This window comes from Actinocorallia longicatena, assembly GCF_039534125.1.
Lineage (GTDB): Bacteria > Actinomycetota > Actinomycetes > Streptosporangiales > Streptosporangiaceae > Actinocorallia > Actinocorallia longicatena.
This window is the reverse complement of sequence record NZ_BAAAUV010000002.1, coordinates 164608-276165: the sequence shown is the minus strand read 5'-3', so window position 1 is coordinate 276165 and position 111558 is coordinate 164608. Positions and strand designations below refer to the sequence as shown.

110 protein-coding genes and 6 tRNA genes (2 of these 116 cut by a window edge) are annotated in these 111558 nt (G+C 71.1%); 86 read left to right on the top strand and 30 right to left on the bottom strand.

The features are described from left to right. The 4 genes from ABD785_RS04295 to ABD785_RS04280 form a co-directional block, all read left to right on the top strand. Positions 1-243 carry the 3' portion of a branched-chain amino acid aminotransferase gene (locus tag ABD785_RS04295; protein ID WP_344822334.1) on the top strand. The gene continues 852 nt to the left of window position 1, outside the view, so the window shows 243 of its 1095 coding nt (coding positions 853-1095); its start codon lies off the left edge, out of view; its stop codon occupies positions 241-243. Between the two features lie 192 nt (positions 244-435). After that, positions 436-2010, top strand: coding sequence for a citramalate synthase (cimA, locus tag ABD785_RS04290; RefSeq protein ID WP_344822333.1), 1575 nt, complete (start codon positions 436-438; stop codon positions 2008-2010). A gap of 18 nt (positions 2011-2028) precedes the next feature. Continuing rightward, positions 2029-2304 carry a GNAT family N-acetyltransferase gene (locus ABD785_RS04285; protein WP_344822331.1) on the top strand — a complete coding sequence of 92 codons (276 nt, stop codon included), beginning with the start codon at positions 2029-2031 and terminating at the stop codon, positions 2302-2304. 118 nt (positions 2305-2422) lie between these two features. After that, on the top strand, positions 2423-3544 hold the full coding sequence (locus ABD785_RS04280) for an ATP-binding protein (RefSeq protein ID WP_344822329.1): 1122 nt from the start codon (positions 2423-2425) through the stop codon (positions 3542-3544). Here the strand turns inward: ABD785_RS04280 and ABD785_RS04275 are convergent. Genes ABD785_RS04275 through ABD785_RS04265 form a run of 3 tightly spaced genes read right to left on the bottom strand, consistent with a single transcriptional unit; the run spans position 3541 to position 5184 of the window. Continuing rightward, on the bottom strand, positions 3541-4230 hold the full coding sequence (locus tag ABD785_RS04275; protein WP_344822327.1) for a Crp/Fnr family transcriptional regulator: 690 nt from the start codon (positions 4228-4230) through the stop codon (positions 3541-3543). The two genes, ABD785_RS04280 and ABD785_RS04275, sit on opposite strands and share 4 nt — an antisense overlap. A gap of 23 nt (positions 4231-4253) precedes the next feature. After that, entirely contained in the window at positions 4254-4766 is a 513-nt protein-coding gene (locus tag ABD785_RS04270) for a hypothetical protein (protein ID WP_344822325.1), read from the bottom strand. A gap of 55 nt (positions 4767-4821) precedes the next feature. Then, the gene (locus tag ABD785_RS04265) at positions 4822-5184 is read right to left on the bottom strand and encodes an antibiotic biosynthesis monooxygenase family protein (RefSeq protein WP_344822323.1); all 363 of its coding nucleotides are present in this window, start codon (positions 5182-5184) and stop codon (positions 4822-4824) included. A gap of 306 nt (positions 5185-5490) precedes the next feature. On the opposite strand from ABD785_RS04265, the gene ABD785_RS04260 reads away from it, so the two are divergent. Continuing rightward, entirely contained in the window at positions 5491-6687 is a 1197-nt protein-coding gene (locus ABD785_RS04260) for a cellulose binding domain-containing protein (RefSeq protein WP_344822321.1), read from the top strand. Positions 6688-6702: 15 nt separating this feature from the next. After that, positions 6703-7470, top strand: coding sequence for a fumarylacetoacetate hydrolase family protein (locus ABD785_RS04255; protein ID WP_344822319.1), 768 nt, complete (start codon positions 6703-6705; stop codon positions 7468-7470). 57 nt (positions 7471-7527) lie between these two features. Here the strand turns inward: ABD785_RS04255 and ABD785_RS04250 are convergent, their stop codons facing one another. Both ABD785_RS04250 and ABD785_RS04245 read right to left on the bottom strand, forming a co-directional pair. After that, complete coding sequence (locus ABD785_RS04250; RefSeq protein ID WP_344822317.1) at positions 7528-9498, bottom strand: ABC transporter ATP-binding protein; 1971 nt, start codon at positions 9496-9498, stop codon at positions 7528-7530. Further along, positions 9498-11231 (bottom strand): ABC transporter ATP-binding protein, encoded by a 1734-nt coding sequence (locus ABD785_RS04245; protein ID WP_344822315.1) that lies wholly within the window; start codon positions 11229-11231, stop codon positions 9498-9500. The genes ABD785_RS04250 and ABD785_RS04245 overlap by 1 nt, the downstream gene beginning before the upstream one ends. Positions 11232-11396: 165 nt before the next feature. On the opposite strand from ABD785_RS04245, the gene ABD785_RS04240 reads away from it, so the two are divergent. The 4 genes from ABD785_RS04240 to ABD785_RS04225 all read left to right on the top strand — a co-directional run bounded on the left by ABD785_RS04240 (position 11397) and on the right by ABD785_RS04225 (position 12425). Continuing rightward, positions 11397-12038, top strand: a complete 642-nt coding sequence (locus ABD785_RS04240; RefSeq protein ID WP_344822313.1) for a DUF2461 domain-containing protein — start codon at positions 11397-11399, stop codon at positions 12036-12038. A 71-nt stretch (positions 12039-12109) separates the two neighbouring features. Then, positions 12110-12181 (top strand) — tRNA-Gln (locus ABD785_RS04235). 45 nt (positions 12182-12226) lie between these two features. After that, positions 12227-12299: transfer RNA gene (locus tag ABD785_RS04230), tRNA-Glu, on the top strand. A 53-nt stretch (positions 12300-12352) separates the two neighbouring features. After that, positions 12353-12425: transfer RNA gene (locus tag ABD785_RS04225), tRNA-Glu, on the top strand. 67 nt (positions 12426-12492) lie between these two features. Here the strand turns inward: ABD785_RS04225 and ABD785_RS04220 are convergent. After that, positions 12493-13851 carry an MFS transporter gene (locus ABD785_RS04220; protein WP_344822311.1) on the bottom strand — a complete coding sequence of 453 codons (1359 nt, stop codon included), beginning with the start codon at positions 13849-13851 and terminating at the stop codon, positions 12493-12495. Between ABD785_RS04220 and ABD785_RS04215 the strand changes: the two genes are divergently transcribed. Beyond that, positions 13850-14833, top strand: coding sequence for a LysR family transcriptional regulator (locus ABD785_RS04215; protein WP_344822309.1), 984 nt, complete (start codon positions 13850-13852; stop codon positions 14831-14833). The genes ABD785_RS04220 and ABD785_RS04215 overlap by 2 nt on opposite strands. A 13-nt stretch (positions 14834-14846) precedes the next feature. Here ABD785_RS04215 and ABD785_RS04210 read toward each other — a convergent pair whose 3' ends face one another. From ABD785_RS04210 to ABD785_RS04190, 5 genes are all read right to left on the bottom strand, one after another. After that, the gene (locus tag ABD785_RS04210) at positions 14847-15566 is read right to left on the bottom strand and encodes an SDR family NAD(P)-dependent oxidoreductase (RefSeq protein ID WP_344822307.1); all 720 of its coding nucleotides are present in this window, start codon (positions 15564-15566) and stop codon (positions 14847-14849) included. A 49-nt stretch (positions 15567-15615) separates the two neighbouring features. After that, complete coding sequence (locus ABD785_RS04205) at positions 15616-16455, bottom strand: LLM class flavin-dependent oxidoreductase (RefSeq protein ID WP_344822305.1); 840 nt, start codon at positions 16453-16455, stop codon at positions 15616-15618. Positions 16456-16465: 10 nt separating this feature from the next. Beyond that, a complete protein-coding gene (locus ABD785_RS04200) occupies positions 16466-16846 on the bottom strand; it encodes an ATP-binding protein (RefSeq protein WP_344822303.1) in 381 nt (126 codons plus the stop codon). Between the two features lie 88 nt (positions 16847-16934). After that, positions 16935-22082 (bottom strand): translocation/assembly module TamB domain-containing protein, encoded by a 5148-nt coding sequence (locus ABD785_RS04195; RefSeq protein WP_344822301.1) that lies wholly within the window; start codon positions 22080-22082, stop codon positions 16935-16937. Between the two features lie 58 nt (positions 22083-22140). Beyond that, positions 22141-22788, bottom strand: a complete 648-nt coding sequence (locus tag ABD785_RS04190; protein WP_344822299.1) for a pyridoxamine 5'-phosphate oxidase family protein — start codon at positions 22786-22788, stop codon at positions 22141-22143. Positions 22789-22855: 67 nt separating this feature from the next. Here ABD785_RS04190 and pdxR point away from each other — a divergent pair, with 67 nt between their 5' ends. Further along, positions 22856-24241 (top strand): MocR-like pyridoxine biosynthesis transcription factor PdxR, encoded by a 1386-nt coding sequence (gene pdxR / locus ABD785_RS04185; protein ID WP_344822297.1) that lies wholly within the window; start codon positions 22856-22858, stop codon positions 24239-24241. Here pdxR and ABD785_RS04180 read toward each other — a convergent pair. Then, positions 24228-24788: a helix-turn-helix domain-containing protein gene (locus ABD785_RS04180; protein WP_344822295.1), complete on the bottom strand. Its 561-nt coding sequence runs from the start codon at positions 24786-24788 to the stop codon at positions 24228-24230. The two genes, pdxR and ABD785_RS04180, sit on opposite strands and share 14 nt — an antisense overlap. Before the next feature lie 108 nt (positions 24789-24896). Between ABD785_RS04180 and ABD785_RS04175 the strand changes: the two genes are divergently transcribed. From ABD785_RS04175 to ABD785_RS04150, 6 genes are all read left to right on the top strand, one after another. Then, positions 24897-25766 carry an EamA family transporter gene (locus tag ABD785_RS04175; protein ID WP_344822293.1) on the top strand — a complete coding sequence of 290 codons (870 nt, stop codon included), beginning with the start codon at positions 24897-24899 and terminating at the stop codon, positions 25764-25766. Between the two features lie 65 nt (positions 25767-25831). After that, positions 25832-27466, top strand: a complete 1635-nt coding sequence (locus tag ABD785_RS04170) for an AMP-binding protein (RefSeq protein WP_344822291.1) — start codon at positions 25832-25834, stop codon at positions 27464-27466. Beyond that, positions 27463-29193 (top strand): AMP-dependent synthetase/ligase, encoded by a 1731-nt coding sequence (locus tag ABD785_RS04165; protein WP_344822289.1) that lies wholly within the window; start codon positions 27463-27465, stop codon positions 29191-29193. The genes ABD785_RS04170 and ABD785_RS04165 overlap by 4 nt, the downstream gene beginning before the upstream one ends. Before the next feature lie 58 nt (positions 29194-29251). Further along, positions 29252-30484: an ABC transporter ATP-binding protein gene (locus ABD785_RS04160; RefSeq protein ID WP_344822287.1), complete on the top strand. Its 1233-nt coding sequence runs from the start codon at positions 29252-29254 to the stop codon at positions 30482-30484. A gap of 33 nt (positions 30485-30517) precedes the next feature. Then, a complete protein-coding gene (locus ABD785_RS04155) occupies positions 30518-31288 on the top strand; it encodes a class I SAM-dependent methyltransferase (protein ID WP_344822285.1) in 771 nt (256 codons plus the stop codon). A 60-nt stretch (positions 31289-31348) separates the two neighbouring features. Further along, entirely contained in the window at positions 31349-31960 is a 612-nt protein-coding gene (locus ABD785_RS04150; protein ID WP_344822283.1) for a TetR/AcrR family transcriptional regulator, read from the top strand. Positions 31961-31967: 7 nt separating this feature from the next. Here the strand turns inward: ABD785_RS04150 and ABD785_RS04145 are convergent, their stop codons facing one another. Further along, positions 31968-32684: an IclR family transcriptional regulator gene (locus ABD785_RS04145; RefSeq protein WP_344822281.1), complete on the bottom strand. Its 717-nt coding sequence runs from the start codon at positions 32682-32684 to the stop codon at positions 31968-31970. Positions 32685-32759: 75 nt separating this feature from the next. Between ABD785_RS04145 and leuC the strand changes: the two genes are divergently transcribed. Then, complete coding sequence (gene leuC / locus ABD785_RS04140) at positions 32760-34157, top strand: 3-isopropylmalate dehydratase large subunit (protein WP_344822279.1); 1398 nt, start codon at positions 32760-32762, stop codon at positions 34155-34157. Between the two features lie 13 nt (positions 34158-34170). Beyond that, positions 34171-34758, top strand: a complete 588-nt coding sequence (gene leuD / locus ABD785_RS04135; RefSeq protein WP_344822277.1) for a 3-isopropylmalate dehydratase small subunit — start codon at positions 34171-34173, stop codon at positions 34756-34758. 55 nt (positions 34759-34813) lie between these two features. Here leuD and ABD785_RS04130 read toward each other — a convergent pair whose 3' ends face one another. Together ABD785_RS04130 and ABD785_RS04125 are read right to left on the bottom strand one after the other, a co-directional pair. After that, entirely contained in the window at positions 34814-35956 is a 1143-nt protein-coding gene (locus ABD785_RS04130; protein WP_344822275.1) for a glycosyltransferase 87 family protein, read from the bottom strand. A 136-nt stretch (positions 35957-36092) separates the two neighbouring features. Further along, entirely contained in the window at positions 36093-36776 is a 684-nt protein-coding gene (locus tag ABD785_RS04125) for a hypothetical protein (protein WP_344822273.1), read from the bottom strand. 576 nt (positions 36777-37352) lie between these two features. Here ABD785_RS04125 and ABD785_RS04120 point away from each other — a divergent pair. The 4 genes from ABD785_RS04120 (at position 37353) to ABD785_RS04105 (ending at position 40164) form a co-directional block, all read left to right on the top strand. Beyond that, positions 37353-37715 (top strand): DUF485 domain-containing protein, encoded by a 363-nt coding sequence (locus tag ABD785_RS04120; RefSeq protein ID WP_425547727.1) that lies wholly within the window; start codon positions 37353-37355, stop codon positions 37713-37715. After that, positions 37712-39418 carry a solute symporter family protein gene (locus ABD785_RS04115; protein ID WP_344822269.1) on the top strand — a complete coding sequence of 569 codons (1707 nt, stop codon included), beginning with the start codon at positions 37712-37714 and terminating at the stop codon, positions 39416-39418. Before ABD785_RS04120 ends, ABD785_RS04115 begins: the two co-directional genes overlap by 4 nt. Before the next feature lie 107 nt (positions 39419-39525). Then, entirely contained in the window at positions 39526-39747 is a 222-nt protein-coding gene (locus ABD785_RS04110) for an SCO5555 family protein (protein ID WP_344822268.1), read from the top strand. Between the two features lie 138 nt (positions 39748-39885). Continuing rightward, positions 39886-40164: an HU family DNA-binding protein gene (locus ABD785_RS04105; protein WP_344822266.1), complete on the top strand. Its 279-nt coding sequence runs from the start codon at positions 39886-39888 to the stop codon at positions 40162-40164. 68 nt (positions 40165-40232) lie between these two features. Here the strand turns inward: ABD785_RS04105 and ABD785_RS04100 are convergent, their stop codons facing one another. Both ABD785_RS04100 and cofC read right to left on the bottom strand, forming a co-directional pair. Continuing rightward, positions 40233-40433 (bottom strand): hypothetical protein, encoded by a 201-nt coding sequence (locus ABD785_RS04100; protein ID WP_344822264.1) that lies wholly within the window; start codon positions 40431-40433, stop codon positions 40233-40235. 9 nt (positions 40434-40442) lie between these two features. Then, positions 40443-41090 carry a 2-phospho-L-lactate guanylyltransferase gene (gene cofC / locus ABD785_RS04095; RefSeq protein WP_344822262.1) on the bottom strand — a complete coding sequence of 216 codons (648 nt, stop codon included), beginning with the start codon at positions 41088-41090 and terminating at the stop codon, positions 40443-40445. A gap of 94 nt (positions 41091-41184) precedes the next feature. On the opposite strand from cofC, the gene ABD785_RS04090 reads away from it, so the two are divergent. The 4 genes from ABD785_RS04090 to ABD785_RS04075 all read left to right on the top strand — a co-directional run bounded on the left by ABD785_RS04090 (position 41185) and on the right by ABD785_RS04075 (position 45381). Further along, positions 41185-41913, top strand: coding sequence for a lysophospholipid acyltransferase family protein (locus tag ABD785_RS04090; protein WP_344822260.1), 729 nt, complete (start codon positions 41185-41187; stop codon positions 41911-41913). Positions 41914-41930: 17 nt separating this feature from the next. Continuing rightward, the gene (locus ABD785_RS04085) at positions 41931-42920 is read left to right on the top strand and encodes an NAD(P)H-dependent glycerol-3-phosphate dehydrogenase (RefSeq protein WP_425547737.1); all 990 of its coding nucleotides are present in this window, start codon (positions 41931-41933) and stop codon (positions 42918-42920) included. A 73-nt stretch (positions 42921-42993) separates the two neighbouring features. Further along, positions 42994-44244: a trans-sulfuration enzyme family protein gene (locus tag ABD785_RS04080; protein WP_344822256.1), complete on the top strand. Its 1251-nt coding sequence runs from the start codon at positions 42994-42996 to the stop codon at positions 44242-44244. A gap of 18 nt (positions 44245-44262) precedes the next feature. Then, positions 44263-45381 (top strand): D-alanine--D-alanine ligase family protein, encoded by a 1119-nt coding sequence (locus tag ABD785_RS04075; RefSeq protein ID WP_344822254.1) that lies wholly within the window; start codon positions 44263-44265, stop codon positions 45379-45381. Here the strand turns inward: ABD785_RS04075 and ABD785_RS04070 are convergent. Then, positions 45378-47234, bottom strand: coding sequence for a beta-propeller domain-containing protein (locus ABD785_RS04070; RefSeq protein ID WP_344822252.1), 1857 nt, complete (start codon positions 47232-47234; stop codon positions 45378-45380). The two genes, ABD785_RS04075 and ABD785_RS04070, sit on opposite strands and share 4 nt — an antisense overlap. Before the next feature lie 148 nt (positions 47235-47382). On the opposite strand from ABD785_RS04070, the gene ABD785_RS04065 reads away from it, so the two are divergent. Next, on the top strand, positions 47383-48006 hold the full coding sequence (locus tag ABD785_RS04065) for an acetamidase/formamidase family protein (protein WP_344822250.1): 624 nt from the start codon (positions 47383-47385) through the stop codon (positions 48004-48006). A gap of 1 nt (position 48007) precedes the next feature. Here the strand turns inward: ABD785_RS04065 and ABD785_RS04060 are convergent, their stop codons facing one another. Both ABD785_RS04060 and ABD785_RS04055 read right to left on the bottom strand, forming a co-directional pair. Continuing rightward, positions 48008-48472, bottom strand: a complete 465-nt coding sequence (locus tag ABD785_RS04060; RefSeq protein WP_344822248.1) for a DUF3515 domain-containing protein — start codon at positions 48470-48472, stop codon at positions 48008-48010. Beyond that, positions 48469-48702 (bottom strand): Lrp/AsnC family transcriptional regulator, encoded by a 234-nt coding sequence (locus tag ABD785_RS04055; RefSeq protein ID WP_344822246.1) that lies wholly within the window; start codon positions 48700-48702, stop codon positions 48469-48471. Before ABD785_RS04055 ends, ABD785_RS04060 begins: the two co-directional genes overlap by 4 nt. A gap of 116 nt (positions 48703-48818) precedes the next feature. Between ABD785_RS04055 and ABD785_RS04050 the strand changes: the two genes are divergently transcribed. The 6 genes from ABD785_RS04050 (at position 48819) to ABD785_RS04025 (ending at position 51620) form a co-directional block, all read left to right on the top strand. Beyond that, positions 48819-49748, top strand: coding sequence for a thiamine-phosphate kinase (locus tag ABD785_RS04050; RefSeq protein ID WP_425547726.1), 930 nt, complete (start codon positions 48819-48821; stop codon positions 49746-49748). Between the two features lie 76 nt (positions 49749-49824). Then, positions 49825-50439, top strand: a complete 615-nt coding sequence (locus tag ABD785_RS04045; protein ID WP_344822244.1) for a cellulose binding domain-containing protein — start codon at positions 49825-49827, stop codon at positions 50437-50439. A gap of 21 nt (positions 50440-50460) precedes the next feature. After that, a complete protein-coding gene (gene thiD, locus ABD785_RS04040; RefSeq protein ID WP_344822242.1) occupies positions 50461-51255 on the top strand; it encodes a bifunctional hydroxymethylpyrimidine kinase/phosphomethylpyrimidine kinase in 795 nt (264 codons plus the stop codon). A 128-nt stretch (positions 51256-51383) separates the two neighbouring features. After that, positions 51384-51457 (top strand) — tRNA-Leu (locus tag ABD785_RS04035). Between the two features lie 4 nt (positions 51458-51461). After that, positions 51462-51535 (top strand) — tRNA-Leu (locus tag ABD785_RS04030). Positions 51536-51539: 4 nt separating this feature from the next. Continuing rightward, positions 51540-51620: transfer RNA gene (locus ABD785_RS04025), tRNA-Tyr, on the top strand. 75 nt (positions 51621-51695) lie between these two features. Here ABD785_RS04025 and rpmB read toward each other — a convergent pair. After that, a complete protein-coding gene (rpmB, locus tag ABD785_RS04020) occupies positions 51696-51893 on the bottom strand; it encodes a 50S ribosomal protein L28 (protein WP_344822239.1) in 198 nt (65 codons plus the stop codon). Between the two features lie 197 nt (positions 51894-52090). On the opposite strand from rpmB, the gene ABD785_RS04015 reads away from it, so the two are divergent. After that, positions 52091-53668 carry a DAK2 domain-containing protein gene (locus ABD785_RS04015; protein WP_344822237.1) on the top strand — a complete coding sequence of 526 codons (1578 nt, stop codon included), beginning with the start codon at positions 52091-52093 and terminating at the stop codon, positions 53666-53668. Here the strand turns inward: ABD785_RS04015 and ABD785_RS04010 are convergent. After that, a complete protein-coding gene (locus tag ABD785_RS04010) occupies positions 53641-53919 on the bottom strand; it encodes a hypothetical protein (RefSeq protein WP_344822234.1) in 279 nt (92 codons plus the stop codon). The two genes, ABD785_RS04015 and ABD785_RS04010, sit on opposite strands and share 28 nt — an antisense overlap. A gap of 170 nt (positions 53920-54089) precedes the next feature. Here ABD785_RS04010 and recG point away from each other — a divergent pair, with 170 nt between their 5' ends. From recG to ABD785_RS04000, 3 genes are all read left to right on the top strand, one after another. Further along, positions 54090-56285, top strand: coding sequence for an ATP-dependent DNA helicase RecG (gene recG / locus ABD785_RS04005; protein WP_425547725.1), 2196 nt, complete (start codon positions 54090-54092; stop codon positions 56283-56285). Between the two features lie 62 nt (positions 56286-56347). Beyond that, entirely contained in the window at positions 56348-56419 is a 72-nt protein-coding gene (locus tag ABD785_RS41275) for a putative leader peptide (RefSeq protein ID WP_425547736.1), read from the top strand. A gap of 42 nt (positions 56420-56461) precedes the next feature. After that, positions 56462-57289 carry a HEAT repeat domain-containing protein gene (locus ABD785_RS04000; protein WP_344822230.1) on the top strand — a complete coding sequence of 276 codons (828 nt, stop codon included), beginning with the start codon at positions 56462-56464 and terminating at the stop codon, positions 57287-57289. Between the two features lie 93 nt (positions 57290-57382). Here ABD785_RS04000 and rsmD read toward each other — a convergent pair whose 3' ends face one another. Then, complete coding sequence (gene rsmD / locus ABD785_RS03995) at positions 57383-57949, bottom strand: 16S rRNA (guanine(966)-N(2))-methyltransferase RsmD (protein ID WP_344822227.1); 567 nt, start codon at positions 57947-57949, stop codon at positions 57383-57385. 257 nt (positions 57950-58206) lie between these two features. Between rsmD and coaD the strand changes: the two genes are divergently transcribed. From coaD to rplS, 27 genes are all read left to right on the top strand, one after another. Then, positions 58207-58686, top strand: a complete 480-nt coding sequence (coaD, locus tag ABD785_RS03990) for a pantetheine-phosphate adenylyltransferase (protein ID WP_344822224.1) — start codon at positions 58207-58209, stop codon at positions 58684-58686. Between the two features lie 72 nt (positions 58687-58758). Then, positions 58759-59358 (top strand): YceD family protein, encoded by a 600-nt coding sequence (locus tag ABD785_RS03985; protein ID WP_344822221.1) that lies wholly within the window; start codon positions 58759-58761, stop codon positions 59356-59358. A gap of 5 nt (positions 59359-59363) precedes the next feature. Continuing rightward, on the top strand, positions 59364-59540 hold the full coding sequence (rpmF, locus tag ABD785_RS03980) for a 50S ribosomal protein L32 (protein WP_344822218.1): 177 nt from the start codon (positions 59364-59366) through the stop codon (positions 59538-59540). 194 nt (positions 59541-59734) lie between these two features. Then, positions 59735-60448 carry a ribonuclease III gene (rnc, locus tag ABD785_RS03975; protein ID WP_344822215.1) on the top strand — a complete coding sequence of 238 codons (714 nt, stop codon included), beginning with the start codon at positions 59735-59737 and terminating at the stop codon, positions 60446-60448. 6 nt (positions 60449-60454) lie between these two features. Further along, on the top strand, positions 60455-61321 hold the full coding sequence (mutM, locus tag ABD785_RS03970) for a bifunctional DNA-formamidopyrimidine glycosylase/DNA-(apurinic or apyrimidinic site) lyase (protein ID WP_344822213.1): 867 nt from the start codon (positions 60455-60457) through the stop codon (positions 61319-61321). A gap of 40 nt (positions 61322-61361) precedes the next feature. Next, positions 61362-61640: an acylphosphatase gene (locus ABD785_RS03965; protein WP_344822886.1), complete on the top strand. Its 279-nt coding sequence runs from the start codon at positions 61362-61364 to the stop codon at positions 61638-61640. A gap of 183 nt (positions 61641-61823) precedes the next feature. Beyond that, positions 61824-62018 (top strand): hypothetical protein, encoded by a 195-nt coding sequence (locus ABD785_RS03960; protein ID WP_344822211.1) that lies wholly within the window; start codon positions 61824-61826, stop codon positions 62016-62018. 162 nt (positions 62019-62180) lie between these two features. Continuing rightward, complete coding sequence (gene smc, locus ABD785_RS03955) at positions 62181-65849, top strand: chromosome segregation protein SMC (protein WP_344822209.1); 3669 nt, start codon at positions 62181-62183, stop codon at positions 65847-65849. Positions 65850-65937: 88 nt separating this feature from the next. Further along, a complete protein-coding gene (gene ftsY, locus ABD785_RS03950; RefSeq protein WP_344822207.1) occupies positions 65938-67077 on the top strand; it encodes a signal recognition particle-docking protein FtsY in 1140 nt (379 codons plus the stop codon). An 86-nt stretch (positions 67078-67163) separates the two neighbouring features. After that, positions 67164-67814 (top strand): hypothetical protein, encoded by a 651-nt coding sequence (locus tag ABD785_RS03945; protein WP_344822205.1) that lies wholly within the window; start codon positions 67164-67166, stop codon positions 67812-67814. Positions 67815-68075: 261 nt separating this feature from the next. Then, positions 68076-69410 (top strand): ammonium transporter, encoded by a 1335-nt coding sequence (locus ABD785_RS03940; RefSeq protein ID WP_344822203.1) that lies wholly within the window; start codon positions 68076-68078, stop codon positions 69408-69410. Beyond that, complete coding sequence (locus tag ABD785_RS03935) at positions 69407-69745, top strand: P-II family nitrogen regulator (RefSeq protein ID WP_344822201.1); 339 nt, start codon at positions 69407-69409, stop codon at positions 69743-69745. The genes ABD785_RS03940 and ABD785_RS03935 overlap by 4 nt, the downstream gene beginning before the upstream one ends. Positions 69746-69836: 91 nt before the next feature. Further along, on the top strand, positions 69837-72104 hold the full coding sequence (locus tag ABD785_RS03930; RefSeq protein ID WP_344822197.1) for a [protein-PII] uridylyltransferase: 2268 nt from the start codon (positions 69837-69839) through the stop codon (positions 72102-72104). Positions 72105-72204: 100 nt separating this feature from the next. Continuing rightward, entirely contained in the window at positions 72205-73245 is a 1041-nt protein-coding gene (locus ABD785_RS03925; RefSeq protein ID WP_344822195.1) for a substrate-binding domain-containing protein, read from the top strand. A gap of 94 nt (positions 73246-73339) precedes the next feature. Continuing rightward, positions 73340-74329: a phosphate ABC transporter permease subunit PstC gene (gene pstC, locus ABD785_RS03920; RefSeq protein WP_344822192.1), complete on the top strand. Its 990-nt coding sequence runs from the start codon at positions 73340-73342 to the stop codon at positions 74327-74329. A gap of 6 nt (positions 74330-74335) precedes the next feature. Beyond that, the gene (pstA, locus tag ABD785_RS03915) at positions 74336-75508 is read left to right on the top strand and encodes a phosphate ABC transporter permease PstA (protein ID WP_344822188.1); all 1173 of its coding nucleotides are present in this window, start codon (positions 74336-74338) and stop codon (positions 75506-75508) included. Next, positions 75505-77004, top strand: a complete 1500-nt coding sequence (pstS, locus tag ABD785_RS03910) for a phosphate ABC transporter substrate-binding protein PstS (RefSeq protein ID WP_344822186.1) — start codon at positions 75505-75507, stop codon at positions 77002-77004. The genes pstA and pstS overlap by 4 nt, the downstream gene beginning before the upstream one ends. A gap of 1 nt (position 77005) precedes the next feature. Further along, positions 77006-79237 carry a hypothetical protein gene (locus ABD785_RS03905; RefSeq protein ID WP_344822184.1) on the top strand — a complete coding sequence of 744 codons (2232 nt, stop codon included), beginning with the start codon at positions 77006-77008 and terminating at the stop codon, positions 79235-79237. Continuing rightward, on the top strand, positions 79234-80115 hold the full coding sequence (locus tag ABD785_RS03900) for a sortase (protein ID WP_344822181.1): 882 nt from the start codon (positions 79234-79236) through the stop codon (positions 80113-80115). Before ABD785_RS03905 ends, ABD785_RS03900 begins: the two co-directional genes overlap by 4 nt. A gap of 7 nt (positions 80116-80122) precedes the next feature. Continuing rightward, positions 80123-80932 (top strand): phosphate ABC transporter ATP-binding protein, encoded by an 810-nt coding sequence (locus ABD785_RS03895; RefSeq protein ID WP_344822179.1) that lies wholly within the window; start codon positions 80123-80125, stop codon positions 80930-80932. A 72-nt stretch (positions 80933-81004) separates the two neighbouring features. Further along, positions 81005-82543: a signal recognition particle protein gene (gene ffh, locus ABD785_RS03890; protein ID WP_344822177.1), complete on the top strand. Its 1539-nt coding sequence runs from the start codon at positions 81005-81007 to the stop codon at positions 82541-82543. 88 nt (positions 82544-82631) lie between these two features. Next, a complete protein-coding gene (locus tag ABD785_RS03885; RefSeq protein ID WP_344822175.1) occupies positions 82632-83204 on the top strand; it encodes a hypothetical protein in 573 nt (190 codons plus the stop codon). A gap of 200 nt (positions 83205-83404) precedes the next feature. Beyond that, positions 83405-83878 (top strand): 30S ribosomal protein S16, encoded by a 474-nt coding sequence (gene rpsP, locus ABD785_RS03880; RefSeq protein WP_344822171.1) that lies wholly within the window; start codon positions 83405-83407, stop codon positions 83876-83878. Continuing rightward, positions 83879-84121, top strand: coding sequence for an RNA-binding protein (locus ABD785_RS03875; protein ID WP_344822168.1), 243 nt, complete (start codon positions 83879-83881; stop codon positions 84119-84121). 3 nt (positions 84122-84124) lie between these two features. Further along, complete coding sequence (gene rimM / locus ABD785_RS03870) at positions 84125-84625, top strand: ribosome maturation factor RimM (protein ID WP_344822165.1); 501 nt, start codon at positions 84125-84127, stop codon at positions 84623-84625. Continuing rightward, complete coding sequence (gene trmD, locus ABD785_RS03865) at positions 84625-85401, top strand: tRNA (guanosine(37)-N1)-methyltransferase TrmD (protein WP_344822884.1); 777 nt, start codon at positions 84625-84627, stop codon at positions 85399-85401. The genes rimM and trmD overlap by 1 nt, the downstream gene beginning before the upstream one ends. Positions 85402-85620: 219 nt before the next feature. After that, complete coding sequence (rplS, locus tag ABD785_RS03860) at positions 85621-85974, top strand: 50S ribosomal protein L19 (protein WP_344822163.1); 354 nt, start codon at positions 85621-85623, stop codon at positions 85972-85974. Positions 85975-86057: 83 nt separating this feature from the next. Here the strand turns inward: rplS and ABD785_RS03855 are convergent, their stop codons facing one another. After that, a complete protein-coding gene (locus tag ABD785_RS03855) occupies positions 86058-86213 on the bottom strand; it encodes a hypothetical protein (RefSeq protein ID WP_344822159.1) in 156 nt (51 codons plus the stop codon). Between the two features lie 262 nt (positions 86214-86475). On the opposite strand from ABD785_RS03855, the gene lepB reads away from it, so the two are divergent. From lepB to ABD785_RS03840, 3 genes are all read left to right on the top strand, one after another. Next, a complete protein-coding gene (gene lepB / locus ABD785_RS03850; protein WP_344822155.1) occupies positions 86476-87552 on the top strand; it encodes a signal peptidase I in 1077 nt (358 codons plus the stop codon). A 661-nt stretch (positions 87553-88213) separates the two neighbouring features. After that, the gene (locus tag ABD785_RS03845) at positions 88214-88918 is read left to right on the top strand and encodes a ribonuclease HII (protein WP_344822152.1); all 705 of its coding nucleotides are present in this window, start codon (positions 88214-88216) and stop codon (positions 88916-88918) included. Then, positions 88908-89216 carry a DUF2469 domain-containing protein gene (locus ABD785_RS03840; RefSeq protein WP_344822148.1) on the top strand — a complete coding sequence of 103 codons (309 nt, stop codon included), beginning with the start codon at positions 88908-88910 and terminating at the stop codon, positions 89214-89216. Before ABD785_RS03845 ends, ABD785_RS03840 begins: the two co-directional genes overlap by 11 nt. A 1034-nt stretch (positions 89217-90250) precedes the next feature. Here the strand turns inward: ABD785_RS03840 and dprA are convergent. From dprA to ABD785_RS03825, 3 genes are all read right to left on the bottom strand, one after another. Next, positions 90251-91405 (bottom strand): DNA-processing protein DprA, encoded by a 1155-nt coding sequence (gene dprA / locus ABD785_RS03835; protein ID WP_344822146.1) that lies wholly within the window; start codon positions 91403-91405, stop codon positions 90251-90253. Between the two features lie 1257 nt (positions 91406-92662). After that, the gene (locus ABD785_RS03830) at positions 92663-94204 is read right to left on the bottom strand and encodes a YifB family Mg chelatase-like AAA ATPase (RefSeq protein ID WP_344822144.1); all 1542 of its coding nucleotides are present in this window, start codon (positions 94202-94204) and stop codon (positions 92663-92665) included. Then, positions 94204-94560 carry a YraN family protein gene (locus ABD785_RS03825; protein WP_344822142.1) on the bottom strand — a complete coding sequence of 119 codons (357 nt, stop codon included), beginning with the start codon at positions 94558-94560 and terminating at the stop codon, positions 94204-94206. The genes ABD785_RS03830 and ABD785_RS03825 overlap by 1 nt, the downstream gene beginning before the upstream one ends. 117 nt (positions 94561-94677) lie before the next feature. Between ABD785_RS03825 and ABD785_RS03820 the strand changes: the two genes are divergently transcribed. After that, the gene (locus ABD785_RS03820) at positions 94678-95574 is read left to right on the top strand and encodes a tyrosine recombinase XerC (RefSeq protein WP_344822140.1); all 897 of its coding nucleotides are present in this window, start codon (positions 94678-94680) and stop codon (positions 95572-95574) included. Between the two features lie 9 nt (positions 95575-95583). Here the strand turns inward: ABD785_RS03820 and ABD785_RS03815 are convergent, their stop codons facing one another. Beyond that, the gene (locus tag ABD785_RS03815) at positions 95584-96246 is read right to left on the bottom strand and encodes a murein hydrolase activator EnvC family protein (RefSeq protein WP_344822138.1); all 663 of its coding nucleotides are present in this window, start codon (positions 96244-96246) and stop codon (positions 95584-95586) included. A 265-nt stretch (positions 96247-96511) separates the two neighbouring features. On the opposite strand from ABD785_RS03815, the gene rpsB reads away from it, so the two are divergent. From rpsB to ABD785_RS03765, 10 genes are all read left to right on the top strand, one after another. Then, positions 96512-97423, top strand: a complete 912-nt coding sequence (gene rpsB / locus ABD785_RS03810; RefSeq protein WP_344822136.1) for a 30S ribosomal protein S2 — start codon at positions 96512-96514, stop codon at positions 97421-97423. A gap of 83 nt (positions 97424-97506) precedes the next feature. Continuing rightward, positions 97507-98343 (top strand): translation elongation factor Ts, encoded by an 837-nt coding sequence (gene tsf, locus ABD785_RS03805; protein ID WP_344822134.1) that lies wholly within the window; start codon positions 97507-97509, stop codon positions 98341-98343. Between the two features lie 118 nt (positions 98344-98461). After that, a complete protein-coding gene (gene pyrH, locus ABD785_RS03800) occupies positions 98462-99187 on the top strand; it encodes a UMP kinase (RefSeq protein WP_344822882.1) in 726 nt (241 codons plus the stop codon). 51 nt (positions 99188-99238) lie between these two features. Further along, entirely contained in the window at positions 99239-99796 is a 558-nt protein-coding gene (gene frr / locus ABD785_RS03795) for a ribosome recycling factor (RefSeq protein WP_344822132.1), read from the top strand. After that, a complete protein-coding gene (locus tag ABD785_RS03790) occupies positions 99796-100662 on the top strand; it encodes a phosphatidate cytidylyltransferase (RefSeq protein WP_344822130.1) in 867 nt (288 codons plus the stop codon). The genes frr and ABD785_RS03790 overlap by 1 nt, the downstream gene beginning before the upstream one ends. After that, positions 100659-101861: a dual-specificity RNA methyltransferase RlmN gene (gene rlmN / locus ABD785_RS03785; RefSeq protein WP_344822128.1), complete on the top strand. Its 1203-nt coding sequence runs from the start codon at positions 100659-100661 to the stop codon at positions 101859-101861. The genes ABD785_RS03790 and rlmN overlap by 4 nt, the downstream gene beginning before the upstream one ends. Before the next feature lie 58 nt (positions 101862-101919). After that, positions 101920-102441 carry a DivIVA domain-containing protein gene (locus ABD785_RS03780; RefSeq protein WP_344822126.1) on the top strand — a complete coding sequence of 174 codons (522 nt, stop codon included), beginning with the start codon at positions 101920-101922 and terminating at the stop codon, positions 102439-102441. Positions 102442-102510: 69 nt separating this feature from the next. After that, on the top strand, positions 102511-103347 hold the full coding sequence (locus ABD785_RS03775; RefSeq protein ID WP_344822124.1) for an alpha/beta fold hydrolase: 837 nt from the start codon (positions 102511-102513) through the stop codon (positions 103345-103347). Beyond that, on the top strand, positions 103344-103910 hold the full coding sequence (locus ABD785_RS03770) for a TetR/AcrR family transcriptional regulator (protein WP_344822122.1): 567 nt from the start codon (positions 103344-103346) through the stop codon (positions 103908-103910). Before ABD785_RS03775 ends, ABD785_RS03770 begins: the two co-directional genes overlap by 4 nt. 54 nt (positions 103911-103964) lie before the next feature. Continuing rightward, positions 103965-104375: an HIT family protein gene (locus tag ABD785_RS03765; RefSeq protein WP_344822120.1), complete on the top strand. Its 411-nt coding sequence runs from the start codon at positions 103965-103967 to the stop codon at positions 104373-104375. Positions 104376-104392: 17 nt separating this feature from the next. Here the strand turns inward: ABD785_RS03765 and ABD785_RS03760 are convergent, their stop codons facing one another. Together ABD785_RS03760 and ABD785_RS03755 are read right to left on the bottom strand one after the other, a co-directional pair. Then, positions 104393-104659 (bottom strand): type II toxin -antitoxin system TacA 1-like antitoxin, encoded by a 267-nt coding sequence (locus tag ABD785_RS03760; RefSeq protein ID WP_344822118.1) that lies wholly within the window; start codon positions 104657-104659, stop codon positions 104393-104395. Positions 104660-104705: 46 nt separating this feature from the next. Then, positions 104706-105188, bottom strand: coding sequence for an Lrp/AsnC family transcriptional regulator (locus ABD785_RS03755; protein ID WP_425547735.1), 483 nt, complete (start codon positions 105186-105188; stop codon positions 104706-104708). A 203-nt stretch (positions 105189-105391) separates the two neighbouring features. On the opposite strand from ABD785_RS03755, the gene ABD785_RS03750 reads away from it, so the two are divergent. From ABD785_RS03750 to ABD785_RS03725, 6 genes are all read left to right on the top strand, one after another. Beyond that, a complete protein-coding gene (locus ABD785_RS03750; protein WP_344822114.1) occupies positions 105392-106828 on the top strand; it encodes a gamma-aminobutyraldehyde dehydrogenase in 1437 nt (478 codons plus the stop codon). Positions 106829-106906: 78 nt separating this feature from the next. Continuing rightward, entirely contained in the window at positions 106907-108016 is a 1110-nt protein-coding gene (locus ABD785_RS03745) for an ABC transporter ATP-binding protein (RefSeq protein ID WP_344822112.1), read from the top strand. Further along, positions 108013-109236 carry an ABC transporter substrate-binding protein gene (locus tag ABD785_RS03740; RefSeq protein ID WP_344822111.1) on the top strand — a complete coding sequence of 408 codons (1224 nt, stop codon included), beginning with the start codon at positions 108013-108015 and terminating at the stop codon, positions 109234-109236. Before ABD785_RS03745 ends, ABD785_RS03740 begins: the two co-directional genes overlap by 4 nt. After that, positions 109236-110090, top strand: a complete 855-nt coding sequence (locus tag ABD785_RS03735) for an ABC transporter permease (RefSeq protein ID WP_344822109.1) — start codon at positions 109236-109238, stop codon at positions 110088-110090. Before ABD785_RS03740 ends, ABD785_RS03735 begins: the two co-directional genes overlap by 1 nt. After that, complete coding sequence (locus tag ABD785_RS03730) at positions 110087-110869, top strand: ABC transporter permease (RefSeq protein ID WP_344822107.1); 783 nt, start codon at positions 110087-110089, stop codon at positions 110867-110869. Before ABD785_RS03735 ends, ABD785_RS03730 begins: the two co-directional genes overlap by 4 nt. Before the next feature lie 88 nt (positions 110870-110957). Next, on the top strand, positions 110958-111558 hold the 5' portion of the coding sequence (locus tag ABD785_RS03725) for an NAD(P)/FAD-dependent oxidoreductase (protein ID WP_344822105.1). Its footprint extends 806 nt past the window's final position; only the first 601 of its 1407 coding nucleotides appear in the window; it begins with the start codon at positions 110958-110960; the stop codon falls past the right edge of the window.

Below are 111558 nucleotides of genomic sequence, written 5' to 3'. Positions count from 1 at the left end.
GAGGAGAAGATCAGCGTCGAGCAGTGGCGGGACGACGTCGCCTCCGGCGCGCTCACCGAGGCGTTCGCCTGCGGCACCGCCGCGGTGATCACCCCGGTCGGGCGGGTCAAGGGCGCCTCCGGCGAGTTCGTGATCGGCGGCGGAGCCATGGGCGCGACCACCGCGAGGCTCCGCGAGGAGCTGGTCGGCATCCAGTACGGCGACAAGCCCGACCCGCACGCCTGGATCACCAAGCTGGCCTGATCTCAGATTCCGAGACCGATGTGACGGCTGAGCAACCGATGTGTAACACTGGCCGTGTTATGAGCACCGGCCTGATCATTATCGGACGGCGCGTCGGCACCTAGTCTGTCAACCACGACACACGCCGGCGCGCAGACCTTCCACGACTCGTGGAGGGTCTTTTTGTTTGCCGGGGTCAAAGGGGATTTCACGATGAACGACGGCTTCCACGTCTACGACACCACCCTGCGGGACGGCTCCCAGCAGGAGGGGCTCAACCTGAGCGTGCAGGACAAGCTGGTCATCGCCCGGCACCTGGACTCGCTCGGGGTCGGCTTCATCGAGGGCGGCTGGCCGGGCGCCAACCCCAAGGACACCGAGTTCTTCAAGCTCGCCCAGTCCGAGCTTGATCTCAAGCACGCGCAGCTCGCCGCGTTCGGCGCGACCCGCCGGGCCGGCCTGAAGGCCGCCGACGATCCCCAGGTGGCCGCCCTGCGCGAATCCCGCGCGCCGGTGGTGACACTCGTGGCCAAGAGCCACGACAGGCACGTGGAACTGGCCCTCCGCACGACCCTTGAGGAGAACCTCGCGATGATCCGCGACACGGTCTCCCATCTGCGTGCGGAGGGCCAGCGGGTCTTCGTCGACGCCGAGCACTTCTTCGACGGCTACAAGGCCAACCGCGCCTACGCCCTGGAGATGGTCCGCACCGCCGCCGAGGCGGGCGCGGACGTGATCGCGCTGTGCGACACCAACGGCGGGATGCTCCCCGACGAGCTCGCCGACGTGGTCCACGACGTCGTGTCCGCGGGGGCGCGCGTCGGGATCCACTGCCACGACGACTCCGGCTGCGCCGTGGCCAACTCGCTGGCCGCCGTCAAGGCCGGGGCGACGCACGTCCAGGGCTGCGCCAACGGCTACGGCGAACGCTCGGGCAACGCCAACCTGTTCACCGTCATCGGCAACCTCCAGCTCAAGCGTGGCATGGAGCTGGTGACCGGCGACCAGCTCGCCGAGATGACCCGGATCGCCCACGCCGTCTCCGAGGTCACCAACGTCACGCCCGCCTCCCAGCAGCCCTACGTCGGGTACTCGGCGTTCGCGCACAAGGCCGGCCTGCACGCCTCGGCCGTCAAGGTCGACCCCAACCTCTACCAGCACATCGACCCGCTGCTGGTCGGCAACGACATGCGGATGCTCGTCTCGTCGATGTCCGGCCGGGCCTCGGTCGAGCTGAAGGGCAGGGAGCTGGGCTACGACCTGTCGGGCGAGAAGGCCGCCGAGGTCGTCGCCCGGGTCAAGGACCTGGAGTCCAGGGGCTACACCTTCGAGGCCGCCGACGCCTCCTTCGAGCTGCTGCTCCGCGAGGAGCTGGCCGGCACCCCGACGCGCTACTTCCGGGTCGAGTCCTGGCGGGTCATCGTCGAGCAGCGTCCCGACGGCGTCCAGGTCAGCGAGGCGACGGTCAAGGTGCACGCCAAGGGCGAGCGGATCGTCGCGACCGGTGAGGGCAACGGACCCGTCAACGCCCTCGACATGGCGCTGCGCTCGGCGCTCGACCGGCTCTACCCCGAGCTGGCCGCCCTCGAGCTGGTCGACTTCAAGGTCAGGATCCTGGAGGGCTCGCACGGCACCGACGCCGTCACCCGGGTCCTGATCGACTCCTCGGACGGCAAGGCCGAATGGGGGACGGTCGGCGTCGGCGAGAACATCATCGCCGCGTCGTGGCAGGCGCTCGAGGAGGCCGTCACGTACTGCCTCCTGCGCGCCGGATACGACGCGTCCTGAACGGGTAAGTTCATGATCATGTCTGAGGTCACGAACAACACCGCGCGCTCCCGCTACGAGATCAGCGTCGACGGCGCGGTCGCCGGCTACTCCCAGTACGTGATGAAGGACGGCGCCGTCGTCTTCACCCACACCGAGATCGACATGGACTACGAGGGCCAGGGCCTGGGCAGCAAGCTGGTCCGGGGCATGCTCGCCGACGTCCGTGAGCGCGGGCTGAAGATGGTCCCCCAGTGCCCCTTCGTGAAGGAGTACGTGAAGAAGCACCCGGAGTACGCCGACCTCCGCGCCTGAAGGGGGCGAACCCGGATCAATGCGGGCGGGAAGGGGCGGTGGCGGGGCAGTCTGGCGGGGATCGGTCCGCCGGGCAGACGGGGGCTCGGCGGACCGTCCTGGGAAGAGGGGGAATGCCGTGATCGACGCAGCGATCGCCCGGGCCGGACTGATGATCGTCCAGGCGAGCGGCCTGGACGATCTCGACCAGGCGCTCGAACGGCTCGACGCGGTGCTCTCCGAGGCCGCCGACCCCACCGCCTGCCTGCACCTGATGGCCTCCGCCGCCCAGACCCGGTTCCGGCTGACCGGCTCGGCCGCCGATCTCGGCCGGTGCAACCGCTACCTCGAGGAACTGCTGCTCCTCTACGCGCCCGGTGATCCCCGGCGGCCCGCCACGGAGGCCTGGCTGGGGCTGAATCTCGCCGACGAGCCCGGCTCCAGGGAACGCGCGATCCGGCTGCTGGCCCGTGCGAGGAGGACGGCCGCCGACCTGCCTCCGGAGATCGCCGACCGGCTGCCCTGGACGCTCGGCAGGCTGCTCGCCGAGGCGGCCGACACCGTCCTCGGGCCGCTCAGCGGGCCCGCGGCCGCCGGCGCCCTGACGGAGGTGGCGCTGATCCTCGCCGACGACGCCGGGCCCGTTCCGGAAGACCGGCTCGCGGTGCTGACCGCCCTCGCCGAGACCGTCCCCGCCGAGGACGTCCACGGGGCCGCGGCCAGAGGCCTGTCCTCCCTGGTGGACGGCGCGGACGGCGGCGCGTGGCTCGACCGTGCCACGGCGGCCCTGACCCCGGACGATCCGCTGTACGCCGCGCTCATGGCCGCCAGGGGCACCCATTTCGCCCGGCGGGGCAGGGCGGGCGACGCCGCCGCCCTCGTCCGCGCGGAGCGGTGCTACCGGGCGGCCGTCCGGCTGCCGGTCCGGGCCGGGGTCGGTGTCCTGCGGGCGGCGAACCTCGTCGTCAGGGCCAGGCGCGAGTCGCGGACCGACCTGGCCGACCGCGCCATCAGCACCCTGGAATCGGTGCTGGCCGCGCTCTCCACGACCGACCTCTGGCACCCCAGGGCCCTGCGCGCGGCGGGCGAGGCCTGGACGGTCCGCGGCACCCTCTGCGGCGTCCCCGCGGAGATCGTCCGCGGCTGCCAGCTCATCATCGCCGCCGCCGAGGCCACCCCCCTCGCCCACCCCGACCGCCCCGAACTCCTCGCCGCCGCCATCCGCGCCCAGGACGTCCTGGCCACCCGCAGCCGGCCCTAGGAGCCGGAGAGCTCGGCGAAGGCGGCGAGACCCGGGAGGTCGCGGATCATGACGCGGCCGCGGCGGTTCTCGACCAGGGCCGGGAGGTGCTCGCCCTGGGCCAGGGCCTTCTGGACGGTGCCCTCCTTGGCGCCGATCAGCATGGCCAGCTCGGACTGCTTGAGGTCGAGGAAGAAGAAGCCGTCGGACTGGTGGGCCATCCGCTGGCCCTGGTAGAGCAGGGCGCGGGCGACCCGGACCTCGACAGGGTAGGCGGCGGCGTCCGTGCGGTAGGCGTGGGCCTGCATCAGCCGGTCGCCGGTGATCGCGCTCAGGGCGAGCGCGGCCATCGGATGCTCGCCGAGGAAGCGGACGAACTCGTCGCCGGGGAGGGTCAGGAGCGTCGTCTTGACCCGGCCGACGACCGTCGCCGCGCGCGGCTCCGCACTGATCACGGCCATCTCGCCGATGAGGTCGCCGGGATAGCGGATCGCCAGCAGCGACTGCGTGCCGTTCTCCGCCACCTTGGTGACGTTGACCCTGCCGTCGAGCAGCAGGTAGGCGACGCCGCCGGGATCCCCCTGGCGGATGAGGGTGGCGCCGGGATCGAGCAGCTGGGTGTGGCCGAGGGCCAGCAGTCCCTGCTGTGCGGGTTCGGGCAGCCGTCCCATGAACGAGCGGCGGTACCAGGTCGGGTTGTCTCCCATGGGGCCTCTCCCATGCGCGCGGATCAGGCGGGGGGTCGGTGCCGGGCGCTCCAGGCGGACATCGCGGTGTCGTGAAGCGGCGCCGACAGTCCGTGACGCAGCAGGACCTCAAGTATGACGTTTCCCTCCCGGACCTCGATGGCGGCTTCGCGTTCTTCGTCGAGGAATCGGGGGAGCCGGACGGGCTCGACCCTCGCCAGCGCCGCGGTGAACAGCCGTCGCACGGCCTCCGGATCGCCGGCCCGCCGGGCCAGCACGACCAGCGGCCGCGGGCTGGCCGGCCAGGCCCTGGCGGCCTCGCCGAGCAGCCGGTCGGCGAGGGCGGGATCGGCCGGGTAAGCGAGCTCGGACAGCGCCACCAGCAGGTCATGGGCCACCCGGTCGGGCTCGGCGACACGGTCGGGCCGCTCCCGCACGAGGGTCAGCCCGACCCGCAGATACCGCACGGCGTCGTTGGGGTTCCCGTCGCGCGCCTCCGCCAGCCCGCGGCGGAGCGCGGCCTCCGCCCCGGCCGTTTCGTCCAGATCGTCAGGCATGGGGAAATCGTGCGGCCCCATCGCCTCCTGCCACCCGCACCAGTGCGGGCAGCGCCTACTTCGGCGAAGCCTGCTGAATCACCTCGAACGACCACACCTCGGCCGCGCTGGACGCGGGGCCGCCGTGCCCGTGGCCGTGCCCATGGCCATGGCCGGTGCCCGCACGCTCGGCGTCGGCCGCCGCCTTCGCGTGCCCCTGCGCGAACGCCTGCGACTTGGTCCAGGCCTCGAAGTCCTCCTCGCTCCGCCACCGCGTGTAGACGAGGTACCGGTCCTGCCCGTCCACGGGCCGCAGCAGCTCGAACCCCTCGAACCCGTCCGCCCCCTCCACCAGTCCCGCCCGCCCGGCGAACCGCGCCTCCAGCGTCTCCTTCATCTCCGCCGGAACCGTCAGCACATTGATCTTCACAACGCTCATGCCGCTCCTCCTCCACCGCAAGCCTCGACCAGGCCCGCGCCCGGCCCCCACGCTACTGCGCCGCCCCCCGGAGGCCAGGGCGCGCCCTCCGTGTCGCCGGTCTGCCAGAACCGTTCGAGGGAGGGCCACCAGGACGGGTGGCCGTCGACCAGTTCCCGGAGGATGGGGGGCTGTGCTCGTCCTCTGCCCCGGCCGGGCCGCTTCTTCGGGCCGGCGTCACAAGCGGGGCGAACTCGGCAGGGGGTCGGAGCGTCGGATTCAGTGAGATCGCCTTCAGTGAGATCGCTGATGCTTGGAGGGACCACCATGAACGCCGACGAGGGACAGCCGACCGCCGAGGTCGTGCGGCCGGGGGCGCCCGGCGCCAACGTGCGGCCGGTGCGTCCCGATGTGCGGGTGGCGCCCGCGACGCTCACGGACGGGCCGGGGATCGCCATCGAGGTGGGCATGGCGACGGTCACCGACGGGGAGGGCCCCGGCGTGACCGGTGCCGGGCCGGAGAGCGCCGGGGACCGGCACATGGAGACCGTCACCGATGCGCCGGTCGTGCCGCCCGCGGCGGAGGCCGCGGACATCGGGGACACCGAGGAACTGCTGCGGCCCAAGCCGGACGTGATGTTCGCTCCAGTGGTGGAGGGGCCGGGCGACAGCCCGGTGGGGGCGTCGTGGGGTGGGGCGCACGAGGTGACGGGGCCGCAGGCCGCGGTGGGGGCCGACGGGCTGCCGGTGGGGGACGAGTCGCTCACCAAGCCCGTCGCGGTGGTGCGGGCCGAAGCGGCCCAGGCGGGGCAGGCCGCGTTCGCCGCCTTCCCGCCGCCGCAGGGCGCCTACCTGCCGCCGCAGAGCGGGTTCGCGGCACCGCCGCCTCCCGGGGGCGCGGTGTATCCGCCGCCGGCGGCGGCCGGAAGGGGGGCCCGGCGGAGCGTGCTGGTGGCGATCGTCGCCGTGGTCGGGCTGCTGGCCATCGGGGCGGCCGCGTACATGGTGTGGCCCTCGGGGGAGAAGAAGCCGGTGCACCAGGCGGCGCCGGTGGTCAGCGCGGCGCCGACCACGCCGGGGGGCGAGGCTCCCGGGAGGGCGGCGCCCACCGGGACGGCCGCGCCCTCGGCTTCGGCCTCGCCGGGCGCGTCGGGGTCGGCCGCGCCTTCGGGGACGCCGCAGGGGACTCCCGCGCCGGTCACCGGGACGACGGCCGCCGGAATGGGGATCAGGTACGAGACGTCCGAGGTGGCACCGGGCTACTACGAGGGGTCGTTCACGCTGACGAACAACTCCGGGACGGCCCTGAACGCCTGGACGATCACCTTCAGCGTGCCCGGATCGGTCATCGACAACGTCTGGGGCGGAACCCTCACCAGGACGGGATCCGACGTGGTGATCACCCAGGACGGGACGACCGCGCCGATCGCCCCGGGGGAGTCGGTGACCGTCAGGTTCGGCGGCGCGGGAACGCCCGCCACCCCGGGGGCGTGCCGCCTCAACGACCAGCCCTGCGGGTGGTGACGTTAGGCTTGGGGGGTGCTTATCGCGAGGTTCTCCGCAGGTGAGGAAGTGTCCTTCGGCGTGGTCGAGGGGGAAGAGATCGCGGCCGTGGCCGGGCATCCGTTCCTCGGCGAGGTCCGGTTCACCGGGGCCAGGCACGCCCTGGTGGACGTGCGGGTCCTCGCGCCGATCCTGCCCAGCAAGGTGATCGCCATCGGCCGGAACTACGCCGACCACGCCCGCGAGATGGGGTCGGAGCCGCCGGTCGAGCCGCTGTTCTTCAGCAAGCCGTCCACGTCGATCATCGGCAGCGGCGAGGCGATCCAGTACCCGGAGAAGCTGTCGCAGCGGGTCGACTTCGAGGGCGAGCTGGCGGTCGTCATCGGCCGGCTCTGCCGCGACGTCCCCGTCTCCCGCGCCCATGAGGTGATCTTCGGCTACACGTGCGCGAACGACGTCACCGCGCGGGACCTGCAGAAGAAGGACGGCCAGTGGACCCGGGCGAAGGGCTTCGACACCTTCTGCCCGCTCGGCCCGTGGATCAACACCGACCTGGACGCGTCCGACCTGGCGATCCGCACCCTGGTCAACGGCGAGGTCCGCCAGGACGGCCGCACCTCCGACATGATCCACGACATCCCGAACCTGATCGCCCACATCAGCCAGGTCATGACGCTCCTGCCCGGCGACGTCATCCTGACCGGCACCCCCGCCGGCGTCGGCCCGCTCGACATCGGCGACTCGGTGACCGTCGAGCTCGAGGGCGTCGGGTCCCTCACCAACCGGGTCATCGCCCGCGACTGAGACACAGGAGGAAGGGCCGGAACCCGCGGGGGTTCCGGCCCTTCCTCACGCGTCGGGCTACTCCGCGAGCGCCTGCGCGAACTGGGCCGCGTAGAGCCGCGCGTAGGCCCCGTCCCGTTCCAGCAGCTCCGTGTGCGTGCCCTGCTCGACGATCTGCCCGTTCTCCATGACCAGGATCAGGTCGGCGTCCCGGATCGTGGAGAGCCGGTGCGCGATCACGAAGCTGGTGCGCCCCTCGCGCAGCGAGTTCATGGCCCGCTGGATGAGCACCTCGGTGCGGGTGTCGACCGAGCTGGTCGCCTCGTCGAGGATCAGGATCGCCGGCGCCGACAGGAACGCCCGCGCGATCGTGATGAGCTGCTTCTCGCCCGAGCTGACGGTGCCGGCCTCGTCGTCCAGGACGGTGTCGTAGCCGTCCGGGAGGGTCCGCACGAAGTGGTCGACGTGGGTGGCCTTCGCCGCTGCGACGATCTCCGCACGGGTCGCCGAGGCCGCGCCGTAGGCGATGTTCTCGGCGATGCTGCCGCCGAACAGCCACGCGTCCTGGAGGACCATGCCGGTCTTGGAGCGCAGGTCCTCGCGCGTCATCGACGCGATGTCGACGCCGTCGAGGGTGATGCGCCCCTTGTCGAGCTCGTAGAAGCGCATCAGCAGGTTGACCAGGGTGGTCTTGCCCGCTCCGGTCGGGCCGACGATCGCGACCGTCTGCCCCGGATGAACCGACAGCGACAGGTCCTCGATCAGCGGCGTGTCGTCGGAGTAGGCGAACGCCACGTGCTCGAACTCCACCCGTCCCTCGACCGCGGCCACGGTCGCGGCGTCGGCGGGCTCGGGATCCTGCTCGTCGGCGTCGAGCAGGGCGAACACCCGCTCGGCCGAGGCCACGCCCGACTGCAGCAGGTTCGCCATGGAGGCGACCTGGGTGATCGGCTGGGCGAACTGGCGCGAGTACTGGATGAAGGCCTGCACCTCGCCGAGCGACAGCGACCCCGACGCCACCCGCAGCCCGCCGACGACCGCGACCAGCACGTAGTTGACGTTCCCGATGAACATCATCGACGGCTGGATCAGCCCCGAGATGAACTGGGCCCGGAACGAGGACTCGTAGAGCCCCTCGTTGTGCTCGTCGAAGGTCTCCGCCGACTCCCGCTGACGGCCGAAGACCTTCACCAGCGAGTGCCCGGTGTACATCTCCTCGACGTGCGCGTTCAGCTTGCCGGTCGTGCCCCACTGCTTGATGAACTGGGGCTTCGCCCGCTTGCCGATCTGCGCCGCGACGTACATCGAGATCGGGACGGTGATGATCGCGATCAGCGCCAGCAGCGGTGAGATCACCAGCATCATGACCAGGATGCCGACCAGCATCAGCAGCGACGTGAACAGCTGCGACAGCGTCTGCTGCATCGTCTGGGAGATGTTGTCGATGTCGTTGGTGACCCGGCTGAGGATCTCGCCGCGCGGCTGCCGGTCGAAGTAGCGCAGCGGCAGCCGGGCCAGCTTGTTCTGGCACTGCTCGCGCAGCCGGAACATCGCCTTCTGCACGATGACCGCGGTGACCCGGCCCTGGAAGATGCCGAACACCGCCGAGACCGCGTAGACCGCCAGCACCCACAGCAGGACCTGGCCGACCGCGCCGAAGTCGATGCCCTGACCGGGGTGCAGGTCCATCGAGTTGAGCATGTCGGCCTGGGTCGTCTCGCCCTTGGCCCGCAGGCCGTCGACGACCTGCTGCTTGGTCGCGCCCTCCGGCAGCCCCGAGCTGATGAACCCGGCGAAGATCAGGTCGGTGGCGTGGCCGAGGATGCGCGGGCCGAGCACCGACAGGGCGACGCTGATGGTGGCGAGCGTCAGGGTGAGGTACATCAGGTAGCGCTCGGGCCGGAACAGCCCCAGCAGCCGCTTGCTGGAGCCCTTGAAGTCCATCGACTTCTCCCCGGAGGGCCCCGCCATCCAGCGGGCCGGGCCCTGGGCCGGGGTGGCGGGCCCGGGTCCGCGCGCGGGCGACGGCTTCTCGAGTTCCTTCGCCATCAGGCCGCCTCCGCCTCGGTGAGCTGGGACAGGACGATCTCGCGGTAGGTCTGGTTGCCGTCCATGAGTTCCTCGTGGGTGCCGATCCCGCAGACCCGGCCCTCCTCGAGCACGACGATGCGGTCGGCGTTGCGGATCGTGCTGACCCGCTGGGCGACGATGACGACGGTCGCCTCCGAGGTCTCACGGGACAGCGCGGCGCGCAGGGCGGCGTCGGTGGCGTAGTCGAGGGCGGAGAAGGAGTCGTCGAAAAGGTAGATCTGCGGGCGCCTGACCAGGGCCCGCGCGATCGCGAGGCGCTGGCGCTGGCCTCCGGAGACGTTGGTGCCGCCCTGGGCGATGTTCGCCTCGAGGCCGCCCTCGAGGTCGCGGACGAATCCGGCCTGGGCGATCTCCAGGGCGTGCCAGAGCTCCTCGTCGGTGGCGTCCGGACGGCCGTAGCGCAGGTTGGAGGCGACGGTCCCGCTGAACAGGTAGGGCTTCTGCGGGACGAACGCGACGAGCTCCGACAGCGTCTCGGGGTCGAGCTCGCGGACGTCGACGCCGTCGATCAGCACCCGCCCGCCGGTCGCGTCCATCAGCCGGGGGATGAGGTTCAGCATCGTGGTCTTGCCGCTGCCGGTCGAGCCGATGACGGCCGTGGTCTCCCCGGGCCGCGCGATCAGCGAGATGTCGCACAGGACCGGCTCCTCGGCGCCGGGGAAGCGGAACTCGACGCCGTCGAAGTCGAGGTGGCCGTGGGTCTCACCGCCGGGCCGCACCGGCTCCCGCGGCGGGACGACGCTGGTGCCGGTGTCGAGGATCTCCTGGATGCGCTCGGCGCAGACCTCGGCCCGCGGCAGCATCATGAACATGAAGGTCGCCATCATGACGGCCATCAGGTTCTGCATCAGATAGCTGATCAGGGCGGTGAGCTGGCCGACCTCGAGGTCGCCGCTGTTGATCTGGTGGCCGCCGACCCACAGCACGCAGATCGTCGCGATGTTGAACACCAGCATGACGACGGGGAACATGAACGCCATCAGCCGGGTCACGGCCAGGCCCACGTCGTAGACGTCGGTGTTGGCGACGGCGAAGCGCTTCTCCTCGGCGTCGTCGCGGACGAACGCGCGGATCACCCGGACGCCGGTGATCTGCTCGCGCAGCACCTGGTTGACCCGGTCGATCCGCTCCTGCATCGTGCGGAACAGCGGGCGCATCCGGGCGACGACGAAGCCGATGAACACGCCGAGGATCGGCAGGACCGCGACCAGGATCCCGGTCATCGGGATGTCGAGGCGCAGCGCCATGACGATGCTGCCGACCATCATGATCGGCGCCGCCACCATCATGGTGAAGGTCATCAGGACCAGCATCATGACCTGCTGGACGTCGTTGGTCGTCCGGGTGATCAGCGAGGGGGTGCCGAAGCCGCCGACCTCACGGGCCGAGAACGCCTGGACCCGGTGGAAGATCGACGCCCGGACGTCGCGGCCGAGGGCCATGGCGGTGCGGGCGCCGAAGTAGACGGCCCCGCCGGTGCAGACGATCTGGATCAGGGCGACGGCGAGCATGATCCCGCCGAGCGAGATGATCCGGCCGATGTCCCCCTTGACCACGCCGTCGTCGATGATGTCGGCGTTGAGGGTGGGCAGGAACAGCGACGCGAGCGTCTGGACGAGCTGGAGCAGGACGATCAGGGTGATGTCCCGCCGGTACGGCCCCAGATGGGACCGAAGAAGTCGGATGAGCACGGATTCTCCCCCGGGTGATGAGCGTCACCACGGTAACGGATCACAGTTAACGGTCGTTCACCAGGGCTGTGGACGGCCCGGGCGGACATCTTGCCCCTGTCCCGGCCGAAATCCCAAGGGTTTTCGCGCTCAGCGCTATGCCTGCGCCCTGCCTAGGCTGGTGGGATGATGTTCACAGGGTTTCCGGACGAGACGTTCGAGTTCTTCGAGGGGCTGGCCGCCGACAACTCCAGGAGCTACTGGCAGGCCAACAAGCACGTCTACGACGCCTGTGTGGCGGGGCCGCTGCGGGCGCTGTTCGGCGAGCTGGAGGAGGAGTTCGGAGAGGCCAAGCTCTTCCGGCCCTACCGCGACGTCCGGTTCGCCAAGGACAAGTCGCCCTACAAGACCCACCTCGGCGGCCTGGTCGACGGCTACTACTTCGGGGTCGACGCCGGCGGGATCACCTGCGCGGGCGGCTTCAGCGCCCAGGAGCCGGACCGGCTGGCCCGCTACCGGGCCGCGGTGACCGCCCCCGCCTCCGGGCTCGCCCTGGAGGAGATCCTGGCCGCCCTGACGGCCGAGGGGCTCCGGATCGAGCACTTCGACGCGGTCAAGACCCGGCCCCGGGGGGTCCCCGCCGATCATCCCCGCGTCGATCTCATGCGCTACAAGATGATGTACTGCGGCACCGGCTGGCCCCCGGAGGACTGGGTGACCACCGCCGAGGCCGCCGACCGGGTCCGTGCCACTTGGCGGCTGCTGACCCCCCTCGTGACCTGGGGAAGAACTCATCTGGGCGACCCTGAGGGCAAACGGTTTGGGTAGCACTCCGAAAGTCCTGTAAGCTTTCCGACGTCGCCAGGAACGGCCCCGAAACGGGAAGCTCCTCAGCGCGATGGGGTATGGTGTAATTGGCAACACGGCTGATTCTGGTTCAGTTGTTCTAGGTTCGAGTCCTGGTACCCCAGCTGTAGAAGCCCCCCGGAAAACCATCTCGGGATCTTCTCTGTCCTGCCTCCGTCGTCTAGTGGCCCAGGACGCCGCCCTCTCAAGGCGGTAGCGGCGGTTCGAATCCGCTCGGAGGTACTGAACGTTTCCGGACGTGCAATACGTTCTCGGACGTACAATTGAATGAGCCTGCCTCCGTCGTCTAGTGGCCCAGGACGCCGCCCTCTCAAGGCGGTAGCGGCGGTTCGAATCCGCTCGGAGGTACTCGGTGTTGGTTGAGACACCAGTGAAAGAGCCCCGGCTTATGCCGGGGCTCTTTCCGTTTTCCTGCTCAGGCCTCTGACGCGACGGGGGCCGCCGCGACCACGCGGAGATCGGACGCCACCAGCCCCAGCAGGACCGCGCCGGTGAGCACCGCCGAGACGGCCAGCGCGTAGCCCGTCCCGTCCGCCGGGCCGTAGGAGGCGACCAGGGCGCCGAGGACCGCCACCCCGAGCGCCCCGCCGATCTGCCGGACCGCGTTGAACAGCCCGCCCGCGGTGCCCCCGGTCCCGGCCGGGGCCGCGCCGACGAGCTGGGCGGTGAGGGGGACCATCGAGAACGGCACGCTCCAGCCCATGACGATCATCGCCGCGATCAGCAGGGGGAAGGGCGCCTCGGTCAGGACAGCCGCCGCGATCAGGGCGTTGCCGGCGACGGTGAGGGTCAGCCCGGTCCTGACCAGGCGGCGGGCCCCGAGCCTGCCGGTCAGCCTGCCCACGGCCGGCGCCAGCATCGGGCCCACGGTGAGCGGCACGAAGGCGAAACCGGTCTCCAGGGCGCTGAAGTGGCGCGCGTCGAGGAAGTACAGGCCGAGCACGAACAGCCCGCCGACCATCTGGAACTGGATGAACACGCCGATCGTCAGGGCCGTCCTGATGTCGCGGATCCGGGTCAGGACCGGCGGGAACGCCGGGGCGGGGCTGCGCCGCTCCGCCGCCACCAGCGCGGCGGCCGCGACCACGGTGAGCAGCCCGGGCACCAGCGCGCCGCCGTGGGGGAGCTCGATGACGGTGTCGGTCAGCAGCGCGAGGGCGGCGATCGCGGCGAGCTGGCTGCGCGGATCGAGCCGGGTCGGCTTGCCGGGCGTCTCGACGCCCAGCCCGCGCGAGAGCAGCAGCCCCGCGACGGCCACCGGCAGGTTGACCAGGAAGACCGTCCGCCAGCCGCCCGCCTCCACCAGGATCCCGCCGAGCATCGGACCGGCGGCGAAGCCGATGCCGGTCAGCGCGGCCCACAGCCCGACCGCCCTGGCGCGCTCCCCAGCCTCGGGGTACATCAGCCCGAGCAGTGCCAGCGTGCTCGCCGGGACGGACGCGGCGGCCGCCCCCTGCACCGCCCGCAACGCGATGAGCAGCCACAGCGAGGGGGCCAGCGCGCACAGCAGCGAGGCCGCGGCGAAGGCCGCGATGCCGAACCGGAACACCCGGGTCGCGCCGAACCTGTCGGCGACCGCGCCGCTCGACAGCAGCAGCGCCCCGAACGCGAGGGCGTAGGCGCTGACGGTCCACTGCTGGGAGGTGACGGAGCCGCCGAGGTCGCGGGAGATGTCGGGGAGCGCGACGTTCAGGATCGTCGCGTCGATCATGACCATGAAGTAACCGAGGGAGATCCCCACGATGCGGGGCGACATCAGACGCTGAGTGTGCATGGGGCCAGCCTCCGCCGCGGAACCCGTCCGGCTCGACCGGAACAATCGCAGGGCCCGTTCGGTTCTTCCGAACGTGGAGATCCGGCAGCTGCGCACGTTCCTCGCGGTGGTGAGAGAGCGGACCGTCACCGACGCCGCGAACGCCCTCGACCTCGCCCCGTCCTCGGTGTCCCAGCAGATCCGGGTGCTCGAGGCCTCGCTGGGGGTCTCGCTGTTCGCGCGCTCGCCCGGCGGCATGACGCTCACCGACGCGGGGCGGCGGCTGCTCGGCCACGCTCCGCGCCTGCTCGACGACCTCGACCGGATCCGCCGCGACGTGTCGGGGGTCCGCGAGCGGCTCCGGTTCGGAGCGCTGGAGACCCTGCTGGCCACCCAGGTCCCCGCGCTGCTCGCCCGGATGTCCAGCGAGCATCCCGAGCTGCGGATCGAACCGGCCAAGGGGGCCTCGCGCGCCGATCTGCTCGACGACCTGGTCGCGGGCGACCTCGACGCGGTCCTGGTCCTCGACGCCCCCGGCGAGCTCGGGGCGCTGGGGTTCGATCCGCCGCCGGACGCCGACGTGCTGGCCTACGTCGATCTCGAACCGTGCCCGGTCGTCCTCGCCGCCCGTCCCGGACATCCCCTGGTGGGCCGCACGGATCTGACGGTCCGCGACGTCCGCGACCACCCCCTCATCCTCGGTCCGAAGCTGTGCTCCTTCCATCTCGCCGCCGACCGGATCTTCGGCCCCGGTGGCGCCCGCATCGAGGTCCCGAGCATCTTCGTGGCGACGAGCTGGGCCGTCCAGGGGGTCGGCCTGGTCTTCCTGCCCGAGTTCGCGATCGCCGAGCAGCTCCGCGCGGGCAGCCTCGTCCGGCTCGACCTGGTCGTCGAGCCGGCCGAGGTCTGGCTGCGCCTGGTCTGGCGCAGGGACCGCGAGCAGGAACCCGACCTGCGCACCCTGCTCTACGGCGCCACCCGTATCAGCTCCGCCGTGCTCTAGGTCCCGCCGTGCTCTAGATGGTGAATCCTCCGTCCACGGTGAGGACGGAGCCCGTCAGGTAGGGGGCGGTGCAGGCGTACAGGACGGTCTCGGCGATCTCGGCGGGCGTCGCGTAGCGGCCGGTGGCGGTGAGGGCGGCGATGGTCGCGGCGGCGGGGCCGCCGGCGGGGTTGGCGTCGGTGTCGGTCGGTCCGGGGTTGACCAGGACGACCGTGATCCCCCGGGGGGCGAGGTCGCGGGCGAGGCCCTTGGTCAGGCCGGTCATGGCGGACTTGCTCATGGCATAGGCGGTGAGGCCGGGGAAGGGCAGGCGGCCGTTGAGGTTGCTGCCGATCGTCACGATCCGCCCGTCCCCGGTGAGGTGCCGGGCCGCGGCCAGGGAGGTCAGGTAGGGGGCCCTGACGTTGACGTCCAGGGTCCGGTCGAGGGCGTCGAGGTCCAGGTCGCCGGTCAGGAAGACCGCGGCGTTGTTGACCAGGACGTCGAGCCGCCCGAACGCCGCGACGGTCCGCTCCACCGCCTCCGCCGCGGACGCGGGGTCGGCGGCGTCGGCGCGGATCGCGAGGCCGCGGCGGCCGGTCTTCTCGATCAGTGCGACGGTGCGGTCCGCGGACTCCTCGTCGGCGGTGTAGGTGAGGGCGACGTCGGATCCGGCCTCGGCGAGGCGGAGCGCGACGGCCGCGCCGATGCCGCGGCTTCCGCCGGTGACCAGGGCTGCTGTGGTCTCGTTCATGATCCGATCGTCGCGTGGACGGCCCCGGATCACCGGCGGGGATCGGACGTCAGGTCTGGAGGGCGAGCGCGGCGTCGCGCACGTCGGTGAGTTCGGCGGTCCAGTCGGCGGGCCGGTGGACGGGCGCCAGCACGAACTTGGAGATCCCCTCGTCGGTGAACCGCCGGAGCCGGTCCTCCAGGGCGTCGAGGGAGGGGACGCGCTCGTCGGCCGTGCCGTCGCCCCGGTGGTAGGGGACGACCGCCCCGAAGTGCTCGGGGTCGATCTCGCGGCCGTGCTCGGCGGCCGTCGCGGTGATGAGCTCGCGGGCCCGCCCGGCCTCGGCGGGGGTGGTGTAGGCGGCGAGCCAGCCGTCGGCGAGCCGGCCGGTGCGGCGCAGCTCGGCGTCGGAGGTCCCGCCCATCCACACGTCGAAGCCCTTGACCGGCTTGGGATTCACCCCGACGTTCTCGAAGGTGAAACGGGGCCCGCGATGGGTCACCGAGTCCTCGGTCCAGAACCGGCGCAGCAGCGGCAGCAGCTCCTCGAACAGGGCGACGCGCTCGCCGCGCTCGACGCCGTAGGCCTGGTGGTCGGCGGCCCGCCGCGACCCGAGCCCGAAGGCCGGGAGCAGCCGCCCGCCGGACAGGTGGTCGAGGGTGGCGAGCTGCTGGGCGAGCAGTGCGGGCTGCCGCCCCGGCAGGACGGTCACCGCGGTGCCGATCTTGATCCGGGAGGTCAGCGCGCCCGCGTGGGCCATCAGGGCCACCGGGTCGCCGCCGGGCCCGGTCGCGGACTCGGTGACCCACAGCGAGTCGAAGCCCAGGTTCTCCAGCCCCAGGACCAGGGCGGAGAAGTCGTCACGGCGCGGCTCGCGGGCGCCCGGCGCGTACCCGATGCGAATCTTCACCCTTGCGACGCTAACTCCTGAACGGCCCGCCGCGAAGGGCGGCCCTGATCTGTTTTCCGCCGGGGAAGGTGTGGACGCTGATCTCGGCGAGGGCGTCGGCGACGGTCAGGCCGAAGCCGCCGTCCTCGTCGCCCGCCCGGGGCAGGGGCGGTTCGGGGCTGCCGTCGCTGACGCGGATCTCGACCCGCTCCCGCTCGATCGCGAGGGTCAGCCGGACGGGCGGCTTCCCGTGCCGGACGGCGTTGGTGACGAGCTCCGAGACCAGCAACTCCGCCGTGTCGCGGAGATCGGAGAGGCCCCATCCGCCGAGGGCCGTGACCACGCCGCGGCGGGCGAAACGGACGGGTTCGTCCTGCTGGTCGAGATTCCAGGTGTGGAAGCGGGGAAGCATGCCGGCTCCTTCCGAGAGTCACCCCTATCGACGCGGCGGGGACGCGGTCATGACGCGGGAAGGCCGGAGAGGCTCAGGATCCCCCCTCTCAGCGGCGGCTGATCGTGCGGGCCGCGCCCGCCGCGATCGTGGTCGCCAGCACCCAGCCCGCGGCGACCAGGAGGTAGGAGAACCACTGGTCGAAGCCGTTGGGGTTGAAGGCGTGCTCCTGCCCGAGATCGACGATCGGCAGCAGCAGGTCGAAGGTGTAGAACAGCGCGTTGAAGTGCGGCGCCTCCTCCATCTTCAGCGGCTGCGGCGGCGAGATCGCGAAGACGGCCGTGCCGACGCCGAGCAGCAGCGCCAGCCAGAGCGCGGCCCAGCCCGGCTTGTAGCCGTAGCCGACGGTGTGGTCCTGCATCCGGCCCCAGATCCGGCCGGTCCGCGGCAGGTTCTCGCGCTGGCGCCGCTCCTTGGCCAGCAGGACGGTCTGGGCGTACCGCTGCTGGCCGAGCCGCGTGTAGTGGGCGGCGAGCTGCTCGTAGGGCTGGGGCTGGAAGCCGCCGGGGATGTGCCGCAGCCATTCCAGCCGGCGCTGCGGCGGCAGGCCGAGGTCGAGGTTGTCGTAGACGAACCCGTTCATGCCGAGCTCCTGCGGCCAGTCGCCGTCGGTGTCCTCCAGGATGCCGACCCTGGCGTGGTCGAGCTCGATCTTGCCGTACACCGACTTCGGCTGGAAGCGCAGCCAGGCGGCCTGGAGTTCGCGCGCCTGGACCGAACTGCCCGCGGGCGCCTCCCGCTCGTCGCCGCCGGGGCCGCGGACCGTCACGCTCCGGCCGAAGTCGAGGGTGGCCTCCCGCAGGTCGAACATCCGGCCGACCCTGGCGCCCGCCGCCCGCAGGGTGCCGTGGACGGTCGCGCGCTGCAGGAACACGTCGCCGGTGATGTCGGCCAGGGACAGCCGCAGGGCCACCTCGCCCGGATGGGAGAAGGTCGCCCGCTCGCCCCTGAGCTGGTCGACGATCCGGGCGGTCCGCAGCCGGACCTCGCCGGTGATGTGGGCGTCGTCGAAGACGATCCGGCCGGCGGTGATGCCGTTGGCGATGACGGCGGGCAGGCCCGCGCGGGCGACGACGGTGATCCCCTCCATCTCCAGCTGCTGGAGGATGACCGCCCCCCGGGCCGACAGGCGGCCGGTGACCACGGCCCTGGCCAGGTTGACGCGGTCGGCGCTCAGGCCGTCCAGGGCGAGGGCCTTGCCGTCGTCGCGGCCGGTCAGCCGGGCGTCGCACCCGGCGACCGCGCCGCCGACCCGGGCGCCGACGAGGGAGAACCTGCCGTCGACCGTGACCCGGTCGAAGAGGATCGTGCTCGCGGTCAGCCCGTCGCCGACGAGGGCGCGGCGGCCGTGGAACTCCGCCCGCAGGCAGGACAGGTCGCCGCCGATCTGCGCGCTGGTCAGGAACGTCTCGGCGGCGGCGACGGCGTCGTCCAGGACGATGTCGCCGAGGACCTGGGCGCCGCGCAGGTCGATGCCGCCGGCGACGGCCGTCCCGGACAGGTCGACGCGGCCGGTCGCGATCTGGGCGGCGACGAGGTCCCCGCCGATCGTGCCGCCGGTGAGGATCACGTGCCGGTCGATCCGGGCGCCGTGGAGATGGACGAGCCCGGCGATCCGGAGGCCGTCCCCCGAGACGCTCTGCGCGGTCAGCGACTCGGCCGAGAGCCCGCCGAGCACGGAGCCGCGCAGCTGGAGCCGGCCGCTGAGCCGGGCCCGGTGCAGGACGACCTTCCGGTCGGCGGCGGCGTAGACGAGCCGGACGTTCGCGGCGGCCAGCCCGTCGGCGAGCAGGGCGTTGCCGTCCTCGTCGCCGTTCAGCCCGGTGCGCTCGGCGTCCACGTCGCCGATGACCTGGCCGTCGGTGAACGACAGGAGGCCGCCGAAGACCGTGCCGGCCATCCGGACGGACCCGCTGACCACGACGCCGCGGAAGGAGGCCGCCCCGGTGAGGCGGGCCGCGCCCAGATGGATGTCGGCGGCGGTGATCGCGTCGCAGGTCAGCACCCCGATCGCGGTCTCGTCGAGATGCAGGTCGCCGCGGAGGATCGCGCCGTGCAGGTTGATCTCGCCCTCGACGGTCATGCCCCGGCCGCGCAGGCCCTGCGTGGTCAGGGACTCGCCGTACAGGCCGCCGATCCAGGCTCTCCTGAGCAGGAGGCGGCCGCCGATCTGAGCGCGGGGGATCCGGACGTTCCCGGCGACGGTGCCGTCGACGAACCGGAGGTTGTTGCCGACGGACACGGCGTCGGCGCGGAGGGACTCGCCCTGCATGTCCCCGCGGAGGGCGGCCCCGTCGAAGTCGGCCGTCCCGGTGATCTGGGCGGCGACCATGGCCACGACCCCCTCGATCACGGCGTTCTCGGCGGAGACGAACCCGGCGGCGAGGGTGTTGGCCTGGAGGGAGACGGCGTCGGCGGGGGAGCGCAGCACCGCCGAGGTCAGCAGCACCCCACCGGTGACCGTCGCCTGCCGGATCGAGATCCGCCCGGTGACCTGAGCGTTTTCCAGGGCGAGGGTGCTGGTGGACAGCCCGTCTGCGAGCAGCGCGATGCCGCCGGGGCCGCCGTCGAGCGAGGCGCCGGTGAGCAGGAGCCCGCCGGGGACGACGGCCCCGCGCAGCGAGGCGGGCCCGGTGATCCGGGCTCCGCTCAGGAGCATCTCGTTCGCGGTGAGCGCGTCGCCGACGAGGGCGGCCAGTTCGGCCGCCTCGGCGTGCAGAGCGGCGGTGACGGTCGCGTCGCGCAGCGAGAGCTGCCCGGCGACGCTCGCGCGGGGGAGCTGGATCTCGCCGGCGGTGAGGGAGTCGAGATCCAGGGCGCCGCCCAGGACGGCCTCGTCGAGCTGGAGGGCCCGGACGATCGTCGCCCCCTGGAGCGACAGCGGCCCGGAGATCCGGGTGCGGGCCAGCCGGACGTCCCCGGCGCCGAGCGAGTCGAGGTCGAGGCCGTCGGTGAGCCGCAGGCCCTCGCCGAACAGGGTGCCGGCGATCGCCGAGCCGCGCAGCGAGATCCGGCCGGTGACCTCGGCTCCGCTGAGATGCAGCTCGCCCGCCGCCAGGCCGTCGGCGAACAGGGCGAGGCCGTCGTCCGCGGCGGTGAGGACGGCGGACTCGAACCGGACCGAGCGGCCGACGGAGGCCCCGAGCAGGGAGATCCGGCCGGTGACGCGCGCCCGGCCGAACCCGGCGGAGGCGGCGGTGAGGTTGTCGGCGCGCAGGGCCAGGCCGTTCTCGCGGGCGGTGAGCGCCGCGCCGTTCATGTGCAGGGTGCCGGTCAGGACCGCGCCGCGCAGCGACAGCGTGCCGTCGATGACCGTGCGCGGCAGGCGCAGATCACCGACCGCGAGGTTCTCGGCGGTCAGGGCGATGCCGTCGGGACCCGCGGTGAAGGCGGCGTCCTCCGCGCCGATCGCCCCGGAGATCCGGGCGTCCTGGAAGCAGACCCGGCCGCGGGAGCGCATCGAGGACAGGTCGGCGAAGGCGGCCGACAGGCCGTCGGCGCGGAACTCGGCGATCTCGGCGCCGCGCAGGTAGAGCCCGCCCCCGATGACGGCGCCGCGCAGCCACAGATGGCCGGTCAGGACCGTCTCCACGAGATGGACGCCGCCGGCGGTCAGCGCGTCGGCCTGGACCGAGGCGCCGTCGCCGCCGGCGAGGAAGGTGGCGCCCGAGGCGTTGACCCGGCCGGGGACCGCCGCGCCGTGCAGGGTGACCAGACCGGTGACGCGGGCGTGCCTCAGGTCCAGGTCGCCCGCGCCGAGCGCGTCGCCGAGCAGGGCGGGGCCGCCGGAGGGGGCGGTCAGCACGGCGTGGGCGAGGTCGAGGGGGCCGGAGACCGCGGCGTCGCGGAGCGACAGGGTGCCGTTGATCTCGGCGGAGGTGAGGTCGAGGGTGCTGGTGGTCATGGCGTCGGCCAGCACCGCGACCCCGGCGGGATGGACGAAGGACGCGTTGTCGAGGTGGACGCCGTTGGTCGCGGCCACGCAGCGCAGCTCGGTGGCGCCCGTCACGGACGCGTTCCGCATCCGCAGGGAGCTGGTCTGGAGGTCGTTGAACCGGATCGCCCGGCCCTCGGCGTCGGCGACGATCGTGACCTCGTCGAGGCGGACCGTGCCCGCGACCCGGGCGCCGCGCAGCGAGGTGCGGCCGGTCAGCTCGGCCCCCGCCAGGTTGACGCCGCCCGCGCTCAGCCCGGAACCGGAGAACGCGCGGCCGTCGTCGCCCGCGGTGATCCGGGCGCCGCGCAGGTCGATGTAGCTGGTCAGGGTGGCCAGGGTCAGCCGGAGGGAGCCGTCGGCGACCGTGATGCCGCCGGCGTCGAGGGTCGACAGGCTCGCGTTCTGGAAGTTGACCACGCCGCCGGTGACGGTCGCCCGCTCCAGGCTGACGTTCGAGCCGAGCTGGGCGCCGATGAAGCGGACCTCGCCGATCGCGGTGAAGCCCAGGTTCATCCAGACCGAGCCGTCGATCCGCATTCCGCCGGCGCCGATGGCGACCCGGCCGGGGCAGCTCACGAGGGTGCCGCGGAGCGTCATCGATCCCTGGACGTGGGTGTTGTTGAGCAGGAGGGCGCCCCATCTGGCCCCCGCGGTGAAGCTCGCCCTGGCGAGGTTGAGCACCCCGCCGAACCGGGCGTGGGTGAGCACGACCTGGCCGGTCGCGGTGAAGCCGTTGCTGAGCGCCGCCGTGCCGGAGACCGTCAGGCCCTCCGCGGTCAGGGCCTTGCCGTCGGGGTCGTCGCCGACCGTGACGCCGCCCATCCGCAGCTCGCCGTCGATCTGGGCGTGGTCGAGCATCAGGCGTCCGGGGATGGTGCTGCCGGTGAGGTCGAGGACGCCGTTCAGCCGGATCCGCGAGAGGTTGAGCGAGGGCAGATGGCAGCGGGAGATCCGGACGGTCCTGGTGATGGCCTCCATGAGCTGGGGGGCCTGCTCGAAGTGGCAGTCCTCCAGGACCAGCGAGTGCTCGAGGGTCGAACCCCGCAGCGACAGCCTGCCCTCGATCCGGGCGCCGTACAGGCGCAGTCCCGGGTTGCTGCCGGGTTCGGCCTCGGCCGCGCCGAGCAGGAGTGCCGCCACGACGCTCGCCCGGACGGTCCGCTCCCGCGGCCAGGACCCGCCCCGGGCCGGATCGTCACCGGCAACCCGCAGGTCGACGGGGGATCCTCCGGAGAAAGCGGTCCATAGTCGATCTTCCACCGCATTGAGATCATCGGGCCGCATGCCCCCATAGTGCCGCGATCAACGGCCGATGTGATCAGATCCGGTGGGTGATGTGATCGGGAACCGGAAGATCGTGCCTGAGGGCGGGATCGGTGACCGGCGCGTCGAAGACCTGGCGCACCGGCAGGACGCCCGCCCAGACCGGCAGGGCGTGGTCCGCCGCGTCGTCCTCCGGGGGGCCGGTGCGGACCTTCACCGAGGCCTCCTCGAGGGAGAGCGCCAGGACGATCGTCGCGGCCATCTCCTTGCGGTTCGGCTTCCGGACGGTGTCCCACTGGCCGGGGGCGAGGTTCTCGGTGAGCGCGCGCAGGCCTTCCATGCGCTCGGCCTCGTCGGTGACGAGCCGGGGCGTTCCGTAGATCATCGCGGACCGGTAGTTCAGCGAGTGGTGGAAGGCCGACCGGGCGAGCACGACGCCGTCGAGGTGGGTGACGGTCACGCAGATCTGGCCCTCGCCCCCGGCGCGCAGTGAGCGGGCCGCGGAGGAGCCGTGCAGGTAGAGGGTGTCGCCGATGCGTCCGTAGCCGGTCGGGACGACCATCGGGAACGCGTCACCGGACGCGTCGTGGATCACGCCGAGGTGGCAGATCATCCCGGCGTCGAGCACGGCGTAGAGATCCTCACGTCCGGTCAGTGCCCGGTTGGACTTGCGCTGGGTGGTGCGTTCCGTGGTGGAGAGCATGGCTCGAGCCTAGGATGAAGTGGATACCTCCAGTAGGTCCACTTCTCGATGATAGTGAAGGACCACTTTGGCTCGCCGCGCCGCTGACCTGCCGCTGTCCATCGACCGTGCCGCCGAGGCGCCGCTGACCGTCCAGCTCGTGACGGCCCTGCGCGACGCCATGTGCGGCGGCTCGCTCCACGCGGGGGAGCGGCTGCCCGCCACCCGTGCCCTGGCCGCCGACCTGGCCGTCAGCAGGACCGTGGTGACCGAGGCCTACCAGCAGCTCTATGCCGAGGGCTGGCTGGAGGGCAGGCACGGTTCGGGCACCTTCGTCGCCGGTCACGCGCCGCCGCCGGCCGTCGCGGAGACGCCGCCCGCGCCGCCGCGGGGCGGGCCGTCGCGGGCGGAGGCGCGCGCACGCGAGCTCGTCGACCTGCGGCCCGGTACCGCCTGGACGCCCGGCATCGACGAGGCGGTGTGGCGCCGGGCGCTGCGCGCCGCGGGGACGCTCCGCCCCGACGTCGGGCCCGACCCGCACGGCCTGCCCCGCCTGCGCGAGCTGGTCGCCGAGCATCTGCGCCGGGCGCGGGGGGTGCGGGTCGGACCGGAGAACGTGCTGATCACCCGCGGTACCGGCAACGGCCTCGACCTGGTGGCGGCGCTGTACGCGGCAGGGCGGCGGGCCGGGGTGGAGGAGCCCGGCTACCGGGTCGCCCGCAACGTCCTGGCCGCGCGCGGCGCGACGGTCGTGCCCTGCCCCGTCGACACCGAGGGGATCCTGGCCGGCTCGCTCCCCGGCGATCTGGCGCTGCTCTACACGACCCCGGCGCACCAGTGGCCGCTGGGCGGGCGGCTCCCGATCCCGCGCAGGGAGCGGCTGCTGGCCTGGGCGCGCGAGCACGACGCCCTGATCATCGAGGACGACTACGACGCCGAGTTCCGCTACGACGTCGCCCCGCTGCCCGCGCTGTACGGGCTCGACCCGTCGCGGGTGATCCTGCTCGGCACCCTGTCCAAGACGCTCGCGCCGGATCTGGGCATCGGCTGGCTGGTCGCCCGTCCCGGGGTGATCGGCCGGGTCGCTGCGCTGCGCGGGGACCTCGCCGACCGGACCCCGGGGCCGTCCCAGCTCGCCGCGGCGCACCTGCTGGCCGGGGGAGACCTCGACCGGCACCTGCGCCGGATGCGGCTGGAGTACGCGCGGCGCCGGGCGCTGGTCGTCGAGTTGCTCGGCCCCCACCTCACCGGCGACACCGCTGGCCTGCACGTCATGCTGCCGCTGCCGGACGCCGCGAGCACCGCCGCGCTGGTCGGGCGCGCGGCCGAGCGGGGGATCCTGCTGGAGGACACCGTCCGGCACAGCCATGCCGCGCCGACCGCGCACGGGGTGATCCTCGGCTACGGCTCGGCGTCGCCGACCGATCTGCGGCGGGCCTGCGTCGTTCTGGCGGGCCTGCTCAGGAGTCCATGACGGCCATCGTGAACACGCACGGCGCCGTCGAGGTGTTGGCGTAGCCGTGCGGACGGTCGCCGACCAGGACGGCGGCGGTGCCCTCGGGGACGGTGTGGGGATGACCGTCGACGAACACGGTCAGCGTGCCCTCGGTCGTGTGCACGATCTCCCGGGTGCCCTGCGGATGGGGTTCGCTGTTGCGAGCCTCACCCGGCAGCAGGCGCCAGGTCCACAGCTCGACGGTCGGGAGGCCGTCGCTGCCGGCCAGGAGGGTCCCGGTGCCGCCGGACGGGCCGTGCCACAGGGTGACCTGCCGGTCGGGCGGGAAGAACCTGATGACGGGCTCGTCCTCGGTCGAGACCAGCCGGGTCAGCGGGATCCCGAGCGCCTCGGAGATCTTGATGAGGGTGCCGAGGCTGGGATTGCCGCGGGCCTGCTCGAGATTGACCAGGACGCCCTTGCTGACGCCCGACCGGGCCGCGAGCTGGTCCAGGCTCCATCCGTGGGTGGCCCGCCCGGCGCGCAGCGTCCTGGCCACCGCCTCGGCCACCGCATCGTCGTTCATGTCCGACCACCCTACCGACCCACCCCGGTCGTTCTGTGGAACTGCGGAGTTCAGTAGAATGACCGCCATGACGCACCTTACTCCCCTGCCGTCCCCCCGGCCCCGGTCATGGTGACCCTCCTGGCGCTGGGCGCCGCCCTGTTCTACGGCGTGGCCGACTTCCTCGGCGGCGCCGCCTCGCGGCGTGCCTCGGCCCTGTCGGTGCTGCTGGTCAGCATCCCGATCGGGCTGTCGGTGCTGGCCGTGGCCGCGCTGGTGGAGGGCACCGGGCCCGGCGCGTCCGGGCTCGCCTGGGGCGTGGGGTCGGGGCTGGTCAGCGGGGCGGGGTTCCTGACCTTCTACCGGGCTCTGGCCAAGGGGCCGATGAGCGTCGTCGCGCCGGTCTCCGCGCTGGCCGGGGCCGTGGTCCCGGTCGTGGCCGGGCTCGCGCGCGGCGAGAGCCTCGACGGGCGGGTCCTCGCCGGGGTGCTGCTGTGCATGGCGGCGATCGGGCTCGTCTCGATGGAGCCGGGACGCGCCAGGGCGGACACCGGACGCCACGTGCTCGACAACGGCCCGGTCCTGGCCGCCTTCTCCGGCACCATGTTCGGCTGCTTCTTCGTGCTGGTCAGCCAGGCGGGCGACGGCGGCGGGCTGTGGCCGCTGGTCGCCTCCAGGGTCGGCGTGCTCGTCGTGATCCTCGGCGCGGTGCTCGTGCTGGCGGCCCGCGGGGTGCAGAAGATCGGCTTCGGGGCGCTGCGCAACCGGGTGACGATCTGGATCGTCATCGGGGCGGGCGCCCTGGACGTCGTCGCCAACATCGCCTACTTCAAGGCCTCCAACGCCGGGCTGCTCAGCGTCGTCGCCGTGCTCACCTCGCTCTACCCGGCGATCACCGTGCTGCTCGCCAGGATCGTGTACGCGGAACGGCTCCAGGCCGTCCAGCGGATCGGGATGCTCATCGCGCTGACCGGAGTGGCCCTCGTCACGACGGGGTGACTCCACGCCTCCGACGTAAGTGATGGTTTACTACGGCGGAGGCGAGCAAAAGGAGACAGCCCGGGATGACGCAGTTCGATCTGGCCACCCTGTTCGACGCCGTCGCCGCGACCGTCCCCGACCGGGTGGCACTGGTCTGGCGGGAGCAGCGGCGGACCTTCGCCGAGGAGGCCGACCGGATCGGCCGCCTCGCCGCGGTGCTCGCGGCCCACGGGCTCGGCCGCCGTGCGGAGGCGGCCGAGCCCTGGGAGTCCAACCACGATCACCTGGCCCTCCACCTGCACAACGGCCCGGAGTACCTGGAGGGGCTGGTCGGCGCCCACCGCGCCGGGGTCGCCCCGTTCAACGTCAACTACCGGTACGTCGACGACGAGCTGGCCTACCTGTTCGCCGACGCCGGACCGGCCGCGATCCTCTACCACGAGGCCTTCGCGCCGCTCCTGGCGCGCGTGCTGCCCGCGCTCGGCCGCCCGCCCCTGCTCCTCCAGGTCGCCGACGGGTCGGGCCACGCGCTGCTGCCCGGCGCCCTGGACTACGAGAGCGCGCTGGCCGCCGCCGAGCCCGGCCCCTTCGAGGCCTCGCCCGACGACCTGCACATCCTCTACACCGGCGGGACGACCGGGATGCCCAAGGGCGTCCTGTGGCGGATCGGCGACCTGGTCGAGGGGCCGCTCGGCGTGGCGCGCCGCGACGGCCGCCCGTACGCCGACCTCGCGGAGGCTCTCGCGAACGTCCACCGCGTGGACGCCCGCACCCTGGTCCTGCCCCCGATGATGCACGGCTCGGGCACCTGGACCTCCCTCGGCGGCTGGCTCGGCGGCGCCACGGTCGTCCTGCCCGACCGGGTCGACGGCCTGGACCCGGCCGGGGTGTGGAAGATCGTCGAACGCGAGCGCGTCACCCGGATCCCGCTGGTCGGCGACGCCTTCGCCCGCCCGCTCGTCGAGGAGCTGGAGCGCGGGGCCTACGACACCTCCTCGCTGCGCCACCTGCTGAACTCGGGGGCGGCCATCAACCCGGCGACCCGGCGGCGGATCGGGGAGCTGCTGCCCGCCGTCCGCCTGATCGACGTCGTCGGATCGTCGGAGAGCGGATTCCAGATCACCAGGATGGGGAACGATCCCTTCCGCGCCAGCGCGGGAGCCGGCGTGCTGTCGGCGGACCGGACACGGCTGCTGGAACCGGGGGAGCCCGCGGTGGGCGAAGAGGAGCTGGGCTGGCTGGTGAAGTCCGGCCTGATCCCGCGCGGCTATCTGGGCGACCCCGACAAGACCCGCGGCACCTTCGTCACGTTCGGCGGACGCTCCTACGTGATCCCGGGCGACCGGGCGAAGCTGCTCGCCGACGGCACCGTCGAGATGCACGGCCGCGACTCCATGACGATCAACACGGGCGGCGAGAAGGTCTTCGCCGAGGAGGTCGAGGCGGTCGTCCGGGCGCTGCCGCAGGTCGCCGAGGCCCTCGTGGTGGGCCGGGCGAGCGAGCGGTGGGGCACCGAGATCGTCGCGGTGGTCCGTCCGGCCCCCGGCTCGGAAGAGGTCCCGGACGAAGTTCTGAAGACCGCTTGTGCCGAGCACCTCGCCCGATACAAGATCCCCAAGGCCTTCGTCCGCACGGACGCCGGTCTGCGTCTCCCCAACGGCAAGGCCGACTACGCGACCGCCAGGAGGCTGGTCGCCCCATCCCAGGAGCCGACTTGAGCACCCCCGACACCCTCGTCGCCGCCTTCCAGGCGACGGCCGCCCACGATCCCGCCGCGGTCGCGCTGCGCATCCCCGGCGGCGAGGTCAGCTATACCTGGGGTCAGTACGCCGCCGAGGTCGAACGGCTCGCCCGCGCCCTGCACGGCCTCGGGGTGCGGCCCGGTGACACGGTCGCGCTGATGCTCGCGAACCGGCCCGAGTTCCACCTGCTCGACACCGCCGCGCTGCACCTCGGCGCGATCCCGTTCTCGATCTACAACACCAGCTCACCCGAGCAGATCGCCTACCTGCTCGGCCATGCGGGAGCCCGGATCGCGGTGTCGGAGGAGCAGTTCCTGCCCCGGCTGCGGGCCAGCGGGCTGGAGCTGGACCATCTCCTCGACGTGGCGGACCTGGACGCCCTGGAGCCCGACCCGGGATTCGACTTCGCGGCGTCCTGGAAGGCGATCGAGCCCGACCGGGTCGTCACGCTGATCTACACCTCGGGCACGACGGGCCCGCCCAAGGGCGTCGAGATCACCCACCGGACCGTCCTGGACAACGCGGTCGCCCTCCAGCACGGCTACGCCGTCCACCGCGGTGACCGGATCACCTCCTACCTGCCGTCGGCGCACGCCGTCGACCGGATGGCCTCGCACTACCTCCAGATGCTCTACGGCACCCAGGTCACCTCGATCGCCGACCTCAAGACGATCACCTCGGCGCTGACCGAGGTCCGCCCGACGGTCTGGGCCGCGGTCCCGCGCGTCTGGGAGAAGATCAAGATCGGGATCGAGTCGCTGCTGGCGGCCTCCCCGGACGAGGAGAAGCGCCGGGCGGCGGCCTGGGCGTTCGAGAAGGGCCGTGCGAAGGTCAGGCTGGAGCAGGCGGGCGAGGAGGTCCCCGCCGAGCTCGCCGGGGAGTACGAGCTCGCCGACCAGCTCGTCTTCACCACGATCCGGACCCTGCTCGGCCTGAACGAGCTCCGCTACGCCTTCTCCGGCGCCGCGGCGATCGCGCCCGCGACCCTGGAGTTCTTCCTGGCGATGGGCGTCCCGGTCGTCGAGGGCTGGGGCATGTCCGAGCTGACCACGGTCGCCACGGCCAACCCGGTCGGCCGGACGAAGATCGGCTCGGTGGGCGTCGCCCTGCCGGGGGTCGAGCTGCGGATCGCCGAGGACGGCGAGCTGCTGGTCAAGGCCTCCTACGTGATGAAGGGCTACCGCGGTGACCCGGTCAAGACCGCCGAGGCCATCGACCCGGACGGCTGGCTGCACACCGGCGACGTCGCGACGATCGACGATGACGGCTACGTGACGATCGTCGACCGCAAGAAGGAACTGATCATCAATGCGGGCGGCAAGAACATGTCGCCGACCAACATCGAGAACACGATCCGATCGCACACGCCGCTGCTCGGCGGAATCGTCGTGATCGGCGACAACCGCCCCTACAACGTCGCCCTGCTCGTCCTCGACCCGGACGCCGCCGCGGCCTTCGCCGCCCAGCACGGCCTGCCGGACGACCCCGCGGTCCTGAGCAAGGAGCCCACCCTCCAGGCCGTGGTCCAGGCGGGCGTGGACGCCGCGAACGCCCAGCTCTCCCGGGTGGAGCAGATCAAGAAGTTCGCCGTCCTGCCCGGATTCTGGGAGCCCGGCGGCGACGAGCTGACACCGACAATGAAATTGCGGCGGCGTCCGATTTCCGAGAAGTACGCAACCGAAATCGAGGCACTCTACGCCTGACAAAAGTCAATAACGCAACTTCATGGACAAAACCGGTTAACCGGGGTTCTACTGCGCCATGGCCTCAGTAGCCCTCGACGCGGTCAGCAAGATCTATCCGAACGGATACCTCGCCGTCGAACACCTGGATCTTCAGGTCGCCGACGGCGAGTTCCTCGTGCTGCTGGGCCCGTCCGGCTGCGGGAAATCCACCGTCCTGCGGATGATCGCCGGGCTGGAGGAGGTCACCAGGGGCACCGTCTTTCTGAACGGCCGTCCCGCCAACGATCTGATGCCCAGCCAGCGCGACATCGCGATGGTCTTCCAGAACGGCGCCCTCTACCCGCACTTCTCCGTGCGGGAGAACCTCGCCTTCCCGCTGCAGATCGCCAAGGACGACCACGAGGCGATCCGCGGCAAGGTCGTCGAGCTGTCGCGGGCGCTCGGCATCGACCAGACCCTCGACCGCAAGCCCGCGACGCTCTCGGGCGGGCAGCGGCAGCGCGTGGCCATGGGCCGGGCGATCATCCGGCAGCCGTCGGTGTTCCTGATGGACGAGCCGCTGTCCAGCCTGGACACCGCGCTGCGCACCGAACTCCGGCTGGAGATCGGCTCGATGACCCGTGAGCTGGGCATCACCACCCTCTACGTCACGCACGACCAGGTCGAGGCGCTGACCCTGGCCGACCGGATCGCCGTCCTGCGCGACGGCGTGCTGGAGGATCTCGGCACGCCCGGCCAGATCTACGACGACCCCGCGACGGCCTTCACCGCGGGCTTCCTCGGCACGACCCAGCTCAACCTCGTCGTCGCCCAGGTCCAGCGGTGCGCGGACGGGGTTCTGCTCGACCTCGGCAACCAGCGGCTGCTCGTCCCGTGGGCGGACCCGCGGGCCCGCCCGCTGCTCGGCCACTTCCAGCAGCAGGTCATGGTCGGCATCCGCGTCGACGACCTCGTCCCCACCGACGACCCGCGCCCCGGCATGTTCCTCGACGGCAGGGTCGTCACGCTGGAGTACCAGGGATCGTCCTGGACGGCCCTCGTCGACGCCGGGATCACGACCGCAGAGTTCGTGCCCCGCCCCAGGCCGAGGCCGCGCCGCAGATCGGGCGGGTTCTTCCGGCGGCCCACCCTGGAGGACGCCGCCCCCGCCCAGGAGCACGTGGGCATCCACCGGCGCTCGCACCTGATGGCCCGGATGCCGTCGGGGATGAAGTGGCAGCGCTCCACGCCGGTGCGGCTTGCGGTGGATCCGTCCCGTTTGCTGTTCTTCGGCGCGGACGGTCGGCGCGTCGATCCCGTGATTCGCTGAACTGATCATTACGCATCGTGTACGAATCAGTGCATGACTTACACGCAGCGTCAGCGTTCGAGCCTCGCCTACCAGCTCCGCTACGCGGTGAAGAATCCCACCAAGATCGGGCCCTATCTGAGCCGGTACGCCAGGGACACGATGCTGCGTGCGGGCTCCGCCGACCACGTCGCCTACTACCGCGAGGTCATGCGGTCGGACGTCAAGGAGAAGAGCCCCTACGACGCGGTCGGCAGCCGCAGCCACGATCACTGGCTGAAGAACGGCAAGCGGCAGTTCGACTACCTCGTCACGCACGGCCTGCGCCCCCACCACAACGTGCTGGAGATCGGCTGCGGCAACCTGCGGGCCGGCTGGCGGATCATCGATCTGGTCGGCCCCGGCAACTACCACGGCATCGACATCTCGCCCGACATCCTGCTCGCCGCGAACGACACGATCGTCCAGTACGGCCTCCAGGACAAGCTCCCGCATCTGATGCTCGTCGGCGACCTGACCTTCTCGGGCCTGCCGGACGCGCGGTTCGACGTGATCAACGCCCACAGCGTCTTCTCGCACACCCCGCTGGAGGTGATCGAGGAGTGCTTCTCCCACATCGGCCGGATCCTGCGGCCGACCGGCTTCTTCGACCTCACCTTCGACCGGACCGAGCGGGCCGAGCACCAGGTGCTCCGCGAGGACTTCTACTACCGCACCGAGACGCTCCAGGAGCTGGCCGCCGCCTACGGGCTCGCGGCGACCTTCATGGACGACTGGGAGGCGACCCCGCACAAGCAGTCCAAGCTGCGCATCTGCCAGTCCTGAGCCGCCGGCGGGGCCGCCTCGCCCGGGGCCGCGGGAAGGGGCCGCAGTAGGGTGGGCCCCGTGGCGGATATCAGGGAGCGCCGGGGCTACGCGGTCGGCGACGCGCGCCGCGCCCGCATCCTCGCGGCCGCGACCGGCGAGTTCGCCGCGCACGGCTACCGGGCGGCGTCGCTGTCGCGGATCGCCGAGCGGGCCGGGCTCTCCCAGGCCGGGCTGCTGCATCACTTCCGCACCAAGGAGACCCTGCTCATCGCGGTCCTGGAGCTCCGGGACGCCCAGCACGCCGCCCGCTTCGTCCGGCCGGACGGCTCCACCCTGGCGGGCCGGGAGATGCTGGAGGAGCTCTGCTCCCTGATCGACAGGAACGCCGAGACCCCCGACCTCGTCCGGCTGCTGGCGGTGATGACGGCGGAGGCCGTCGCCCCCGGCCATCCCGCCCACGGCTGGGCCCTGAACCGCTACCGGCAGCTCCGCCAGTACACGATCGAGGCCCTGACCACGGGCGTGGCCAACGGGGAGTTCGACCCGGGTCTCGACGCCGAGGCCCAGACCGACCGGCTGATCGCCCTGATCGACGGCCTCCAGCTCCAGTGGCTGCTGGACCCGTCCCGGATGGATCTCGCCGGGGTCTTCCGGGGGTATGTCGCCGATCTGCTGGCCGTCCGGGGGTGATCCCCGGTCAGGCGCCGCGCCGCATGGAGTCGCTGATCTTCTCGGCGGCGGCGACGACGGGACCGGCGTGGACGCGCCCGGGGGAGCGGGTGAGGCGCTCGAGGGGCCCGGAGACGGAGATCGCGGCGATCACCCGGCCGCCGCTGCCGCGGATGGGCGCCGAGACCGAGCCCACGCCCGGCTCGCGCTCGCCGATCGACTGCGCCCAGTTGCGGCGGCGGACCGAGGCGAGGGTGGCCGCGGTGAACTTGGCACCGCGCAGGCCGCGGTGCAGCCGGTCCGGCTCCTCCCAGGCCAGCAGGACCTGGGCCGCGGAGCCCGCGGTCATCGGGAGGGCCGCCCCGACCGGGACGGTGTCGCGCAGGCCGCTGGACCGTTCCGCCGCCGCCACGCACACTCTCACGTCGCCCTGGCGCCGGTAGAGCTGGGCGCTCTCGCCGGTCAGGTCGCGCAGCTGGGTCAGGATCGGCTGGGCGATGGCCAGCAGGCGATCTTCCCCCGCGGCCACGGCCAGCTCGGCCAGGCGCGGCCCGAGGATGAACCGGCCCTGCGTGTCGCGGTGCACGATGCGGTGGTGCTCCAGCGCGACGGCCAGCCGATGGGCCGTGGGACGGGCCAATCCGGTCGCCGTGACGAGCTGTGCGAGCGACGCGGGACCGGCTTCGAGCGCGTTCAGAACGAGAACGGCTTTGTCCAGCACGCCGACTCCGCTAGAGTTGTCCATACCTCGATATTGCCGTCTCAAACGGTGAGACGCAACTCGGGGAAGTACTGAGACTCGATGGAGAGGGTGAGTGCGATGGGTCGCACACTGGCCGAGAAGGTGTATGACGCCCATGTGGTGCGTCGGGTCGAGGGCGAGCCGGACCTCCTCTACATCGACCTGCACCTGGTGCACGAGGTCACGTCCCCGCAGGCCTTCGACGGCCTGCGCATGACCGACCGCAAGGTCCGCCGCCCCGACCTGACGATCGCCACCGAGGACCACAACGTCCCCACGCAGGACATCCTGCTGCCGATCGCCGACCCGGTCTCCCGCACCCAGGTCGAGACCCTGCGCAAGAACTGCGCCGAGTTCGGGGTGCGCCTGCACCCGATGGGCGACGCCGGCCAGGGCATCGTGCACGTGATCGGCCCGCAGCTGGGGCTGACCCAGCCGGGCATGACCGTCGTGTGCGGCGACTCCCACACCTCCACCCACGGCGCGTTCGGCGCGCTGGCCTTCGGCATCGGCACCTCCGAGGTCGAGCACGTCCTGGCCACCCAGACGCTGCCGCAGATCAAGCCGAAGATGATGGCGATCACGGTCGAGGGCGCGCTGCCCGAGGGCGTCACGGCCAAGGACCTGATCCTCGCCGTGATCACCGAGATCGGCACCGGCGGCGGCCAGGGCTACATCGTCGAGTACCGGGGCGAGGCCATCCGGGACCTGTCGATGGAGGGCCGCATGACGGTCTGCAACATGTCGATCGAGGCGGGCGCGAAGGCGGGCCTGATCGCTCCCGACGAGACCACCTTCGCCTACCTCGAGGGCCGCGACCACGCCCCGAAGGGCGAGGAGTGGGACACGGCCGTCGCCTACTGGAAGACCCTGCGCACCGACGACGACGCGGTCTTCGACAAGGAGGTCGTGATCGACGCGACCACCCTGACCCCGTTCGTCACCTGGGGCACCAACCCCGGCCAGGGCGCCCAGCTCGGCGCCGTCGTGCCGAGCCCGGAGGACTTCACCGACCCGATCGAGCGCCAGGCCGCCGAGCGGGCCCTGGAGTACATGGGCCTCACCGCCGGCACCCCGCTGCGCGACATCAAGGTCGACACCGTCTTCGTCGGCTCCTGCACCAACGGCCGGATCGAGGACCTGCGGGCCGTCGCCGAGGTGCTGAAGGGCCGCAAGGTCGCCGACGGCGTCCGGGCGCTGATCGTCCCGGGCTCGGTCAAGGTCAAGATCCAGGCCGAGGCCGAGGGGCTCGACGCGGTCTTCACCGCGGCCGGCGCCGAGTGGCGCGAGGCGGGCTGCTCGATGTGCCTGGCGATGAACCCGGACAAGCTGGCCCCCGGCGAGCGCGGCGCGTCCACCTCGAACCGCAACTTCGAGGGCCGCCAGGGCAAGGGCGGCCGCACCCACCTGGTGTCCCCGGCCGTCGCCGCCGCCACCGCCGTCAAGGGCCGCCTGGCCGCCCCCGCCGACCTGTAAGGAGCGTTGGATCATGGAAAAGTTCACCGTGCACACCGGCCGGGCCGTCCCGCTCCGCCGCAGCAACGTCGACACCGACCAGATCATCCCGGCCGTCTGGCTGAAGCAGGTCTCCAGGACCGGCTTCGAGAAGGGCCTGTTCTCGGCCTGGCGCGAGGACCCGTCCTTCGTGCTGAACAACACGGTCTACGAGGGCGCCTCGATCCTGGTCACCGGCCCGGACTTCGGCACCGGCTCCTCCCGTGAGCACGCGGTGTGGGCCCTGCAGCAGTACGGCTTCCGCGCCGTGATCGCCTCCCGGTTCGGCGACATCTTCCGCAACAACAGCACGAAGATGGGCCTGCTGCCCGTCATCCTCGACGAGAAGATTGTTGAGGAGCTGCAGAACGCGGTCGAGCACGACCCCGCCACGGAGATCACCGTCGACCTGGAGCGGCGCGAGGTCCGCTGCGGCGATCTGGTCGCCACGTTCGACCTCGACGACTACACCCGCTGGCGGCTGATGGAGGGCCTGGACGACATCGGCCTGACCCTCCGCCACGCCGACGACATCTCCACCTTCGAGACCACCCGCCCGGCCTGGCTCCCCGCGACCGTCTAGGGAGCCGGCCGACCCCGAACTTGGCCCGCATCAAGGCCGAGCGCGGCCGTCCCGGTCACGAGCCATGGACGGCCTGAACAACACCGCGTGCCCCCGGGACAGAACCTCGCCCGGGGGCACGCGCACGCAGCCCCATGAACACGAGGAAGCCGAGGCCCGCCAGCAGGTAGGCGTTGGCCGCGACGGTCATCGCCCCGTGGAACCCGTACCTCGGATGCGGGGTCAGCCACATCGGGGCGAGCACGAACAGCGCGACGGCCGCCCCCGCCGCGATCCGGTGCCCGTCCCTGACCAGGACGGCCAGCGCCGGGATCACCCACACCCAGTGGTGCGTCCAGGAGATCGGCGAGACGAGCAGCCCGGTGCAGCCGGTGACGGCCGCCGCGGCGAGCCAGTCCCCGCGCCGGGCCCGGAGCGCCGCGACCGCGATCCCGGCGCAGCCGAGCGCCGCGGGCACCACCGGATACCAGCCGCCGACGCTCCCCGCCCCGCCGAGCACCCGCAGCAGCGCCCCGAACGGCGACTGGTTGCTGATGTAGGGAGCCCCCACCCGGCTCGTGTCGTAGAAGACGTGCGTCCAGTAGTGCCACGAGGCCTCCGGAGCGACGAGGAAGGCCGCGACGCCGCAGCCGAGAAAGGCCCCCGCCGCGACGAGGGCGTCCCTGACCCTTCCGGCGAGAAGGAGCAGCACGACGAAAATGCCGGGCGTCAGTTTGACGGCCGTGGCGATGCCGATGCCGATTCCCGCGCGACGCCCCTCGCGAAGGCGCCGCACATCGGTGAGGACCATCGCCAGCAGGAACAGATTGATCTGCCCGAGGAACAGCGAGTGCCACACCGGTTCCAGCAGCAGCCCGCCGGAGACGGCCGCGGCCAGCCGGACCGGGGTCACCCGCCATCCGGCGATCCTCGCGGTCTGCGCGCAGGCCCACCCCAGGGCCGCGACCGAGCCCAGCTCCCACAGCAGGCGCGCCGCGGTCAGCGGCAGCAGCGACAGCGGAGCGAAGGCCACCCCGGCGAAGGGCGTATAGGTGAACCAGTGCGCGGCGAGCTCCTCGGTGTAAAGCCGGGTCCCGTCCGCGACCACTCGCCCGCCCAGCGCGTAGATGCGGAAATCGAGTGCGTCCCACGCGATGGCGAACACCGCGACGGAAACGAGCTGAAAGGCCAGCAGCCGGTAGACCCATGTGCTTTTCACGTCACCATTCCCTCCGTCAGGAGAAATCAATGGTGGCGATCGGGCTCACGGGCGCACATCGGGCCGCGGGCTGCATTACCGGGGACGCGGGAGGGCCCGCGGGCGTACGCCCGCGGCCCCTCTCCCGCGCCGTCCGTCAGGCCGGGGGAGCCCCCAGCGTCCACAGGGTCTCGAACTGGGCGATGCGGGCCTTCAGATGCTCGGCCCTGCGGATGATGCGGGTCGACAGGAAGGTGGGCGCCCCGGAGTGGGAGGGCGCGGGGATGAGCTCGTAGCTCGCCGCCCGGTCGAACACGACGAAGTCGATCAGTGAGCTGCGCAGGGTCAGCGGGACGGACTCGCGGTCGGTCACGCGGACCTGGATGTCGGCCGCGGTCTGTGAACGGCAGATGCTCAGGAACTCCGGACGCCCCGCGTCGGCGGTGCTGTCGAGGATGAACAGCCGGCGGACGGTGACCCCGCGGCGGACCGCGTCGGTCTGGGCCCGCAGGTAGCGGTGGCCGAGGTCGCCGGTCCAGAAGCCGCCCTTGAAACCGCGTTCGAGCCCGTCGACGACCAGGGTGCTCGTGGCGTCGATCGAGGCGGTGGAGGTCCGGGCGAGGGACAGCATCCAGTCGCGGTCCTCGCCGTCGTCGTAGGCGGCCTCCCCGTCCGCGAGCTGCCGCAGGAACCGGGCGACCCGGTGCAGCTCCGCGTCGGCGATGCCCTTGACCAGCGGTGGAACCGGGCCCTCGAACCGTTTGACGCTCTCCAGGAGCGCGGCCAGGGCCGAGGCGTCGAGCGCGGAGTCGGCCATCTCGGGGCGGGGCTCTTGCCGCATGGGTCATCCGTCCGGGGGGTGGGGGGCTGGTGTCCCTCCAGATATACCCGGACTCGGCCGGACCATCTCAGGATGGAACCCATTCGTGCCCGGCCGCCGCAAAGCAGATGCGCATTCGTCACCGGAGGGTGGGGTAACAATGCCGTTTTGCACACGCGGTCAGGGGATAAGGGCGAGAGCTTCCGGGTGCCGGACCCGCGCGGCAGGGGTGCTCGCACCCGCTTTCCGGGACCCTTCCGATCGATGAAACCGCAGGTCAACGCCACTCCCCAGGGGTCGCGTCGGGGAGCCGATCCGAGGGCCGTTCGCAGGGGTGCGCACGATCGCGGGCTGGACCGAAAACGGGCGCTCACGGAATCGGCTCCGGAGTGTGATCGTGCGAGCACTGCCGGTTCTTGAATTCACCCCCTGCGGCGATCGGCCCGAGGTTATGTTTGATCTCGTTGCGGAGTTGTCCAAGCACACACAGTTGCCTTATCGGGTGTACGCCAGGGAGTGGGCATGGCCGGGCGGTATTACGCCTCTATCGCGGGCGATCGGAAGTTTCGGTTGCTGCGAGGGAGGTCCAGACGGTTGATGGTGGCCGTGGTGGCGATGTTCCTCGGTTGGTACTTCGTCTATATCGGGCTGTCGGCGTTCGCGCGCGACTTCATGGCGCGGCCCGTCATCGGGAACATCAACGTCGCGTTGGTGTTCGGGGTGCTGCAGTTCGTCTCGACGTTCCTGCTCGCCTGGTACTACTCGCGCTACTCGCGCACCTGGCTCGACCCCCTCTCGGCGCAGCTGCGGACCGAGGCGGAGTGGCGGCAGGCCGAGTACGAGCGCGCGGCGGCCGAGCACCGCAGGACCCAGGTGCCCGGCCAGGCCCAGCGCATCGCCCGGTCGCAGGGACGGGGCGAGCGCCGGCTCGACCCGCAGTGGTGGGGGGAGAAGTCATGACCGGTGGCGGCAGGTCGCTGACGATGGTCCTGTTCGTGCTGTTCATCCTCAGCACGCTGGCCATCACGTTCTGGGCGCGCAGGAACACCCGCGGAGCCGACGACTTCTACGCGGGCGGACGCGCCTTCAGCGGCGCGCAGAACGGGGTGGCGCTCGCCGGTGACTACATGTCGGCCGCGTCCTTCCTGGGCATCGCGGGGATCATCGCCCTCAGCGGCTACGACGGGTTTCTCTACTCGATCGGATTTCTCGTCGCCTGGCTGCTCACGCTGCTGTTCGTCGAGCTCATGCGGAACGCCGGCCGGTTCACGATGGCCGACGTCCTGTCGTACCGGGCCAAGAAGCAGGGCAAGGTCAGGACGGCCGCGGCCATCTCGACCGTCACCGTCTCGGTGTTCTACCTGCTCGCCCAGATGGTCGGCGCGGGGGCCCTGGTCTCCCTGCTGCTGGGCATCCACCCCGGCGAGACCTTCCACGGGGTGTCGGCGGCGTCGGCGCGGACGCTGACGATCGTCGTCGTCGGCGTGATCATGATCTTCTATGTCATGTTCGGCGGGATGAAGGCCACGACCTGGGTGCAGATCATCAAGGCCGTGCTGCTCATCGGCAGCACGATCGTGCTGACGGTGCTCGTGCTCAGCCGGTTCGGCTTCAACGTCAGCCACATGCTCGGCGACGCCGCCGAGGCCAGCGCGAAACCGGCGGGCTTCCTCGAACCCGGCGGGAAGTACGGCAAGGACGTCGCGGGCGACACCTGGCAGACCGTCGTCAACAAGCTCGACTTCATGTCGCTGGCCCTCGCGCTCGTGCTGGGCACGGCGGGCCTGCCGCACATCGTCAGCCGGTTCTTCACCGTCCCCGACGCCAGGGCCGCCCGCACGTCGGTCAACTGGGCGATCGGCCTGGTCGGCGCGTTCTACCTGATGACGCTCGCCCTCGGGTTCGGCGCCGCCGCCCTGGTCGGCCACAAGGCCATCTCCGAGCAGGACCCCGGTGGCAACACCGCGGCCCTCCAGCTCGCCTACGAGCTCGGCCGCCACCTCGGCGGCTCGGTCGGCGGCGACATCCTGCTGGCCTTCGTCGGCGCGGTCGCCTTCGCGACGATCCTCGCGGTGGTCTCGGGCCTGGTCCTGGCCTCCTCGACCTCGCTCGCGCACGACTTCTTCGGCCACGTCCTCATGCTGGGACGCCCCCGGGAGTCGCAGGAGGTCGGGTTCGCGCGGTTCGCCGCGGTCCTGATCGGCACCTTCGCGATCATCCTCGCGGTGGTGGCCCGCAACCTGAACGTGGCGTTCCTCGTGGCGCTGGCGTTCGCGATGGCGGCCTCGGCCAACCTGCCCGCGATCACCCTGTCGCTGTTCTGGCGGCGCTTCACCACCACGGGCGCGGTCGCCGGGATCTACGGCGGGCTGTTCGGCTCGTTCGTCCTGGTCGTCTTCTCGCCGGTCGTGTCGGGCAAGGTCGACCCGGTGACGGGCAAGAGCCTCTCGCTGTTCCCCGCGGGGATCGACTTCCACTGGTTCCCGCTGGAGAACCCCGGCATCGTCTCCATCCCGTTCGGCTTCGCCTGCGCCGTCGCCGGGACCCTGCTGGGCAAGGAGAGGCCCGTCCAGGAGAACTACGAGGAACTGTCCGTGCGCTCCCTGACCGGCATCGGCGCCCACCGGCCGCCGAGCCGGGCCGCCCGGCACCGCTCGGCCTGACACCGCTCGGCCTGACACCGGGGCCGGAACCGCCGCGGCGGTTCCGGCCCTCGCGCGCTCCAGGGGCGGCGGCGGGGTGCCGGAGGCCGGGCTGAGAGAATGTGCGGATGACCAACGAGCCGCAGTGGGAAGATCCGGGGCTGACTCTGCTCGCCCAGCGGCTCAGGACGGCCCATCAGCGCATCGCGCCCTTCCCGGTCGAGATGCGCCAGCGGCTGCACCGGCATCTGCTGGCGATCACCGATCTGGCCAAGCGCGACCACGAGCTGGCGGCCCGCCGGCTGGCCGTTTTCCTCGACGAGCTCGACAAGGGCGCCGATCCGGTCTGACGACATTTCCCCCCGATCCCGTCAAATCCCTCCATCTAACAGCCATGACATGGGAAAACTCGCGGAGAGGTGATTGTGTCGGTGCCCTCGCGCCCCTAGTTTCAGGGGCGCAACGGGGGAACCGGAGGAGTAACCCAAATGAACAAGCGTGAGCTCGTCGATGCGATTGCCGAGCGCCTGAGCGGCAGCAAGAAGGACGCTGCTGAGGCGGTCGACGCGATTCTCGACACGATCCAGAGCACGGTGGCGAAGGGCGAGAAGGTGGCCATCACCGGCTTCGGCTCTTTCGAGAAGGCGGACCGTCCCGCCCGCACGGCCCGGAACCCTGCTACCGGGAAGACGATCCAGGTCGCCGCGACCTCTGTGCCTAAGTTCAAGGCCGGGGCCGACTTCAAGAACCTGGTCGCCGGCAAGTAGGCGTCTACGTGAACGCCCGTCTCCTCGGAGGCGGGCGTTCTCGCTTTTCCGCTCGGGCTCGCTTCTCCTCAGGGCAGCGGCAGCGTCGACAGGGTGATCGCGGTGATCGACTCCCCGTCGTAGGCGATGTTCACCCGCTGGCCGAAGCGGAGCATCCGCAGCCCGCCCGCGTCGAAGGCCTCGGTGCCGAACGGGACCGGGGTGCCGTCGTCGAGGAGCACGCTCCCGCTCCGTGTGGCCGCGTCGTAGTCCTTGACCGTTCCCTGCATGACCGCAGCCTACTGCGGACGTCCCCGGCCGAGGATCAGCCGGGCCACCCGCTCGGTGCGGGGGCCGAGACCGAGCGCCAGGGCCTCGCGGAGATCGTCGGCCGTGTCGACGTCGCGGCGGACCGAGGGGATGTCCGGCAGGTCGATCTCCTTGACGCCCAGCGCCACGTGGCGGTCGCGCGAGCCGTTCCCGAACGCCGGGGCGAAGACGACCCCCGCCGAGGCCGTGTAGAGCGTCGTGCCGGTGCCGGCGAGGTCGGGCACGAAGGCGTTCTCGTGGTCGGCGGCGGCCGTGAGGGCCCGGGTGAGCTCGGCGGGGCGCAGGGCGGGCAGGTCGGCCGAGAGCGCCCCCACCGGCACGGGGCCGTCCAGCCTGGCCCGGCCCGCCCCGTGGACCAGCGCGGGGTTGAGTCCCCGGTCGGGCTCGTCGGGCACGATCCGGGCCCCGGCGGCGGCCAGTTCGGCCGCCGCGAGGGCGTCGTCGGTCACCACGACGACCGCTCCGACCAGCGGGCAGGACAGGGCCGCGGCGACGGTGTCGGCGGCCACCGCGAGGGCGAGCGCCTGCCGGTGCGGCCCTGCGGCGTCTGCGATCCGGGACTTGGCCAGGGCCAGCAGCTTGACCGGAACGATCAGGGACCAGGGGTTAGTTGCCATAGCGAAATCGACAATAGGTGCTCGGAGCGACGACACTGGGTATCACCCCCGGCCCGCGCCCACCAGGAAGAACGTCAGACATGGTCGACCGCTGATGGCTTACCGTTACTCGAGAGGCTGGCGCCTCTTCACGATCGGACTGCTGCGTCCCCCGCTGTTCCTGCTGCTCCGGCGGAACTGGCGGGGCCAGGAGAAGATTCCCCGCACCGGCGGGGTGATCCTGGCCTGCAACCACATCTCCGAGGTTGATCCGTTCGCGATCGCCCACTACGTCTACAAGGCCGACCGGTACCCGGTGTTCCTGGCCAAGGAGGCGGTCTTCCGCATCCCCGTGCTGGGCAGGATCGTCGGCTGGGTCGGGGAGATCCCCGTCCTGCGCGGCTCCTCGGACGCCTCCAGGGCGTTCGACGGGGCCAGGGAGGCGCTCGACGCGGGGCAGTGCGTGATCTTCTATCCGGAGGGCACCTGCACCCGCGATCCGGAACTTTGGCCGATGGTTGCCAAAACGGGCGTGGCCAGGCTGGCCCTCGAGACCGGCGCTCCCGTCATCCCGGTGGCGAACTGGGGTGCGCAGGAGCTGCTGCGTTACGGCAGCTCGAAAGTGAACCTGTTCCCGCGCAAGGTGATGAACATCGCGGCCGGAGATCCGGTCGACCTGACCGCCCATTCCGGCCCGGAGCCGGACGCGGATACTCTCAGGGCGGCTACGGAAGCCATCATGCGGTCGATCTCGGCGCTGCTCGGAGAGCTGCGCGGACAGACTCCCCCCAAGGAGATCTACGACCCTCAGAAGACGGCCGTTGAGGAGCGCAAACAGTCGTGACGCGAGTAGTAGCGGTGATGGGCGCGGGTTCCTTCGGCACCGCGATGGCCAAGGTCGTCGCGGACGCCGGGAACAAGGTCGTCCTGTGGGGGCGCAGGCCCGAGGTCGTCGAGGAGATCAACTCCCGGCACCTCAACGAGGAGTACCTGCCCGGCATCGCGCTGCCCGAGGGGCTGCGGGCGACCACCGACCCGGCCGAGGCGCTCGCCGGCGCCGACTTCGTCTGCCTGGCCGTGCCCTCCCAGACGCTCCGCGAGAACCTCGCCGGCTGGCTGCCGCTCTTCCCCGACGGCGCCGTCTTCGTCTCGCTCATGAAGGGCATCGAGATGGGGACGGGCCTGCGCATGACCGAGGTGATCGCCGAGGTCACCGGGGCGGGCCCCGAGCGGATCGGGCTGCTGGGCGGCCCGAACTTCGCGGTCGAGATCGCCCGTGGCGAGCCGGGGGCCTCGGTGGCCGCCTGCTCCGACGAGGAGACCGCGCTCAGGCTGCAAGAGATCTTCATGACGCCCTACTTCCGCGTCTACACCTCGACCGACGTCGTGGGCTGCGAGCTGGGCGGTGCGGTCAAGAACGTCATCGCGCTGTGCGTGGGGATCGCGACCGGGCTCGGCTTCGGCGACAGCACCCGGGCGCTGCTGCTCACCCGCGGCCTCGCCGAGATCATCCGGCTGGGCGTGGCGCTCGGCGCGGAGGAGCCGACCTTCGCCGGGCTCGCGGGCCTCGGTGACCTGGCCGCCACCTGCACCTCGCCGCTGTCGCGGAACCGCACGTTCGGGGAGAACCTCGGGCGCGGCATGTCGCTGGAGGAGGTCATCGCGGTGACCAAGCAGACCGCGGAGGGCGTCAAGTCGTCCGAGGCGGTGCTGGCGCTGGCCCGCAAGCACCTTGTCGAGATGCCGATCACCGAGGTCGTGGCGGCCGTCATGCACCACGGCGTCCCGATCCAGGAGGCCTACCTCAAGCTCATGACGCGATCGCCGAAGCCGGAGCGCTACGGCGTCTGAGCACGGCGGCCGCTCGGGGCGGAGTCACCCGAACGTCCTGCGTCAGACTGCGCTCTGTGGTCTCATGGTGACGATGCGTAGAAGATTCAAGGGTGAGAACACGCGCGCCGTGCATCTGCCCGCGCCGCCGGTTCCCGCCCAGACGCCCACGGCGCCGCCGGTCTGGCGGACGAGCGGTTTCGCGTTCGCGGGCGCGCAGGAGCACGCCGACCTGGTGCACCAGGGCGGCGGCTACCTGTACTCGCGGGTCGACAACCCGACCGCCGACGCGTTCGCGCAGGCCGTCGCGGCGCTGGAGGGCGCCACGGTCGCCGACGTCGCGGCCCAGGCCTTCGCCTCGGGCATGGCGGCGGTCAGCGCGGTCTTCCTCGCCTTCACCAAGGCGGGGGCGCACGTCGTGGCGCCGCTCGCCCTGTACGGGGGCACCTTCGACCTGCTCCAGGAGATCTTCGGCCGCTTCGGGGTCGCGGCCGATTTCGTCGACATGACGGATCTCGAGCAGGTGCGGGCGGCGATCCGGCCGACGACCCGCGTGGTCTGGGCCGAGACGTTGTCGACGCCGACGATGTCGGTGGCCGACCTGCCGGCGCTGGCGAACCTGGCCCACGCGCGCGGGGCGCTGCTGGCGGTCGACTCGACCGTCGCGACACCGGTCCTGTGCCGGCCGCTGGAATACCACGTGGACCTGGTGGTGCACTCGGCGACCAAGTACTTCGGCGGGCACGGGGACGCCACCGGGGGCGTGGTCTGCGGGCGGCGCGAGCTGGTCGAGAAGATCCGCCGGGTACGGATCATGACGGGCGGCCAGCTCGCCCCCGACGAGGCGTTCCTGCTGCGCCGGGGCCTGGAGACCCTGCCACTGCGGGTGCGGCGGCAGTGCGACTCGGCGTCGCAGTTCGCGGCGGCGATCGCCAAGCATCCGGCCGTCAAGGCGGTCGACTACCCGGGGTTGACCGGGCATCCGGGGCACCGGCTGGCCCGGCGGCTGTTCGACGAGGGGCCGGAGGGCACGAGGTTCGGGGCCGTCGTGACCGTCACGCCGCACGGGGGCCGTGACGCGGGGCTCGCCTTCGCCGACGCCCTCCGGCTCGCCCGCTCGGCGACCTCACTGGGCGGCACGCACACCAGCGTCGGCCACGTGGGGACGACCTCGCACGCGGGCCGCGACGACGCCGCCCTGCTCAGAGCCGGGATCGACCCGGGCGCCGTGCGGTTCTCGATCGGCCTCGAGGACGCGGCCGACCTCATCGCCGACGCCACCGACGCCCTCGACGTCGTCGCCAGGGTGACCGCGCGCCGCGCGGAGGCGCCGATCGGCGCGTGACCGGTAGGGTCATCCATCATGTCCGAGGAGATCACCCAGAAGAAGATCAGGGTTGCCGTGGTGTTCGGCGGCCGCAGCTCAGAGCACGCCATCTCCTGCGTCACCGCGGGCAGCGTCATGGCCGCCATCGACGCGTCGCGCTACGAGGTGCTGCCGATCGGGATCGCCCGGGACGGCCGGTGGGTGCTGCCCCCCGCGGACGCCCGGCTGGCGATCTCCGACGGAAGGCTGCCCGAGGTCGACGGGACCGGCAGCGCCCTGGCCCTGCCCTTCGACCCGGACGCTCCCGGCCTCATGGTCGTCGAGCCGGGTGAGGTGCCCCGCGCGCTCGGCGGCGTCGACGTGGTGCTGCCGCTGCTGCACGGCCCCTACGGCGAGGACGGCACCATCCAGGGCCTGCTGGAGCTCGCCGGAGTCCGTTATGTCGGGGCGGGCGTGCTGGCCAGCGCGGCGAGCATGGACAAGGGCTACATGAAGCTGATCTGGCAGGCCTGCGGGCTTCCGGTCGGCCCCTACGTGATGATCACCGATCGTGAGTGGCGGCTCGAGCGCGACCGGAAGCTCGACGAGGTCAAGCAGCTCGGCCGCCCGGTGTTCGTGAAGCCGGCCCGCGCCGGATCCAGCATGGGGATCACCAAGGTAACCCGCGACGAGGACCTGGCGGCCGCCATCGAGGAGGCCCGCACCCACGACCCGAAGGTGATCGTCGAGGCGGGCGTCGAGGGCGTCGAGGTGGAGTGCGGCGTGCTCCAGGGCGTCGCGGACGGGCCGACCGAGGCCAGCGTCCCCGCCGAGATCGTCATGCTCGGCGAGCACGACTTCTACGACTTCGAGACCAAGTACCTCGACGGCACCTCGCGGCTGGAGATCCCGGCGCGGCTGCCGCAGGACGTCGTGGACGACCTGCGGGCCACCGCGATCCGCGCCTTCGAGACGCTGGACTGCGAGGGCCTGGCCCGGGTCGACTTCTTCGTCACCCCGGACCGGCGCCTGATCCTCAACGAGATCAACACGATGCCGGGCTTCACCCCGACCTCGGCGTTCCCGCAGATGTGGGCGGCGACCGGCGTCCCCTACGGAGAGCTGGTCGACCGCCTCATCCAGACGGCCCTCGCCCGCCCTCTCGGCCTCCGCTAGAGCCCGATCCAGGCGAGCTTCCGCAGGGTCGCCGCGTCGTTGACCTGGACGCCCTTCGGGGAGACCGTCCACAGGGCGTCGCCGATGAGGACGGCCCGCTGGAGCGTGTTCTCGTAGGCCCTGCCGGGGTGCCGGATCGTCCCGACCCGCTTGACGGTGTCGCCGGAGACGGTCAGGACGAGGGCGCTGCCCGCTCCCTCCCTGTCCTGGACGGGCACCACGGTGAGACCGGTCTTCGGCCAGTAGAGGAAGGCGTGCGGGTCGTACTCGGCGGCCGGGCCCCACATGCGGGGGAAGACGAGCCGGTCGAGGAGCTTCGGCCCGGTGACGTCGAACAGCGAGACCTGGGCGCCCTGCGGGGCGCCCTTGGCGTCGGCCTCGACGCCGACGCCGATGAGACGGCCGTCGGCGGTCGGGTGCAGGTAGGCCGAGTAACCGGTGATCTTCAGCTCGCCGAGGGCGACGGGCTTCGCGGGATCGGCCAGGTCGATGGCGTACAGCGGGTCCATCTGCCGGAAGGTCACGACGTAGCCCTTGTCGCCGAGGAAGCGGACGCCGTAGATGCGCTCGTCCTTGCCGAGGTGGTCGATGCCGCCGATCCTCTTCAGGGTGCGGCCCCGCGGGGCCAGGACGGTGACGGAGTTCTCCTGGCGCGGGGTGTCGATCGACGTCGCGACCCGCAGGTTCCCCTGGTGCTCCGAGAGGGAGTACTGGTTGAGCAGACCGCCTTTGACCTCGCCCGAGGCGACGTAGGCGGGACGGTCCGCCCCCGTCAGCGTGAACTTGTGGACCTGGGTCACGGTCCGGCTGGGACGCCAGTCACGGAAGCGGCCCTCCCACGGCTGCGGCCCCGGGGCCCAGGGGGTGGCGGCGATGTAGAGGCTCGCGCCCGTCCCGTAGACGGTGTCGCCGTCGGCCACGACCGAGACCGGAGCGCCGTCGCCGAGGTCCTGGGCGAGATCGACGGTCAGCACCGAGACCATCGAGATGTCGTCGCTGCCGGCCGGGCGGCTGATCTGCTCGCAGGGCGTCACGACCTTCCGGCCGCCGACCTCGAACGTCGGCTGGAAGGCCTCGATCCCGGCGTTCCGGACGACCTCCCGGTTGGCCTCGACGGCGGGCTTGGCCCACTTCTCGTAGGGTCCCTTGCCGTTCCAGTCGCGCGGCCGGAAGGCGATGTCCGGCCGGGTGCGGACCACGACCCTGGCCACCGAGCCGCTCTGCCGGGCGTCGACGAAGTCGCCCTTGGCGGTGATCTCGCCGAGGGTCTTCCCGGTCAGGAGGTCGATCTGGAGGATGCGCAGGCCCATGTACGAGGGCGGGGCGAAGCCGGGCTTGAGCTTCTCCTTGAACACGCGCCCGTCGAATCCCTGGACGAACACGAGGACCCGGTCCCCGCTCATCAGCAGCCCGGAGACGTTCGCGTACTCCTCTGCCAGGCGCACGGTCCTGGTGACCCGCCGGGTCGCCGTGTCGATGATCTTCAGATCTCGGCCGGTGACCATGACGATCCGGTTGCCGTCGTTCTTGACCAGGTCGGGCTCGTCGGCGCCGGCCTCGTGGACGTTGGTCCCGGACGACTCGGGGGCGGCGGCCTTCGCCGCGGAGGGGGCCTGTCCGGCGCCCAGCCTGACGTCGTCGAGGGCGCGGTAGGGGCTGTCGAAGCCGAAGGGCCCGACGCGTTTGACGGCCGAGGCGCGCAGATCGTCGAGGAGGGCGTCGCAGTCGCTGTAGGAGACCAGGCGCATGGGCGGGGCGTCGACCACGACCGGGGGCTTCTCGGCCGGGGCGGAGGTGCAGGCGGCGGCGAGGCCCAGGACGAGCGGGCCGATCAGGAGGGTGGAACGTCGCATGGACTCTTGACGGGCGCGGCCGCCTCCGCCGTTGCTCGGCCGGTCAGGAATTACCGGCGCTTAAGCGTTATGAAATCGGTCCGAAACAGGCCACGCGGCACTATCTAGCAAGTTACTTTCTTCTGCCGTGAGCCTGAAAGGAGCAGCCGTGGTCCTGTCGCCGGCACTGCCGTACCGCAGTGCGCAGACCGTGCCCGGACACACCCGCTGGCACCCCGAGATCCCCGCCGTCGCCGAGGTGATCTCGGGTGGTTCGGTGCGGATGGAGTGCCAGGGGACGTGGGGGAGGGACGCGCTGCTGTGCGGGCCCCTCGCGGTCGTCGGCGCGGAGCCGGGCGACCTCATCGTCGTGGACGTCCTGGCCATCGGCCGCCTCGACGGCGGCCCCAGCGGAGACTCCCATCCCGGCGTCATCGGGTGCGCGCCGGGCGACGAGGACCTGCCCTCGCCGGGAGAGCTCGACGGCTCGCTTCTCGGCCGGGTGCGGCCGGGACTGGCCGCCTACCAGCCGGTCGCGGCGCGGGCCGTGCGCTCCTCCGCGCGCGACGACATCGGCTCCTGCGCCGAGGTCAGGCTGACGGCCGGATCCCGGATCGTGCTGCCCGTCCAGGTGCGCGGGGCCAAGCTCTCGGTCGGCGACCTGCACTTCGCGGGCGACCCGCTCCAGGGCTGCCGCACCCTCGACGGCTGGATCGACGTCCGCGTCAACCTGACCAAGCGGGGCGTCGAGCGCTTCCAGGTGACGGGACCCCTGCTGATGCCCGCCGCCTGACTCAGAAGGCCTTGCCGGGGAGGACGGGGAGGGTGCTCAGGGGGGCCGTGAACTCGGTGAGGACGTCGCCCGCGGGACGGCCCTCGGGGGTGTACTTGCCGGGGATGGTGATCTCGACATAGGCCTTGCGGCCGACGAGGGTCCAGGTGGCGGGGCGGTCGCCCTCCTCGGGCATCCACTGGAGGCCGTTGATCTCGACGACCTGGCCGATGAGGCCGTCGGAACCGGAGGGGCGGGGGACCCCGCAGCGCAGCGCGATCGCGGGCGACCCCCAGGCGGCGACGTAGGGCGACGCCGGATCGGTGTCGCGCCGCTTCTGGCCGTCCACGGAGGAGGGCAGCTTCAGGCCGTCGCAGAGCGAGGCGGCCTCCGCCTGAGGGGACGGGGCGGGCACCTTCACGGCACCGCCGGAACACCCCGACGCCAGGAGGGCGAAGGCGGCCAGGGCTGCGGCTTCTCGGATCACAGATGCACGATAGGGCACGTCAGAGTGCGGGTGATCCCGGTGACGACCTGGATCCTGGCGACGACGAGTCTGCCCAGGTCGTCCATGTTCGGGGCTTCCGCTTTGACGATCACGTCATAGGGACCGGTGACGTCGTCGGCCTGCGTCACGCCAGGGATCTTGTCGATCGTCTGGGCGACGTCGGCCGCCTTGCCGACCTCGGTCTGGATCAGTATGTAGGCCTGCACCATTGCATCTCCCCAGGTTGGGGTGGGGGAACAGCCGTCCGATCAATCACCGTACCGTGGATTGCCCGGAACGAGAGAGAGGGGTCGTCATCGACATCGGCGAAGTCGGGGAGTTCGGTTTGATCTCGCGGATCGTCGCGCGGTTCCCGCAGGGGCCCGAGGTGCTGCTGGGGCCGGGCGACGACGCCGCGGTGCTCGCCCATCCCGACGGCAGGTCCGTGGCGACCATGGATCTTCTGGTCGAGGGGCGTCACTTCCGGACGGACTGGTCCGGCGCCTACGACATCGGCAGGAAGGCGGCGGCGCAGAACCTCGCCGACGTGGTCGCCATGGGCGCCCGCCCGACGGCCCTGCTGATCGGCGTGGGGCTGCCGGGCCGCCTCGACGTGGCCTGGGCCGAGGCGCTGGGTGACGGGCTGCGCGACGAGTGCGCCGTGGTGGGGGCCTCGATCGTCGGCGGCGACACCGTGTCGGCCGAGACGATCACGGTGGCCGTCACCGCGCTGGGCGATCTCGGCGGGCGGGCGCCGCTGACCCGGTCGGGGGCGCGGCCGGGTGACGTCGTGGCCGTGCGGGGCGGCCTGGGCCGCTCGGCGGCGGGGCTGAGGCTGCTGCTGGCGGCCCCCGTGGGCGCGGGGGAGGCCGGGGCGTTCGAGGAGTGGATCGGCGGCCTGCCGGAACGGGAGCGCGCCCTGGTGGCCGCGCACCGGCGGCCCGCTCCGCCCTATACCGCGGGGGAGGAGGCCAGGACGCTCGGCGCGACCGCCCTCCTCGACGTCAGCGACGGGCTCGTCCAGGACCTCGGGCACATCTGCCGGGCCTCGGGCGTGGCGATCGAGCTGGCGGCCTCGGCTCTGCCCGCGGCCGGCGGGGTGACCGCGGAGGACCTGCTGACCGGGGGAGAGGACCACGCCTTCGCGGGGACCTTCCCGGCGGAGGCCGCCCTTCCGGCGGAGTGGCGCGTGGTCGGCCGTGTGACGCGCGGAGCGGGCGTGACCGTCGATGGGAACGTTCCGGGACGCGGCGGATGGGACCACTTCGGGGTGTGATTCCTGCTTGTCTTGCTAGTCCGGTAGGCAGTCTTGGTGTCGTTTTGGTATACATCCCTGGGACGAAGAGGATGGGATGGGACGACACAACAAGCTCGACGGTGGCGTGGACTGGCTCGAATCGGAGACAGATCCGGCCGGAACCGCGGTCGTTCCCGCGCAGGCGGCGAGAGCCCGGAGAATGGCCTGGATCGGCAGGACGCCGCTGATGCCGGTCCTCGCCGGCATGGCCGCGGTGGGCGTCGTCGCGGCGGCTTTCAGCACCCAGCAGATCTCGCTGAACTTCTCCAACAGCCCCGGCGACTCGGGCTGCGTGGGCTGCCCGTCCGCCGCCGAGGCCACGGCGCCCGAGCGGCCCTCCGCCAAGGCCGTGACCCGGGTCGTGCGGGTGGGCAGGTGGACCTTCCGCCCGTCGGCGGCCGTCGCGGGCGGCTTCACCGGCAGCGTCGTCGTCGCCAACACCGGGACCAAGCCCCTGGCCGCCTGGAAGCTGCGCTTCCGGATCCCCAACGCCGTCGTCACCGGAGCCCGGGGCGCCACCCTGAGGACCGCGGGCCGCAAGGGCGGCGACGTCTACTTCGTCGGCGGAACCGCCATCGCCCCTGGAAAACGCGTCGTCATACGCTTCACCGCCCGCGGCGCCTGGTCCAAGCCCACCTTCTGCAGGATCAACGGATCGGCCTGCGGCTGAAACAGACCCTAGGCTGGGGGCATGGCTGCTGCTCCCCCTCGGGTTCTGACCGTCGCCGGCTCCGACTCCGGGGGAGGGGCGGGGATCCAGGCCGACCTGAAGACCATGCTCGCGCTCGGGGTCCACGGGATGAGCGTGATCTGCGCGGTGACGGCCCAGAACTCGCTGGGGGTCCAGGGGTACTGGGAGCTGCCGCCGGAGGCCGTCGAGGCCCAGCTCGACTCCGTTCTGGACGACATCGGCGCCCAGGCGATCAAGACCGGGATGCTCGCGTCCTCGGTGCTCGTCGAGACCGTGGCGGCGAAGCTGGCCGGCCGTGGCATCCCGGTGGTCGTCGATCCGGTCGGGGTGTCCAAGCACGGCGACGCCCTCCTGGCCCGTGACGCCGTCGACGCGGTCCGGCACAAGCTGCTGCCCGTGGCCTCGCTCGTCACGCCGAACCTGTGGGAGGTCGAGCTCCTCACCGGGGTGCGGGTCGAGTCCGAGGCCGATCTTCCGCGCGCGGCGGAGGCCGTCAAGGCCTTCGGGCCCCAGTGGGTGCTCATCAAGGGCGGCCATCTGCCCGACCGCCCCGTCGATCTGCTCTACGACGGCACCGACACCTTCACCTTCACCGCCGAGCGCCACGACAACCGGCACACCCACGGCACCGGCTGCACCCTGGCCTCCGCGATCGCCTCCCACCTGGCCCTCGGCCTGGCCCTGCCCGAGGCCGTCGCGGCCTCGAAGGAGTACGTCACCGGCGCCATCGCCGCGGGCTTCCCCCTGGGCGCCGGCATCGGCCCGGTCGACCACGCCTGGCGGACCCGCCGATAATCCTGTTGCCCGTGGACGGCCGGGGCTGGCACGCTCCTCTCATGCGCACCCTCCAGCGACTGCCCCAGGCGTCCGCGGCCCGCTCCTCTCACTGAGGAGCCTCAGGCCGCGTGACGCCCCACTTCCACGCGGCCCTACCCCAACAGGCAGAGGGACCCCGTTCAGGACGGGGACGCTATGGGTTCGAATCCCATGGGCCGCACTGAGCCCTCATAGCCCAACCGGTAGAGGCGTCGCCTTGAGGAGGCGGAGGTCGCGGGTTCGAATCCCGCTGGGGGCACTGCGAGGCGGCGCCGGAGCGGGAGAGCCGGGCCCGGCTGTAAACCGGGTGCATCGCTGAGTGGGTTCGAATCCCACCCGCCTCACGCGAATCCATGGAGAGAACGACGGAACCCGGGCCCCCGTGTGGAGGGGCGCCCGGGTTCCGGTGTGTCTGAGATCTAGCGGGCCAGGGGGCGCGTGATCTTTCCGGCCTTGAGGCAGGAGGTGCAGACGTTGACGCGCTTCGTGGTGCCGCTGATGACGGCGCGCACGCGCTGGATGTTCGGGTTCCAACGGCGCGGGGTGCGACGGTGCGAGTGGGACACGCTCATACCGAAGCCGGGACCCTTGCCGCACACTTCGCAGTTGGCAGCCACGGTAACTCCAAACAAAGATCGGGAACTGAAGACGCCCGACGGGGCGCTTCACATGGAAAAAGTCCCCGCGGAAGGGGGACGCTCCGAACAGGGTAGCCGACCCGGTGGGGGTAGGCGAATCAAGCTGGGGAAGGGTCGCTCGGAGCGGGCGTGAGCCTGCGTCCACCATACTCTCATCGGGGTGTGAGGGAGGCGCTGTGCTGGACGAACTGGACGCGGCGGCCGTGCGGCGCTGGGTACGGGCCGCCGCGGACGCGCTGGGCGACAACCGGCGGGAGATCGACGTCCTGAACGTCTTCCCCGTGCCCGACGGCGACACCGGGACGAACCTGCACCTCACCGTGCTGGCCGCGGCCGAGCGCGTCGAGGAGCTGCCGGCCGGGGCGGTGGCCCGCGAGGTGTGGCAGGCCCTGGCCCAGGGGGCGCTGCTCGGGGCCCGCGGGAACTCCGGGGTGATCGTCAGCCAGGTCCTCCGGGCGCTGGCGGAGATGATGGGCGGCGAACGGGCCGACGGGAACGTCCTGGAGGACGCCCTTGCCTACGCCGCCGAGCTGGCCAGGGCCGCGGTGGCGCATCCGGTCGAGGGGACGATCCTCACGGTCCTGTCGGCGGCGTCGGAGGCGGCGACGGGCGATTCGCTCGGCGCCGTGGCCAGGACCGCCGCCCGCGGGGCCCGGCTGGCGCTCAGGAAGACCCCCGAGCAGATGGACCTGCTGTCCCGCAGCGGTGTCGTGGACGCGGGCGCCGCGGGCCTGTGCGTCCTCCTGGACGCCCTGTGCGCGGTCGTCACCGAGGAGTTCCCCGAGCACTACGACGTGCCGTCCCGGGCGGAGACCGGGGCCGTCACCCGGCTTCCGCGGCCCGAGCAGCACAAGGACCACGGCTACGAGGTCATGTTCCTGCTGGAGACCGACGACGGGAGCATCCCCGAGCTGCGCCGCGCCCTGGACGCCCTGGGCGACTCTCTCGTGATCGTCGGCGGCGACGGCCTGTGGAACGTCCATGTGCACGTCGACGACGCGGGGGCCGCCATCGAGGCGGGGCTGGTCGCGGGCCGGGCCTACCGGATCAGGGTGACCTACCTGGCCGTGGCGAACACGCCGCAGCCGCCCTGCACGGGCAGGGGAGTGGTGGCCGTCACCGCGGCGGACGGGCTCGCGGCGCTGTTCGAGGGGGCGGGCGCGACCGTCGTGCGCAGGAGGTCCGGGGGGATGCCGCCCCTGGCGGTGCTGGTGGAGGCGATCCTGCTGGCGGGAGACGAGGTCGCCGTCCTGCCGAACGAGCCCGAGGTGCTGGCGCTGGTGGAGGCCGCGGCGGCCAGGGCCCGCGACAGCGGGGTGCGGATCGCGGTGATCCCGACCAGGGCGTCGGTGCAGGGGCTGGCGGCGCTGGCCGTCCATGATCCGCTGCGCCGGTTCCACGACGACGTGATCGCGATGGCGGGCACCGCGCGGGCGACCCGGTTCGGCAGCCTGGTCATCGCGACCGAGGAGGCGATGACCAGCGCCGGCATCTGCCAGCCCGGCGACGTCCTCGGGCTGATCGAGGGCGACGTCGTGATGATCGGTTCACAGATGAGCGAGGTCACCCGTCAGGTGCTGGCCCGCATGCTCTCCGGTGGCGGCGAGCTGGTGACGCTGGTCACCGGGGTGGGGGTGCCGTCCGGCCTCGTCGCTGAGGTCGAAGGGGAACTGCGGGCGCAGCGTCCTGATGTGGAGCTCACCGTCTATGACGGCGGCCAGGTGCTCTATCCGATCCTGCTCGGCGTGGAGTGAGCGCCGAGGACCCGGCGGATGCTGTCGGTGGCGGCGTCGATCTCGGTGGTGGAGGCCACGGGGTCGCCCCATGACCACCAGAGGGCGCCGTCCTCCAGCCGGATGTTCTCTTCGAGCCCGGGAGCCGAGGGGTTGCTCACGTGCAGGGTCGGGGGGCGTCCGATGGGCTGGTCGAGCCGGGCGCAGAGCCCGTGCTGTTTCAGCCTGTCGGCCAGTTCCCGCAGGCATTCCGCCGCAGTCATGGTGACCATGGGGTAAATCTCCACTTCTTTGTGGGTGATTTAGGACACTTAGTGGAGCGTGCCCTGTTTTTACCTGAATAGGCAAGTCGGGAGACAAGATCTTTACCTTGCCGTCTCCGTCGTGCCCCCGATCAGTGTGATCGTCAACGAGTGTCCTTGTCATCGGCTTCAATGGGTTCGTGCTCGAACTCGGCGGAGACTTGCGGAAGGTCTTGGGTCCCAAGACGGCCAAGGTGCTGGACGAACGCCTCGACGTCCGGACCGTCGGCGATCTGCTGCGGCACTACCCGCGGCGCTATGTCAGGCACGGCGAGCTGACCGATCTCGCCTCGGTGGCCGAGGGCGAGCACGTGACCCTCATGGCCGAGGTCGAGAAGAAGACCGGCCGCGAGCTCGCCAAGCGGCCCGGGTATCTGCTCGAAGTGGTGGTTAAGGACGCGAACGGGCAGCGCGTCTCCCTGACCTTTTTCGGGCGTCCGGGGGCGTCGCGGCCCAACCGGGAGCTCCATCCCGGCACCCTCGCGATGGTCGCGGGCAAGGTCTCCTTCTACCGCTCGGCCGCGGGGCTGAAGATCCAGCTCACCCATCCGGACTTCGAGGTCATCCCGACGGGCAGCACCACCGAGACGGCCGAGGAGTTCGCCCGCCGCCCGCTGCCGATCTACCCGGCGACCAAGGAACTCCAGTCCTGGCAGATCAAGAAGGCCGTCGGCACCCTCCTCGACATGCTGCCCGGCCTCCCCGATCCCCTCACCCCCGAGCTCCGGGCCCGCTACCGCGTCATCCCCCTCGCCGAGGCACTGGAGAAGATCCACCGCCCCGACGACACCGAGGACCTCGCCCCGGCCCGCCGCCGTCTCAAGTGGGACGAGGCCTTCCTCGTCCAGCTCGCCCTCGCCCAGCGCCGCCGCGCCGCCGAGGCCCTCCCCGCCACCCCCCGCCCCCGCCGCCCCGAAGGCCTCCTGACCGCCTTCGACGCCGCCCTCCCCTTCACCCTCACCGAAGGCCAGCTCCAGGTCGGCCACGAGATCTCCCAGGCCCTCTCCCTCTCCCACCCCATGCACCGCCTCCTCCAGGGCGACGTCGGCGCCGGGAAGACAATCGTCGCTTTGCGGGCGATGTTGCAGGTGGTGGACGGTGGGGGGCAGGCGGCGTTGCTGGCGCCCACGGAGGTGCTGGCGCAGCAGCACTACCGGTCGATCGTGGGGATGCTGGGGGAGCTGGGGCGGGCGGGGCAGCTCGGCGGGGCCGACAGGGCCACCCGGGTGGCGTTGCTGACCGGGTCGCAGGGGGTCAAGGTCAAGAAGGCGGCGCTGCTGGAGGCGGCGTCGGGGGGCGCGGGGATCGTGGTGGGGACGCATGCGCTCATCCAGGAGCACGTGCAGTTCGCCGAGCTGGGGCTCATCGTCGTGGACGAGCAGCACCGGTTCGGGGTCGAGCAGCGTGACGCGCTGCGGGAGAAGGTCGCGGGCGGGCGGCCGCACGTCCTGGTCATGACGGCCACGCCGATTCCGCGGACCGTGGCCATGACCGTCTTCGGGGATCTGGAGACCTCCGTGCTCGGGCAGCTTCCGGCCGGGCGGTCGCCGATCGCCACGCACGTGGTGCCGGGGGAGAAGCCCGCCTACCTCGCGCGGACCTGGGAGCGGATCCGCGAGGAGGTCGGGCAGGGGCGGCAGGCCTACATCGTGTGCCCGCGGATCGGTGAGGCGTCCTCCGACGACGACGCGGCCGCGCCCGGCGAGGCGGAGGAGGGGCGGCGGCCGCCGGTGGCCGTCCTGGAGCTCCAGCCGATGCTCGAGGAGGAACTCCTGCGCGGGCTGCGGATCGGGGTCCTGCACGGGCGGATGCACCCCGACGACAAGGACTCGGTGATGCGCAGGTTCGCCGCGGGTGAGCTGGACGTCCTGCTGGCCACGACCGTCATCGAGGTCGGCGTCGACGTCCCCAACGCCACCGTGATGACGATCATGGACGCCGACCGGTTCGGCGTCTCGCAGCTCCACCAGCTCCGCGGCCGGGTCGGCCGTGGCCGGCTCCAGGGCCTGTGCCTGCTGGTCAGCGACGCCCCGCCGGACAGTCCCGCCCGCGAGCGCCTCGCCGCCGTGGCCTCCACGACCGACGGGTTCGAGCTGTCGCGGCTCGACCTCGAGCAGCGCCGCGAGGGCGACGTGCTGGGCGCGGCGCAGTCGGGGGCCAGGTCGTCGCTGCGGCTGCTCACGCTCCTGCACGACGAGAAGACGATCCTCAGGGCCAGGGAGGCCGCGACGGCGCTGATCGCCGAGGATCCGGAGCTGGAACGCCACCCGGCGCTGGCGGCCGAACTCGCCGAGATGCTGGGCGAGGAGCGCGCGGAGTACCTGGAGAAGACCTGACCGGAGGAGAATTGCATACTAAACCGGTTGACTTACCCGACAATCTGACCGACCATCGGTCCATGAGCTTCCTGGTCCAGCGCCTGCACGTCGATCTGCGACGGCAGGCGAGCGCGCTCTGTCGCCGTCGGTAGACCCAGCGTCCCGACCCGTCCAGACCCGCCAGGAGACCAGGCATGAACGACTTCCACATGATCGAGGAGTACCTCCGCGACCCCGACCCGCGCGTCCGGCGCGCGGCCGTCGCCCTCCTCGCCGAGACCGGCCCCCGCGGCACCGGCGACGCCCTCGCCTGGGCCCTCGCCGACGAGGACCCCGACGTCCGGGCCACCGCCGCCGAAGGGCTCGGCGCCACCGACGCCTATGTGAGCGACGACGGCATCGCCGCGCTCGTCCTGGCCGCGGCCAAGGGCGCCGACGCGACGGTCCGCGCCACGGCCGCCGCCCTGCTGGCCGCCCTCGCCGCCGCGGCCCGCGAGCAGTACGCCCAGGGCCTGGCCGACGGCGAGCCCCAGGTCCGCGCCCACGCCGTCCTGTCCCTGATCGCCCTGCGCGCCGTGGAACAGGTCCGCGAGGCCGCCGACGACCCCTCGCGCGACGTCCGGGTGGCCGTCGCCGACGGGCTGGCCAAACTCGGCACCGCCGACGGCCTCGACCAGCTCCTGTCCGACCACGATCCGGTCGTCCGCCTCGCCGCCCTCGACGCCGCCCAGATCCTGGGCCTGCCCACGCCGCTCACCGGCCGCGTCATCGCCTCCCTGGCCCACCCGAGCTGGCAGGTCCGCAAGCGAACCGCGGCCGTCCTCGCCCTGGCCACCCCGGAGGACGCCCTGAACCCGCTGATCCGCGCTCTGCGCGACCCCACGGTCGACGTGCGGCGCGCGGCCGTCCGCGCCCTGGAGCAGTGGGCCGCCCACCATCCCTCGGCCCTCTCGGCCCTCACCGAGGCCCTCGCCGACCCCGACCCCGGAGTCCGCACCCAGGTCCGCTGGGCCCTCGCCTGAACCCGCCGAACACCTGAGCCCGCTGACGCCTGACCACCCGAAACAGAACGCCCGGACTCCGCCATCGGTCCGGGCGTTCTTCGGCGTCCCCGGTCAGCCGGGGGTGGAGGCGTAGTGGATGGTGGCCTCGCCGTACTTGCGGGCGCGCTCGGCCGTGAACCCCTCCGGCCAGGAGAACGGCGGCCGGGTCCTGGTGGCCCGCTCGACCGCGACGAGGGCCGCCGGCGCCAGCCAGGCGTTGTCGCGCAGCGCCTCCAGCAGCGCCGTGACCTCCTCGGCCGGGACGGCGTAGGGCGGGTCGACGTAGACGAAGTCGTAGGGCTCGTCCGGCTCCTGGGACGCCACCCGGTCCGCCCGGTCGGCCGCCAGCTCGGCACCGGGCAGCGCGAGCACGGCGATGTTCTCGCGGATGGCCTTCGCGGCCCTGGGCGCCGACTCGACGAGCAGCGCGTGGGCGGCCCCCCGCGAGAGCGCCTCCAGCCCGACGGCCCCCGATCCGGCGTAGAAGTCGGCGGCGCGCAGGCCGTCCAGGGGCCCCAGGAGCGACAGGACGGTCGAGAACAGGCCCTCCCTGGCCCGGTCGGCCGTGGGCCTGGTGTCCCTGCCCTCGGGCGTCACGAGGCGGCGGCCTCCGGCTACTCCTGCGATCACCCTCGTCATGGGTCCATTCTCGCGTGCCCGGTGCCGGGAAACGCCGGGTGAGCAAGGTCACTCCACGGATCTTCACGGCGCCGGCCCGCCGGTCACGGCGCCGGAGGCCCCGCCCGCCGGGCGCCGTGGGCGGGGAGCGGACGGGGAGGAGGCCCCCGGGGGCCGGTCTACGGGCCGGGCCGACGCGGTGATCATGAGGGCGCTGCCGAGACCGTCTTCAGCGATTTGGTACGGTCGCGCCGTTCAAGCGTGAAAGGGATGGAACGTTGCGCCGAGTCGTCTGCCCGGGCTCTTTCGACCCGGTGACCAATGGGCATCTGGACATCATCAGCAGGGCCTCCCGTCTGTACGACGAGGTGGTCGTGATGGTGTCGATCAATCTGGCGAAGAAGGGTCTCTTCTCCGTGGAGGAGCGGGTCGACATGATCCGCGAGGTCACGAAGGAGTACGGCAACGTGAAGGTGGACTCCTTCCGCGGCCTGACCGTCGACTACTGCAAGTCCGAGGACATCCCGGTGATCGTCCGCGGGCTGCGCGCCGTCACCGACTACGACTACGAGCTCCAGATCGCCCAGATGAACCACCGCATGTCCGGGGTGGAGACTCTGTTCATGGCGACGGCGCCCGATTACTCGTTCTTGTCCTCCTCCTTGATGAAGGAGGTCGTAAAGTGGGGCGGAGACGCCTCGGGACTGGTCCCCGAGCTCGTCCACCAGCGCCTCATCGAGCGGCTGAAGGACGAGTGAAGTTGGGTTGACCCCCGGCAACCGGCTATCCTTGGCGTTCGGCCATGCCTGACGTGGCGATCTGTCCATGCCATGACCACCTCACCCGTAGTGTTGGTCGGAGAACCTGGGGGAACCCTGTCCAGCCTCGATCCCAAAGCGCCGCTCGTGCTCGATACGCACACGCTCGGCCGCCGTCCGGGATCGATGAAGGAACAGCGGATCACCGTGGTGGCACCGGAGGGTCTAGGCGTCGAGATGGTCGGCGTTCCCAAGGACGCCGAACTTGAGCTGGACCTGCGGTTCGAGTCGGTGATGGAGGGCGTGCTCGTCTCGGGCACGGCGGACCTGCCCATCGAGGGCGAGTGCGCACGCTGCCTGGACGAACTCGACTTCTCCATGGAGGTGGAGTTCCAGGAACTCTTCGTCTACGACGACACCCGTTCGGGGTCGGGCGCGGACGAGGAGGAACACCGTCTCGACGGGGATCTCCTCGATCTTGAACCGGTGCTCAGGGACGCGGTGGTGCTCGCACTCCCGCTGTCCCCCCTGTGCCAGGACGACTGTCCCGGCCTCTGCACGGAGTGCGGTGTGAGACTGGCGGACGCCGGTCCCGACCACTCGCACGACGCTGCCGACCCCCGGTGGGCGGCGCTGCAGGGGCTTATCGAAACACGAGTAGAAGAAGGCTAGGAACCATGGCCGTCCCGAAGCGGAAGAAGTCCCGCAGCAACACCCGTCACCGTCGCTCTTCGTGGAAGACGCAGGCCGTGGCCCTGGTCGAGTGCCCGCAGTGCCGCGACCCGAAGCAGCCCCACATCGCGTGCCCGACCTGCGGTGTGTACAACAAGCGTCAGGTCGTCGAGACGGCCTGAGCAAGATCTTGATGGTTCCGGGGGAGGTCACAGGTATGTGGCCGCCCCCGTAGCCGTCTCAACGGGTTAGCCCCACGCCCCGAGGCCGTGGTGCACGCCGGACTGGCGCATTCGCGCCGGCGCGCACCTCGTCTTCTGGGTCACCGCCCCGCGGGTCGCCGGCCCGTCCGGCCCTGGAGACTAGGAGCCATGGCATGACCGTTCCCACCAGCGACCTCGAGACGCGTATCGCGCTCAAGCTCACCCCCGATCTGCTGGAACGAGCCCTCACCCACCGCTCGTTCGCCTACGAGAACGGTGGCCTGCCGACGAACGAAAGGCTGGAGTTCCTCGGAGACTCCGTGCTCGGCCTGGTCGTCACCGACACCCTCTACCGCGGCCACCCCGACCTGCCCGAGGGGCAGCTCGCCAAGCTGAGGGCCGCGGTGGTCAACATGCGGGCCCTCGCCGACGTGGCCCGCGGGCTCGACCTCGGCGCGCACATCCGGCTCGGCCGCGGCGAGGAGGGGACGGGCGGCCGCGACAAGGCCTCGATCCTCGCCGACACGCTCGAGGCCCTGATCGGCGCGGTCTACCTCGACCTCGGCCTCGACGAGGCGTCCGGCCTGGTCCACCGGCTGTTCGACGGGCTGATCGCGCGTTCGGCCAGCCTCGGGGCCGGCCTGGACTGGAAGACCTCCCTCCAGGAGCTCACCGCCGACGAGGGGCTCGGCGTCCCCGAGTACGTCGTCACCGAGAGCGGCCCCGACCACCAGAAGACCTTCCGGGCCTCGGTGCGGGTCGGCGCGTCCTCCTACGGTGAGGGCGAGGGCCGCTCCAAGAAGGAGGCCGAGCAGAAGGCCGCCGAGGCAGCCTGGACCGAGATCAAGACCAAGCTCACGGTCGCCGAAGAGGCCGGCGGGAGGTAGTCGCCGATGCCCGAGCTCCCCGAGGTCGAGGTCGTCCGGCGCGGTCTGGAGACCTGGATCACCGGCCGGACCGTCGACACCGTCACGGTCGAGCACCCGCGCGCCGTCCGCAGGCACCTGGCGGGCGGCGCCGACTTCGCCGCCCGGCTGGCCGGCCGCACGCTGGAGGCGCCGCGCCGGCGCGGCAAGTACCTGTGGATCCCGTTCGGCGAGGGCGCGGTCCTGGCCCACCTCGGCATGAGCGGCCAGCTCCTCGTCGGCGCGGCCGACGCCGAGCGGCAGAAGCATCTGCGGGTCCGGCTCACCTTCACCGACGGCGGCCCCGACCTGCGCTTCGTCGACCAGCGGACGTTCGGCCACCTGATGGGCTCCGACCTGGTCCCCGACCCGCACGGTGGGCAGGCCCCCGTCCCCGCGATCATCGCCCACATCGCCGCCGACCCCTTCGAGGAGGTCTTCGACGACGAGGCGTTCCACCGCAACCTCAAGAAGCGCCGGACGGGCGTCAAGCGGGCGCTCCTCGACCAGTCGCTGATCAGCGGCGTCGGGAACATCTACGCCGACGAGGCGCTCTGGCACGCGCGGCTGCACGGGGAGCGGCCGACCGCCCGGCTGACCCGGCCCCAGGCGGGCCTGCTGCTGGCGGCGGCGCGCGGCGTGATGGGCGCGGCGCTCGACGCGGGCGGCACCTCCTTCGACGCGCTGTACGTCAACGTGAACGGGGAGAGCGGCTACTTCGACCGTTCCCTCAACGCCTACGGCCGCCGCGACGAGCCGTGTGGCCGATGTGGGACGCCGATCCGCCGCGAGGTCTTCATGAACCGGTCGTCCTTCTCCTGCCCGCGCTGCCAGCCGAGGCCCCGCGGTGCCTGAGCGCGCGGTCCCCGAACACGCGGTACCCGGATCCGAGGCTGTGGAGGGTCCCGTCCGGCTGACGGCCTGGGTGCGCGGCGATGTCCAGGGTGTCGGATTCCGGTGGTGGACCCGGGCCCGGGCGCTTGAGCTGGGCCTTGTCGGATCCGCCGCGAATCTGCGCGGCGGACGCGTCGAGGTGAACGCCGAAGGACCGCGTGAGAATTGCGAGAAACTGCTCGCCGTTCTCCGTTCCGGGAGCGGTCCAGGGCGTGTCGCGGGCGTATCCGAGCGGTGGAGCGAGGCGCGCGGTAACGTGGCCGGTTTCGTGGAAATGTAGGCCCGCTGGGTATTCGGCGACCAACCTGCTAAACTCTGTGGAACAAGGTTGTTACGGGTCTGTGATGTCCGGGTTGACCGACTCACCGGCCGGTGCGACTCTAGATGAGTCGAATACGTGCTTCATCCAGTCAAGGGTGAAGTGTGATCTCTGCTGGTTACTCAGCGTGGAGGACCCTCAATCATGGCGAAGGCTCTACTCGGCCACGTCGGCGGTCCCGACCCCCGGATGGTCGCGGAGATGCGGCGTCTGCAGCGGCGTGTTCGGGATCTGGAAGCCGAGCTCGTTCGGCTCCAGGAAGAAAACGACTCGCTGGCCACGGCTACAGACGGCGTGACCGTGCATTCGGTAAAGGACCGCGAGCCCGCTCTCACCTGAGCGCAGGCTCATGCTCGACCCGACCTCCGGGCGGGCACTGACAGATCCAGGGACGTCTTCACCGGCGTCCCTTTTGTCATTCCGGACGTGACCCCCCTGGCCAGCGGTAAGGTGCTGCCCACGGTTCGGTTGTAGCGGGTTCGGGGGAGGGGGCGTCCGCGCGTGTACCTCAAGAGCCTGACCCTGCGCGGGTTCAAGTCCTTCGCCTCGTCGACGACCCTGCGGTTCGAACCCGGCATCACGTGTGTCGTGGGTCCCAACGGGTCGGGCAAGTCCAACGTCGTCGACGCCCTCGCCTGGGTGATGGGCGAGCAGGGGGCCAAGTCCCTGCGCGGCGGCAAGATGGAGGACGTGATCTTCGCGGGGACCGCGAACCGCGCCCCCCTCGGCCGGGCCGAGGTCATCCTCACCATCGACAACACCGACGGCGCCCTGCCGATCGACTACTCCGAGGTGACGATCAGCCGGCTGATGTTCCGGTCGGGCTCGTCGGAGTACGCGATCAACGGGGACCCCTGCCGGCTCCTGGACGTCCAGGAACTGCTGTCGGACTCCGGCATCGGCCGCGAGATGCACGTCATCATCGGCCAGGGCCAGCTCGACATGGTCCTCAACGCCGGTCCCGAGGGGCGCCGGGCGATCGTCGAGGAGGCGGCGGGCGTCCTCAAGCACCGCAAGCGCAAAGAGAAGGCGCTGCGGAAGCTGGACGCGATGCAGGCGAACCTCACCCGCGTCCAGGACCTGACCGCCGAGCTGCGCCGCCAGCTCAAGCCCCTGGGCAAGCAGGCCGAGATCGCGCGGCGGGCGGCCGTCATCCAGGCCGAGCTCCGCGACGCCAAGCTGCGGCTGCTCGCCGACGACCTGATCACGCTCACGACCAAGATCGACCAGGAGGCCGCGGACGAGGCGTCCGTGCGGCGCCGCAGGGCCGAGGTCGAGGAGGCGCTGACCACCGCGCAGAGCCGCGAGGAGGAGCTGGACGCCGAGTCGGCCGCCGCGGCCCCCGTGCTCGCCCTGGTCCAGGAGACCTACTTCCGGCTGTCCTCGCTCAAGGAGCGGCTGCGCGGCCTGTCCGATCTGGCCGCCGAGCGGCACCGCAACACCAGTGAGGTCGTCGAGGAGGACCGGTTCGGCCGCGACCCCGAGGAGCTGGAGCGCGAGGCCGAGGAGGTCCGCGCCCAGGAGGACATCCTCGCCGAGAAGCTCGACGAGGCCCAGGAGGCGCTGAACGAGGCCGTCCAGGAGCGGGCCGGCGCCGAGGGCGCGCTGGCCGCCGAGGACCGCCGCCTCCAGCAGGCCGCGAAGGCCGCCACCGACCGGCGTGAGGCGCTGTCCCGGCTCCGTTCGCAGGTCGAGGCCGTGCGCAGCCGGCTCCAGGCGGCCGAGGCCGAGATCGGCAGGCTGGTCGAGGCGCGCATGTCCGCCGAGGACCGGGCCGAGTCCGCCCAGGCCGAGGCCGGCGCCTTCGAGTCCGCCAACGCCGTCGATCCGCAGCTCGCCATGGACCTGGAGATCGCCGAGGAGGCGCTGGGCGGGGCCAAGGACGCCGCCGCCGCGGCCCGCGCCGCCGTCGAGGCGCCCCAGCGCTCGCTGAAGGCGGCCCGTGACCAGGTGGCGGCCGCCAGGACCGCCGACCACCGGGCCCAGAAGGACCTGACCGCGCTCCAGGCCCGCATCGAGGCGCTGGAACTGTCGCTCGGCACCGCCGCCGACGGTGGCGAGGTGCTGACGAAGTCCGACCTGAGCGGCATCCTCGGCACCCTGGCCTCCATGCTGACCGTCCAGCCCGGTGCCGAGACCGCCGTCGCCGCGGCCCTGGGCGCGGCCACCGAGGCCATCGCGGTCGCGGGCCTCGACACCGCCACCTCCGCCCTGACCCTGCTGCGCGCCGAGGGCGCCGCGGCGGGCCTGCTCATCGGCGCCGCCTCGGCGGGCGGCGGTCCCGGCACCCCGGTGAAGGCCGGGACGGCCGGCCGCGGGAACGCTCCGGAGGGAGTCTGGGCGGGCGAGCTGGTGACGGTTCCCTCACTTCTGGGTGAGGCCGTGGCCGCGCTGCTGTCCGGGGTGCTCGTCGTCGAGAACCTGGAGTCCGCCCGGCGCGTCGTCGCGGCGGATCCCTCGGTCAGGGCCGTCACCCGCGACGGCGACGTGCTCGGCGCGCACTGGGCGCAGGGCGGCTCGGCCGGCGGGCAGGGCCTGCTGCAGATGCGCGCCACCCTCGACGCCGCCGTCGCCGCGCTGGCCGAGGCCCAGAAGTCGGTCGAGCTGACCGCCGAGGCACTGGAGGCCGCCGGGACGGCGGAGGCCGGGGCCCAGGGCGTCCTGGAGGAGACGCAGGCGCAGGTCAACCAGGCGCAGGCCGGGGTGAACCAGGCGCAGACGGAGCTGGACCGGGTCAGGTCCCGGGTCCGCGAGGCCGACGCGGCCGCCGCCCAGGAGGCCAAGGCCGAGGCCAGGCTCCAGGCCGCGGCCCAGGCCGCCCGGCAGGAGTGCGAACGGCTCGGCGCCTCGGTCCGCAGGGCCGAGGAGAACCGCGACCGCGACGCCGAGGGGCTCGCCGCCCTGGAGGAGCGCTTCGAGACCGCCTCCGCGGAGGAGGTCGACGAGGAGATCGACACCGAGATCCGCGACGAGCTCGCCGAGCGCGTCCAGGAGCTGCGCGGGCTGGAGATGGAGTCCAGGCTCCAGGCGCGCAGCGCCGAGGAGCGGGTCCGGGCCATCGCCGGCCGCGCCGACGCCCTGGAGCGCCAGGCGCAGACCGAGCGGCGTGACCGGGCCGAGGCCGTCGAGCGGCGGCGCAGGCGGGTCCGCCAGGCCAAGACGGCCCAGGCCGTCATGCACGGCGCCAGGACGGCGCTGGAGCGGATCGAGACCTCGCTGGCCGTGGCCGTCGCCGGACGCGAGTCCGCCGAGCTCGCCAGGACCGGACGCGAGGAGGAGCTGAAGGTCGTCCGCGGGCGGGTGCGCGAGTACGGCACCCAGCTGGAACGCCTCGTCAACGCCGTCCACGGCACCGAGGTCGCTCGCGCGGAGCAGCGGATGCGGCTGGAGCAGCTCGCCGCCAAGGCGCTGGACGAGTACGGCATGGAGGTCGAGGGCCTGGTCGGCGAGTACGGTCCCGACCAGCTCGTCCCGCCGCAGGACCCCGAGGCGATGCCCGAGCCCTACGACCGGGCGGTCCAGGAGAAGCGGGCCAAGGCCGCGGAGCGGCAGATGACCGCGCTCGGCAAGGTCAACCCGCTGGCGCTGGAGGAGTTCGCGGCGCTGGAGGAGCGGCACGCCTTCCTCACCTCGCAGCTCGAGGACCTCAAGAAGACCCGCAAGGACCTGTTCGACATCGTGAAGGACGTCGACCAGCGCGTCCAGGAGGTCTTCGCCTCCGCCTACGCCGAGACCGCCGAGCACTTCGAGGGGATCTTCGGCCGGCTGTTCCCCGGCGGAGAGGGCTCCCTGTCGCTCACCGACCCCGACGACCTGCTCGGCACCGGCATCGAGGTGTCGGCCCGGCCGCCGGGCAAGAAGGTCAAGCGGCTGTCGCTGCTGTCCGGCGGGGAGCGGTCGCTGGTGGCCATCGCCTTCCTCGTCGCGGTCTTCAAGGCCAGGCCGTCGCCGTTCTACGTCCTGGACGAGGTCGAGGCGGCCCTCGACGACACCAACACCCAGCGCCTGATCTCGGTGTTCGAGGAGCTCCGCGAGTCCTCGCAGCTCATCGTCATCACCCACCAGAAGCGGACCATGGAGGGCGCCGACGCCCTCTACGGGGTCAGCATGCGCGGCGACGGCGTCAGCCAGGTCATCAGCCAGCGGCTGCGCGAGCACGAGCCCGCATAAAGAAATGACTCCCTGAGCATGACGTCCGGATGACCGGACATAGGGGATCAACAAGCTTGTCGTCGGCATCTGCAAGACTGGACGTGCTATGGAATATCTGATTCTCGGTATCGTGCTGCTCGTCCTGTCCGTCGTCGGCGGATCGGTCATGTTCCTGCGGTCCCGTACGGGCCGCACCCTGGAAGCGCCGCCGCGGCCCCCGGTCATCACCCGGCCGTCCGGCACCGGCACGGACGAGGCCCCGTCGGCCCCGGCGGAGCACGTCCCCGCCGACGTGATCCCGGTGCCCGAGATCGAGGTGCCGCCGCCGTCGGCCGGCCGTCTCCAGCGGCTGCGGGCACGTCTGGCCCGCTCCCAGGGCGCCCTCGGCCAGGGCCTGCTCGCGATCCTGTCCCGCGACTCGCTCACCGACGACGACTGGGACGAGATCGAGGACACCCTCATCACCGCCGACGTGGGCGTCACCCCCGCGCGGATGATCGTCGACGAGCTGCGCACCCAGCAGAAGGTGCTGGGCAAGCTGTCGCCCGAGCAGGTCAAGACCATGCTCCGCGAGCAGCTCCTGGCCCAGATCGGTCCCGATCTGCCGCGCGGGCTGCACGTCCAGCGCAAGGCGGGCGGCGCCCCGGCCGTGATCATGGTCGTCGGGGTCAACGGCACCGGCAAGACCACCACCACGGGCAAGCTCGCCCGCGTCCTGGTCGGCGACGGGCTGAAGGTCGTGCTGGGAGCGGCCGACACCTTCCGCGCCGCCGCCGCCGAGCAGCTCGCCACCTGGGGGGAGCGCGTCGGCGCCGAGGTCGTCCGGGGGCCCGAGGGCTCCGACCCGGCCAGCGTCGCCTTCGAGGCGGTCAAGCACGGCATCGCCGCCGACGCCGACACCGTCATCATCGACACCGCCGGGCGCCTGCACACCAAGACCGGCCTCATGGACGAGCTCGGCAAGGTCAAGCGCGTCATCGAGAAGCAGGCGGCCGTCGACGAGGTCATCCTCGTCCTCGACGCGACCACCGGCCAGAACGGCATGACCCAGGCACGGGTGTTCGCCGAGGTCGTCAACATCACCGGCATCGCCCTGACCAAGCTCGACGGCACCGCCAAGGGCGGCATCGTGATCGCCGTCCAGCGCGAGCTCGGGGTCCCGGTGAAGCTCGTCGGCCTCGGTGAGGGCCCCGACGATCTGGCGCCCTTCGACCCCGAGGCCTTCGTCGACGCCATCCTCGACTAGCTCTTGGCGCGCTGATGGGCCGCCGCTTTCCTTTCCGGTGATTACGTAGCAATTAAGGTCAATTGCCCACGGATCGGGGAATCGAAGTGGCGGCACCGACTTTTGAGAACCACGAAACGGCCCAGCACCACGAGGGGCTCCGGCCTCCTGACGGCTCCGAGAAGGCGACGGGTGGGGCCACGGCCTGGCCGCCGCCCGTCGCGGAACCGCCTTCCGGCCCGCTGATCGCGGGCAAGGACGCGAGCGTCCGCACGCAGGAGCGGGCCGCCCGTTACGCCTCGATCGCGTCGGCCGTGCTGGTCGTCGGGACCCTCCTGCCCTGGATGAGCGTGACCTTCCTCACGTCCGCGTCGCTGACGGGCGTCCGGGTGGCCGAGGGCAGGTTCACCATCGCGCTGGCCTTCCTGGCGGGGCTCTTCGCCGTCACGGCCCTGTTCATCGACCGCCGCCGTGCGGCCCTGGGCGCGGCCGCGGTGTTCGGGGCGCTGTCCCTGATCCCGATCATCGTCTTCGCCTTCCGCTTCCACGACGCCCTCGACCTGAGCGGGCTCGAGGCGGGCGCGCAGATCCAGGCGATCGCCGACGCCGGGACGGCCCTGGAGTCCGGCTGGTATCTGTCGCTGGTCTCCGCCGCGGCGCTCACCCTGATCGCGCTCTGGGGCTTCTTCTCCGTCAAGGTGTCCGACGCCTACCACGGGTCCGCCGCGCCGTCCGCCGAGATGCCGCCCGCGACCTGACCGCGGGAGTGAACGGCATGACGTGACGGACATCACGGGTCCGGGCCGGGAGCGGCCGGTGTGACGGGGAACTTCTCCCGGTGCGCCTGAATCGGGCGATAACTCCCGGCCCCTTGGAACGGTGCCAGGGCGGAAACACTTCGGAAACAGTGCTGTGGGATGTTTCACACGTCGGAAACATCGGTGCCGTTTGGGGGAAACGGCGGAGTCAGAGTCTTCTCGGCGACGCAACACCGCCGCCTAGAGGAGGGCGCTCTCCCCATGACGATTGATACCGGAACCACAGCCTGGATGATCGCGGCCACCGCGCTCGTCCTGCTGATGACGCCTGGCCTGGCGTTCTTCTACGGAGGAATGACCCGCGCCAAGAGCGTTCTGAACATGATGATGATGTCCTTCGTCAGCATCGTCGTCGTGTCGATGGCGTGGGTGCTCTACGGCCACGCCTTCACGTTCGGCACCAACGGCAACGAGACGGTGAACAAGTTCGTCGGCGGCATCAAGGAAGTCGGCCTGCAGAGCCTGGTCGGGACCGTCCGCCCCGGGCTCGAGGGTGACGGCGACAACATGCCCGACCTCGTGTTCTCCGCCTTCCAGCTGACCTTCGCGATCATCACCGTGGCCCTCATCTCCGGCGCCATCGCGGACCGTGCCAAGTTCGGCTCCTGGGTGCTGTTCGCCCTCGGCTGGGTCACCCTGGTCTACTTCCCGGTCGCGCACTGGGTCTGGGGCGGCGGCTGGCTCGCCACCATGGGCGTCGAGGACTTCGCCGGCGGCACCGTGGTCCACATCAACGCGGGCGCCGCGGCACTGGCACTGGCCTTCGTCCTGGGCAAGCGCAAGGGCTGGCCGAAGGAGCCGATGCGTCCGCACAACCTCGGCTACGTCCTGCTCGGCGCCGGCATCCTGTGGTTCGGCTGGTTCGGCTTCAACGCGGGCTCCGAGCTCGCGGTGGACACCACCGCCGGTCTCGCGTTCATGAACACCCAGCTCGCCACGGCCGCGGCCGCCGGTGCCTGGCTGCTCGTCGAGCGCTTCCGTGACGGCCACGCCACCTCCCTGGGCGTCGCCTCCGGCGCCGTCGCCGGTCTGGTCGCGATCACCCCGGCCTGTGGCTTCGTCGACCCGTGGGCGGCCGTCGCCCTCGGCTTCGTCGCCGGTGCGATCTGCGCCTACGGCGTGGGCCTCAAGTACAAGCTGGGCTACGACGACTCCCTGGACGTCGTCGGCGTCCACCTCGTCGGCGGTGTCGTCGGCGCCATCTCCCTGGGCATCATCGCCCGGTACCCGTTCGCGGACACCGAGCAGGGCCAGGGCGTCATCTACGGCGACCACTCGTTCAAGCAGCTGGGCCTCCAGGTGCTCGCCCCGGTCGTCGTCGGTGTCTACTCCTTCGTCATCGCCTTCATCCTGGGCAAGGCGATCGACCTGACCATCGGCTTCCGGATCGACGAGGAGGACGAGGTCAACGGCATCGACATCGCGGTTCACGCCGAGAGCGCCTACGACCTGGCCCCGTCCCACGCGGGCACCGGTACGCTGGCCAGCGTCGCGACTCCGGTCGCCACTGACTCGAAGGTTGAGGCGGACGCATGAAGCTGATCACTGCGGTCATCAAGCCGTTCAAGCTGGATGACGTGAAGGCCGCGCTCGAGACGTTCGGCATCAAGGGACTCACCGTCTCTGAGGCCAGCGGCTACGGGCGCCAGAAGGGCCACACCGAGGTCTACCGGGGCGCCGAGTACAAGGTGGACCTGGTTCCGAAGCTCCGCGTCGAGGTCCTCGTCGACGACGAGGACGCCGACGAGGTCATCGACGTCGTCGTCAAGGCCGCCCAGACGGGCAAGATCGGCGACGGCAAGGTCTGGTCGGTTCCGGTCGACACGGTCATCCGTGTCCGCACCGGCGAGACCGGCGCCGACGCCCTCTAGGGCGAAGAGCGTTCGGGGGAGAGCGCTAGGGGCGTTCCGGGTCCATCCCGGGGCGCCCCTTAGTCTTGTCCGGAGCGAAGGGATCAGGGAAATGCGGAGTTTCGCCGCCGAACGGGCCGAGCGGATCGAGGAGCTCGACGCCTGGCTCGCCTCGCTCGTGGGGGACGAGAAGGACGTCGCGCTGGTCGCCGTCGGCAGCCTCGGCCGCCGCGACCTGACCCCGGGCGGCGATCTCGACCTGGTGCTGGTGCACCGGGGCAGGGACGACGTCGCCGAGCTGGCCGAGAAGGTCTGGTACCCGGTCTGGGACCGGGGGCTGAAGCTCGACCACTCCGTGCGGACCGTGGCCGAGGCCGGAGCGGTGGCCCGCGACGATCTGAAGGCCGTCATGGGGATGCTGCACGGCCGCTGCCTCGCCGGTGACCGGGCGCTCGCCGACGAGCTGCGCACGACCGTCCTGGGGGGCTGGCGGGCCTCGGCGAAGACCCGGCTGCCGGAGCTGCTGGAACTGACCAGGGAGCGGTGGGAGCAGCTCGGTGAGCTGGCCTTCCTGCTGGAGGGCGACGTCAAGGACGCCAGGGGCGGGCTCCGGGACGTCCATGTGATGGAGGCCGTCGTCGCGACCTGGGCGGTCCCCCCGTTCGGCGCCCGCGTCCGCGCCGCCTACGACCAGCTCCTCGACGTCCGGCACGCCCTGCACCAGGTCAGCGGCAGGTCCAGTGACCGGCTGATCCTCCAGGACCAGGACGCCGTCGCCGGGCTCCTCGGCCTCGAAGACGCCAACGAGCTCCTCGGCCTCGTCGCCGAGGCCGCCCGCACCATCACCTACGCGGCCGACCACGCCTGGCGGCATGTCGAGCGCTACTGCGCGCCGCACTCCAAGAGCGAGCGGACCCCGCTGGCCGACGGCCTCGTCGAGTACGCGGGCGAGGTGGTCCTGGCCAGGAGCGCCGACGCCGGAGACCCCGCCATGGTCCTGCGCGCCGCCGCCGCTGCCGCCCAGGCCGGGCTGCCGCTGGCGCCCGCGACGGTCGACAGCCTGGCCAAGGCCCACCGCGGGCTGCCCGTCCCCTGGCCGGAGACCGCGCGGACCGCGCTGGTGCAGCTCCTCGGCGCGGGGCCGGCCGCGATCGGGGTGTGGGAGGCGCTCGACCAGGCGGGCCTCGTGGTCCGGATGCTGCCGGACTGGTCGCGGGTGCGGAACCGGCCGCAGCGCAACGCCGTCCACAAGTACACCGTCGACCGGCACCTGGTCGAGGCGGCGGCGGGCGCCGCCGCGCTGACCCGCGAGGTCGCCCGCCCCGACCTGCTGCTGGTCGGGGCGTTCCTGCACGACATCGGCAAGGACGGCTCCGGCCGCGACCATTCGGTGGCGGGCGCCGAGTACACCCTCGACATCGCCAGGCGGCTCGGCTACGACGACGAGGACGTCGACATCCTCCACCGGATCGTCCTGCACCACCTCCTGCTGCCCGACACCGCCACCCGCCGCGACCTCGACGACCCGCGCACGATCGAGCACGTCGCCGAGGCCGTCGGCAGCGGCGTCGTGCTGGAGCTGCTGCACGCCATCGCGATCGCCGACGCCGGGGCGACGGGCCCCGCCGCGTGGGGCGGCTGGAAGGCCCGGCTCATCAACGAGCTGGTCCGCCGCACGAACAAGCTCCTGGAGGGCGACGCCCCGCCGCGCACGCCCGCCCCGACCAGCTCCCAGCTGGCCCTCGCCCGGCACGACGGGGTCGCGATCCGGATCAGCTCGACCCAGGTGCGCGGCTCGTGGGCCAAGCACACCGGGGGCGCCCTCACCGTGACGGTCGTCGCGGGCGACCGTCCGGGGCTGCTGTGGCAGGCGGCGGGCGTGCTGGCGCTGCACCGGCTGGTGCTGCGGACCGCCCGCACCTTCTCGGCGCCGCCGTCCGGGGGAGCGGCGGGCAACGCCGTCATCGAGTTCACGGCGCTGCCCGAGTTCGGCAGCCCGCCCGACCCCGCCTCGGTCGAGGCCGACCTGCGACGGGTGCTGGCGGGGCGGCTGGACGTCACGGAGCGGCTGGAGAAGCGGGCGGCGGCCGTCCGGGTCAGGAAGGGCGTGCGGGTCCCCCCGCCGCGGGTCACGATCGTCGAGGAGGCCTCCAGCACCGCGACGGTCGTCGAGGTGCGCGCGCACGACCGTCCCGGGCTGCTGTGGCGGATCGGCCGGGTCCTGGGCGAGGCCGGTCTCCAGATCCAGGCGGCCAAGGTCGACACGCTGGGCGCGGAGGCCGTCGACGTCTTCTACTGCGTCGCCGAGGACGGCCGTCCGGTGACCGATCCGGAGACTCTCACGAGCATCCAGGAAAAGGTCATCATCGCGCTCTCCTGAGGACATCCTCCGTTCGTTTCGGGCGAACATCGTTTCCTCCCGCGAGCTGAGTGGCTCGCCGGTGGCGAGAAGGCCGCCGAAGCATCTTCGCGGAGGAAGCATGCTCAAGAAGATGGTTCTCAGTGCGGCGCTCGCCGCCCTGGCCGTCTCTGCCGTCCAGGTTCCGGCCCAGGCCGACCCGGGCTTCACCCCGGCCAAGACCGACATCGTCGGCGTCGGCTCGGACACCACCCAGGACGTCGTGAACGCGCTCGCCACCGCGTACAACAAGACCAAGCCCGCAGCGAAGATCGCGAGCTGGAACGCCACCGGGTCCAAGCAGTTCACCCCGAAGGCGGGCTTCGCCAAGCGCGACCGCGTCGTGGGCTCCAGCGCCGGCATCAAGGCCCTGCTGGCCGACGCCGACGGCGCCTACGACTTCGCCCGCTCCTCGCGCGCCAAGAAGAACGACGGCAGCGAGGCCGGCCTGACCTTCTTCGCCTTCGCGCAGGACGGCGTCACCTGGGCGACGAACTACCAGACCTACGCCCCGAAGAGCCTGAAGAAGTCGCAGCTCGCGAACATCTTCAAGTGCTCGGCGAGCGCCCGTTACTGGGACCAGGTCGGCGGCTCGAAGCAGAAGAAGGGCAAGAAGAAGGTCCGCGTCGCCATCAAGCCGTGGCTGCCGCAGACCGGCTCGGGCACCCGCTCCTTCTTCCTCGGCGCGCTCGGCCTCACCGACGCCCAGGTCGGGTCCTGCGTGAACCAGAGCACCAAGAACATCGAGAACGACGGCAAGAAGATCGGCACCAACAAGGCCGTCATCGCGCCCTACTCGATCGCGCAGTGGATCGCCCAGGCCGTCAACCACAAGGCCGACCGGCACGGCAAGGTCGTCCTCGGCAAGATCAACAAGGTCTCGCCCTACACCGGCAAGGTGACCATCACCAAGAAGGGCGCGGTCAAGGCCAAGGGCGTCCGCCTGAACTCCGGCGACTTCCCGCGCCAGTTCCTGCGGCTGGTCTACAACGTGGTCCGCAACGCCGACGCCGCCAAGTTCGAGCCGATCTTCGGCACGACCGGCTTCGTCTGCGACCAGACCTCCACCATCCGCACCTACGGCTTCGAGCCGATCGGCGGCGGCTGCGGCGCCACCTCCTGACCCCTTCTCGCTGAAGGGCCAGGCAGTCAGCAAGTGAGCCGAAGGTGACCGGCGGGCCCGGTCACCTTTCGGCCGTTGAACGAGAACGGCGCACATGTCCCCAACAACCGGCGACCTCCCCCACGAGACGCGGCGGCGGTTCACCGCCCGGTTCAGCGCGCAGGACGCCGCCTTCCGCAACGCGGTGCGCGGATCGGGCGTCTCCCTGCTGGTCATCCTCGGTTTCATCGCCCTGTTCCTGTCGATGCGCGGCTTCACCGCGCTGAACAGGGCCGGGTACCACTTCTTCACCGAGGCGACCTGGAACCCCGAGGGCGGCGAGTACGGCATCGCCTCGGTCCTCACCGGGACGATCGAGATCGCCGTGACGGCCCTGTGCGTCGGGGTGCCGATCGCGGTGCTCGCGGCCCTCTACATCAGCGAGTACGCGGCTCCGCGGGCACGGAGGCTGCTGATCTCGCTGGTCGACCTGATGGCCGCGATCCCCTCGATCCTCTACGGGCTGTGGGGCGTGACCTTCCTCCAGCCGCGGGTCATCGGGATCTCGCGGTGGCTGTCGGACCACGCGTCCTGGCTGCCGTTCTTCGAGGTCGGCACCGACCACGCCGACCCGGGCTCCTACACCTCCTCGCACTTCATCGCGGGGCTGGTGGTCGGCATGATGGTCATCCCGATCTGCTGTTCGCTGTCGCGCGAGGTGTTCTCGCAGGCACCGCAGGCCGAGCGGGAGGCCGCCTACGCGCTCGGCTCCACCAAATGGGGGATGATCCGCACGGTCGTGCTGCCCTTCGGGCGGGGCGGTGTGATCGGCGCGGCGATGCTCTCCCTGGGACGCGCGCTGGGCGAGACCATCGCGGTCGTCCTGATCATCTCGCCGAACTTCCTGGTCACCGGGCACATCCTCGAGGGCGGCGGCAACTCCATCTCCGCGCTCATCGCGCTGCGCAACGGCGACGCCAGCGAGTTCGGCCTGTCCGCGCTGATGGCGGCGGGCCTGGTCCTGTTCGCCGTGACGCTCGTCATCAACTTCTTCGCCGCCATCATCATCAGCCGCAGCCGCTCCGGCGCTTCGACCGAGGCCTGAACCCCTATGAGTACGACCGACACCGCCGTGGACCTGCGCCCGGTGAAGCCCGTCCGGGGGCGCTTCCGCCCCGGCGGGGACCTGAGAGAAGACCTGTTCTCCCTGATCGGGGCGGGCGTCGCGGCCCTGGCGCTGGTCTGGATCCTCTACACCAGGCTGCTGCCGTTCAGCGGGGCGTTCGGCTTCGCCGTCTGCTGGTACCTGGCCTTCCTGGTGCTCTACGCGATCATCGTGACCCACGAGCACGGCCGGCTCGCCGCGACCGACCGGCTGGTCAGCGTGCTGGTGCACAGCGCGGGGGCGCTGGCCGTCACGGTGCTGGCCGTGATCCTCGGCTTCACGGTCGCCCGGGGGGCGACCGCGTTCACGCACTCCAACTTCTTCACCCAGACGATGGCGGAGACCGGCCCTCTCGACCCGCTGACCAGCGGGGGCGTTCTGCACGCCGTGGTCGGGTCGCTGATCCAGCTAGGCATCGGGGTGTCGATCGCGGTGCCGCTGGGGATCGCGACCGCGCTGTTCCTGGTCGAGGTCGGCGGCCGGCTCGCCAGGCCCGTCCGGCTGATCGTCGACACGATGAGCGCGCTGCCGTCGGTGCTGGCGGGCCTGTTCATCCTGGCGGCGTTCATCATCACGCTGGGATTCGAGCGGTCGGGGTTCGCCGCCGCGCTGGCCATCGCGGTGATGATGGTGCCGATCGTGACCCGGGCCTCGGAGGTCGTGCTGCGGCTCGTGCCGGGCGGGCTGCGCGAGGCCGCCTACGCGCTCGGCGCCGGGCAGTGGCAGGTCGTGTGGCGGGTCGTGCTGCCGACCGCTCGGCCGGGACTGGCGACGGGCATCGTCCTGGCGATGGCGCGCGGGGTGGGGGAGACCGCCCCGGTGCTGCTCACGGCCGGGTTCGCGCGCGGCATGAACGCCGATCCGACCGCGGGCCCGATGACCAACCTGCCGCTCTACATCTACAACTACGTCAAGTACCCGCAGCCGGACATGGTGTCGCGGGCGTTCGGGGCGGCGCTGGTGCTGGCCATCGTCGTGCTCGTGCTCTTCACCGTCGCGCGGCTGCTGGGGGGTGCGGCGCCCGGGCAGATGTCGCGCCGCGCCCGCCGCAGGCTCGCGGCCGAGGAGCGCGCCGCCGCGCCGCTCCCGCAGCGACTCACCACCGAGGAGACCGAATGAGCCGCCCCCGCCCGCTCCGGAGACAGGGCGCGCTGCTCCTGGCGTCGCTGCTCGTGCTGGTCCACGTGATGACGGCCCCCGCGCACGCGGAGGAGTACGTCCCGGTGACGGGCAGCGGCTCGACCTGGAGCCAGGTCGCGATCGACCAGTGGTCGCGCGACATCAAGAAGAACGGCATCACCGTCAACTACACCGGCTCGGGCTCGTCGGCCGGACGCACGGACTTCCGCAACGCCCAGACCGACTTCGGCGTCTCGGAGATCCCGTTCCAGCTCCACCCCGAGGACGGCAGCACTCCCGAGACGACCACCCGGCCGTTCGCCTACATGCCGATCGTCGCCGGCGGCACCTCGTTCATGTACCACCTGACCAGGAACGGCAAGCGGGTGGAGAACCTGCGGCTGTCCGGCGAGACCATCGCCAAGATCTTCACCGGCAAGATCAGGAACTGGAACGATCCGGCGATCACCAGGGACATGAACGGCATCGCCATGCCGAACAAGAAGATCACCCCGGTGACGCGCTCCGACGGTTCCGGCACGACCGCCCAGTTCACCCTCTGGATGGACACCCAGTACCCCGACCTGTGGCGTCCGTTCTTCAAGAAGAAGGGCCTGACCTCCTTCTTCCCGACGCTGCCCGGAGGCAAATCGCAGAACGGGTCGAACGGCGTCGCCGGTTACGTCGCCGCCAGCTACGGTGACGGCGCGATCACCTACGTCGAGTACGCCTACGCGCTCAACGCGAACTACCCGGTCGTCAAGGTGAAGAACAAGTCGGGCTACTACGTGCTGCCGACCGCGTCCAACGTGGCGGTCGGGCTCACCAAGGCGGAGATCAACAGCGATCTCACCCAGAAGCTCGAGGGCGTCTACGACAACGCCGACAAGCGCGCCTACCCGCTGTCCAGCTACTCCTACATGATCGTGCCGACGACGACCGCGGCGCCGTTCACGAGGGACAAGGGCAAGACGCTCTCGACCTTCATCGACTACTTCCTGTGCGCCGGCCAGCAGAAGGCCCCCGAACTCGGGTACTCGCCGCTGACCAAGAACCTCGTCCAGGAGGCCTACAAGCAGGTCGCCAAGATCCCCGGCCACATCGAGGTCGGATCGGTCGCGCTGGACAACTGCCACAACCCGACCTTCGAGGGCGGCAAGAACGTCCTGCTCGAGACGGCGAAGTTCCCCGAGGCCTGCGACCAGGACGGCAAGGTGCCCTGCGGCGAGGCCGGGGCGGGCAGCACCTCGCCGACCACGAAGCCGACGACCTCCGCCGGTCCCTCGGCGGGGCCGACCGCGGGCGGGAACCTCCCCGACGTGGCGGCCCAGGAGGACAGCACCGCGTTCGCGCAGCCCGTCGAGGTGGCCTCGAAGAGCGGCTACGGCCTGGCCCTCGGGGCCGTGTCGGCGGGCGTCCTGCTCGCCGCGCTGATCCTGCCCCCGCTGTTCACCGCCCATCTCCGCGGTCGTCGCCGCCGTGAAGGAGGCTTGTAGCATGCGGGTCCTCCCGGCCGCCCTGGCGGCGCTCGCCGTCGCGGCGGCACTGACCTGTGCGACGACGGCCTCGGCCGACACCACTCCGACCGGCGCCCCGGCCCCGGCGCCGTCCGCGACGCTCCCCACCGCGGCACCGACGACGCCCGCGACGCCCGGTCCGACCCCCACCGGCGGCGCCACCCCGACGGCGCCGCCCGGCCGGCCGGGCAACACCAAGGGCAAGGTGACCCTCGACCAGTCGGCCAACCTGGTCAACCAGGTGATCCGGGTGAGCTGGAGCGCCTTCGAGCCCAGCTCCGACGGTTTCCTGAGCGACAGCACGACCCATGTCGTCCGGGTCTACCAGTGCCGCACCAAGGATCCGAAGGCCGTCTCGGAGTGCTACGGCTCCGGCAAGTACACCTACGAGAGCCAGGCCAAGGGCGGCACCGTCCTGCCCGACGGCCCGACCAACGCGATCACCAGCATCACCCAGCCCAACGGCAGGGGCTTCGCCGACATCGAGGTCCGCACCCTGCGCGAGAGCGCCAGCCTCGGCTGCAAGGGCGTCCGGGACTGCTCGGTCGTGGTGATCCCCAACGACGGGGACCCGGCCCGCCCCGAGCTGGAGAACCAGCTCGCCACCCAGGCGAACATGGACTCCGACTGGGCGTGGGCCAACCGGATCGTCGTGCCGATCTCCTTCTCGCCGTCCGCGGCGGCCTGCGCCCTCGAGGACGCCGACTTCAGGATCAGCGGCTCGGCGCCGTCCCGGCGGCTGATCGAGCAGTGGCAGCCGGGACTGTGCACGTCCAAGAAGCCGGTGGACGTCGACTACACCTCGCTCGGGGAGTCGCAGGCCAGGTCGGGCTTCCAGCAGAAGGGCACCGACGTCGCGCTGACCACGCGCCCCGACGACGCGGTTCCGGTGCGGCCCTTCGGCTACGCGCCCATCGGGATCTCCGGCATCGCGATCGCCTACCGGATCGACGACATCGACACCGGAAAGATGATCACAAATCTGAAGTTGACGCCGCGGCTGGTGGCCAAGCTGCTGACGCAGTCCTACGGCATGAGCGCGACCTGCACGGTCGGCGTTAAGGACTGCAACAGGGCCGTGAAGGGCAACCCGCAGGACATCTTCCAGGACCCCGAGTTCCTCAAGCTCAACGGCGAGGACCACTCCTGGCCCAGCTCCGGCTGGCCGACCGTCGTGTCGGGCGACAACGACCTGGCCTACGAGCTGACCCGCTGGCTGGGGGAGGACCCGCAGACCCGGCAGTACCTCGCGGGCGGCGCGGCCCCCGGCGGCATGAGGATCAACAAGTACTACAAGGGGATCAGGTACCCGGCGGGCAACTTCGAGATCCGCGACCCCGACAAGCGGTTCGCGCACGGGTTCATCCCCGTCCTGGGCCTGTCGGAGGTCGCGCGGTTCCTGGTCACCAACCGGGACAACAGCGAGAACTACGTCAAGGACCAGTACGGCAACTACGTCAAGACCGCGCCCTACGCCGTCGGCAACCGGGGCCTGATCGCGATCGTCTCGACCGCCGACGCCGCCGCCCTGCGCTTCCCCACCGCGAAGATCAAGAACGCGGCCGGGAAGTTCGTCGCCCCCTCCGACGCATCGATGACGGCGATGCTGAGGCATCTGAAGAAGAACAAGGACGGCGTCACCCAGTCGCCCGACTACACCGCCCGCGACGCCAAGGCCTACCCGCTCACCGGCGTGCACTACGCGCAGGTGCCCACCAGCGGGATCGAGCCGGTCAAGGCCAGGAAGATCGCGGACTTCCTCGCGCACGTCGCGGGCAAGGGCCAGAAGCAGGGCGTCTCGCCCGGCACCCGGCCCGTCGGCTACGTCGCCCTGACCCCGGCGATGCGGCAGCAGACCAGGAAGGCCGCCAAGGACGTGCTCGCCCAGAAGGGGAAGCTGCCCGCCACCGCGACGCCCCCGCCGCCCGCCACGCCCGGACCGGACGACCCCGGCCCGGTCACGTTGCCGACCATCCCGGGCGCGCTGCCCGCCCCGATGGGCGGCCGCCTGTCGGCCGACGCCGCGTCACTGCTCGGCTGGCTGCTCCCGGCCCTGCTCGCGCTGGGCGTCGCGGCGGGGCTGATCGGGCCGGGGCTCTACGGAGCCGGACGGTTCGGGCTGAAGGCGCCGCCGCTGCGCCGCCCGGTGATCGTTCCCGGGGCGTGGAAGCCGGCGGCGTTCCGGAACAAGAGCGGAAAGAGGCGCAAGTGACGGCCGTCGAAGTACGTCCCGCGGCCGAGGCCGCCGAGGAGACGCCGCCCACGCCGCCCGAGGGCCGGGGGAGCGCGGTGCTGCGGATGACCGGCGTCAGCGTGAGCCTGCTCGGCGTCCTGCTGCTGGGGTTCGTCGGCTACCTCGCCCTGCTGTCGCCGCTCCAGCACGACCGCGACCAGGTGACGCTCTACGCCGACTTCCGGTACGCCCTCGCGCAGGGCACCGCCCCGGTCGGCGCCGACATCGACCCCGGCACGGCGGTCGCGGTGCTGACCGTTCCCCGGCTCGGGCTCAGGGAGGTCGTCGTCGAGGGCACCTCCTCCGCCGAGCTCGCCCACGGCCCCGGGCACCGGCGCGACACCCCGCTGCCGGGCCAGCCGGGCGTCAGCGTCCTGCTGGGCAGGGCCGGGACCTACGGCGGCCCGTTCGGCGGGATCGGACGGCTGCACAGCGGCGACGTGATCACGGTGGCGACCGGGCAGGGCCTGGCCAGTTATGTCGTCAACGGGCTCGGCCCGCAGATCATGACGCCGCCCGCAGGTTCCTCGACCCTGGTCCTCGTCACCGCCGACAACAGGGTCGCCCCTACCGGCGAGGTGCTGGTCACGGCGTCGCTGACGTCGCAGCCGGTGCCGGGGAACTCCGCGAAGCGGCCCGTCATCGGCGCCTCGGAGGTCGGGCTGACCTCCGACACCGCGGCCGTGGTCCCGCTGATGCTGTGGGCCGAGGCGCTGCTGCTGGCCGTCGCCCTGACCACCTGGTCGTACCTGCGGTGGTCGCGATGGCCGACCTATGTCACGAGCACCCCGGTGCTGCTGGCGATCCTGTGGAACATCTTCGAGTGCGTGGCCCGGCTGCTGCCGAACACGCTGTGAGGCTGACATGAGTGAGAAGACCCTGACCCTGGAGACCCCCCACCGCACCGCCGGAGGGCTCGTCGCGACGGGAGTCTCGGCGTGGTTCGGCGAGCGCAAGGTGCTCGACCGGGTCGATCTGGTCATGGAGCCGGGACGGGTGACCGCGCTGATCGGCCCGTCGGGCTGCGGAAAGTCGACCTTCCTGCGGATCCTCAACCGGATGCACGAGATGATCCCCACCGCCTCGCTGGCGGGGGAGGTCGCGCTCGACGGCGAGGACATCTACGGGCCGGGAAGGCGGCTCACCGAGGTGCGGCGCAGGATCGGGATGGTCTTCCAGAAGCCCAACCCCTTCCCCACCATGTCGATCTACGACAACGTGACGTCGGGGCTGAAGCTGTCGGGGATGCGGGTCCCGGACAAGGACGCCCTGGTCGAGCAGTGCCTGCGCCGCGCGGGCCTGTGGAACGAGGTGAACAAGCGGCTCAAGGCGCCCGGCGGCGCCCTGTCGGGCGGTCAGCAGCAGCGGCTGTGCATCGCCCGTTCGCTGGCCGTCTCGCCGGAGGTCCTGCTGATGGACGAGCCGTGCTCGGCGCTCGACCCGACCTCCACCCGGCGGATCGAGGAGACCATCGGGGAGCTGGCGGCCGAGGTCACGATCGTGATCGTGACCCACAACATGCAGCAGGCCCAGCGCGTCTCGGACACCTGCGCGTTCTTCCTCGCCGAGCAGGACACCCCGGGCCACATCGTCGAGGCGGGGCCGACCACGGATGTGTTCGAACGCCCGGCGGACCCGCGCACCGCCGACTACGTCAACGGCCGCTTCGGCTGATCGCACGGAAGGGCCCGGACGGCGGATAGGCTTGGCTGCGTTACTTTTCCCCACGTCGTGCTAGGACGGGTCGTGTTCGAGAATCTCTCCGATCGGCTGACATCGGTCTTCTCCAACCTGCGCAGCAAGGGCAGGTTGTCGGAGAACGACATCGCCGCCACGGCGCGGGAGATCCGGGTCGCGCTGCTCGAGGCCGACGTGGCGCTGCCCGTGGTCAAGGACTTCATCGAGAAGATCAAGGAGCGGGCGCGCGGCGCCGAGGTCTCCCAGGCGCTCAACCCGGCCCAGCAGGTCGTCAAGATCGTCAACGAGGAGCTCATCGAGATCCTCGGCGGTGAGACCCGCCGGATCAGGTTCGCCAAGAACCCGCCGACCGTGATCATGCTCGCGGGCCTTCAGGGCGCCGGCAAGACCACGCTCGCGGGCAAGCTCGCCCGGTGGCTGAAGGAGGAGGGCCACACGCCGCTGCTCGTCGCGTGCGACCTCCAGCGTCCCAACGCCGTCACCCAGCTCCAGGTCATGGGGGAGCGGGCCGGGGTCCAGGTGTTCGCGCCCGAGCCCGGCAACGGCGTCGGCGACCCGGTCCGGGTGGCGCAGGCCTCGATCGCCGAGGCCAAGCGCTCCCTGCACGACGTGGTGATCATCGACACCGCGGGCCGTCTCGGCATCGACACCGAGATGATGCAGCAGGCGATCGACATCCGTCAGGCCACCCAGCCCGACGAGATCCTCTTCGTCGTCGACGCCATGGTCGGCCAGGACGCGGTCAACACCGCCCAGGCCTTCATGGACGGCGTCGGCTTCGACGGCGTGGTGCTGACCAAGCTCGACGGCGACGCCCGCGGCGGCGCGGCCCTGTCGGTGCGGCACATCACCGGGCGTCCGATCATGTTCGCGTCCACGGGCGAGAAGCTCGAGGACTTCGACGTCTTCCACCCCGACCGCATGGCGGGCCGCATCCTCGACATGGGTGACATCCTCACCCTGATCGAGCAGGCCCAGCGCACGTTCGACGAAGAGCAGGCCACCAAGATGGCCGGCAAGCTCGCGTCGGGCGAGGACTTCACCCTGGACGACTTCCTCGACCAGATGATGATGATCCGCAAGATGGGCCCGATCGGGAACCTGCTGGGCATGCTGCCCGGCATGGGCCAGATGCGGCAGCAGATCGACCAGATCGACGACAAGGACCTCGACCGGGTCGCGGCGATCATCCGCTCGATGACGCCGGGCGAGCGCGCCGAACCGAAGATCATCAACGGCTCGCGCCGCGCGCGCATCGCCAAGGGCTCCGGCGTGACGGTCGGCGAGGTCAACTCCCTGGTCACCCGCTTCTTCTCGGCGCAGAAGATGATGAAGCAGATGGCCGGCGGCATGGGCCTGCCCGGTATGCCCGGCGTCCGCCGCAAGCCCGGCAAGCAGGTCAAGGCCAAGAAGGGCAAGCGCGTCTCCGGTGACCCCCGCAAGCGCGCGATCGGCGGGGGCGCGGCACCGGCGGAGGGTTCCCCGCAGGGCCAGCCGTCGGCGTTCGGCCTGCCCGGCCAGCTCCCTCCCGGCTTCGACCTCGGTGATCTCGGCGACCTGGGCGGCTTCGGTAAGAAGAAGGACTGACCCGGGTGAGGTTCTTCGCACCTTCCGGTCCGGCGATCTCGACTTACGCTGAGCAGTGAAAACTACTCAGCGTAGTCGGGAGTCATGCATGAGGGTGAAGAACCTGCGGTTCCGGGTGGACGGTCTCGACCGGCAGACCGCGGCGCTCAGGGAGAACGAGGCGGCGCTCGGCGACCTGTGCTCCGGGCTCCGTGCGGACGTCGACCGGGTCGAGGACCGCGCCGGGCGCACCGGCGAACGGGCCGACGCGATCGACCGGCGCCTCGAGGGTCTCGACGGCCGTCTCGAGGGCGTCGGCCGTGCGGGAGCCGCCGCCGACGCCCGGATCGGCGCCCTGGAGGCCAGGCTCGGCGGGGTCGAGGGCGGGCTGGCGGCCCTGGACTCCCGGCTGGCCGTCGTCCTGGCCGAACTGGCCGAGATGGGACGCGGGCTGCGCGCCCTCCAGGCCGAACGCCCCGAGCTGAGGGACGGCCTCGCCGACCTCGGCGGGCGCGTCGCGGGACTGCGCGGCAGGCTGGAGGGCGTCGAGACCGACCTCGGCTGCCTCGGGGGCCGGGTCGGCGCGCTCGAACGCGGCGTCACCACCCTCCTCGACAACGACTGGATCCTGCTCGGAACCCCCGCGCAGGCGGCCGTCCCCGCGCCCGCCAAGGGCGACTGAGCGGGCAGCGGTTTCGGGTGCTTCGGGTGTGGCGTGACGGAGCAGTCACCGGGATCTGGCAGAATGGCTTGCTGGAAACCCAGTCGGTCAGGCGCCCTCTCATCGCTCTGGCGCGGCAGGAAGTCCATGAGCCGGAATGTCCGGGTCCCCACCTTGGGCACGAGCGGCTCTCCTTTTACGAAACCGGAGTTACCACACCCGTGGCTGTCAAGATCAAGCTCAAGCGTCTCGGCAAGATCCGTAGCGCTCAGTACCGCATCGTCATCGCCGACTCGCGCACCAAGCGCGACGGTCGCGCGATCGAGGAGATCGGCCTGTACCACCCGAAGGAAGAGCCCTCGCTCATCCAGGTCGACACCGAGCGGGTCCAGTACTGGCTCGGCGTCGGCGCCCAGCCGACCGACTCCGTCGAGCGGCTGCTGAAGATCACCGGTGACTGGCAGAAGTTCAAGGGCCTGCCGGGCGCCGAGGGCACCCTCAAGGTGGCCGAGCCCAAGGTCAGCCGGTCCGAGACCTTCGCCGCCGCGGCGAAGGAGGCCGCCGACCTCGGCGACGCCCCCACCCCCAAGGCCAAGAAGGCCCCCAAGGCCGCCAAGGCCGAGGAGCCCGCCGCCGCCGAGGCCAAGGCCGAGGAGCCGGCCGCCGAGACGACCGAAGCCCCGAGCGAGGCCTAAGTGCTCGAAGAAGCGCTCGAGCACCTGGTCCGCGGCATCGTCGAACACCCCGACGATGTCCAGGTGAATGCCAAGCGGATTCGTGGTGGCCGGGTTCTCGAGGTTCGCGTGAACCCCGAGGACCTCGGCAAGGTCATCGGCCGGAGCGGGCGCACCGCGAAGGCCCTCCGCACGGTCATGGGGGCGCTCTCGGGCGGCCGCTATGTCCGCGTGGACCTGCTCGACGTCAACGAGGTTCGCTGACCAGTGCAACTGGTAGTGGGCCGCATCGGCAAACCGCACGGCATCCGTGGCGACGTCACCATCGACGTCCGTACGGACGACGCTGACGCCCGGTTCCATCCGGGCGCGGCGCTCGTCACGGATCCGGCGGACGCCGGACCCCTGACGGTCAAGAGTGCCAAGTGGCATTCGGGCCGCATGGTCGTCCGCTTCGCCGGGGTGGACGACCGGAACCGCGCCGAGGAACTGCGCGGGATCTGGCTCGTGATCGACTCCGCGGAGATCCTTCCCTCGTCCGATCCGGACGAGTTCCACGACCAGCAGCTCATCGGCCTCGCCGTGGTCACCACCGACGGCCGCGAGATCGGCACGGTCAAGGAGATCCTGCACCACGCGCAGGACCTGATCGTGGTCGACTCTCCCGCCGGAGACCAGCTCGTGCCGTTCGTGGCCGCTCTCGTCCCGGAAGTCGACCTCGAGGGCGGACGGCTTGTCGTCGACGCCCCCGAGGGTCTTTTCGAATGATGCGCTTCGACATCATCTCCATCTTTCCGGAGTACTTCGCCCCTTTGTCGGCCTCCCTGCTGGGGAAGGCGTCCGACAAGGGGCTGCTGTCGTTCGGCGTCCATGATCTTCGTGACTGGACCTACGACCGTCACCGGACCGTGGACGACACGCCCTACGGAGGCGGGCCCGGCATGGTGATGAAGCCCTCACCCTGGGGTGAGGCGCTGGACGACGTGCTGACCCCGTCGGCCCGGCTCGTGGTGCCCACGCCGTCCGGGCGGCCGTTCACCCAGGCCGTCGCGGCGGAGATGGCCGCGGGGGACCACCTCGTTTTCGCCTGCGGGCGCTACGAGGGCATCGACTCGCGGGTCATGCGGCACTACGCCCCGCTCGTCCGGGTCGACGAGGTCTCGATCGGCGACTACGTCCTGGCCGGGGGAGAGGTCGCGGTGCTCGTCATGATCGAGGCGATCTCGCGGCTGGTGCCGGGCGTGCTGGGCAACTTCGAGTCCGTGACCGACGACTCCTTCGCCCCCGGACGGATGGAGACCCTGGTCGAGGGGCCCGTCTTCACCAAGCCCAGGGACTGGCGCGGTCAGGCCGTGCCGGACGTCCTCATGTCCGGGCACCATGGCAGGATCGCGCGCTGGCGCCGGGACGAGGCCTTCCGGCGGACCGCCGCCCTCCGTCCCGACCTGCTGGCCAGGCTCGACCCCGCCGGGCTCGACAAACATGATCGCAAGCTGCTGGAATCGCTCGATTTGGCCGTCGACCCTGGTCGTGTGGCAAAATAGAACGTCGCCCTTGTGGCGCGTGCCCGGATCTCGGTCCGGGAGCCGCCGGACTCCCCGCGAGACCGGTGGCCGGACGGGCCGCGAGGCCCTGACCGGCACGGACGGAGCCGCGTGCTCCGGCCGACACGTCCGGGTCTGACGATCCGGCCGATCTGAGGACGCGACGCCCCCATCTCCACCCGGGGCCTCTCGACGTCCGTGACGCTTAAGGATTCATCAATGCACACTCTGATCCGTGAGATCGAACTGGCCGCCGTGCGGTCCGACCTCCCCACCTTCCGCCCCGGTGACACCGTCAAGGTGCACGTGCGGATCACCGAGGGCAAGGTCAGCCGTATCCAGGTCTTCGAGGGCGTCGTCATCCGCCGCCACGGCGGCGGCAACCGCGAGACCTTCACCGTCCGCAAGGTCAGCAAGGGCGGCTACGGCGTCGAGCGGACCTTCCCGCTGAACCTGCCGGCCATCGAGAAGCTCGAGGTCACCATCCGCGGTGACGTGCGCCGCGCCAAGCTCTACTACCTCCGCAACCTCCGCGGCAAGGCCGCCCGCATCAAGGAGAAGCGCGACTTCTAGTCGCTCCTCTTCTGAGCAGGCTCAGAACGGTGAACGGGCGGTCCCTCCGCAGGGGGCCGCCCGTTCCCGTGTTCGCGCCCGGATCACGGCCGGCCGTCGCCCGCCTGGCCGAAGCCCTTGACGATGAAGAAGGCCAGGGTCGCCGCGGGGACGAGCCCGAGGGCCCAGGAGTGGACGACCAGGCTGAGAAGGCCGCAGGCCAGCCAGACCGCGAAGCAGATCCCCATACCTCTCGGCATTCCAGCCTCCACGGTCGGTGTTCGGGACCGTCCACGCTAGGAAGATGATCACGGCGCCGCAACCCTGGAATTCCGGGGTGGACAAGACCGGAGGACGGCCGCAAAGTGCCCCTGTCCGGCATCGGGCGGAAGGTAGCGTATGTCCGCGGATGAGGGGTGCCCGTACGGCTTCCCCGGGGGACCGGTCGTTTCGTCATTCTTGGGGACACCGTGGCCTTCCGGGTCCGTAATCACGCGGCCGCGCCGCTAGGCTCATCCTCTGATGACTGACGAGGACCGCGGCCAGGCCACCAGTTCGGGCCCCGCGAACGATCGGAGTGAAGTGCGATCCGACACCGAGGGCTCCGCCCCCGAAGAAGTCCTGCCGACCCCGGTCACGTCATCCCCGTCCGATCCCCGGCCGGAGACCGGCGACGCGCCGGCCGCCGAGGCCGTCGACCTCACCAAGGAGCGGGGAGACGAGCAGCCGGGCGTCCATGACGCCCCGGACGCTCCGGACGTCCCCGCGACGGCTGCCGGCGACGCGGGCTCCGGCGAGGGCGGCGACGGCTCGCCGGAGGAGCCGCCGCGCAGGCAGCCGTCCTTCTGGAAGGAGCTTCCGCTCCTGATCGGCGTGGCGCTGGTCCTCGCGCTGGTGATCAAGGCGTTCATCGTCCAGGCCTTCTACATCCCGTCCGGCTCGATGGAGAACACCCTCCAGGTCGGCGACCGGGTCCTGGTCAACAAGGTCGTCTACCGCATCCGCGACATCACGCGCGGCGACATCGTCGTCTTCAACGGGCTCGACAGCTGGGACCCCGAGGTCGAGTACGAGGAGCCGGGCAACCCGATCAGCAGGCTCCTGCACAACGTGGGCACGGCCTTCGGCGTCGTCCCGGGTGAGAAGGACTACATCAAGCGCGTCATCGGCGTCCCCGGCGACCGCGTCGTCTGCTGCGAGCCCGGCACCGGCCGCATCACGGTGAACGGCCACCCGCTCGACGAGACCTCCTACCTGTTCACCGACCCGGACACCGGCGAGCAGAACGTCCCCTCGGACAAGAAGTTCGACATCACCGTCCCCACGGACCGCCTCTGGGTCATGGGCGACCACCGCGACGTCTCCTACGACTCCCGCGGCCACAGCGCCGACAAGGGCAACGGCACCATCCCCATCACCAGCGTCGTCGGCCGCGCCTTCGTCGTCGTCTGGCCGATTCCCCACTGGCAGGTCCTCGACATCCCCGCCACCTTCGCCCAGCAGGGCCTGGCCGCCGCCCTGCCCCACGCCCCCCTCCCGCTCGCCTTCGCCCTGGCCTTCCCGCTGACCCGTCTGACCCGCCGCCTCCGCCACCGCTGACCCCGGGGGCCGGACCACCCGCTCCCTGCCCATGCACAGATCTTCGAGCCTCCCGTGCTGGCGAGCTTGCTCCGTGAACGCCAGGCCCTCGCGCCGCGCTGTCCTCGAAAGCGCTGAGCCCGACGCTTATCGCCCGAGGACTGCCCTTCGCGGACCGTCGTCTCGAGCGGGTGACGAGGCTCGGTTCCGTGTTCTCGCGTTCTTTGATCTCGGCCTTGGTCTTGTCCGACGTGGTCTGCCCAGGACGAAAGGCGTCCAGATGACAGCCTCGGGGGCGGAGGGCGCCTTGGGCCGGTCGGCGGCCGACGCCGGGCCTCCCGGGGTTCGATGAAGCAGAGGACCGGCAGGGATCGCCATCTGGACCCCGCCGAGTTCGACGCGGCACTGCGCAGGGGCGTCGCCCTCGGGCTGACGTCCCGGCCGAAGACCCTGGCCGGACGTCACGGAGGGGCGAAGATCCATGAGGTGCGGGCCGGTCTTTTCCGGCGGATGGTCGGGGGCTGCGCTTGTCCGGGTTGGGTGATCTTGAGGGTTGCGGGTTGCGGGGGATGAATGTCGGTCCGGGGGCGTAGGGTGCCGGTATGTGCTGCTGCCTCGGTGTTCGAAGGTTCGGGGGCGGTCCCGAGCGGGGGCGCCGGTGATTCCGGGCGTCAGGAGGCCCGTGCGGTTCACGCCGCGCCGGGACGCGGGGCTCTACGGGTACGAGCGGGCTCTGGCCCATGGCGGGTTCTCGCTGGTCGCGGGCGTTGACGAGGCCGGGCGAGGGGCGTGCGCCGGGCCGCTGGTCGTCGCCGCGGTGATCCTCGGCGGGCTGCGGATCGACGGGCTCGCCGACTCCAAGCTGCTCACTCCCGCCAGGCGCGACGCCCTGTACGAGGTGATCACGAAGAAGGCGATGTGGCACGCGCTGGTGATCCCGCCGGGCGAGATCGACACCGTCGGCCTCCACCGGAGCAACATCACCGGGATGCGCCGGGCGCTCGCCGCCCTGCCCGTGCGGCCGTCCTACGTCCTGAGCGACGGTTTCCGCGTCCCGGGCCTCGAGGCCCCGACGCTGCCCGTCATCAAGGGTGACCGGGCGGTCGCCTGCATCGCGGCGGCATCGGTCGTGGCAAAGGTCACCAGGGATCGGATCATGGAGGCGCTCCACGGGGACCATCCGCAGTATGGTTTCGACGTCCACAAGGGGTACAACACCCCGGAGCACATGGCCGCGCTCACCTTGCACGGCCCCTGCCGGGAACACCGCTTCTCGTTCGTGAACGTACGTTCGAGGCTGGTTCCTGCCGCGGGTCCCGTGGTCGGCGTCGGCCCGGCTCCGGCCATGGGGAACAATGGACTGGTGGGAGGGGAAGATGAGCGCTGAGGATCTAGAGAAGTACGAGACCGAGATGGAGCTCCAGCTCTATCGCGAATACCGTGACGTGGTCGGCCTCTTCACTTATGTGGTGGAGACCGAGCGCCGTTTCTACCTGACCAACACGGTCGACCTCCAGGTCCGCAGCCTGGAGAACGGCGAAGTCTACTTCGAAGTGACAATGGCGGACGCCTGGGTCTGGGACATGTACCGCCCCGCCCGCTTTGTCAAGAACGTCCGAGTGGTCACCTTCCACGACGTCAACGTCGAAGAACTGGCCAAGCCCGACCTCCAGCTCCCCAACTGACCCCCGCCCGCCCCCTCGCCGCCCGCCTCCTTCGGCCCCTCCGCCGCCCCCTCGTCCGGGTCCCTCCCACGCCCGCGACCCCACCGGCTCGCGCCGGGCCGGCGCTCAGGCCCTGGCTGCCGCCCGAGCCAAGCGGTGGCATCGTGCCAGGCGGTGTCTCGAAGCCGGCCGGCTCAGTCGCCGCAGAAGACCAGGTACCGGTGAGGACGGCGTTCGATGGCCTCGCAGAGCGCCAAGATCTCCGTCCCGGCCTGTCCTTCTGCCTCAGGGGCCTGGGCTGCGAGCCTGTTGCAGCTCAGGAATGATCTTCCGCATCTGAGACCGGCTGAAGACGGTGTCACCTCAGGGATCGACGTAGCCGTGCAGCGGCAGGCCCAGGCTTGCGCGGGGAGCCGCGCACACGCGTAGGGCGGCCGGTCGGCCAGTGGGGTGGCGAAGAAGTCGGTGCCGGATGCGGCGGGTTCTGCGTGGTGCCCGGCGATCTGGGCCGGTAGGGGTTCGGCACTTCGGCACTCCGTTCTTGGTCGAGTCTCTCCGTGGGGGTCGGTGACTTCGTCGTCTTATGCGCCGGCCGGTCTTATTCAGATGCTCGGAATGGGGTGCTCTCCAGCGAACGTCCCTTTGCCTGCCTCCGGCAGGGCGGAAGGTCTCGCTGCGGGCGGAGAGCTCGGCGGCGCGCGGATGCTCGACGGCCGCCGTGGCAGATCTTGCGGAGCTCAGGGGCGCTGTAGTTCCTCGGGGCGGGGGTGAAGCGGGGGCGGAACTCGACCTGGTCGACCGACGGGACGCGGGGCATTGGTTCTCACCTGTACAGGACCGTGCAGCAGGTGCGGTTTGAATTCCTCCTGGCGACACGGGCGGACGCGCGGCGGAGATCGCCGTGAGGATTCGGCGGCTGGGCGAAGGACGCGGAGCCGGGTCGTGGCCTTGATCTGAGAGGTGGGATCGTGCCGGGCCGATCGGGACCGAGGGGGAATCGGCTCCGGGTGGGTTTCGGGTTGAGGGTGAGGGCGCCGGCCCGGGGTGGCCGGAGGTCAGGGCTGGGGGTGGCCGGGCGGGGCTTTGCGCAGGCGCCAGCCGGTCCGGGTTCGTTCTATGAAGTTCATGGCGTGGAGGAGGGAGAGGCGGCTGCGGGCGGTGATGAGGTCGACGGAGGCCGCGGTGGCTATCTCCATCGGGGTGGCGCCGCCGCCGGTGGCGGGGACGGCTTCCAGGACCTGGCGCGAGTCGGGATCGAGGGTGTCGCGTGGATAGGTGGGACGGTCGGGACGGGTCAGGCCTTCGCCGATGCGGCCGACCTCCTCGATGACCTCGGTGGAGTTGGTGACGAGGCGGGCCGGCGGAGTGGAGCGCAGCAGGTCGTGGCAGCCGCGGGACATCAGCGAGGTGACGTTGCCCGGATAGGCCATCAGGTGCCGGCCCAGGGAACGGGCGTGGTTCGCGGTGTTCAGGGCTCCGCTGCGCAGATCGGCCTCGACGACCACGGTTCCCGTCGTGAGAGCGGCGATGACGCGATTGCGGACGAGGAAGCGGGGACGGGTCGGATGGGTGCCCGGCGGCCATTCGCTGACGATGAGGCCACGGGCCGCGATCTCGGCCAGCAGCCCCGAGTTACGCGGAGGGTAGGCGAGATCGATGCCGTTGGCGAGGACGGCGACCGTCAGCCCTTCCGCGGCGAGGCAGCCGCGGTGCGCCGCCGCGTCGATGCCGAGGGCCGCTCCGCTGACGACGGTCCAGCCCTGCTCGGCCATCTCGGCGCCCAGCTCCTGCGCGACGCGTTCGCCATAGGGGCTGGCCAGCCGGGCGCCGACGACGGAGACCGACCTGAGGCAGATCTGCCTCAGGTCAGGGCCGCCCCTGACCCACAGCGCTATGGGCGCGGCCTCGCGAAGATGCCCCAGCGTCGACGGCCACTCCAGGTCCCCCGGGCACAGCAGGCGCCCGCCGACCTGCTCGCAGATGAACATCGCCGCGTCGGGATCGGCGGCCGCCACCCGCATCCGCCACCCGTCGAGCCTCCGCTCGCTGATCCCCAGTCCGTCCGGAACGCATCCGCGCCGCACCGCTTCAACGGCCCCGACCGCCCCTTCCTGCGCCACCAGCCGATACATGAACCCGTCACCGGGCTCGCCGACCGCACTCAGCCAGGCCCGAGCCCACCGCTCCCGCTCACCCTCACCGCCCCCCACGCCGCCACCCCTCCCTCCCACAGGACCTCCCGGCCCCACCACCAGCCGAGTCCGGACTTCCCGTCGAGCCCTCGATGCCGGCCGGCCCCGCGCCTACCGCCGCGCCCTCGATGTGGGTCCGCCCGCTACAGCCGATGCGTCGACGGGGCCGCACCCGTCTCTGCTCCTCGGCCTTCTGCTTCGAACCGGGTCGTGATGGGACGGGAAGCGGAGGCGCCGCAGGACGGAGCCGTGGCGCAGGCGAGCCGTCGCGGGCCCGAGACCAGGAGACGCCCCGGCCCGGGAGCGGCTCAGGACGAGACCCCGTGCGCGTCGGCGGAATGTCCCGGGTCTGGATAGCGCACTCCGAGCAGCGGGACTCCGCGCCTTCCCGGCGGCCGCTGGGGAATCCGGCCTCGGATGACCAGGGAGAAGGCGAGGCGGTACCGGCCCGAGTGAGGCGAGGGAGCCGGGCCCTGAGCGCGGTGGTCGCCCTGACGGCAGCCGACAGCGGACGGGAGGACGCCGCCGAGCCGCGCGCCAGGCGACGCCCACTTCGACGACCGCCGCCCAGAACCCGCGGGAGCGACGGCTCGGCCGCCGCGATCCCGCTCTCCGCCGCGAGGCCGGCACCCACTGCCCGGCGGAGGATGCCGACGGAGAGGACCCAGGAGACCCCGAGGGCACCGAGACCGCGGGGAGGCATCGGGCTGGTCGATACCGGGCTGGTCGATACCGGGCTGGTCCGGCTCGACGGGGCAGGCCGAGTCCGGCGGGCCTTCAGATCCTGCCGATGGCCGGCGGGCGAGCCGGGATCGTCGGGCCAGTGGACCCGGGCCGGGGCTTGGCTCGGGCTCGCTGGAGAAACGAGGTCGTTGGAATGGGGGGCTGGGGCGGGGGCCGGGCTGGTGGCGTCGGGGATCCAGGAGATGCCGGGTCGGTGCAGGGTGAGGGTTCTCGGGCGGGTGATGCCGAGTACCGGGCCGGGTTGGTGCAGGAGGCCGAGAAGGGCTCGGTGGGAGGACGTCGGAGGGGCGACGGGGCGGGTGAGCTGGGGGATCATGGCTGCCTTCCTGAAGAGGTAGCGGAGTGGAGTCGAGGTCGTTGTCTGGGGAGTGGAGGGGATGGCCGGTCGGCCGGGCCGCGCGATGGGAGTTCGAGATCGGAGCCTGGAAGGGAAGCGGCGGCGGAGTTCGGGCCGGGGGCGGTGACGGGGTGGTGGTGCGGGCTGGGTCGGGTCGGGAAGTCGGTGGTGGGCGTCGGGAGGGCGGGCTTGGGTCAGGGGTGGCCTTGCCAGAGGGAGAGGGCTTCGGCGGTGTCCCAGGGGGCGGGGGCGTCGCGGCCGGAGAGGTCGGCGAGGGTCCAGGCCGTGCGGAGGGCTCGGTCCATGCCTCGGGCGCTGAGGGAGCCGTCCTGGAGTGCGGCGTCGAGGGGGGCCAGGGCCGTCGCGGGCGGGGCGAAGCGGCGGCGGAGTTCGGGGGCCGGGATCTCGCTGTTGGTGCGCCAGGGGAGGTCGGCCATGCGGGTGCGGGCCCGGGAGCGGGCCTCCTGGACGCGGGCGGCGACCGTTTCGCTGGATTCGGCCTGGTCGAGGTCGTAGCGGAGTTCGGCTCGGGTGGCGGGGGAGAGGGAGAGCTTGAGGTCGATGCGGTCGAGGAGCGGGCCGGAGACGCGGGAGAGGTAGCGGGAGCGGACGGCGGGCGTGCAGCGGCACTGGAGGACCTTCGCCGCGGCGCAGGGGCAGGGGTTCGCCGCCATGATCAGGGTGAACATCGCCGGGAAGCGGGTGGTGACACCCGAGCGGTCGATGGAGACCTCGCCGTGCTCCATGGGCTGGCGGAGGGAGTCGAGGACGCCGCCCATGAACTCCGGGGCCTCGTCGATGAACAGGACGCCGTTGTGGGCGAGGCTGATGGCGCCAGGGCGGACCTGGCGGCTGGAGCCTCCGCCGATCATGGCGGCGCGGGTGGCGCTGTGGTGGGGGGCGTGGAACGGGGCGTGGGCCACCAGCGGCTGGCCCGCCGGGAGGGTGCCGGCGACCGAGTGGATGGCGGTCGCCTCCAGGGCCATCTGCCGGTCGAGAGGTGGCAGGAGGGTGGGGAGACGCTCGGCGAGCATCGTTTTCCCACAGCCGGGCGGGCCCAGCAGGAACAGGTGGTGACCGCCCGCGGCGCTGATCTCCAGGGCCCTGCGGGCGTCGGCCTGGCCCTTGACGTCGGCCAGGTCGAGGACGCCCCGGCGGGAGCGGGACGGGAGGTCGCGCAGGACGGGGTCGTGATCCTCGAGATCCTCCTCCAACGGGGGCGGCTCGCCGCGCAGATGGCACATCAGGGCGCGGAGCGAGCCGACGGCGATGACCTTGACGTCCGGGACGAGCTCGGCCTCGACGCCGTTCGACCGGGGGACGACGACCGTGCCGATGCCCGACTCGGCGGCCCCGAGCACGGCCGGGAGCACCCCGGGGACCGCGCGGATCCGGCCGTCGAGGCCGAGCTCGCCGAGCATGACCGTGTCGGAGCCCGCCCCGTGCGGCAGCGATCCCGCGGCGGCGAGGATCGACACCGCGATCGCGACGTCGAAGCCCGCCCCCGCCTTCGGCAGGCCCGCGGGGCCCAGCGCCACGGTCACGTGCCGGACCGGCCACTCCTCGCCCGAGTGCATGATCGCGGCGCGGACGCGGTCGCGGGCCTCGCTCAGCGCCGTGTCGGGCAGGCCGACCAGGTGGAGACCCGGGGTGCCGCTGGTGATCGCCGCCTCGACGTCGACGAGATGGCCTTCGACGCCGACCAGGCCGACCGATCTGGTCCTCGCGAGTGTCATCAGGCGATCTCCTTGAGATGGTCGATGGTGAAGCCCTCACGGCCGCCGCCGGTGAGGCCGATGAGGTCGATGCGCAGCGAACCGGCCCGGACGCCGTGCTGGTCGGCCCAGCGGCGGGCGAGCTTCCTTAAGCGCGACGCCTTGTCGACCGTGATCGCCTCGGCGGGGGTGCCGAAGGCGTGGGAGCGCCGGGTCTTGACCTCGCAGATGACGTGGTGCCGCCCGTCGAAGGCGACGATGTCGAGCTCCCCCTCGGGACAGCGCCAGTTCCGGTCGAGGACGGTCCAGCCCAGGCGGGTGAGGTAACGGGCGGCGGCGTTCTCCCCGCGGCGGCCCAGGTCCTGATTCGCGTTCATGACCCAAGCCTCATCCGGCCCGCACCGACATTTCGGACCCGAATCTCGTTCTGTGGATTTCCCTTCTCCGGGTGGCGGAACCGGGTCGCGCGGGGGAGGCGGGCGTAGTTTGGGAGGGTGGCTGAGGCGGGCGGGTTCGCGGTGGCGGAGTTCGAGCGGCATCTGCGGCTGGAGCGCGGGCTGTCGGAGCACACGGTGCGGGCCTATCTGGGCGATGTCGGCGATCTCGTGGTGCACGCCGCGACCCGGGGCGTCGAGGAGGCCGGTGAGCTGCACGTGGACGTCATGCGGGACTGGCTCGCGCGCCAGCACGGCGCCGGGCTGGCCAAGTCCACGCTCGCCCGCCGGACGGCCGCCGTCCGCACCTACACCGCCTGGGCGCACCGCAGGGGCCTGATCGAGGACGATCCCGGCGCGATGCTCGGGACTCCCAGGCTGGAGCGGCGGCTGCCGCGGATCCTGCGGCAGGAGGAGGCGCGGGAGCTCCTGGACGCCGAGATCGAGGGCGAACCCGAGGACCTGCGCGACCGCGCCCTGCTCGAACTCCTCTACGCGACGGGCGTGCGCGTCAGCGAGGTGTGCGGGCTGGACATCGGCGACCTCGACCGGGAGACGCGGACCGTCCGCGTGCTGGGCAAGGGGGACAAGCAGCGGACCGTTCCGCTCGGGACCCCCGCCCTGGCCGCGGTCGAGGCATGGCTGAGCTCGGGACGTCCCGTGTGGGCCGTCCCGGGGAGCGGCTCCGCCCTCCTGCTGGGCGTCAAGGGCGGACGCCTCGGCCCGACGATCGCCCGCAGGGTCGTCCACCGGCGCCTCGCGGAGGCCGGGCTCATCGACCTCACCCCGCACGGCCTGCGCCACACCGCCGCCACGCACCTGCTGGAGGGCGGCGCCGATCTACGGGCCGTCCAGGAACTCCTGGGGCACGCCTCCCTCCAGACCACGCAGCTCTACACGCATGTCTCACCCGAGCGGCTCAAACAGGTCCACACCCTCGCCCACCCGCGCGCCTGATCCTCCTGATCACCAGTGCGGCAGCAGCCGGACGGCCGGAAGCGAGATCAACGCGAACGGATCGAGGTAGGCGGAGCCCCGCCGCAGCCCCCAGTGCAGGCACGTCGCCGGGGCGCAGTGGCCGAGGTCCGCCTCCATCACCCCGATCGGTGTTCCGGCCGCCACCCTGACGCCGACCCGCACCAGGGCGGTGACCGGCTCATAGGTGGTCCGGAGCTGCCCGTGCGTCACCGTGATCACTCCCCGCCCCGCGAGATCCCGCGCGAACGACACGACCCCGGGCCCGCCCGCGTAGACCACGTCCCCGGCCCCGGCGGCGAGATCCACCCCCCGATGCCCGGGCAGCCAGGGAGCCCCCGGTGGCGCGTACCGCCGCAGCACCCGCACCGGCGCCTCCACCGGCCACCCCCAGCCCCCGGGTCCGGGCGGTGCCCCCTGGCCGGGGACGGCCGCTTCCGGAAGGTCCGGGCCGGACGCACGGAGCCCGGCCGCCCCCCGCGACCCGGAGAGGAGCGGCGGTGCCGCGATCACGCCGGAAGAAGGCTCCCGCGAGCCCGCTCCGGAGATCGGGAGGAGGCCCGCCGCCGGTGGGGGCCGTGCCGAGACCGCCGGTCCGGCACCCGGGACGGCTGCCGGCAGGAGCGCGGCGAGCAGGGAGAGAAGAAGGACCATGGTTCCGAGGATGCGCCCGGAAGGGTGATCGTCCCGGGCCGAACGGGATTCTGGGGACGACGCGGATTCGCGGGGTGTCGTGCGTTCGGTTCGGAGTAGCTGGGGGTTTCCCGTAGACTGGCCGCACGGCGTGGGTGGACTGTGTCCGCTCGCCGAATTCATGCGCCTGCAGCCGCCGGTTGGCGGGATGCGCTCCCGAGGTCCACTGAGGTGGCGGGGGTGTGTCCAGGTGCTGGTAGGTAACCGAACAGAAGAAGGAAGCACCATGGCTCCCGTCGTCACCATGCGACAGCTGCTCGAGAGCGGCGTCCACTTCGGCCACCAGACGCGTCGGTGGAACCCGAAGATGAAGCGCTTCATCCTGACCGAGCGCAACGGCATCTACATCATCGACCTCCAGCAGTCGCTGGCCCACATCGACCGCGCCTACGAGTTCATCAAGGCGACCGTCGCGCACGGTGGGACCATCCTGTTCGTCGGCACCAAGAAGCAGGCGCAGGAAGCGATCGCCGAGCAGGCGACCCGCGTGGGGATGCCCTACGTCAACCAGCGCTGGCTGGGCGGCATGCTCACCAACTTCTCGACCGTCCACAAGCGGCTCCAGCGCCTCAAGGAGCTCGAGCTCATGGACTTCGACGACGTCGCCGCCTCCGGCATGACGAAGAAGGAGCTCCTGGGTCTCAAGCGCGAGAAGGACAAGCTCGAGAAGACCCTCGGCGGTATCCGCGACATGGCGAAGGTCCCCTCCGCCGTGTGGATCGTGGACACCAAGAAGGAGCACATCGCGATCTCCGAGGCCAAGAAGCTGAACATCCCGGTCGTCGCGATCCTCGACACCAACTGCGACCCGGACGAGGTCGACTTCCCGATCCCGGGTAACGACGACGCCATCCGCGCCGTCAGCATCCTCACCCGCGTGGTCGCCGACGCCGTCGCCGACGGCCTGCTGTCCCGCTCGGGCCAGCGTGGTGGCGACGACAAGGCCGCCGAGGTCGTCGAGCCCCTCGCCGAGTGGGAGCGCGAGCTGCTGGAGAAGAAGGACGACGCCCCGGCCCCCGCCGCTGAGACCGAGGTCCAGTCCGGCGCCGAGACCGAGAAGGTCGCCGCCGCCGAAGAGGCCGCCGCTCCGGCCGCCGTCGCCGAGGCCGAGGCTGAGGCCGCTCCCGCAGCCGAGTAAGTACTGCGACTCGCCCCCGGTCTCGCAGCGGCCGGGGGCGTCCTGCGGACTACCAGACGAAGAAGACGAGAGAGAACGCAAAGATGGCGAACTACTCCGCCGCTGACGTCAAGCGGCTCCGCGAGCTCACCGGCTCCGGCATGATGGACTGCAAGAACGCCCTCGTCGACGCCGAGGGCGACTTCGAGAAGGCCGTCGAGATCCTGCGCCTCAAGGGCGCCAAGGACGTCGGCAAGCGCGCCGAGCGCGTCGCCGGCAACGGCCTGGTCGTCGAGTACTTCGACGGCACCGCCGACGCCACGCTGCTCGAGCTCAAGTGCGAGACCGACTTCGTCGCCAAGAACGCCGGCTTCATCGCCCTCGCCGACAAGATCGTCGAGTTCGCGGCCAAGTCGGACGCCAAGGACGCCGAGGCCCTGCTCGGCCTCGAGATCGAGCCCGGCAAGACCGTCGCCAAGCTGATCGAGGAGAACTCCGCCACCATCGGCGAGAAGCTCGAGCTCGGCCGGTTCGCCCACTTCACCGGCGGCTTCGTGGCCAGCTACCTGCACAAGAGCGACCCGCAGCTCCCGCCGACCACCGGTGTCCTCGTCCAGCTGGACAAGGAGAACGCCGAGGTCGCCCGCGACGTCGCCCAGCAGATCGCCGCGATGGCGCCGAAGTACATCACCTTCGAAGAGATCTCCCCGGAGACGATCGAGAAGGAGCGCGCTCTCGCCGAGCAGAAGACCCGCGAGGAGGGCAAGCCCGAGGCCGCGATCGCCAAGATCGTCGAGGGTCGCGTGAACAGCTACCTCAAGGACTTCGTGCTGCTCGAGCAGGCGTTCGTCAAGGACGGCAAGAAGACCATCGCGAAGCTGCTCGACGAGGCCGGTGTCAAGGTCACCGCCTTCGTCCGCTTCAAGGTCGGCCAGGCCTGAGAGTCTCCTGGAAAACGGGAGAAACTTAGGGTAGTAAGTGCGTAACACCAAGGAGGCCGTCGTCGTGCCAGAAACCATCGATCCTGACGCGACGGCGGTCTCTTCGCCTGTCCGGGACGTGCCGAACCACGGGTGGAAGCGCGTCCTGCTGAAGCTCTCCGGCGAGGCGTTCGCCGGCGGCCAGCCGCTGGGCATCGACCCGGCCGTGCTCCAGCACATCGCCGAGGCGATCAAGACCGCGGTCGACGAGGGCGTCCAGGTCGCCGTGGTCTGCGGCGGCGGCAACATGTTCCGCGGCCAGCAGCTCGCCGAGCGCGGCATGGACCGGGCCCGCGGCGACTACATGGGCATGCTGTCCACGGTCGTGAACTGCCTCGCCCTGCAGGACTTCCTCGAGCGCCTCGGCCTCGACACCCGCGTTCAGACGGCCATCACGATGGCGCAGGTCGCGGAGGCCTACATCCCCCGCCGCGCCGTCCGGCACCTGGAGAAGGGCCGTGTGGTGATCTTTGGCGCCGGTCTCGGCCAGCCGTTCTTCTCCACCGACACCTGCGCCGCCCAGCGCGCCCTGGAGATCGGCGCGGACGCCGTGCTCAAGGGCACCCAGGTCGACGGCGTGTACGACGCGGACCCCCGCAAGAACCCGGACGCCGTGCGCTTCGACCGCCTGGACTACGTTGAGGTCCTGCGGCGCGGCCTGAAGGTCATGGACGCCACCGCGATCAGCCTGTGCATGGACAACGGCCTGCCCATCGTCGTGTTCGATCTGATGGGTCAGGGGAACATCGTCCGGGCGGTCCGCGGTGAGAAGATCGGAACGCTCGTCAGCCCCGCTGACGAATAAGTCCGTCGTCGACGGATGGTCCTTAGCCGGACGAGTAAAGGGACGGGAAAGATGATCGACGAGATCCTCCTCGAAGCCGAGGAGAAGATGGAGAAAGCCGTCTCCGTCGCCAAGGAGGACTTCTCCAGTATCCGGACCGGCCGGGTCACCCCCGCCATGTTCAACAAGATCATGGTGGAGTACTACGGCGCGCTGACCCCGGTCAACCAGCTGGCCTCCTTCCACCTGCCCGAGCCTCGCATGGTGGTCATCCAGCCGTTCGACAAGTCGAGCATGGCCGCCATCGAGAAGGCGATCCGCAACAGCGACCTGGGCGTCAACCCCGGCAACGACGGCTCGATCATCCGGGTGGTCTTCCCCGAACTGTCGGAGGAGCGCCGCCGGGAGTTCGTCAAGGTCGCCGGCAACAAGGCCGAGGACGCGAAGATCTCCATCCGCAACGTCCGCCGCAAGACCAACGACACGCTCGACAAGCTGATCAAGGACGGCGAAGCGGGCGAGGACGACGTGCGGCGTGCCGAGAAGGAGCTCGACGACGCGACGAAGAAGTACACCGCCTCGATCGACGCCATGCTCGAGCACAAGAAGGCCGAGCTCCTCGAAGTCTGATGGCCCAGATCGTTGAGGGACCCACGCCGTCGGGGTCCGAGAAGCCAGAATCCGGGAGGGTACGGCGCAATCCCGGCCGCAACGTCCCCGTCGCCATCGGCGTCGGGGTCGGGCTGGCCGCGATCGTCCTGGGCTCACTGCTCACCTACCGGCAGCTCTTCATACCGGTCCTGATCTTCTTCGGCGCGGTCGCGTTCAAGGAACTCCTCGACGCGTTCGCGACCAAGGACGTCCGGATCCCGCTGCCGCCGACCGCCACGGGCTCGGTCGGCATGCTTCTGGGCGCCTACTTCGACGGTCCCCGAGGGCTGATCATCGCCCTGTCCCTGACGGTCCTCGTCACGCTGATCTGGCGGATGAAGGACGGCCCGGACGGCTATGTGCGCGACGCCACGACCAGCGTCTTCACCCTGATCTACCTGCCGTTCCTGGCGGGTTTCGCGATGCTCCTGCTGGCCCCGGACGACGGCGCCAAGCGGATGATCGTCTTCGTCGCGGTGACCGTGGCCTCCGACATCGGCGGCTTCTTCGCCGGCGCCTACCTCGGCCGGCACAAGATCGCGCCGAACATCAGCCCGAAGAAGACCTGGGAGGGCTTCACCGGCTCCGCCCTGACCTGCATGGCCGTCGGCGCCTGGCTGATCGTCTGGCTGCTGGACGGCCAGTGGTGGCAGGGTGTGATCATGGGCGCGCTCGTCGTCTGCACCGCGACGCTCGGCGACCTCGTCGAATCCATGATCAAGAGAGATCTCGGGATCAAGGACCTCGGCAACTTCCTGCCCGGCCACGGCGGCGTCATGGACCGCCTCGACTCGCTGCTGATCACCGCTCCGGTCGTGTGGATCCTCCTCGAGTTGTACGCATGAGTGAGACTGGAAGCATGGACGAGCAGACCGAGGACACGACGGCGACCCTCCTGACCCTGGGGGAGACCGTGTCGGCCGACGAGGAGCCGCAGCCGCCCAGGCCCGGCGAGCTCGTCTTCAAGGGCCCGCGCCGGTCCAAGCCGCCCCGCCATCTCGCCGACCTGACCGTCGCGGAGCGGCGCGAGGCCGTGATCGCGCTGGGCGAGAAGGGTTTCCGGGCCGACCAGCTCTCCAAGCACTACTTCGAGCGGCTCGTCGACGATCCGGCGCAGATGCCGGACCTGTCGCAGCCGCTGCGCGACAAGCTCGTGCCGGAGCTGATGCCCCGGCTGCTGACCTCGATCCGGGACCTGTCCTGCGACGGCGGCAGGACCCACAAGACGGTCTGGAAGGCCTTCGACGGCGTCCTGTTCGAGTCGGTCCTCATGCGCTACCCCGACCGGGTGACGATGTGCGTGTCGTCCCAGGCGGGCTGCGGCATGAACTGCCCGTTCTGCGCCACCGGCCAGGCGGGCCTGACCAGGAACCTGTCGACGGCCGAGATCGTCGAGCAGGTCGCCGCCGGCCAGCGCGCCCTCAACCAGGGGAAGATCGCGGGCGGCCGGGGGCGGGTCAGCAACATCGTCTTCATGGGCATGGGCGAGCCGCTGGCCAACTACAAGGCCGTGCTGGGCGCGGTCCGGCGGATCACCGACCCGGCGCCGTCGGGGCTGGGGATCTCCCAGCGCGGGGTGACGGTCTCGACCGTGGGGCTGGTCCCGGCGATCGAGAAGCTGACCGCCGAGAACATGTCGGTGCGGCTGGCCGTCTCGCTGCACGCCCCCGACGACGAGCTGCGCGACACGCTCGTCCCGATCAACACCCGCTTCAAGGTCCGCGAGGTGCTCGCGGCGGCCTGGGGCTACGCCCGGCAGTCGGGGCGGCGCGTGTCGATCGAGTACGCGCTGATCAAGGACATCAACGACCAGGCCTGGCGTGCGGATCTGCTCGGCAAGCTGCTCAAGGGCAAGCTCGTGCACGTCAACCTGATCCCGCTGAACCCCACCCCCGGCTCGAAGTGGACGGCCTCCCGCCCCGAGGACGAGCGCGAGTTCGTGCGCCGGCTGGAGTCCCACGGCGTCGCCGTGACGGTCCGCGACACCCGCGGACGCGAGATCGACGGCGCCTGCGGCCAGCTCGCCGCCGCCACCAAGAGCTGAAGGGGTTGTGAGAAGGGCCTTCGCCACGCCAGTATCGGCGGGGTCGAAGGAGGTCGAGGTGGCACGTTTTCCGGTCGTCATGCGGGGCTATTTCGGCGAAGAGGTCGATGCCCTGATCGTCCGTATCGAGGCGACGCTCGGGCGCACCGAGGACGAGGTCCCCGAGGTCACCGCCGCGGAGGTCCGTGAGGCGCGGTTCGCGGCGGTGGTGCGCGGTTACGACCGGCACGCCGTCGACGAGGCGCTGACGGAGTACATCCGCGAGCTGGAGGCCTTCGAGCGGGGCGACGCCGAACCGTACGTGGAGACCGTCAGGGGCCAGGTGCCCTGGCTGATCCGCTGGATCGAGGACGCCGAGTTCTCGGTCACCCGGATGCGCGCCGGGTACGCCGAGAAGGACGTCGACGACTTCCTCGACCGGGTCGTCGGGGGACTGCGCGGTGAGGCCCCGCCCGTGTCGGGCCACGACGCCCGCACCTGCGTCTTCCGCTCGGCCTTCCTGGCGCCGGGCTACAGCGAGCCCGAGGTCGACCGCTTCCTCGACCAGCTCGCCGCCGCGCTCGACCACCTCACGGCCTGAACCCCGTCCCGCCCTCTCGGGTCCGCCTCCGGCCAATACATTCATGCGGAATGTATGTATGTTGGAGACATGAAGACCCTGAACCTGACCGCGGGACCGATCGCCTACGAGGACGAGGGGGAGGGGCCGCCGGTCGTGTTCGTGCACGGCCTCCTGGTGAGCTCCCGGCTGTGGCGCCACGAGATCGGCCCGCTGGTGGCCGCGGGCCACCGCTGCCTGGCCCCCACGCTGCCGCTGGGCGCCCACACCGTCCCCATGCACCCCGGCGCCGACCTGACCCCGCCCGGCCTCGCCACGCTCCTCGAGGAGTTCCTGGACGCCCTCGACCTCCGCGACGTCACCCTGGTCGGCAACGACACCGGCGGAGCCCTCGTCCAGATCCTCATGGCCCGCAGGCCCGAACGGGTCGGCCGGGTCGTCCTGGTCTCCTGCGACGCCCTGGAACGGTTCTTCCCGCCCCCCTTCAGCGCCCTCCCGGCCCTGACGAGGGTGCCGGGCTCGCTGTGGCTGACCGCCCAGCTCTTCCGGATCAAGGCCCTGCACCGGCTGCCGATCGCCCTCGGCTGGGTCGCCAAACGCCCGATCCCCGACGAGATCACCCGCTCCTACCTGACCCCGATCCAGACCAGCCGGGCGATCAGGCGTGATCTCGCCAAGGTCCTGCGGGGCGTGGACCGGCGGCACACGCTGGAGGCCTTCGCGACCTTCGGCGGCTACGAGCGTCCGGTTCTGCTGCTGTGGGCGGCGCAGGAGCGGCTGTTCCCGGTGGAGCTGGCCGAGCGCCTGGCCGGGCGGCTTCCCCGGGCCAGGCTGGAGCTCGTCGAGGACTCCTACACCTTCGTCCCCGAGGACCGTCCCGGTCTCGTCGCCGCGAAGGTCGAGGAGTTCGCGATACTGACCGGGTGAGACGCACCCAGGAGGACCGCACGCGCACGACCCGCGCGGCCCTCGTCGCCGCCGCCAGGACCCTGTTCGCCGACCACGGCTACGCCGCCGTCTCCGCGGAGCAGATCGTGACGGCGGCGGGCGTCACCCGGGGCGCCCTCCAGCACCACTTCGGCGACAAGAAGGCGCTGTTCCGCGAGGTGCTCGAACAGCTCGAGATCGAGCTCGGCGCCCGGATCCTGGTGCCGGCCGACGACCCGTGGGCCGTGCTCACCGGGGGCATCGGAGCCTTCCTCGACGCCTGCGAGGACCCCGAGATGGTCCAGATCGCGCTCCGCGACGCCCCGGCCGTCCTGGGCTGGCAGGAGTGGCGCGAGGTCGAGGCGCGGCACAACCTGGCCCTCATCGAGGCGGCCCTCACCCTGGCCCTGGAGGCGGGGGTCCTGCGCCCGACCCCGGTCAAGCCCCTGGCCCACCTGCTGCTCAGCGCCTCGATCGAGGCCGCGCTCCTGGTCGCCTCCGGCCATCCCAGGGACGAGGCCGAGCAGACCCTCCGAACGCTGCTGGACGGCCTGCACGCCTGACCCGGGGCGTCACGGACCCCCGGGGACGGTCCCGCTCGGTTACCCTGCGATGCCATGGGTTCGTGTCTGTTCTGCAGGATCATCGCGGGGGAGCTGCCGGCGACCCTCGTGCTCGAGGAGAAGGACTGCGTGGCCTTCCTCGACACGCGGCCGCTGTTCAAGGGGCATGTGCTGCTGGTGCCGCGCGAGCACCACGAGACGCTCCCCGAGCTGCCGCCGGAGCTGGTGGAGCCGCTGTTCTCGACCGCGCGACGGCTGGCGAAGGCCGTCGAGAACGGGCTCGGGGCGGGCGGGAGCTTCGTGGCGATGAACAACAGGGTCAGCCAGAGCGTCCCGCATCTGCACGTCCACGTGGTCCCCAGGGTCAAGGGGGACGGCCTGCGGGGGTTCTTCTGGCCCCGGCACTCCTACGAGTCCGAGGCCGAGGCGGCGGATGTCGCCATGCGGATCACCGGGGCGCTCTGAGCCCCGTGATGAGGGGCCTAGTCGGTGGACAGGGCGCCGAGCATGGAGGTGAGGGGTTCCGACGAGGTCGGGTAGACCTCGTCCCAATCGGATCTGAGTGCGGCATCGGTGTAGATGTCGCGTTCGGCGCGGTCGAGGACCGCGCAGAGGATGTACTGACCGACCGTCCAGCCTTGGAGCTCCGCGGCTTTCCTGATGATGTTCGCCTCTTCCTCCGTCGTGCGGAAGCCGAGGTCGTCGTCGCGACGCTCTGAGGGGAGGTCTTGGTGAGCCGACACCGACATTCGGGTCTCCTCTCCTGACAGGTACCAAAGGTACGCCCGTAATGGGTTACCTGGTACCCCAGGAATACGTCTGCTTACGTAGCTTCAGGTAGACGAAGCTCTCCGTGCTGACGACGGTGGGCACGGCCCGGATGCGGCCGAGGAGCTCCAGCAGCTGGTCATCGGTCTCGGCGACCAGTTCGACGAGCAGGTCGAAAGAGCCGGCGGTGATCACTACGTAGTCGATTTCGGCCATGTCCGCGAGGTGGTCCGCGACCTCCTGGAGGTCGCCTTCGCACTTGATGCCGATCATCATCTGGCGGGAGAAGCCCAGCATGAGAGGGTCGGTGACGCCCACGATCTGCATGACGCCCGTGTCGAGAAGGCGCTGGACCCGCTGGCGCACGGCGGCTTCGGACAGCCCCACGGCCTTGCCGATCGCCGCGTAGGAGCGGCGGCCGTCCTCCTGTAGTTGCTCGATGATCTGCTTTGAGGTGTCATCGAGGTGGACGCGGCCGTTGCGGGGGTGGGGCTCGCTCATGTGGCCCATCCTTCCGGTTCGCCGGGGCTCGGAGAGCCGCATAGCCTCAAAGGTGCCGTACGGTACCGCAGCTCGCAACTGCATCGCGTCCTCAGGGCGGCCTCGTACAAGGGATTTCGTTGCGAAATGTGATCGTAACAACGGAATCACTTGTTAGAGAGGTTATGCTCTGCCAAGGTCAGTGCGACACAGGACACACTCGGAGGTCGAAGATGACCGGCAAGGCGCTCCTGCGCAACTTCGTCAACGGAGAGTACGTCGAGGCCAAGGACGGCCGTTACAGCGACGTGATCGATCCGAGCACCGGCGAGGTCTACGCGCAGGCACCGGTTTCGAGCGCAGCGGATGTCGACGCCGCCTTCCAGGCCGCCGCGGCGGCCTTCCCCGGCTGGCGCGACGCGACGCCCAAGGAGCGGAGCCTGGCTCTGCTGAAGATCGCCGACGCGATCGAGGCGCGGGCGGAGGAGATCGTCGCGGCGGAGAGCCGCAACACCGGGAAGCCCGTCCAGCTCACCATGGAGGAAGAGATTCCGCCCATGGTCGACAACATCCGCTTCTTCGCGGGCGCGGCGCGGATGCTCGAGGGCAAGTCGACCGGTGAGTACATGGCCGACCACACCTCCTCCATCCGGCGCGAGCCGATCGGGGTCTGCGCGCAGGTCGCGCCCTGGAACTACCCGATGATGATGGCCGTGTGGAAGTTCGCCCCGGCGCTGGCGGCGGGCAACACCGTCGTGCTGAAGCCGTCGGACACCACGCCCGTCTCCACGCTGCTGCTGGCGGAGATCGCGAGCGAGTTCCTCCCGCCGGGCGTGTTCAACGTCGTCATGGGCGACCGTGACACCGGCCGCGCCCTGGTCGAGCACCCGACGCCGCAGATGGTCTCCATCACCGGCTCCGTGCGCGCGGGCATGGAGGTCGCCGCCTCCGCCGCCCGCGACCTGAAGAAGGTCCACCTCGAGCTGGGCGGCAAGGCCCCGGTCGTGGTCTTCGCCGACGCCGACATCGCCTCGGCGGCCGAGGGCATCGCGGGCGCCGGCCTGTTCAACGCCGGTCAGGACTGTACCGCCGCCACCCGCGTGCTCGTGCAGGAGTCGATCGCCGAGGAGTTCACCGCCGCGCTGGCCGCGGCCGCCGCGGACCTCAAGACCGCGGGGCCCGACGACCCCGACGCCTACTTCGGCCCGGTCAACAACGCCCACCAGCTCGCCCAGGTCCAGGGCTTCATCGACCGCGTGCCCGCCCACGCGAAGATCGAGACCGGCGGCCACAGGATCGGCGACACCGGCTACTTCTTCGAGCCGACCGTCATCTCCGGCTTCAGGCAGGACGACGAGCACATCCAGAACGAGATCTTCGGCCCGGTCATCACCGTCCAGGCCTTCGACACCGAGGAGACGGCCGTCGAGTGGGCCAACGGGGTGCGCTACGCGCTCGCCGCGTCCGTCTGGACGAAGGACCACGGGACGGCCATGCGCATGACCAAGGCGCTCGACTTCGGCGCGGTGTGGGTCAACACCCACATCCCGTTCATCTCCGAGATGCCGCACGGGGGCTTCAAGCACTCCGGGTACGGCAAGGACCTGTCGCTCTACGGGTTCGAGGACTACACCCGGATCAAGCACGTCATGCACTACATCGGCAAGTAGCACCACCCGCTCCAACCCCTCCGCGGCCACCCCAGGGCCGCGGGGGGACCGCGCGAGACCCCCGAAGGACCAGTGGTAATGGCCGCAGAAGAAATCCCCGCCATCGAACTCAAAGGCGTCGTCAAGGAATTCACGGCGCACGGAGAGATCGTCCAGGCCGTCAAAGGCGTCGACCTGACCATCGCCCAGGGTGAGTTCTTCTCGCTCCTCGGCCCGTCCGGCTGTGGCAAGACCACCAACATGCGGATGATCGCCGGCTTCGAGGAGCCGACCCGCGGTGAGGTCTTCCTCTACGGCGAGAACGTCACCGGTGTCCCCGCCAACAAGCGCGACGTCAACATGGTCTTCCAGTCCTACGCGCTCTTCCCGCACATGAGCGTCCACGAGAACGTGGCGTTCGGCCTCAAGCGCAAGGGCGTCGAGAAGAACGAGATCAAGAAGCGCGTCGGCGAGATGCTCGAGATCGTCGGCCTCACCGGCCGCGAGAAGCGCCGTCCGCGGGAGATGTCCGGCGGCCAGCAGCAGCGCGTCGCGCTCGCCCGCGCCCTGGTCAACCGGCCCCGGGCCCTGCTCCTGGACGAGCCGCTCGGCGCGCTCGACCTCAAGCTCCGCCAGGCGATGCAGAGCGAGCTCAAGCGGGTCCAGCGCGAGGTCGGCATCACCTTCGTCTACGTGACGCACGACCAGTCCGAGGCCCTGACGATGTCGGACCGGATCGCGGTCATGTACGACGGGGCCATCGAGCAGCTCGGCACTCCGCGCGAGATCTACGAGGCCCCCGCCTCCAAGTTCGTCGCGGGCTTCATCGGCACGTCGAATCTGCTGTCCGGGAACGTGACAGGCGTCACGGACGGCGTCGCCACGCTCGCTTTCGGTGACGACGGCCTGATCGAGGTTCCGCTGCGCGACGTTTCCGTCGGCGAGGGCGCGACGCTCGAGCTGACCGTCCGGCCGGAGAAGATCGACCTCACCAAGACCAAGGTCGACAACTGCAGCTCCGTGCGCGGCACCGTCACCGAGGTCGTCTACCTGGGCACCTTCACCAACTACAGCGTCGTCACGGCCAAGGGCGAGGAGGTCGTGGTGTTCGTGCAGAACGCGAACAACCCCGACGACCTCGCCGCCCGCGGGGACGAGGTGTGGCTGTCCTGGGAGCAGCGCCACAGCTATGCGATCGGCGCCGCATGAGCCGCGGGGCGATGGACGCCGCCTTCCGGCGGGGCCTGACCCGGCCCCGGGCCTCGCGGCGCGACTTCCTCAAGCTGATGGGCGCGGCCGGCATCGTCGCGGGTGCCTCGGCCTGCTCGATCCCCGGCCAGGGCGGGCGCGGCAGCGTCACGCAGGCCCAGATCGACGCGTTCTGGAAGGGCAAGGTCAAGAACGGCAAGCTGAACTGGGCCAACTGGCCCGGTTACATGCAGGACGACCACTACACGATCAAGCAGTTCGAGAAGCAGACCGGCGTCTCCGTCGAGTACAAGGAAGCGATCCAGGAGGCCGGCGACTGGTTCGGCAAGATCCAGGCGCCCCTGGCCGCGAACCAGTCCATCGGCTTCGACCTGATGGTGATCACCAACGGCGTCCAGCTCTCGAAGTGCATCCAGCTCGGCTACCTGGCCCCGCTGGACCACAAGCAGCTGCCGAACTTCGACAAGTACTCCGGGCTGAAGAACCCCGCCTACGACCCCGGGAACGCCTTCACCGTCCCCTACCAGTCGGGCATCACGGGCATCGCCTACAACACCAAGTACGTCAAGGACCCGATCACCAGCATCAAGCAGCTGTGGGACCCGAAGTACAAGGGCAAGGTCGGCATGATGGCCGACTCCCAGGAGCTCGCGAACTTCGGCCTGTTCTACCTGGGCATCGACCCGGAGAAGTCGACCGAGGCCGACTGGAACAAGGCCGCCGAGGTGCTCAAGCAGCAGCGGCCGCTGGTGCGCAAGTACTACCAGCAGGACTACATCGACGCCGTGGCCAAGGGCGACGTGTACATCACGCAGGCGTGGTCGGGAGACATCTTCTCCCTGGCCAACGAGGACGTGAAGTTCGTGGTCCCCGCCGAGGGCGGCACGATCTGGACCGACAACATGTGCCTGCCGAAGACCGCCGCCAACCCGGTCGACGCGCTCATGATGGCGAACTTCCTGTTCGACCCCGTCAACCAGGGGCCGCTGGAGGAGTTCATCAACTACGTGACGCCCGTCCCCGGCGCCCGCGACGTCATCCTCAAGCACGCCGCGGAGTCCACCGGCGAGGACAAGCAGACGCTCGAGGACCTGGCCAACAGCCCGCTGGTGTTCCCCTCCGCGGAGGACATGAAGAAGCTGAAGACCTACCGCACCCTCGACAACACGACCGAACCGGTCTTCCAGAAGATCTTCCAGCCGATCGCACAGGGGGCGTGATGAGAAAGCGGCTCGCACCCTATTTCCTGCTGCTTCCCGGCGGCATCTGGATGCTGGCGTTCTTCGTGATCCCGCTGGTGTTCATGGCGTCGGTCTCGCTGATGACCGGCAACATCATCGACGGGTTCAAGCAGACCTGGCACTGGAACAACTACATCGACGGGTTCTCCACCTACAAGGAGTACTACGTCAGGTCGCTCTGGTACGGCCTGCTCGCCACGGTCCTGTGCATCGCGCTGGCCTACCCGGCGGCCTACTGGATCGCGTTCAAGTCCGGCCGGCACAAGTCGACCTACCTGTTCCTGCTGCTCCTGCCGTTCTTCGTGTCGTTCGTGCTGCGGACGGTCTCGTGGAAGCTGGTCCTCACCGACAACGGCCCGATCCTCGGCCCGCTGAAGGACTGGGGCCTGCTGCCGCAGGACTTCCACGTGCTGGACAGCGCGATCGCGGTCGTCACCGGGCTGACCTACAACTACCTGCCGTTCATGGTGCTGCCGATCTACGTGGCGCTGGAGAAGATCGACTTCCGGATCGTCGAGGCGTCCTACGACCTCTACTCCTCCCGGGCCGCCACCTTCTCCAAGGTGGTCTTCCCGCTGTCGCTGCCCGGCGTCTTCGCCGGCGTCATCATGACGTTCGTGCCGGTGTCGTCCGACTACGTGAACTCCGAGGTCCTGGGCGGCCCGAAGAACACGATGATCGGCCACATCATCAGGCAGGAGTACTTCGAGAACAGCGCTTACGCGGTCTCCTCGGCCCTGTCGTTCAGCCTGATGGCCATCCTGCTCATCGGCATCTTCATCTACGCGCGTGCCCTCGGCACCGAGGACGTTCTGGAGGCGGCGGGACGATGAAGAGGCTCAAGGGCAGAGGTCTGCACCTCTACACGCTGGTCCTGATCGCCTGGCTGATCCTCCCGATCGCCGTCATGATCCTGTTCGGGTTCAACGACACCCACTCGAAGCAGAACTTCGAGTGGGAGGGCTTCACCCTCAAGTGGTACCGGCACCTGTTCGACAAGTCGGACCTGACCGACGCGCTGGTCAACTCGCTGACCATCGCGGCGATCAGCACGGTCGTCACCACGGTCCTCGGCACGTTCGTGGGCCTGGCGCTGGGCCGCTACCGCTTCAAGGGCAAGGGCCTCACCAACCTCGTCCTGTTCGCGGCGATCTCGTCTCCCGAGATCGTCATGGGCGCGTCACTTCTGTCCATGTTCGTCACGCTCTCGGCTCCCCGCGGGTACTGGACGATCGTGATCGCCCACGTCATGTTCTCGCTGTCCTTCGTCGCCGTGACGGTCAGGGCCCGCGTTGTGGGCCTGGACCCGTCCGTCGAGGAGGCCGCGCAGGACCTCGGCGCGGACGCCTTCACCCGCTTCCGGCTGATCACCCTTCCGATGATCATGCCGGGTGTCATCTCCGGTGCGCTGCTCGCCTTCGTGCTGTCGGTGGACGACTTCGTCATCACCAACTTCACGAGCGGCTCCACCGTGACGTTCCCGTTGTGGATCTACGGATCCACGCGGACGGGAACACCACCCCAGGTCAACGTCATGGGGACGTTGATCTTCGCTGTCGGTGTGCTGATCGCGATCGTCAACGTGATCTCCGCACGCCGCCGCAAAACCTGAGAAGTGACCCTAGTGCCCGGCCGGAGGGCATCCGTCCCGCAGGGACGGACTCCGGCCGGGCGCCCAGGGGGCACAGGAGAAGGGAAATGTGAACGCGCTCAAGGCTCTCGCCGAGGCGGAGCCGACACCGTTCTGGCTGCAGGATCCGGCTCGTCCCGAGCCGCTGCCGTCGCTGGTGGAGACGACCACCTGCGATCTGGTGGTCATCGGGGGCGGTTACACAGGCCTGTGGACCGCGCTGATGGCCAAGGAGAGGAACCCCTCGCTCGACGTGGTCCTCGTGGAGAAGGACCGGATCGGGGGCGCGGCGTCCGGCCGCAACGGCGGCTTCTGCGCCGCCTCGCTGACCCACGGCCTGTGGAACGGAATGGACCGCTGGCCGGGAGAGATCGAGACCCTGGAGCGGCTCGGCCACGAGAACCTGGCCGAGATCGCCGCCACCGTCGAGCGGTACGGCATCGACTGCGACTACGAGCCGACCGGCGAGCTCCTGGTCGCCACCGAGGACTGGCAGCTCGAAGGCCTGGCCGAGGAGGCCGAGCACGGCGCCCGGCTCGGCCAGGACCTGCGCCTGTTCGACCGCGACCAGGTCCGGGCGGAGATCGACTCCCCGACCTACCTCGGCGGCCTGTGGGACGTCAACGGCGCCGCGATGCTGAACCCCGCCAAGCTGGCCTGGGGGCTGCGGG

Coding starts and splice junctions, on each gene's coding strand:
- cimA (WP_344822333.1), top strand. CDS start 436: ATGAACGACGGCTTCCACGTCTACGACACCACCCTGCGGGACGGCTCC.
- ABD785_RS04285 (WP_344822331.1), top strand. CDS start 2,029: ATGTCTGAGGTCACGAACAACACCGCGCGCTCCCGCTACGAGATCAGC.
- ABD785_RS04275 (WP_344822327.1), bottom strand. CDS start 4,230: ATGGGAGACAACCCGACCTGGTACCGCCGCTCGTTCATGGGACGGCTG.
- ABD785_RS04270 (WP_344822325.1), bottom strand. CDS start 4,766: ATGCCTGACGATCTGGACGAAACGGCCGGGGCGGAGGCCGCGCTCCGC.
- ABD785_RS04265 (WP_344822323.1), bottom strand. CDS start 5,184: ATGAGCGTTGTGAAGATCAATGTGCTGACGGTTCCGGCGGAGATGAAG.
- ABD785_RS04260 (WP_344822321.1), top strand. CDS start 5,491: ATGAACGCCGACGAGGGACAGCCGACCGCCGAGGTCGTGCGGCCGGGG.
- ABD785_RS04250 (WP_344822317.1), bottom strand. CDS start 9,498: ATGGCGAAGGAACTCGAGAAGCCGTCGCCCGCGCGCGGACCCGGGCCC.
- ABD785_RS04240 (WP_344822313.1), top strand. CDS start 11,397: ATGATGTTCACAGGGTTTCCGGACGAGACGTTCGAGTTCTTCGAGGGG.
- ABD785_RS04215 (WP_344822309.1), top strand. CDS start 13,850: ATGGGGCCAGCCTCCGCCGCGGAACCCGTCCGGCTCGACCGGAACAAT.
- ABD785_RS04220 (WP_344822311.1), bottom strand. CDS start 13,851: ATGCACACTCAGCGTCTGATGTCGCCCCGCATCGTGGGGATCTCCCTC.
- ABD785_RS04210 (WP_344822307.1), bottom strand. CDS start 15,566: ATGAACGAGACCACAGCAGCCCTGGTCACCGGCGGAAGCCGCGGCATC.
- ABD785_RS04200 (WP_344822303.1), bottom strand. CDS start 16,846: ATGCTTCCCCGCTTCCACACCTGGAATCTCGACCAGCAGGACGAACCC.
- ABD785_RS04190 (WP_344822299.1), bottom strand. CDS start 22,788: ATGCTCTCCACCACGGAACGCACCACCCAGCGCAAGTCCAACCGGGCA.
- ABD785_RS04180 (WP_344822295.1), bottom strand. CDS start 24,788: ATGAACGACGATGCGGTGGCCGAGGCGGTGGCCAGGACGCTGCGCGCC.
- ABD785_RS04175 (WP_344822293.1), top strand. CDS start 24,897: ATGGTGACCCTCCTGGCGCTGGGCGCCGCCCTGTTCTACGGCGTGGCC.
- ABD785_RS04170 (WP_344822291.1), top strand. CDS start 25,832: ATGACGCAGTTCGATCTGGCCACCCTGTTCGACGCCGTCGCCGCGACC.
- ABD785_RS04160 (WP_344822287.1), top strand. CDS start 29,252: ATGGCCTCAGTAGCCCTCGACGCGGTCAGCAAGATCTATCCGAACGGA.
- ABD785_RS04155 (WP_344822285.1), top strand. CDS start 30,518: ATGACTTACACGCAGCGTCAGCGTTCGAGCCTCGCCTACCAGCTCCGC.
- ABD785_RS04145 (WP_344822281.1), bottom strand. CDS start 32,684: ATGGACAACTCTAGCGGAGTCGGCGTGCTGGACAAAGCCGTTCTCGTT.
- leuC (WP_344822279.1), top strand. CDS start 32,760: ATGGGTCGCACACTGGCCGAGAAGGTGTATGACGCCCATGTGGTGCGT.
- leuD (WP_344822277.1), top strand. CDS start 34,171: ATGGAAAAGTTCACCGTGCACACCGGCCGGGCCGTCCCGCTCCGCCGC.
- ABD785_RS04125 (WP_344822273.1), bottom strand. CDS start 36,776: ATGCGGCAAGAGCCCCGCCCCGAGATGGCCGACTCCGCGCTCGACGCC.
- ABD785_RS04120 (WP_425547727.1), top strand. CDS start 37,353: ATGGTGGCCGTGGTGGCGATGTTCCTCGGTTGGTACTTCGTCTATATC.
- ABD785_RS04115 (WP_344822269.1), top strand. CDS start 37,712: ATGACCGGTGGCGGCAGGTCGCTGACGATGGTCCTGTTCGTGCTGTTC.
- ABD785_RS04110 (WP_344822268.1), top strand. CDS start 39,526: ATGACCAACGAGCCGCAGTGGGAAGATCCGGGGCTGACTCTGCTCGCC.
- ABD785_RS04105 (WP_344822266.1), top strand. CDS start 39,886: ATGAACAAGCGTGAGCTCGTCGATGCGATTGCCGAGCGCCTGAGCGGC.
- ABD785_RS04100 (WP_344822264.1), bottom strand. CDS start 40,433: ATGCAGGGAACGGTCAAGGACTACGACGCGGCCACACGGAGCGGGAGC.
- cofC (WP_344822262.1), bottom strand. CDS start 41,090: ATGGCAACTAACCCCTGGTCCCTGATCGTTCCGGTCAAGCTGCTGGCC.
- ABD785_RS04090 (WP_344822260.1), top strand. CDS start 41,185: ATGGCTTACCGTTACTCGAGAGGCTGGCGCCTCTTCACGATCGGACTG.
- ABD785_RS04085 (WP_425547737.1), top strand. CDS start 41,931: ATGGGCGCGGGTTCCTTCGGCACCGCGATGGCCAAGGTCGTCGCGGAC.
- ABD785_RS04080 (WP_344822256.1), top strand. CDS start 42,994: ATGCGTAGAAGATTCAAGGGTGAGAACACGCGCGCCGTGCATCTGCCC.
- ABD785_RS04075 (WP_344822254.1), top strand. CDS start 44,263: ATGTCCGAGGAGATCACCCAGAAGAAGATCAGGGTTGCCGTGGTGTTC.
- ABD785_RS04070 (WP_344822252.1), bottom strand. CDS start 47,234: ATGCGACGTTCCACCCTCCTGATCGGCCCGCTCGTCCTGGGCCTCGCC.
- ABD785_RS04055 (WP_344822246.1), bottom strand. CDS start 48,702: ATGGTGCAGGCCTACATACTGATCCAGACCGAGGTCGGCAAGGCGGCC.
- ABD785_RS04045 (WP_344822244.1), top strand. CDS start 49,825: ATGGGACGACACAACAAGCTCGACGGTGGCGTGGACTGGCTCGAATCG.
- thiD (WP_344822242.1), top strand. CDS start 50,461: ATGGCTGCTGCTCCCCCTCGGGTTCTGACCGTCGCCGGCTCCGACTCC.
- ABD785_RS04010 (WP_344822234.1), bottom strand. CDS start 53,919: ATGGTCACCATGACTGCGGCGGAATGCCTGCGGGAACTGGCCGACAGG.
- ABD785_RS04000 (WP_344822230.1), top strand. CDS start 56,462: ATGAACGACTTCCACATGATCGAGGAGTACCTCCGCGACCCCGACCCG.
- rsmD (WP_344822227.1), bottom strand. CDS start 57,949: ATGACGAGGGTGATCGCAGGAGTAGCCGGAGGCCGCCGCCTCGTGACG.
- ABD785_RS03985 (WP_344822221.1), top strand. CDS start 58,759: ATGACCACCTCACCCGTAGTGTTGGTCGGAGAACCTGGGGGAACCCTG.
- rpmF (WP_344822218.1), top strand. CDS start 59,364: ATGGCCGTCCCGAAGCGGAAGAAGTCCCGCAGCAACACCCGTCACCGT.
- rnc (WP_344822215.1), top strand. CDS start 59,735: ATGACCGTTCCCACCAGCGACCTCGAGACGCGTATCGCGCTCAAGCTC.
- mutM (WP_344822213.1), top strand. CDS start 60,455: ATGCCCGAGCTCCCCGAGGTCGAGGTCGTCCGGCGCGGTCTGGAGACC.
- ABD785_RS03960 (WP_344822211.1), top strand. CDS start 61,824: ATGGCGAAGGCTCTACTCGGCCACGTCGGCGGTCCCGACCCCCGGATG.
- ftsY (WP_344822207.1), top strand. CDS start 65,938: ATGGAATATCTGATTCTCGGTATCGTGCTGCTCGTCCTGTCCGTCGTC.
- ABD785_RS03940 (WP_344822203.1), top strand. CDS start 68,076: ATGACGATTGATACCGGAACCACAGCCTGGATGATCGCGGCCACCGCG.
- ABD785_RS03935 (WP_344822201.1), top strand. CDS start 69,407: ATGAAGCTGATCACTGCGGTCATCAAGCCGTTCAAGCTGGATGACGTG.
- ABD785_RS03930 (WP_344822197.1), top strand. CDS start 69,837: ATGCGGAGTTTCGCCGCCGAACGGGCCGAGCGGATCGAGGAGCTCGAC.
- ABD785_RS03925 (WP_344822195.1), top strand. CDS start 72,205: ATGCTCAAGAAGATGGTTCTCAGTGCGGCGCTCGCCGCCCTGGCCGTC.
- pstC (WP_344822192.1), top strand. CDS start 73,340: ATGTCCCCAACAACCGGCGACCTCCCCCACGAGACGCGGCGGCGGTTC.
- pstA (WP_344822188.1), top strand. CDS start 74,336: ATGAGTACGACCGACACCGCCGTGGACCTGCGCCCGGTGAAGCCCGTC.
- pstS (WP_344822186.1), top strand. CDS start 75,505: ATGAGCCGCCCCCGCCCGCTCCGGAGACAGGGCGCGCTGCTCCTGGCG.
- ABD785_RS03905 (WP_344822184.1), top strand. CDS start 77,006: ATGCGGGTCCTCCCGGCCGCCCTGGCGGCGCTCGCCGTCGCGGCGGCA.
- ABD785_RS03895 (WP_344822179.1), top strand. CDS start 80,123: ATGAGTGAGAAGACCCTGACCCTGGAGACCCCCCACCGCACCGCCGGA.
- ABD785_RS03885 (WP_344822175.1), top strand. CDS start 82,632: ATGAGGGTGAAGAACCTGCGGTTCCGGGTGGACGGTCTCGACCGGCAG.
- trmD (WP_344822884.1), top strand. CDS start 84,625: ATGCGCTTCGACATCATCTCCATCTTTCCGGAGTACTTCGCCCCTTTG.
- rplS (WP_344822163.1), top strand. CDS start 85,621: ATGCACACTCTGATCCGTGAGATCGAACTGGCCGCCGTGCGGTCCGAC.
- ABD785_RS03855 (WP_344822159.1), bottom strand. CDS start 86,213: ATGCCGAGAGGTATGGGGATCTGCTTCGCGGTCTGGCTGGCCTGCGGC.
- lepB (WP_344822155.1), top strand. CDS start 86,476: ATGACTGACGAGGACCGCGGCCAGGCCACCAGTTCGGGCCCCGCGAAC.
- ABD785_RS03840 (WP_344822148.1), top strand. CDS start 88,908: ATGAGCGCTGAGGATCTAGAGAAGTACGAGACCGAGATGGAGCTCCAG.
- ABD785_RS03830 (WP_344822144.1), bottom strand. CDS start 94,204: ATGACACTCGCGAGGACCAGATCGGTCGGCCTGGTCGGCGTCGAAGGC.
- ABD785_RS03825 (WP_344822142.1), bottom strand. CDS start 94,560: ATGAACGCGAATCAGGACCTGGGCCGCCGCGGGGAGAACGCCGCCGCC.
- ABD785_RS03815 (WP_344822138.1), bottom strand. CDS start 96,246: ATGGTCCTTCTTCTCTCCCTGCTCGCCGCGCTCCTGCCGGCAGCCGTC.
- rpsB (WP_344822136.1), top strand. CDS start 96,512: ATGGCTCCCGTCGTCACCATGCGACAGCTGCTCGAGAGCGGCGTCCAC.
- tsf (WP_344822134.1), top strand. CDS start 97,507: ATGGCGAACTACTCCGCCGCTGACGTCAAGCGGCTCCGCGAGCTCACC.
- frr (WP_344822132.1), top strand. CDS start 99,239: ATGATCGACGAGATCCTCCTCGAAGCCGAGGAGAAGATGGAGAAAGCC.
- ABD785_RS03790 (WP_344822130.1), top strand. CDS start 99,796: ATGGCCCAGATCGTTGAGGGACCCACGCCGTCGGGGTCCGAGAAGCCA.
- rlmN (WP_344822128.1), top strand. CDS start 100,659: ATGAGTGAGACTGGAAGCATGGACGAGCAGACCGAGGACACGACGGCG.
- ABD785_RS03775 (WP_344822124.1), top strand. CDS start 102,511: ATGAAGACCCTGAACCTGACCGCGGGACCGATCGCCTACGAGGACGAG.
- ABD785_RS03765 (WP_344822120.1), top strand. CDS start 103,965: ATGGGTTCGTGTCTGTTCTGCAGGATCATCGCGGGGGAGCTGCCGGCG.
- ABD785_RS03760 (WP_344822118.1), bottom strand. CDS start 104,659: ATGTCGGTGTCGGCTCACCAAGACCTCCCCTCAGAGCGTCGCGACGAC.
- ABD785_RS03755 (WP_425547735.1), bottom strand. CDS start 105,188: ATGGGCCACATGAGCGAGCCCCACCCCCGCAACGGCCGCGTCCACCTC.
- ABD785_RS03750 (WP_344822114.1), top strand. CDS start 105,392: ATGACCGGCAAGGCGCTCCTGCGCAACTTCGTCAACGGAGAGTACGTC.
- ABD785_RS03745 (WP_344822112.1), top strand. CDS start 106,907: ATGGCCGCAGAAGAAATCCCCGCCATCGAACTCAAAGGCGTCGTCAAG.
- ABD785_RS03740 (WP_344822111.1), top strand. CDS start 108,013: ATGAGCCGCGGGGCGATGGACGCCGCCTTCCGGCGGGGCCTGACCCGG.
- ABD785_RS03735 (WP_344822109.1), top strand. CDS start 109,236: ATGAGAAAGCGGCTCGCACCCTATTTCCTGCTGCTTCCCGGCGGCATC.
- ABD785_RS03730 (WP_344822107.1), top strand. CDS start 110,087: ATGAAGAGGCTCAAGGGCAGAGGTCTGCACCTCTACACGCTGGTCCTG.